118 protein-coding genes (2 of these 118 cut by a window edge) are annotated in these 112,461 nt (G+C 62.8%); 51 read left to right on the forward strand and 67 right to left on the reverse strand.

The features are described from left to right. The 3 genes from JGU71_RS09345 to JGU71_RS09355 all read left to right on the forward strand — a co-directional run. On the forward strand, positions 1-524 hold the 3' portion of the coding sequence (locus JGU71_RS09345) for an Abi-alpha family protein (protein ID WP_199703806.1). The gene continues 382 nt to the left of window position 1, outside the view; only the last 524 of its 906 coding nucleotides appear in the window; the start codon falls outside the window, past its left edge; the stop codon is at positions 522-524. Between the two features lie 82 nt (positions 525-606). Further along, a complete protein-coding gene (locus JGU71_RS09350) occupies positions 607-1,554 on the forward strand; it encodes an ankyrin repeat domain-containing protein (RefSeq protein WP_199703807.1) in 948 nt (315 codons plus the stop codon). Positions 1,555-1,577: 23 nt separating this feature from the next. Further along, positions 1,578-1,901: a hypothetical protein gene (locus JGU71_RS09355; RefSeq protein ID WP_199703808.1), complete on the forward strand. Its 324-nt coding sequence runs from the start codon at positions 1,578-1,580 to the stop codon at positions 1,899-1,901. Positions 1,902-1,909: 8 nt separating this feature from the next. Here the strand turns inward: JGU71_RS09355 and JGU71_RS09360 are convergent, their stop codons facing one another. The 13 genes from JGU71_RS09360 to JGU71_RS09420 all read right to left on the reverse strand — a co-directional run bounded on the left by JGU71_RS09360 (position 1,910) and on the right by JGU71_RS09420 (position 15,780). Continuing rightward, positions 1,910-2,482, reverse strand: coding sequence for an Rv1363c family protein (locus JGU71_RS09360; protein ID WP_199703809.1), 573 nt, complete (start codon positions 2,480-2,482; stop codon positions 1,910-1,912). A 10-nt stretch (positions 2,483-2,492) separates the two neighbouring features. Continuing rightward, positions 2,493-3,440 (reverse strand): MlaD family protein, encoded by a 948-nt coding sequence (locus JGU71_RS09365; protein WP_199703810.1) that lies wholly within the window; start codon positions 3,438-3,440, stop codon positions 2,493-2,495. Further along, positions 3,437-4,429 carry an MlaD family protein gene (locus JGU71_RS09370; RefSeq protein ID WP_199703811.1) on the reverse strand — a complete coding sequence of 331 codons (993 nt, stop codon included), beginning with the start codon at positions 4,427-4,429 and terminating at the stop codon, positions 3,437-3,439. The genes JGU71_RS09365 and JGU71_RS09370 overlap by 4 nt, the downstream gene beginning before the upstream one ends. Continuing rightward, entirely contained in the window at positions 4,426-5,484 is a 1,059-nt protein-coding gene (locus JGU71_RS09375) for an MCE family protein (RefSeq protein WP_199703812.1), read from the reverse strand. Before JGU71_RS09375 ends, JGU71_RS09370 begins: the two co-directional genes overlap by 4 nt. A gap of 1 nt (position 5,485) precedes the next feature. Continuing rightward, positions 5,486-6,508 (reverse strand): MCE family protein, encoded by a 1,023-nt coding sequence (locus JGU71_RS09380; protein ID WP_199703813.1) that lies wholly within the window; start codon positions 6,506-6,508, stop codon positions 5,486-5,488. Beyond that, complete coding sequence (locus JGU71_RS09385) at positions 6,505-7,500, reverse strand: MlaD family protein (protein WP_199703814.1); 996 nt, start codon at positions 7,498-7,500, stop codon at positions 6,505-6,507. The genes JGU71_RS09380 and JGU71_RS09385 overlap by 4 nt, the downstream gene beginning before the upstream one ends. Then, positions 7,497-8,525, reverse strand: coding sequence for an MlaD family protein (locus JGU71_RS09390; protein WP_199703815.1), 1,029 nt, complete (start codon positions 8,523-8,525; stop codon positions 7,497-7,499). The genes JGU71_RS09385 and JGU71_RS09390 overlap by 4 nt, the downstream gene beginning before the upstream one ends. A gap of 2 nt (positions 8,526-8,527) precedes the next feature. After that, entirely contained in the window at positions 8,528-9,337 is an 810-nt protein-coding gene (locus tag JGU71_RS09395) for an MlaE family ABC transporter permease (RefSeq protein ID WP_307829624.1), read from the reverse strand. A gap of 68 nt (positions 9,338-9,405) precedes the next feature. Continuing rightward, positions 9,406-10,236 (reverse strand): ABC transporter permease, encoded by an 831-nt coding sequence (locus JGU71_RS09400; protein ID WP_233528998.1) that lies wholly within the window; start codon positions 10,234-10,236, stop codon positions 9,406-9,408. A gap of 234 nt (positions 10,237-10,470) precedes the next feature. Then, complete coding sequence (locus JGU71_RS09405) at positions 10,471-11,868, reverse strand: lipase family protein (protein WP_199703817.1); 1,398 nt, start codon at positions 11,866-11,868, stop codon at positions 10,471-10,473. Between the two features lie 144 nt (positions 11,869-12,012). Beyond that, the gene (locus tag JGU71_RS09410) at positions 12,013-13,638 is read right to left on the reverse strand and encodes an AMP-binding protein (protein ID WP_199703818.1); all 1,626 of its coding nucleotides are present in this window, start codon (positions 13,636-13,638) and stop codon (positions 12,013-12,015) included. A gap of 1 nt (position 13,639) precedes the next feature. Then, a complete protein-coding gene (locus tag JGU71_RS09415; protein WP_199703819.1) occupies positions 13,640-14,320 on the reverse strand; it encodes a hypothetical protein in 681 nt (226 codons plus the stop codon). A gap of 74 nt (positions 14,321-14,394) precedes the next feature. Beyond that, positions 14,395-15,780, reverse strand: a complete 1,386-nt coding sequence (locus JGU71_RS09420; protein WP_199703820.1) for an ABC1 kinase family protein — start codon at positions 15,778-15,780, stop codon at positions 14,395-14,397. 134 nt (positions 15,781-15,914) lie between these two features. Between JGU71_RS09420 and JGU71_RS09425 the strand changes: the two genes are divergently transcribed. From JGU71_RS09425 to JGU71_RS09435, 3 genes are all read left to right on the forward strand, one after another. After that, positions 15,915-16,256: a DoxX-related protein gene (locus tag JGU71_RS09425; RefSeq protein ID WP_199703821.1), complete on the forward strand. Its 342-nt coding sequence runs from the start codon at positions 15,915-15,917 to the stop codon at positions 16,254-16,256. A 71-nt stretch (positions 16,257-16,327) separates the two neighbouring features. After that, the gene (locus JGU71_RS09430) at positions 16,328-17,005 is read left to right on the forward strand and encodes a TetR/AcrR family transcriptional regulator (protein ID WP_199703822.1); all 678 of its coding nucleotides are present in this window, start codon (positions 16,328-16,330) and stop codon (positions 17,003-17,005) included. Next, entirely contained in the window at positions 17,002-17,622 is a 621-nt protein-coding gene (locus JGU71_RS09435) for a TetR/AcrR family transcriptional regulator (protein ID WP_199703823.1), read from the forward strand. The genes JGU71_RS09430 and JGU71_RS09435 overlap by 4 nt, the downstream gene beginning before the upstream one ends. 20 nt (positions 17,623-17,642) lie before the next feature. Here JGU71_RS09435 and JGU71_RS09440 read toward each other — a convergent pair whose 3' ends face one another. Beyond that, complete coding sequence (locus JGU71_RS09440) at positions 17,643-17,978, reverse strand: DUF4873 domain-containing protein (RefSeq protein ID WP_199703824.1); 336 nt, start codon at positions 17,976-17,978, stop codon at positions 17,643-17,645. Positions 17,979-18,190: 212 nt separating this feature from the next. Here JGU71_RS09440 and JGU71_RS09445 point away from each other — a divergent pair, with 212 nt between their 5' ends. From JGU71_RS09445 to JGU71_RS09465, 5 genes are read left to right on the forward strand one after another with little or no spacing between them, the layout of a single operon-like run. Beyond that, on the forward strand, positions 18,191-19,234 hold the full coding sequence (locus JGU71_RS09445) for a diiron oxygenase (protein ID WP_199703825.1): 1,044 nt from the start codon (positions 18,191-18,193) through the stop codon (positions 19,232-19,234). Continuing rightward, the gene (locus JGU71_RS09450; protein ID WP_199703826.1) at positions 19,231-20,235 is read left to right on the forward strand and encodes an AurF N-oxygenase family protein; all 1,005 of its coding nucleotides are present in this window, start codon (positions 19,231-19,233) and stop codon (positions 20,233-20,235) included. Before JGU71_RS09445 ends, JGU71_RS09450 begins: the two co-directional genes overlap by 4 nt. Beyond that, on the forward strand, positions 20,232-21,842 hold the full coding sequence (locus tag JGU71_RS09455; protein ID WP_199703827.1) for a flavin-containing monooxygenase: 1,611 nt from the start codon (positions 20,232-20,234) through the stop codon (positions 21,840-21,842). Before JGU71_RS09450 ends, JGU71_RS09455 begins: the two co-directional genes overlap by 4 nt. A 12-nt stretch (positions 21,843-21,854) precedes the next feature. After that, positions 21,855-22,703: an SDR family NAD(P)-dependent oxidoreductase gene (locus JGU71_RS09460; RefSeq protein ID WP_199703828.1), complete on the forward strand. Its 849-nt coding sequence runs from the start codon at positions 21,855-21,857 to the stop codon at positions 22,701-22,703. 9 nt (positions 22,704-22,712) lie between these two features. Beyond that, positions 22,713-23,744, forward strand: a complete 1,032-nt coding sequence (locus JGU71_RS09465; protein WP_199703829.1) for a ferredoxin--NADP reductase — start codon at positions 22,713-22,715, stop codon at positions 23,742-23,744. Between the two features lie 14 nt (positions 23,745-23,758). On the opposite strand, the gene JGU71_RS09470 is transcribed toward JGU71_RS09465, so the two are convergent. Next, entirely contained in the window at positions 23,759-24,421 is a 663-nt protein-coding gene (locus tag JGU71_RS09470) for a potassium channel family protein (RefSeq protein WP_199703830.1), read from the reverse strand. A 151-nt stretch (positions 24,422-24,572) separates the two neighbouring features. Here JGU71_RS09470 and JGU71_RS09475 point away from each other — a divergent pair, with 151 nt between their 5' ends. After that, positions 24,573-26,069 carry a potassium/proton antiporter gene (locus JGU71_RS09475; protein ID WP_199703831.1) on the forward strand — a complete coding sequence of 499 codons (1,497 nt, stop codon included), beginning with the start codon at positions 24,573-24,575 and terminating at the stop codon, positions 26,067-26,069. 114 nt (positions 26,070-26,183) lie between these two features. Continuing rightward, a complete protein-coding gene (locus JGU71_RS09480) occupies positions 26,184-27,971 on the forward strand; it encodes a putative bifunctional diguanylate cyclase/phosphodiesterase (RefSeq protein WP_199703832.1) in 1,788 nt (595 codons plus the stop codon). A 14-nt stretch (positions 27,972-27,985) separates the two neighbouring features. Here JGU71_RS09480 and JGU71_RS09485 read toward each other — a convergent pair whose 3' ends face one another. From JGU71_RS09485 to JGU71_RS09505, 5 genes are all read right to left on the reverse strand, one after another. Beyond that, positions 27,986-28,402, reverse strand: coding sequence for a VOC family protein (locus JGU71_RS09485; RefSeq protein WP_199703833.1), 417 nt, complete (start codon positions 28,400-28,402; stop codon positions 27,986-27,988). A gap of 91 nt (positions 28,403-28,493) precedes the next feature. Next, positions 28,494-29,999, reverse strand: a complete 1,506-nt coding sequence (locus JGU71_RS09490; protein WP_199703834.1) for a flavin-containing monooxygenase — start codon at positions 29,997-29,999, stop codon at positions 28,494-28,496. Beyond that, positions 29,996-30,916, reverse strand: coding sequence for an alpha/beta fold hydrolase (locus JGU71_RS09495; RefSeq protein ID WP_199703835.1), 921 nt, complete (start codon positions 30,914-30,916; stop codon positions 29,996-29,998). Before JGU71_RS09495 ends, JGU71_RS09490 begins: the two co-directional genes overlap by 4 nt. Continuing rightward, positions 30,913-31,710 (reverse strand): SDR family NAD(P)-dependent oxidoreductase, encoded by a 798-nt coding sequence (locus tag JGU71_RS09500; RefSeq protein WP_199703836.1) that lies wholly within the window; start codon positions 31,708-31,710, stop codon positions 30,913-30,915. The genes JGU71_RS09495 and JGU71_RS09500 overlap by 4 nt, the downstream gene beginning before the upstream one ends. After that, on the reverse strand, positions 31,707-33,059 hold the full coding sequence (locus JGU71_RS09505; RefSeq protein ID WP_372433162.1) for a cytochrome P450: 1,353 nt from the start codon (positions 33,057-33,059) through the stop codon (positions 31,707-31,709). Before JGU71_RS09505 ends, JGU71_RS09500 begins: the two co-directional genes overlap by 4 nt. A 216-nt stretch (positions 33,060-33,275) precedes the next feature. Between JGU71_RS09505 and JGU71_RS09510 the strand changes: the two genes are divergently transcribed. The 5 genes from JGU71_RS09510 (at position 33,276) to JGU71_RS09530 (ending at position 37,991) form a co-directional block, all read left to right on the forward strand. After that, on the forward strand, positions 33,276-33,911 hold the full coding sequence (locus JGU71_RS09510) for a TetR/AcrR family transcriptional regulator (protein ID WP_199703837.1): 636 nt from the start codon (positions 33,276-33,278) through the stop codon (positions 33,909-33,911). Between the two features lie 124 nt (positions 33,912-34,035). After that, on the forward strand, positions 34,036-35,235 hold the full coding sequence (locus JGU71_RS09515; RefSeq protein ID WP_199703838.1) for an alkane 1-monooxygenase: 1,200 nt from the start codon (positions 34,036-34,038) through the stop codon (positions 35,233-35,235). A 19-nt stretch (positions 35,236-35,254) separates the two neighbouring features. After that, entirely contained in the window at positions 35,255-36,754 is a 1,500-nt protein-coding gene (locus JGU71_RS09520; protein ID WP_199703839.1) for a flavin-containing monooxygenase, read from the forward strand. A gap of 95 nt (positions 36,755-36,849) precedes the next feature. Next, positions 36,850-37,086: a DUF1059 domain-containing protein gene (locus tag JGU71_RS09525; RefSeq protein ID WP_199703840.1), complete on the forward strand. Its 237-nt coding sequence runs from the start codon at positions 36,850-36,852 to the stop codon at positions 37,084-37,086. Between the two features lie 35 nt (positions 37,087-37,121). After that, positions 37,122-37,991, forward strand: coding sequence for an alpha/beta fold hydrolase (locus JGU71_RS09530; RefSeq protein ID WP_199703841.1), 870 nt, complete (start codon positions 37,122-37,124; stop codon positions 37,989-37,991). On the opposite strand, the gene JGU71_RS09535 is transcribed toward JGU71_RS09530, so the two are convergent. Next, on the reverse strand, positions 37,960-38,628 hold the full coding sequence (locus JGU71_RS09535) for a TetR/AcrR family transcriptional regulator (protein WP_199704531.1): 669 nt from the start codon (positions 38,626-38,628) through the stop codon (positions 37,960-37,962). The two genes, JGU71_RS09530 and JGU71_RS09535, sit on opposite strands and share 32 nt — an antisense overlap. Before the next feature lie 165 nt (positions 38,629-38,793). Between JGU71_RS09535 and JGU71_RS09540 the strand changes: the two genes are divergently transcribed. From JGU71_RS09540 to JGU71_RS09560, 5 genes are all read left to right on the forward strand, one after another. Further along, the gene (locus JGU71_RS09540; RefSeq protein WP_199703842.1) at positions 38,794-40,017 is read left to right on the forward strand and encodes an oxygenase MpaB family protein; all 1,224 of its coding nucleotides are present in this window, start codon (positions 38,794-38,796) and stop codon (positions 40,015-40,017) included. 30 nt (positions 40,018-40,047) lie between these two features. Beyond that, complete coding sequence (locus JGU71_RS09545) at positions 40,048-40,200, forward strand: hypothetical protein (protein WP_199703843.1); 153 nt, start codon at positions 40,048-40,050, stop codon at positions 40,198-40,200. 132 nt (positions 40,201-40,332) lie between these two features. Then, positions 40,333-41,757, forward strand: a complete 1,425-nt coding sequence (gene rox / locus JGU71_RS09550; RefSeq protein WP_199703844.1) for a rifampin monooxygenase — start codon at positions 40,333-40,335, stop codon at positions 41,755-41,757. A 106-nt stretch (positions 41,758-41,863) separates the two neighbouring features. Further along, positions 41,864-42,079 (forward strand): hypervirulence associated TUDOR domain-containing protein, encoded by a 216-nt coding sequence (locus JGU71_RS09555; RefSeq protein WP_199703845.1) that lies wholly within the window; start codon positions 41,864-41,866, stop codon positions 42,077-42,079. A gap of 9 nt (positions 42,080-42,088) precedes the next feature. After that, complete coding sequence (locus JGU71_RS09560) at positions 42,089-43,570, forward strand: cryptochrome/photolyase family protein (protein ID WP_199703846.1); 1,482 nt, start codon at positions 42,089-42,091, stop codon at positions 43,568-43,570. Positions 43,571-43,651: 81 nt separating this feature from the next. On the opposite strand, the gene JGU71_RS09565 is transcribed toward JGU71_RS09560, so the two are convergent. Further along, positions 43,652-44,305, reverse strand: a complete 654-nt coding sequence (locus JGU71_RS09565; protein ID WP_199703847.1) for a TetR/AcrR family transcriptional regulator — start codon at positions 44,303-44,305, stop codon at positions 43,652-43,654. A gap of 92 nt (positions 44,306-44,397) precedes the next feature. Here JGU71_RS09565 and JGU71_RS30555 point away from each other — a divergent pair, with 92 nt between their 5' ends. Then, on the forward strand, positions 44,398-44,838 hold the full coding sequence (locus JGU71_RS30555; protein WP_199703848.1) for an SRPBCC family protein: 441 nt from the start codon (positions 44,398-44,400) through the stop codon (positions 44,836-44,838). A gap of 93 nt (positions 44,839-44,931) precedes the next feature. On the opposite strand, the gene JGU71_RS09575 is transcribed toward JGU71_RS30555, so the two are convergent. Beyond that, entirely contained in the window at positions 44,932-45,360 is a 429-nt protein-coding gene (locus JGU71_RS09575; protein ID WP_199703849.1) for an Ig-like domain-containing protein, read from the reverse strand. Between the two features lie 102 nt (positions 45,361-45,462). Between JGU71_RS09575 and JGU71_RS09580 the strand changes: the two genes are divergently transcribed. After that, complete coding sequence (locus JGU71_RS09580) at positions 45,463-46,851, forward strand: cytochrome P450 (RefSeq protein ID WP_199703850.1); 1,389 nt, start codon at positions 45,463-45,465, stop codon at positions 46,849-46,851. A gap of 53 nt (positions 46,852-46,904) precedes the next feature. Here JGU71_RS09580 and JGU71_RS09585 read toward each other — a convergent pair whose 3' ends face one another. Both JGU71_RS09585 and JGU71_RS09590 read right to left on the reverse strand, forming a co-directional pair. Then, positions 46,905-47,546 carry an SAM-dependent methyltransferase gene (locus JGU71_RS09585; protein WP_199703851.1) on the reverse strand — a complete coding sequence of 214 codons (642 nt, stop codon included), beginning with the start codon at positions 47,544-47,546 and terminating at the stop codon, positions 46,905-46,907. A gap of 59 nt (positions 47,547-47,605) precedes the next feature. After that, positions 47,606-48,973 (reverse strand): FAD-binding oxidoreductase, encoded by a 1,368-nt coding sequence (locus JGU71_RS09590; RefSeq protein WP_199703852.1) that lies wholly within the window; start codon positions 48,971-48,973, stop codon positions 47,606-47,608. 97 nt (positions 48,974-49,070) lie between these two features. Between JGU71_RS09590 and JGU71_RS09595 the strand changes: the two genes are divergently transcribed. Continuing rightward, complete coding sequence (locus JGU71_RS09595) at positions 49,071-49,628, forward strand: TetR/AcrR family transcriptional regulator (protein WP_199703853.1); 558 nt, start codon at positions 49,071-49,073, stop codon at positions 49,626-49,628. A 107-nt stretch (positions 49,629-49,735) separates the two neighbouring features. Next, entirely contained in the window at positions 49,736-50,320 is a 585-nt protein-coding gene (locus JGU71_RS09600; protein ID WP_199703854.1) for a TetR/AcrR family transcriptional regulator, read from the forward strand. A gap of 4 nt (positions 50,321-50,324) precedes the next feature. Here JGU71_RS09600 and JGU71_RS09605 read toward each other — a convergent pair whose 3' ends face one another. Further along, a complete protein-coding gene (locus JGU71_RS09605) occupies positions 50,325-50,768 on the reverse strand; it encodes a nuclear transport factor 2 family protein (RefSeq protein WP_199703855.1) in 444 nt (147 codons plus the stop codon). 216 nt (positions 50,769-50,984) lie between these two features. Between JGU71_RS09605 and JGU71_RS30370 the strand changes: the two genes are divergently transcribed. Beyond that, positions 50,985-51,452, forward strand: coding sequence for a sugar O-acetyltransferase (locus JGU71_RS30370; RefSeq protein ID WP_307829572.1), 468 nt, complete (start codon positions 50,985-50,987; stop codon positions 51,450-51,452). Here the strand turns inward: JGU71_RS30370 and JGU71_RS09615 are convergent. The 8 genes from JGU71_RS09615 to JGU71_RS09650 form a co-directional block, all read right to left on the reverse strand. Next, positions 51,449-52,066, reverse strand: a complete 618-nt coding sequence (locus tag JGU71_RS09615; RefSeq protein ID WP_199703857.1) for a DUF2867 domain-containing protein — start codon at positions 52,064-52,066, stop codon at positions 51,449-51,451. The two genes, JGU71_RS30370 and JGU71_RS09615, sit on opposite strands and share 4 nt — an antisense overlap. Then, a complete protein-coding gene (locus JGU71_RS09620; RefSeq protein ID WP_199703858.1) occupies positions 52,063-52,464 on the reverse strand; it encodes a DUF6463 family protein in 402 nt (133 codons plus the stop codon). Before JGU71_RS09620 ends, JGU71_RS09615 begins: the two co-directional genes overlap by 4 nt. Then, positions 52,461-52,916: an LIC_13387 family protein gene (locus JGU71_RS09625; protein WP_199703859.1), complete on the reverse strand. Its 456-nt coding sequence runs from the start codon at positions 52,914-52,916 to the stop codon at positions 52,461-52,463. The genes JGU71_RS09620 and JGU71_RS09625 overlap by 4 nt, the downstream gene beginning before the upstream one ends. A gap of 82 nt (positions 52,917-52,998) precedes the next feature. Then, positions 52,999-53,676 carry a response regulator transcription factor gene (locus JGU71_RS09630; protein ID WP_199703860.1) on the reverse strand — a complete coding sequence of 226 codons (678 nt, stop codon included), beginning with the start codon at positions 53,674-53,676 and terminating at the stop codon, positions 52,999-53,001. Further along, entirely contained in the window at positions 53,673-54,848 is a 1,176-nt protein-coding gene (locus tag JGU71_RS30375) for a sensor histidine kinase (protein WP_199703861.1), read from the reverse strand. Before JGU71_RS30375 ends, JGU71_RS09630 begins: the two co-directional genes overlap by 4 nt. A 50-nt stretch (positions 54,849-54,898) precedes the next feature. Further along, complete coding sequence (locus tag JGU71_RS09640) at positions 54,899-55,045, reverse strand: hypothetical protein (protein WP_199703862.1); 147 nt, start codon at positions 55,043-55,045, stop codon at positions 54,899-54,901. Positions 55,046-55,066: 21 nt separating this feature from the next. Continuing rightward, positions 55,067-55,474 carry a DUF4440 domain-containing protein gene (locus tag JGU71_RS09645; protein WP_199703863.1) on the reverse strand — a complete coding sequence of 136 codons (408 nt, stop codon included), beginning with the start codon at positions 55,472-55,474 and terminating at the stop codon, positions 55,067-55,069. A 221-nt stretch (positions 55,475-55,695) separates the two neighbouring features. Further along, complete coding sequence (locus JGU71_RS09650) at positions 55,696-56,235, reverse strand: TetR/AcrR family transcriptional regulator (protein WP_199703864.1); 540 nt, start codon at positions 56,233-56,235, stop codon at positions 55,696-55,698. Positions 56,236-56,311: 76 nt separating this feature from the next. Between JGU71_RS09650 and JGU71_RS09655 the strand changes: the two genes are divergently transcribed. Continuing rightward, positions 56,312-57,355, forward strand: a complete 1,044-nt coding sequence (locus tag JGU71_RS09655; RefSeq protein WP_233529000.1) for a lipase family alpha/beta hydrolase — start codon at positions 56,312-56,314, stop codon at positions 57,353-57,355. A gap of 47 nt (positions 57,356-57,402) precedes the next feature. Here the strand turns inward: JGU71_RS09655 and JGU71_RS09660 are convergent, their stop codons facing one another. From JGU71_RS09660 to JGU71_RS09695, 8 genes are all read right to left on the reverse strand, one after another. After that, positions 57,403-58,023 carry a DJ-1/PfpI family protein gene (locus tag JGU71_RS09660; RefSeq protein WP_199703865.1) on the reverse strand — a complete coding sequence of 207 codons (621 nt, stop codon included), beginning with the start codon at positions 58,021-58,023 and terminating at the stop codon, positions 57,403-57,405. A gap of 21 nt (positions 58,024-58,044) precedes the next feature. After that, complete coding sequence (locus JGU71_RS09665; RefSeq protein WP_199703866.1) at positions 58,045-58,476, reverse strand: hypothetical protein; 432 nt, start codon at positions 58,474-58,476, stop codon at positions 58,045-58,047. A 141-nt stretch (positions 58,477-58,617) separates the two neighbouring features. Further along, on the reverse strand, positions 58,618-59,193 hold the full coding sequence (locus tag JGU71_RS09670) for a TetR/AcrR family transcriptional regulator (RefSeq protein WP_233529001.1): 576 nt from the start codon (positions 59,191-59,193) through the stop codon (positions 58,618-58,620). Between the two features lie 34 nt (positions 59,194-59,227). Then, entirely contained in the window at positions 59,228-60,376 is a 1,149-nt protein-coding gene (locus JGU71_RS09675; protein WP_199703868.1) for a hypothetical protein, read from the reverse strand. Further along, a complete protein-coding gene (locus JGU71_RS09680) occupies positions 60,373-61,842 on the reverse strand; it encodes an FAD-dependent oxidoreductase (RefSeq protein WP_307829573.1) in 1,470 nt (489 codons plus the stop codon). Before JGU71_RS09680 ends, JGU71_RS09675 begins: the two co-directional genes overlap by 4 nt. A 143-nt stretch (positions 61,843-61,985) precedes the next feature. Beyond that, positions 61,986-62,399: a MarR family winged helix-turn-helix transcriptional regulator gene (locus tag JGU71_RS09685; RefSeq protein WP_199703869.1), complete on the reverse strand. Its 414-nt coding sequence runs from the start codon at positions 62,397-62,399 to the stop codon at positions 61,986-61,988. Then, positions 62,389-63,846 carry an MFS transporter gene (locus JGU71_RS09690; RefSeq protein WP_199703870.1) on the reverse strand — a complete coding sequence of 486 codons (1,458 nt, stop codon included), beginning with the start codon at positions 63,844-63,846 and terminating at the stop codon, positions 62,389-62,391. The genes JGU71_RS09685 and JGU71_RS09690 overlap by 11 nt, the downstream gene beginning before the upstream one ends. Before the next feature lie 103 nt (positions 63,847-63,949). Beyond that, positions 63,950-64,471 (reverse strand): glycine cleavage system transcriptional repressor, encoded by a 522-nt coding sequence (locus JGU71_RS09695; RefSeq protein WP_199703871.1) that lies wholly within the window; start codon positions 64,469-64,471, stop codon positions 63,950-63,952. A gap of 104 nt (positions 64,472-64,575) precedes the next feature. Between JGU71_RS09695 and JGU71_RS09700 the strand changes: the two genes are divergently transcribed. From JGU71_RS09700 to JGU71_RS09715, 4 genes are all read left to right on the forward strand, one after another. Continuing rightward, positions 64,576-65,175, forward strand: a complete 600-nt coding sequence (locus tag JGU71_RS09700; RefSeq protein ID WP_199703872.1) for a TetR/AcrR family transcriptional regulator — start codon at positions 64,576-64,578, stop codon at positions 65,173-65,175. Between the two features lie 43 nt (positions 65,176-65,218). Further along, positions 65,219-66,652, forward strand: coding sequence for a WS/DGAT/MGAT family O-acyltransferase (locus JGU71_RS09705; RefSeq protein ID WP_199703873.1), 1,434 nt, complete (start codon positions 65,219-65,221; stop codon positions 66,650-66,652). Positions 66,653-66,661: 9 nt separating this feature from the next. Then, positions 66,662-67,912, forward strand: a complete 1,251-nt coding sequence (locus JGU71_RS09710; RefSeq protein WP_199703874.1) for a PucR family transcriptional regulator — start codon at positions 66,662-66,664, stop codon at positions 67,910-67,912. A 78-nt stretch (positions 67,913-67,990) separates the two neighbouring features. Then, entirely contained in the window at positions 67,991-70,000 is a 2,010-nt protein-coding gene (locus tag JGU71_RS09715) for a fatty acid desaturase (protein WP_199703875.1), read from the forward strand. Positions 70,001-70,066: 66 nt separating this feature from the next. On the opposite strand, the gene JGU71_RS09720 is transcribed toward JGU71_RS09715, so the two are convergent. Then, positions 70,067-70,606: a dihydrofolate reductase family protein gene (locus tag JGU71_RS09720; RefSeq protein WP_199703876.1), complete on the reverse strand. Its 540-nt coding sequence runs from the start codon at positions 70,604-70,606 to the stop codon at positions 70,067-70,069. Between the two features lie 118 nt (positions 70,607-70,724). Between JGU71_RS09720 and JGU71_RS09725 the strand changes: the two genes are divergently transcribed. Further along, positions 70,725-71,378, forward strand: coding sequence for a TetR/AcrR family transcriptional regulator (locus tag JGU71_RS09725; protein WP_199703877.1), 654 nt, complete (start codon positions 70,725-70,727; stop codon positions 71,376-71,378). Here the strand turns inward: JGU71_RS09725 and JGU71_RS09730 are convergent. Then, positions 71,348-72,223: an alpha/beta hydrolase gene (locus JGU71_RS09730; RefSeq protein ID WP_199703878.1), complete on the reverse strand. Its 876-nt coding sequence runs from the start codon at positions 72,221-72,223 to the stop codon at positions 71,348-71,350. The genes JGU71_RS09725 and JGU71_RS09730 overlap by 31 nt on opposite strands. Positions 72,224-72,295: 72 nt before the next feature. Next, the gene (locus JGU71_RS09735) at positions 72,296-73,024 is read right to left on the reverse strand and encodes a helix-turn-helix transcriptional regulator (RefSeq protein WP_199703879.1); all 729 of its coding nucleotides are present in this window, start codon (positions 73,022-73,024) and stop codon (positions 72,296-72,298) included. Positions 73,025-73,277: 253 nt separating this feature from the next. Between JGU71_RS09735 and JGU71_RS09740 the strand changes: the two genes are divergently transcribed. Further along, the gene (locus tag JGU71_RS09740) at positions 73,278-73,718 is read left to right on the forward strand and encodes a hypothetical protein (protein WP_199703880.1); all 441 of its coding nucleotides are present in this window, start codon (positions 73,278-73,280) and stop codon (positions 73,716-73,718) included. Between the two features lie 134 nt (positions 73,719-73,852). On the opposite strand, the gene JGU71_RS09745 is transcribed toward JGU71_RS09740, so the two are convergent. After that, complete coding sequence (locus JGU71_RS09745; protein WP_199703881.1) at positions 73,853-74,503, reverse strand: hypothetical protein; 651 nt, start codon at positions 74,501-74,503, stop codon at positions 73,853-73,855. Positions 74,504-74,624: 121 nt separating this feature from the next. Here JGU71_RS09745 and JGU71_RS09750 point away from each other — a divergent pair, with 121 nt between their 5' ends. Genes JGU71_RS09750 through JGU71_RS09760 form a run of 3 tightly spaced genes read left to right on the forward strand, consistent with a single transcriptional unit; the run spans position 74,625 to position 76,396 of the window. Beyond that, positions 74,625-75,263, forward strand: a complete 639-nt coding sequence (locus JGU71_RS09750; protein WP_199703882.1) for a TetR/AcrR family transcriptional regulator — start codon at positions 74,625-74,627, stop codon at positions 75,261-75,263. A 60-nt stretch (positions 75,264-75,323) separates the two neighbouring features. Beyond that, positions 75,324-76,250: an alpha/beta fold hydrolase gene (locus JGU71_RS09755; protein WP_233529002.1), complete on the forward strand. Its 927-nt coding sequence runs from the start codon at positions 75,324-75,326 to the stop codon at positions 76,248-76,250. Next, entirely contained in the window at positions 76,250-76,396 is a 147-nt protein-coding gene (locus JGU71_RS09760; RefSeq protein ID WP_199703883.1) for a hypothetical protein, read from the forward strand. Before JGU71_RS09755 ends, JGU71_RS09760 begins: the two co-directional genes overlap by 1 nt. Here the strand turns inward: JGU71_RS09760 and JGU71_RS09765 are convergent. After that, a complete protein-coding gene (locus JGU71_RS09765) occupies positions 76,393-77,175 on the reverse strand; it encodes an alpha/beta fold hydrolase (RefSeq protein WP_199703884.1) in 783 nt (260 codons plus the stop codon). The genes JGU71_RS09760 and JGU71_RS09765 overlap by 4 nt on opposite strands. 108 nt (positions 77,176-77,283) lie before the next feature. Here JGU71_RS09765 and JGU71_RS09770 point away from each other — a divergent pair, with 108 nt between their 5' ends. Beyond that, complete coding sequence (locus tag JGU71_RS09770; protein ID WP_199703885.1) at positions 77,284-78,492, forward strand: FAD-dependent oxidoreductase; 1,209 nt, start codon at positions 77,284-77,286, stop codon at positions 78,490-78,492. A 536-nt stretch (positions 78,493-79,028) separates the two neighbouring features. Here the strand turns inward: JGU71_RS09770 and dnaB are convergent. From dnaB to rpsF, 5 genes are all read right to left on the reverse strand, one after another. Then, positions 79,029-81,308 (reverse strand): replicative DNA helicase, encoded by a 2,280-nt coding sequence (dnaB, locus tag JGU71_RS09775; RefSeq protein WP_199703886.1) that lies wholly within the window; start codon positions 81,306-81,308, stop codon positions 79,029-79,031. Between the two features lie 568 nt (positions 81,309-81,876). After that, positions 81,877-82,332 (reverse strand): 50S ribosomal protein L9, encoded by a 456-nt coding sequence (gene rplI, locus JGU71_RS09780; protein ID WP_199703887.1) that lies wholly within the window; start codon positions 82,330-82,332, stop codon positions 81,877-81,879. Positions 82,333-82,346: 14 nt separating this feature from the next. Next, positions 82,347-82,607 carry a 30S ribosomal protein S18 gene (gene rpsR / locus JGU71_RS09785; protein ID WP_199703888.1) on the reverse strand — a complete coding sequence of 87 codons (261 nt, stop codon included), beginning with the start codon at positions 82,605-82,607 and terminating at the stop codon, positions 82,347-82,349. Positions 82,608-82,651: 44 nt separating this feature from the next. Further along, positions 82,652-83,185: a single-stranded DNA-binding protein gene (locus tag JGU71_RS09790; protein WP_199703889.1), complete on the reverse strand. Its 534-nt coding sequence runs from the start codon at positions 83,183-83,185 to the stop codon at positions 82,652-82,654. Positions 83,186-83,265: 80 nt separating this feature from the next. After that, a complete protein-coding gene (gene rpsF, locus JGU71_RS09795; RefSeq protein ID WP_199703890.1) occupies positions 83,266-83,553 on the reverse strand; it encodes a 30S ribosomal protein S6 in 288 nt (95 codons plus the stop codon). Positions 83,554-83,758: 205 nt separating this feature from the next. Here rpsF and JGU71_RS09800 point away from each other — a divergent pair, with 205 nt between their 5' ends. After that, positions 83,759-85,126 carry a glycosyltransferase family protein gene (locus JGU71_RS09800; protein WP_199703891.1) on the forward strand — a complete coding sequence of 456 codons (1,368 nt, stop codon included), beginning with the start codon at positions 83,759-83,761 and terminating at the stop codon, positions 85,124-85,126. A gap of 14 nt (positions 85,127-85,140) precedes the next feature. Here JGU71_RS09800 and JGU71_RS09805 read toward each other — a convergent pair whose 3' ends face one another. Both JGU71_RS09805 and JGU71_RS09810 read right to left on the reverse strand, forming a co-directional pair. Next, entirely contained in the window at positions 85,141-86,277 is a 1,137-nt protein-coding gene (locus tag JGU71_RS09805; protein ID WP_199703892.1) for a cation:proton antiporter, read from the reverse strand. Between the two features lie 25 nt (positions 86,278-86,302). After that, positions 86,303-86,692 (reverse strand): hypothetical protein, encoded by a 390-nt coding sequence (locus JGU71_RS09810; protein ID WP_199703893.1) that lies wholly within the window; start codon positions 86,690-86,692, stop codon positions 86,303-86,305. A gap of 165 nt (positions 86,693-86,857) precedes the next feature. Here JGU71_RS09810 and JGU71_RS09815 point away from each other — a divergent pair, with 165 nt between their 5' ends. Next, positions 86,858-88,027 carry a glycosyltransferase 87 family protein gene (locus JGU71_RS09815; protein WP_199703894.1) on the forward strand — a complete coding sequence of 390 codons (1,170 nt, stop codon included), beginning with the start codon at positions 86,858-86,860 and terminating at the stop codon, positions 88,025-88,027. Here JGU71_RS09815 and JGU71_RS09820 read toward each other — a convergent pair. The 3 genes from JGU71_RS09820 to JGU71_RS09830 form a co-directional block, all read right to left on the reverse strand. Next, on the reverse strand, positions 88,012-89,592 hold the full coding sequence (locus tag JGU71_RS09820) for a TerD family protein (protein ID WP_199703895.1): 1,581 nt from the start codon (positions 89,590-89,592) through the stop codon (positions 88,012-88,014). The two genes, JGU71_RS09815 and JGU71_RS09820, sit on opposite strands and share 16 nt — an antisense overlap. A gap of 37 nt (positions 89,593-89,629) precedes the next feature. Beyond that, positions 89,630-90,988 (reverse strand): TerD family protein, encoded by a 1,359-nt coding sequence (locus JGU71_RS09825; protein ID WP_199703896.1) that lies wholly within the window; start codon positions 90,986-90,988, stop codon positions 89,630-89,632. 185 nt (positions 90,989-91,173) lie between these two features. Beyond that, a complete protein-coding gene (locus JGU71_RS09830) occupies positions 91,174-92,571 on the reverse strand; it encodes an HNH endonuclease signature motif containing protein (protein WP_199703897.1) in 1,398 nt (465 codons plus the stop codon). A 223-nt stretch (positions 92,572-92,794) separates the two neighbouring features. On the opposite strand from JGU71_RS09830, the gene JGU71_RS09835 reads away from it, so the two are divergent. From JGU71_RS09835 to JGU71_RS09845, 3 genes are read left to right on the forward strand one after another with little or no spacing between them, the layout of a single operon-like run. Then, entirely contained in the window at positions 92,795-93,421 is a 627-nt protein-coding gene (locus tag JGU71_RS09835; protein WP_199703898.1) for an AIM24 family protein, read from the forward strand. Between the two features lie 8 nt (positions 93,422-93,429). Continuing rightward, positions 93,430-94,137: an AIM24 family protein gene (locus JGU71_RS09840; protein ID WP_199703899.1), complete on the forward strand. Its 708-nt coding sequence runs from the start codon at positions 93,430-93,432 to the stop codon at positions 94,135-94,137. A 13-nt stretch (positions 94,138-94,150) separates the two neighbouring features. Beyond that, the gene (locus JGU71_RS09845) at positions 94,151-94,912 is read left to right on the forward strand and encodes an AIM24 family protein (protein WP_199703901.1); all 762 of its coding nucleotides are present in this window, start codon (positions 94,151-94,153) and stop codon (positions 94,910-94,912) included. A gap of 26 nt (positions 94,913-94,938) precedes the next feature. Here the strand turns inward: JGU71_RS09845 and JGU71_RS09850 are convergent, their stop codons facing one another. After that, complete coding sequence (locus JGU71_RS09850; RefSeq protein ID WP_199703902.1) at positions 94,939-95,334, reverse strand: DUF3224 domain-containing protein; 396 nt, start codon at positions 95,332-95,334, stop codon at positions 94,939-94,941. A gap of 102 nt (positions 95,335-95,436) precedes the next feature. Here JGU71_RS09850 and JGU71_RS30380 point away from each other — a divergent pair, with 102 nt between their 5' ends. Further along, entirely contained in the window at positions 95,437-96,231 is a 795-nt protein-coding gene (locus tag JGU71_RS30380; RefSeq protein WP_199703903.1) for a helix-turn-helix domain-containing protein, read from the forward strand. Positions 96,232-96,240: 9 nt separating this feature from the next. Here the strand turns inward: JGU71_RS30380 and JGU71_RS09860 are convergent, their stop codons facing one another. Genes JGU71_RS09860 through JGU71_RS09885 form a run of 6 tightly spaced genes read right to left on the reverse strand, consistent with a single transcriptional unit; the run spans position 96,241 to position 103,144 of the window. Then, positions 96,241-97,497 (reverse strand): vWA domain-containing protein, encoded by a 1,257-nt coding sequence (locus JGU71_RS09860; protein WP_199703904.1) that lies wholly within the window; start codon positions 97,495-97,497, stop codon positions 96,241-96,243. A 24-nt stretch (positions 97,498-97,521) separates the two neighbouring features. Continuing rightward, the gene (locus JGU71_RS09865; protein WP_199703905.1) at positions 97,522-98,343 is read right to left on the reverse strand and encodes an HAD family hydrolase; all 822 of its coding nucleotides are present in this window, start codon (positions 98,341-98,343) and stop codon (positions 97,522-97,524) included. Then, a complete protein-coding gene (locus JGU71_RS09870) occupies positions 98,340-99,452 on the reverse strand; it encodes a cysteine protease StiP family protein (protein WP_199703907.1) in 1,113 nt (370 codons plus the stop codon). Before JGU71_RS09870 ends, JGU71_RS09865 begins: the two co-directional genes overlap by 4 nt. Continuing rightward, positions 99,449-100,729, reverse strand: coding sequence for a phosphoribosyltransferase family protein (locus JGU71_RS09875; protein ID WP_199703908.1), 1,281 nt, complete (start codon positions 100,727-100,729; stop codon positions 99,449-99,451). Before JGU71_RS09875 ends, JGU71_RS09870 begins: the two co-directional genes overlap by 4 nt. Beyond that, positions 100,726-101,901, reverse strand: coding sequence for an HpcH/HpaI aldolase/citrate lyase family protein (locus JGU71_RS09880; protein WP_199703910.1), 1,176 nt, complete (start codon positions 101,899-101,901; stop codon positions 100,726-100,728). The genes JGU71_RS09875 and JGU71_RS09880 overlap by 4 nt, the downstream gene beginning before the upstream one ends. A 19-nt stretch (positions 101,902-101,920) precedes the next feature. After that, positions 101,921-103,144, reverse strand: coding sequence for a hypothetical protein (locus tag JGU71_RS09885; RefSeq protein WP_307829574.1), 1,224 nt, complete (start codon positions 103,142-103,144; stop codon positions 101,921-101,923). Positions 103,145-103,310: 166 nt separating this feature from the next. On the opposite strand from JGU71_RS09885, the gene JGU71_RS09890 reads away from it, so the two are divergent. The 3 genes from JGU71_RS09890 (at position 103,311) to JGU71_RS09900 (ending at position 105,335) form a co-directional block, all read left to right on the forward strand. Continuing rightward, positions 103,311-103,886 carry a TerD family protein gene (locus JGU71_RS09890; RefSeq protein ID WP_199703912.1) on the forward strand — a complete coding sequence of 192 codons (576 nt, stop codon included), beginning with the start codon at positions 103,311-103,313 and terminating at the stop codon, positions 103,884-103,886. Positions 103,887-103,998: 112 nt separating this feature from the next. Continuing rightward, on the forward strand, positions 103,999-105,069 hold the full coding sequence (locus JGU71_RS09895; protein ID WP_199703913.1) for a DUF475 domain-containing protein: 1,071 nt from the start codon (positions 103,999-104,001) through the stop codon (positions 105,067-105,069). 17 nt (positions 105,070-105,086) lie between these two features. Beyond that, positions 105,087-105,335 (forward strand): helix-turn-helix domain-containing protein, encoded by a 249-nt coding sequence (locus JGU71_RS09900; RefSeq protein WP_199703915.1) that lies wholly within the window; start codon positions 105,087-105,089, stop codon positions 105,333-105,335. Between the two features lie 16 nt (positions 105,336-105,351). Here JGU71_RS09900 and JGU71_RS09905 read toward each other — a convergent pair whose 3' ends face one another. The 3 genes from JGU71_RS09905 to JGU71_RS09915 all read right to left on the reverse strand — a co-directional run bounded on the left by JGU71_RS09905 (position 105,352) and on the right by JGU71_RS09915 (position 110,185). After that, positions 105,352-106,923, reverse strand: a complete 1,572-nt coding sequence (locus tag JGU71_RS09905) for a glycosyltransferase family 87 protein (RefSeq protein ID WP_307829575.1) — start codon at positions 106,921-106,923, stop codon at positions 105,352-105,354. 31 nt (positions 106,924-106,954) lie between these two features. Then, positions 106,955-109,378, reverse strand: a complete 2,424-nt coding sequence (locus JGU71_RS09910; RefSeq protein ID WP_199704537.1) for a transglycosylase domain-containing protein — start codon at positions 109,376-109,378, stop codon at positions 106,955-106,957. A gap of 378 nt (positions 109,379-109,756) precedes the next feature. Beyond that, entirely contained in the window at positions 109,757-110,185 is a 429-nt protein-coding gene (locus tag JGU71_RS09915; protein ID WP_199703917.1) for a DUF5318 domain-containing protein, read from the reverse strand. Positions 110,186-110,330: 145 nt separating this feature from the next. Here JGU71_RS09915 and JGU71_RS09920 point away from each other — a divergent pair, with 145 nt between their 5' ends. The 3 genes from JGU71_RS09920 to JGU71_RS09930 form a co-directional block, all read left to right on the forward strand. After that, on the forward strand, positions 110,331-111,158 hold the full coding sequence (locus JGU71_RS09920; protein ID WP_199703918.1) for a DUF1707 SHOCT-like domain-containing protein: 828 nt from the start codon (positions 110,331-110,333) through the stop codon (positions 111,156-111,158). Between the two features lie 9 nt (positions 111,159-111,167). Next, positions 111,168-112,037, forward strand: a complete 870-nt coding sequence (locus tag JGU71_RS09925; RefSeq protein WP_199703920.1) for a DUF1707 SHOCT-like domain-containing protein — start codon at positions 111,168-111,170, stop codon at positions 112,035-112,037. Between the two features lie 151 nt (positions 112,038-112,188). Beyond that, positions 112,189-112,461 carry the 5' portion of a PadR family transcriptional regulator gene (locus tag JGU71_RS09930; protein ID WP_199703922.1) on the forward strand. 288 nt of this gene lie beyond the right edge of the window, so 273 of the gene's 561 nt are visible here — the first part of the coding sequence; it begins with the start codon at positions 112,189-112,191; its stop codon lies beyond the right edge, outside the window.

Below are 112,461 nucleotides of genomic sequence, written 5' to 3' on the forward strand. Positions count from 1 at the left end.
GCTCCTGGAACGCAGCGGCGCAAACTGGTTCCAAGCACCCGGCATTCGACCGAATTCTCGGTGAGATCACTCCTGACGAAGCGCGCATCCTGCGGTTCCTCGCGATCGCAGGTCCGCAGCCTGCGATCGACATCAGGACGAATACGCCGTTCGGGATCGGTTCGCAGCGCCTCGCAGTCGGTATTTCCTTCATTCCCGACATGGCTGGATGTGCCTGGCCTGCGCGCAGCAAGAACTACTTCGGCAACCTGCACGGTCTCGGTCTGGTGAGCTTTTCGACGGAACCGGTCGAGGATTTCCGCAGATATCAAGTGACGGAGGCGCACCCGGACGCGGTGGCGGCCTCGCGTCGAGCGAAGCGCACGATTGCGGTATACCGCAGCATCTTCTTGTCCGACTTCGGCATGCAGTTCTGCCGCGAATGCTTCACGCTAGAGGGCTACGACGCCGGCGGCTGGACGAAGTACGAACACCACGACCAGTACTGGGGCAAGGGTCCACGACTGCCGAAACCGTTGGACTGAAGGCGTATTCGGTCATGAGGCGTACCGAGGGTAGAGCGGAATTCGTCGATGAGAGCTCGGGGCAGTTGGTCAAGATGGGCACATGGAAGAACTGACCCGATACCAGGAGAACTGCGCCGCGATGGTGGTCTCGCGAGACGGGGACGAACTCGTGTTCTGGTCGGACTTCGACGACAACGGCAGATCGATAATGTCCGAATCTCGCGTGGCCATAACCGATTACATCGCGAAGGGTGAAGGTCCATGGCCGTGGTACGACCTGCGTGACCGACGATCGGGTGCTCTGCAGGTGTGCGCCGCGCTTGGCGTCACACCGCCGCCGTGGACCGAACCGCTCGCTCCCGATGTTCAGTCGCTCTTCGATCGCGCCGGCAATGGCTGGGCCTCGGTCACCGATCTGCTCGGGAAGGGAATCGATCCCGACGTGCTCGACGCCTGCGGGGCATCGCCGCTTTGGTACGCCGTGCGCTCGTTGCAGCCAGAGGCCGCCCTAGCGCTGCTCGACGCCGGCGCAGACCCGGGTCGGCGGATCGAATTGTCCGCGCGGGGTGACCGTTTCACGACGATCCTGCACGAGATCGTGCTGCTCGGACGTACGACGGCCTTGCAGCGGGCCCTGTCGCGCGGTGTCGACCCTTCGTTGCGGGACTCCGACGGAGCCACACCGATTCACCGCCTCGGCGAGCGCAGCGACCACGTGAATCCTGAACTGGTACGCCGCCTCGTGGCGGCAGGAGCCGACGTGAATGCCGCGACGACGAGCGGACAGCGACCGATCGAGGCTGCGGCGCTACAGCTCCTTCCAGCCACGCTCGCGACGCTCCTGGACCTCGGTGCCGAGCCGGCCCGCGCGCTCACCGCACTGCTGGTGTGGTGGTCGGCGAACGTCCGTTGGGCGGGATATCGCGCAGGCGACGTCGTCGAGGTTGTCGAGCTGCTCCGGATCGGCGGAGCGGCGATCACCGACCGTGACCGCGAACTGGCCACGCAGGCCGGTCACGCGAAAGTGGCCGCGGCCCTGCAGGGCTAGCAGGTTACGGGCACAATCGAGCAATGCCGGTGAAGGACGTGTGCGCACTCTTGCTCGGGCTTGGCATTGCGATCGTGGCGACGCTACTTGCACGGCAGGTCCGGGACGAGGCCGACGCGTCGATGCGCTGGGAGGGTGGAGTCGCCGTCGGGTTCGCCGCGCTGCTCTACATAGGTCCGTTCTGGATCGCACAGCTTGTGCTCACGGTGCTGGCGACAATCGACGACTCAGGCATCGCTTCGGGTTGGCTGTGGGCATGGTTGTTCGCCGCTCCGGCGATCGGAATATCGCCTCCCGCTACAGGATTGGTCCGCTTGCTCCGCCGCGGTCGACCTGGTGTGGACTGACCTGACGATCAGCTCTCCTTGGGACCGTAATCGTCGACCAGCCACTTGCCGTCGATGTGGGCGACGGTCACCGAGAGCAGATTCGGCACACTCGCAGGCTCCGGCTGCTGCACGTTCTGAGTCTTCTGCGTCGCGAAGACCGTCACGATGTAGCGATCGGTGCCCGACGATTCGACGGATGTCGCTGCGACGCTGCCGGACGCGACAACCTGTGCCTCGGTCATGATCGCGCCGAGGGTCTCGCGGACCTGGGTGTATCTGTCCTGCAACGTATTCGAGGCGTCCTGGGCGACGCCGGCGAAGAAGCCGTCGAGGTTCTTGTAGTCGTAGGTCAACGACCGCAACACGTAGTCGTTCGCGAGTTGTGCTGCTGCGGCGCGGTTCGCCTGTTCCGCGGTGATGGCATTCAGATCGTTGGAGGCCGCGTGCCACTTCCAACCGAGGACCGCGACGATTGCGACCATTGCAATGGTGAACGCGGCTGCGAGAGTCGTCGTCCTTCTGCTGACGCGCGCTGGTTGGAGCGATGCTTCATCGACGGATTTGTCGGCGATCGTCGGATTCTCTTGTGTAACAGTCATTCGTCTCACCTCACTTGTTGGGCACTGCCACTGCGACACGGGCCGGACCACCGTCCGGGAACACTGTGAGCAGGATGTTCATGATCGAGCCGAGATCGACTCGAAGCGGTCGGAGTTGCGATGTCGCGGGTTTGACGACCGTCGATACCAACGCAAGATCGGGCGCAAGAAGTGCGAGGTACTCGCCGATCTTTGCTACCAGAGGTCCGATCGGGTGATCCCAGACGTGCTCGGCGACGTGGGAGTATTCCTCGAATTCTTGGATGATCTGAACACCGTTGGGAGTCAGAGCCGAGACCACAGGCGTCGTGTCACCGAGCACACTGCCGTAGCCGTCGAAGTTGTCGCCGAGTGTCTGCAGGTTGACGTAGAGCCGCGTGATCGGGTCCTTCTTGTCCTGCAGCATCTGCGCGAACATCATGGTCGCCCGGCTCAGGTTTGCTATGTCGGCCTCACGCCCCTTGTTGCCGACGGACACCGTGGTTACCAGCCGTTCCAAGGTTGCTGCATCCAATTGTCCAGTCAGCGAATCGATTTTGGTCAATGTGTCGCTGACTGTCGCGGATGCCTTCACCTGCGTTGCAGGAACAATCGCGCCGTCGCCGAGATAGGGTCCGTCGGCGGACGGTGGCCGGAAATCGAGGTACTGCTCGCCCGCGGCAGACAGATTGCCGATCCGTACTTCGCTGTCGACCGGGATCGGGTAGGCCGCGTCCACCTCGATCTCCACCGCAAGGCCGTCGGCTGTTGTCGAAATCTGCCGTACGCGGCCGATTTTCATACCTCTCAGGTCGACTTCGGAGGTCTCCATCAGACCGCCCGACGAGTCGACGAGGACGGTGATCGTGTTCGTGTCCCGTCGCGGATCGATGTCGAGGACCGCAACGGCCATGTAGGCCGAACACACCAACGTCATTGCGAGCAGCATGACTAGCGAGACAGGTGCCGGAATCTTCATCTCACAACCCCGATCGAACGCAGGATCTGGATAAGGTGATCAGCTTGCGCCGAGGCGTCGATGTGAATGTTCGGTGTGGTCGAGAGGAAGGGAATGAGCTTGTCTCGCAACAACTGATTGGTCTTGTCGATATTCATCGGAACCGTTGTGTCGGCGTTGCCTATCGTCACCAGCGCCGGTGCGATGACAGCAATAATGTCGCGGAGGTCGCCCGATATCGGAACAAGGATGTCACCGAGCGGTTGCGCCAGGTCCCTCAGCCGAAAGATCAACTCGACGACGCCGAACACGACGCCGCTGAGTCCCTCTGCACGTGCCGGACCGTACTGCAGCATCTGGTCGACACGCTCCTTGTTCGCCGCCAGATCGGTCGAGATCGACGCCGCCGAATCGAGAATGTTGTCGATATCGTCGGTGTTGACCGTCAGATCGCGCAGAGCGCTCTGACCTGCGACGAATATCCGTTGAAAGTCTTCGTCCGTCGCAGGGAAGGCCGAATTGAACTGATTGACGACATCCTGCAATTGCGCGAGCCGTCCACCGGACACGATGCTCGACATTCCGCGAAGTAGATCCTCGATATTGTCGGCCGGTGCGGTCTGCGCTCTCGGGATGGTGTCACCGTCGGCGAGGTAGGGTCCCGACGAGTTGTCCGGGGGCTGCAGCGACACGTAGATCTCGCCGAGAATTGTCGCCTGGCGCAACTCTGCACGGGTCGAGACAGGAAGGCGGACAGCGCTTTGCAGGTCGACCGCTGCGACAGCGGAATCGCCGACCAGATCGACGCTGTCTACTATGCCGACCTCCACTCCCTCGGATACAACCTTCGCTTTGTCGGGAAGGTTCAGTGCGCTGGAGAACTCGACGCGCACCGAGTATTTGTCGCCGTCCACGTAGGTGCCTGGAATCGGCAGTTCCGCGGGGTTGAAACCGCAACCGGCGACGCCGATTACGACCAACGCGAGTGTTGGTGCGAGTCGCTGTTTCATCGCGGCACCGCCTGACCGAGAAGCAACGAAAGCAGGTCGACCTGAGTCTGTTGGCCGTCCCGGCGAACTTCGATCTGCGGTGGTAGATACTGCACGCGAACGGCATTCGAGACCGGGTCGAACATTGCGAGCAGATCCCGCGACGCCTGGGGAAGATAGGCGAGGAGATCGCGGATATCACCAGCGCGGCTGAGCAATTGGTGTGCGAATGGAATCGCTTTGTCCAGGAACGTATAGGACTGCTCGTCGTACTTGTCGATGGTCCTTGCCGCGACCGGCAGCAGCTCGTTCACTCGTGCAATTGCTGTGCCGAGTCCCTGGACAACGCCGTCCACCGTTTCGAGACCGTTCCCGAGGTTGTCCAGCAGCGTGCGGAAATCGGGCCAATTGGTGACGAACATGGTTGTCAGGCGGTCGAGGTTGTCGATGAGTCGCCGGACCGTTACGTCGCGACCCGCCGGATCGCCGACCAACGTCGACAAACGCCGCAGCAATGAATTGAACGTCGGACCGGTGTCGACGAGCGCCGCGTCGAGTGAGTTGAGGGTGTCCGAAAGGATCGGATCCGGCTGTGTCGCTGGAGTTCCCGCCGCTGTCTTGGTACCGAGCAGGTCTGCAGCGACGGTGTTGACCGCGTCGAACGTCTCGCTGATACCGATCGGCGTACGGGTGCGGTCGAGTGGGATGCATTGTGCAGCAACAAAACGGGGCCCGTCGCGGTGTATGCCGGTGAGCTCGACATGCCGATCGGTGACGATCGAGCTGGACATGGTCACTGCACCGACATCTGCGGGAAGATCGATGTCGTCGTCGACCTTCATCGTCACCCGCATTCGGTCGCCGACTGGTTCGATCGCAGTGACACTGCCGATCTCGATGCCCATGAGGCTGACGTTGTTGCCCTCGTACAGCCCGACCGTGTCCGTGAACTCCGCGCACAGGGTTTTCGTCGAGTAGAGATCGACGCTGTTTGCCGCGGAGGTCGCTGCCCCACTGAGGACCACGACAGCAACTGCGGCGAGGGCGACATAGGTGAGCTTTCGACGGTCTGCCATGTCAGCAGCCCTTCGCTGCGGTCGGAATGCAGAGGCCTGTGCCGGTGATCGTGTTGGCAGACTGATCGATGGTGACACCGTCGATGCCGAGCATCCCCGAGATCTTTGCCATGAACTCCTTGATGCCGCTGATGACGTCGTCGATCTTGCCCTGGTCCGAGAACACCTTCTGCACAACTGCTTCGAGATCGGCGATCGGCGGCTCGAGTCCCTCCGCGTAGGCCATGACCGGACGGTGCACGACATCGGCAAGTCGACGCAGGAGCTGGAAGGTCTGCACTACATCGGCTTTCTGGGAACCTAGTTTCACCGCGACGATCCCGAGTTGTCGGACGAAGTCGGCAAGGATCGCCTGGTCGTCGGCAATGGCGGCGACAAACTCGTCGGAGACTGCGAGTCCCTTGTCGAGTTGGTCCGAGCGTTGCGCAAGAACCCCAGTCAGGTCGTTCACGTTGGTCAGCAGGTTGCGAATCGAATCGGGTTGGCCCGCGATCGCGTTGTTGACCTCGGTGATCGTTGCGCGCAAAGTCTGGCCGTCGACGTCGCGCAGTACGGGTGTGGCGTCCTGGAGGATGTCGGTGATCTCGTACGGAGTCCGGGTGCGTTCCGGTGGTATGTGATTCGTGCCGAGGTCGTTGTCGCCGTCCGGTGACAGCGACAGGTAGTGGCCACCGATCGGTGTGAGCATCTTGATCTCCACGGCGGAAAGATCGCCTACGTGTGTGTCTCGGTCGACACTGAAGCGAATCTCTACGTGGTCGTCGGCCAAGCGCACCGATTCGACTGCGCCGACCTTGATTCCGGCGACGCGGACCTCGTTGCCGCTGCGCGCACCTGCGGCGCTGGAGAAGTCGGCGACGTAGGTCTTGGTGCCGAACGGAACGAGATAGATGACGGCGCTCGCGGCGAGGGCGAGGATCGCGACGACGATACCGATTACACCCCAACGGAGTTGGGTCTGTGCCTCGTCCTCAGCGGTTCGGCGGGTCCTGATCGTGTGCTTGCGGATCGTCAGCTTCGTCATTTGCACACCACCAGGCTTTGGTTCCCGAGTACGACGTTGCCGATTCCGGGGATGTCCGCGCCGCCGCTCGTGCAGTTGTAGCTCGCGGCGTCGGTACGACTGTCGAGACCACTCAGCAACGACGGCACGAGCGACAGAATCTCGACCAGTTGGTCGGCGCGGGGAGTGAGTCGTCTGAACAATCCGTCGAGCGGGAGATAACTCTGGTCATAGCTGTCCTGCAACTGCTCGAGCAGTTCGACAGCCGGCTGGAGCGCGCGATTGGCAGTCTTGGTCGAGACAACGATTTCGTCTGCCTTGGTACTGAATCTGCTGAGCAAGCTGCCGAGCTGCTCGACGAGATCGCCTACCTGCGCCGATTTTCCGGCTATCTGGTTGGAGATTTCGCCGAGATTCTTTATGAGTAGCACGATTACGGCCTCGCGGTCCTTTGCATACTTCGTCAGGCTGTCCAAGTCCGCGAGGACAGGGCCGATCCCGGCACCATCGCCCTGGAGAACTCGAAGGATGTTTTCTCCGAACCGATTGAGCTGTGCCGAGTCGAGTGTGTCGAACAAGGGCCGAAAGCCGTTGAACAACTTGGACACATCGAAACTCGAGATCGTGCTTTCGAGCGGGAAGGTGTAATCGCTTTCGACCGGTGCGTCCGCGCTTTCCGGTTGGACAAGTTCGATGTAGCGCTGTCCCAACAGGTTCTGATAGCGAATCGCGGGTTGCGTCGTGCGGAACACCGGTCGATCCGTCTGCACCGTGAATCGCACTCGCGCAACGACGCCGTCGAGTTCGACAGTCTCGACCTTTCCTACCTGCACGCCCGACATTCGGACGTCGTCACCTGCGAACAGACCCGACACGTCGGCGAACAAGGCGTCGTATTCGAATTGCTTGCCCTCCACCGGTGTTCTGAGGGCAGTGACGATGACGACCGTGCATGCGGTGACAACTGCGACGAAGATCGTCAGCCGCACGACGGCAGCACGGAGGGTCATCATTTCGGCACTCCGACAATCGAATTCACCAGATAGGGCATGTCCTTCGAGATCAGTTCGAGCTGCAACTGCACTCGGCCGTCGACAACAGGGAACGCGGCACCGATCCGCTCGAGCAGTTGCGGCAGTCGGTGATATGTCGGCGCGACGGTGCCTATCGAAGCCGCGATCGGTATCACCAGGTCAAGGAGGGTGTCGACGATGGTCGAGATGTCGGTCTGGTTGTCACTCAAGATGACCGCAAGCGGGGTGAGCGCTTGATCCGCCAGACCCGAGATCGCCTTGTTCGTTCGATCCTGGTTTGCTGTCTCGCCGAAATACGCGCTTGTGTCCAGTAGTCGAGCAATAAGGTCGACGACGGGTGGCGTGAGTTCGGTAGCGCCTGCGCCGACTTCGCCGCCGATCCTCAGGTATTCCGCAACAGGTGCGCGCTTGTTGTCCGCAAGCAACTTCGCGGTTTCGAAGAAGGCCCGAACCGTTGGACCGAGTGTTTCCGTGTTGGTTATCAGCAGATCGAAGAGCTGGTCGACCTCGTCAGTGTCGAGCACCCGGGTCAGCTGTCCGGCCTTGCGGAACACGCTGGTTATGGTTGCGTTCGCGCTGTTCTCACCGATGTGCAGTGTCGCGCCCTCGGCGAGCGGAGCACCTCCGCCGCGGTTGACGAGTTCGATTGCGGTCGAACCGAATACGTTCGACGAGGTGTACTGCGCCGTCACATCGTCGGTCAGGTGCTCGGCTTGGGATCGATCGAGGGAGAGCTCCAACTGCTGGTGGCCGAACCCGAGCGTGTCGATCTGCGTGACCTTTCCGATTGCGAAGCCGTACAACTTCACCTCGGCGCCGGGGGCTAGACCCTCCCCTACTGTCGATGCGTCGATCCAGACGGTGAACCGGTCGCTGAACTTGCCGTCGCTGTATGCGGAGAGAGCGACCGCTGCGACCGCGACTACTGCTGCGACAGCGAGGCCACGGAGCCGCAGCGAGGCTCGACCTGCTGCTCGACCCGAGAAGTCTTGGAATACAGGCACAGTTACCCCGAAATCCTGATTCCGGAGTCGAGTCCCCAGAAGATGAGTGTCATCACCATGTCCGCGATGACGACGCCGATCAGACTGGCGCGGATCGCGCGTCCCGAAGCACGGCCGACGCCCTCTGGCCCGCCGCTTGCGTAAAAGCCTTGGTAGCCATGAATGATGATGATCATCACGACGAATACGACCGCTTTGACGATCGAGAAGAACACGTCGGACGGCGCGATGAAGGCACCGAAGTAGTGGTAGTACGTTCCAGACGACTGACCGTGCAGCACGTTCACGACGACAGCGCACGAGAGGTAGCTCAGGATCAAGGTGAGCAGAAACAGCGGGACAATGGTGATGACACCCGCAATGACCCGGGTCGTCACGACGAACGGAATCGGCCGTACCGCAGTCGCTTCCAGAGCATCGATCTCCTCGGAGATACGCATCGCGCCGATCTCTGCGGTCATTCGGCAGCCCGCTTGAGCTGCGAATCCGATTGCGGCGATCATCGGTGCCATCTCACGGGTATTGGCGTATGCCGAGACGAAGCCCGTCAGCGGACCCATGCCGACCATGTCCAGCGTCGAGAAGCCCTCGACGCCGATCGATCCGCCGACCGCCACGCCGAGAAATGCAAGTACCGCAACGGTTCCGCCGCCGACGATGATCGAACCGTTGCCCCAGGTGATGTCGGTGAGGATGAGCATCGTCTGGCGTCGATACGACCGGATGGTGTGTGGCACCGCAACGAGTACCTGCCAGGCGAACGTGAACTGGTGTCCCAGGTGCTCCGCGACGTTTGCGGGCGATCGAGCGATCTTGGCCGCAGCGTCGACAACGTGTTTGGTGCCGTACGGCCGCACCTTCGCCGTCGTATCGATCACGATCAGCCGATCCTGGTTGGCATGAACATCGAAACAAGCTGAGTAATAACCAGATTGACGCCGAATGCGGCCATCACTCCGATGACCACGGCGGCGTTGACGGCATTGGCAACGCCCTTGGGTCCGTGGGTGGCCTCCAAGCCGCGCTGGCAGGCAACGATCACGACGATCACGCCGAAAAGGATCGATTTTGCCAGGGCGACAAAGAGATCGGAGATCGTTGCGAACGACGCGAAGGAGGAGAGGTAGCTGCCGGGCGTTCCGCCCTGTGCGCCGACATTGATGAGGTAGCCGGTTCCTACCCCCATGAACACGATGACGAGGCAGAGCAGCGGCGCCATCGCTGCCATCGCCGCGAGCCGTGGCGCGACGAGCCTGCGGACGGGATCGATTCCCATCGTCCTCATGGCGTCGATCTCCTCGCGGATGGTTCGGGCGCCGAGGTCGGCGGCGATCGCTGATCCCGCGGCACCGCCGAGAAGCAGGGCCGCGACAATCGGTGCGCCCTGCCTGATGACGCCGAGTCCGCCTGCAGCGCCTGCGATCGACGTCGCGCCGACCTGCTGCGTGAGGCTACCGACCTGCACGGAAACGATCACTCCGAACGGTATGGAGACCAGCACGGCAGGAAAGGCGGTCACGCTGACGATGAACCACGCCTGCAGCAGCGTCTCTCGCAGGGGATGTCGAAGCCGCACCGTGTCGACGGCGAGGTAGATGCCTGCGTCGAGGCCGAGTCGGAGCGCTCGACCGACAGTGCGGGTCGCCGACAGACCGAGATCGATGCCCCAGCGGAGCGTCCGAGCAGGAGTCCGGGCGAGCGTGTCGAGCATGGACGCGCCCCTCTTTCCTCGAGTGATGTCAGTTACCGACGCAACAGCCGTCGGGCGATGTGAAACGTAGCACATTAATCGGACTGATTCATCAGTCTTGTATTAATCGCTCCGATCCCAGGCGAAGCCAATCATCAGAAGAAAGTTGGATTTCTCGCTACGCTGCAGGTCGTAGGCACCGCCGAGTCTGTGATAGCGCGATCGTGAGTAGGAATGCCACGATCGCGCGTGCGATCACCGACCCGCGCCGATCGCCTGGCCGACGAGTGCCTGCGCCGCCGCGGGCAAGATTGCTGCGAGTCCTGGTCCGAACTGCGGATCGTTCACGAGCGTCTGTGGGCTCGTGCTCGAGCAGCCTGCAGGTGCGGGAACACCCTCCAGTCGATCCTTGAGCCAGTAGAAGCCGCTCGGCAACTGAGTGAAGACGCCGGAGATATGTTCGGCGAGGAACTCTCGGACGTAGGTCACGCTCGATGCGCCTTCGTTGCAGTACTTCTCGTAGATGCGGTCGGTGCCTGCGATCGGGATGATCTCGTCGTTCTGAGCGTGATACATGAACACGGGCACCGACGGGGTGCGCTGACCGAGCGAGTTGTCCATGATCGCGTGTTTGATCTCGGGGATGAGCAATGGATCGGCACCCTGGAATGTCCCGAGGTAGTTGAGGCCCGGGAAGACTGCCGTTCCCATCGGGTGGCACAGGAATTTTTTCGAGGCGAGGACGAACTGGCCGACGATGTCGACCCGCTCGCGTAACACTCGTTGCATGTCCGGGTACTCGGTGGCGATTCCGACGAACGCGCCGCTGATGAGTCCCGCATACAGACCGTTGTTGTTATGCCGCACAACGGCTTCGAAGTCTGCGGCAGCGACGCCGCCCGATGCTGCACCTACGATGTTCAAGTCCGGTGCGTACTCGTCTTTGATCTCGGCGGCGAATGCGGTTGGAATGGTGCCGCCGGAGTAGCCCCACAGGGCTGCCGGGGTCGACGGACCGCTCAGCTCCGATGGAGCGAAGTTTTCCGCGGCACGGATCCCGTCGAGTGTGGCTTGGGCGCCGAGGCGCGACGCGCCATACGCCGAGTTGGGGCCCTCGTAGTCGGGCATCGCCACGGTCCAGCCCTGACCGAGGCCTGCCGCGATGGGGATGAGAATCTCGGCAGCGTTGACGTAGTCGGCCGGGATCGCGCCGGACTGGACGACGTACGACGGCGCGCAGTATTGCGCGGCCGAGTCCTCGGCTATCTGATAGGACAACAGTTTTCGTCCGCCGGCAGGTGCCGGTCCACGTGGGGTCAGGATCGTGGTGACGGTCGCGATCGGCTGGCCCTGGCTGTTGTTCGTGCGGTAGAGCAACTGATGCGCGTCGACGTCCATGTGCAGGATGCCGAAGAATGCTGGCAGGATCGCGCGCGCCCGCAGAATTTCACCGGGTTCGGCATCGGCAACCAGACCAGCTGCTGGTCGATAGAACTCGTCGAACTCTGGCGGAAGGGTCACGGCGGGTGCGGGTTCGATCGCTACCGCGGAGGGCGCTGGATCGGCGTCCGCGACCAGACCGGACATCAGGGTCGTCAGCAACGCGGCCGCGGCGCCACATACGAGGAGGCGAGTCGATCTACGGGCAGTCATCATCGAAGGCTTTCTTTCGGGGGAGACGCCGCCACATCACGACGTTGCATGTGCGGGCCGTCACAACTGGCATAACGGTAATTTAGATTTTCAGATTGTCAATGCACTGAGCCAATAGGGGCATCGGGTCGAAAAGAGGGCTAGCTACAACTGCCGAAGCAGCCGCGGAACCACCTTTCCCGTCGGATTGCGGGGTAGGGCGTCGATGAAGTGAACTTCCCGTGGCACGCTGAATCGCGCCAGGCTCTGCTTAACCGCAGACTTGACGGATTCTTCTGTGGGAGTATCGGATTCGGAGTCGGAGCGGACGACGAAGGCGACCAGCCGTTGCCCGAATTCTGGATCCGGAACGCCGATCACCGCGACCTCACGTACGCCGGGTAGTTCGGTGATAAGCCGCTCGACCTCTTGCGGATAGACGTTCTCGCCACCGGAAACGGCCATGTCGTCGGCCCGTCCGGCTAGGAAGAGGAGTCCATTCGAATCGAGTCGTCCGAGGTCGCCCGTATCCATCAGCCCGTCGATGACCTGTTTCGACTCGCCCGCACGCGTGTACCCGTCGAACAACATCGAGTTTCCGACGAATACGCGACCGACGGTTCCCGACGGAACTGGACGGCCGTCGTCGCCGAGTATCGCCAGCGTGGTCCCGAACGGTGCCCTGCCGGAGGTAGTCGGATGCGCTGCAAGCTCTTTGGGTGTCGCAATCGAGGCGAACGACACCTCGGTACTGCCGTAGATGTTGTAGAGCGTGGGTCCGAATCGCCTCAGGGAGCCAACTACGACGGGTGCTGGAATTGCAGAACCGCACGCGATGATCGCGCGCAGCGTAGATGTATCAGCCGCTTCCAGTTCGTCTTTCGGTAGTTGAAGTATTCGACCGAGCATGATCGGGACGACGAACAGCGAGTCCACTCGATGCTTCGCTATCGCGTGCAGTGCTGCAGCGGGATCGAACTGCCGCTGCAACACTGCGGTCGAGCCCATCGCGACGGCGCTCATCAACGCACCGAAGCCCCACGAGTGAAATACCGGAGCGCAGATGAGGTCGATGCTGCCTGCACGCAACGGAATTCGCGACAGCAACGCTGCTGCCGCGAGTGGATTGCGCGGTGCACTTCGTTTCGCACCTTTCGGTGTGCCCGTCGTGCCGGAGGTCAAGATGATGGAACGACCGACCCGCGGCCGGAAGGGCAAGCGCGTATTGGACCGGGATGCAACAAGTTCCGCGATTGTCGGAATGTTCGTCCCGAGGCGCGGCGCGTCCGATGGTGCCCAGGCTTGAACTACCTTCAGACCCGGTAGGCCCGCGGTCTCGGAGAAGTCGGCATCGACGATGAGAACGTCTGCCCGCTGCTCGCGTAACACTTCGGTGAGCTGACCGCCCGCAAGACCGGTATTCATCAGAATGTGGTCGGCGCCGATCCGCCCGGTAGCAACAACCGCTTGCAGAAAGCCTCGGTGATTGCGGCACAGAATCGCGACCCGGCTGGTGGCATCCACGCCGCGACTCGCGAGTGCCTTTGCAAGCGCGGTGCTTTCGTCGTCGAGCGTGCGATAGGTGATCGCTCCGTCGTCGTCGATCAGCGCGACTCGGTGCGGGAAGCGTCGTGCGCCTACAGCGAGAGCAGCGGCGGGAGTGACGTCCCATCGCAATGCTGCAACGCCCATCTTCGCCAATCGTGCAGGCGAGGACGGGCGGAGCGCACCGGACCGGATGACCGGTCCAGCGGCTCGGGCGAGCCCGAATGCTGCGCTGAAGGGCTCCACGTCAGGCGGTCAGTTCGAGGGTGCCACGCGGATTCCACGGCATCGGCCCGGTCGGAAAGCTGAACCGCAGCAACCGATGTGAGTTGTCGGCTTCGAAATGTGCGACGAAGGGCGGCAGGAAGCCTGCGATGACCTTGTCGAGCAGGCCGTTGATATGACTGAATCCCGGCCGGATGCGGACCTGCCAGGCGTCGAAGCTGCCTGCCGTGATGTCCACCCTTGTGCGCTTCTCGATCTTGACCTCGAGCGGCCAGTAGATCGAAAACGCAAGCCAGATGTTGTGTTTGGACTTCGCGCCCTTGGTGAAGTCGAGTCCCCGCAACAGGGTCAGTCCGCCGATCAGCGGCATGACACCCTTCGGGAACGGCTGGAGTTCGCCGCCGAACTGCAGGTGTTGGGTGTCGACGAAGTAGCCCTCTTCGCGGGTGACCAGTTTGCCGTCGAAAAAGCTTGCCGCTTTGTAACTTTCGGCGTGAATCCGGCCGCCTTCGCGGCGGAATCGTTGCTCGACCTGCATCGAGAGTTGATCTTTGACCCCGGCTTCGACCGCCGAGACGTACGAGGCGCCGTCGTGCTCGACGATGCTCGATACCTCGTACATCGTTGGGTCGTCCCCGACCCGAATTCCGTAGACCGACTTCTCGCCGTCGGCTATGTCGGGGTCGCGGAAGGGACTGGTCATTGCGTTCTCCTGAGCGGTATCGAGCACTGCCACGGCTGCGGGGCAAGCATCAGCTGATTAAACCGACTGATGTATCATTCGTCAAATATTCGTGAGCTTTCCCACTCGGCATGAGCGGTGCCGAGCGTGGTCTGTGGCGGATCGTCGTAGACCCACTCTCTGGCGATTCGATGCCAGTTGTTCGTTGCGCCGAGCTGACCGAGGACGCCGAACGTGAGAAACTCCGCTCTCCTGGAGAAGATGTGCTCGGGCGGCAGGTTCTGATGCCGCATGCCGGAGAACTCGGAGATTCGCGGATCTATCGCGAGCAACATGCTCCCACTCGCCATCGCGGGAGTTATCTCGATCGATTCGTCGTTCAGGTGCCAGCCTGCGGCTCCGTAGACGTAGTCGAGGCACTCGTCGATCGACACCCCTGCGTCGGCGTTGATCACGCCCCTGCGCACCATCAGATCGAAAAGGTCCTGGCTGCGGTTCTCCGATGCGGCACGGAGGCATTGCTTCTCGAAGTCGACGTGGACGGGATCCATCTTGTTGTAGAGCCCGAAGTCGATGAAGCCGACCTTTCCGTCCGAGCCGAGCAGGATATTTCCGGGGTGTGGATCACCGCAGAACTCGCTGTAGCTGAACATCGAACCGATGTAGAACCGGTAGATAATCTCGCCCACTCGATCTCGATCCTGTTGCGGCAGTGCGCGAATCGCGTCGAAAGGTTGTCCGTCGAACAGCTCGGTCACAACCACACGCCGACCGCTGGCTGCCGGAACGCTGTCGGGTACCGCGATGAACGGATGGCCTGCGAACAGCTGCGCGAGCTTGTGCTGTGTACGGGCTTCGCGCTCGTAGTCGAGCTCGCTCTCCATGTTCAGCTTGATCTCTCGTGCGAGTTCGGGAGCGGCAACAGTGGGGATCGTCGAACGCCAGAACTTGAGAAACATGGCGAGGTTCTTCATGTCGGCACGGATCGCGATGTCGATGCCGGGGTACTGCACCTTGACCGCCACGCGACGTCCGTCGTGGAGTCGGGCGCGATACACCTGGCCTATGGAGGCCGCCGCGATCGGCACTTCGTCGAACTCGGCAAACACGTCGCTGATGCTGCGCGCCAGGTCGTCTTCGATGATCTTCCGCATTGCGTCGAACGAGACCTTGGGTGCCTGATCGCGCAGCACCGCGAGCTTGCGCTGAAAGTGCTCGCGATGGGATTCCGGAACGAGATCGAGGTCGATCACCGAGAGCATCTGCCCGATCTTCATCGCCGCGCCCTTCATGCTGCCCAGCACGGTGACGAGTTGATCGGCGGCTTGCAGCACTGCCTTCTCCGAGATCCTGGCCTTCGCCTCATCGGAGCGCCCGAGCATGGATGCACGTGTGCCCGCATTGCGTAGGGCCTGGCCAGCGGCTGCCTTCCCGATCTTCGAGCCGCGCGCTACTCGGGAGGTCGGTACTCGGTCGTTCATATGGACCCTTCGGTAGCCCCATGTGCCGTGCTATCGCATTAATTAGACTGACGTGTCACTCTATCTACACCGGTGAACTTCGAGCGTAGCCGTTCGCCGCACCAAGAGCATTCGCCACGAAAGGAACGTCGCAGATGAACGGACGCAAACGCAAGGCCAAGCAAGCACTCGTGTCAGGCAGGGCATCGAAAACCCCGGTCGTGCTCAAGGTACGCACCCCCGACAGTCTGCCCGCACGGGTGATCGGGCTCGGCCTTGCGGGAACGGGCGCCGCGCACTTCACAGCGCCGCGAGCTTTCGACACCCTCACCGCCACTGCATTTCCGGAGAAGACACGCCAGTGGACCTACCGAAACGGGTTCACCGAACTGCTGCTCGGCCTGGCCATCACCTTCCGCCGGACGCGTCCGGTCGGTGCGATTGGCTCGGTTGCCTACGTGGCGTTCCTAGCGAATCGTGTGTCTTCGCAACGCTGAACGACCAGGCCGGTACGGTTCGCAGAAGCGAGAGAACATAGAACTAGACGGCGACGCGAGGCGGTGAACAGGTGACGGGCGACACGACAGACGCCGACGTGGTGCGCCCACGCCGCGGAAGACCCAAGCAGGAGGGCCTCGCCGAACGCCGTCGAGAGCAGATCGTCCAGTCTGCGTATCACGTTTTTGCCGCCAACGGCTACGAGTCGACGACCATCTCCGACGTCGCACGGCATGCGGGTGTCGGACAGGGCACGGTCTACCGGTACTTCGAGAGCAAGCGCGAAATTCTCGACCACGTCTTCGATTACGCGGCGGGACAGTTCGTCGGCGTGATCATGACCGATGATCTGATGAGACCGATCGACTCGCTCGACGAATTCTCGGATCGACTGGTCGATATCGCGAAGCGAATGGCTGCAACGCTCGAAGTTCAGCCGGATCTGTTGAAGCTGATCCTGGTCGAGGCAAGCGCGGCAGATGCCGAATTGAACGCGCGCATGCTCGGGTTGGAAGGGTTTCTCGCAGAGGCGATCGCGCGCGTCATGCAAGACGGCCAGGAGAAGGGCTGGGTACGCGCGGAGGTCGACACCGCGATGTACAGCCATTACGTCATCGCTCTCGTGATGCCGGGTGTGCGGCACGCGATTCTGGGCACCTTGACGCCGACGGTGAGCGATCGGTTCGCGACCGCAACGGTCGCCATACTTGCCGCGGCCCTTCGCGTTCCCGAGACCACGGCATCATGACCGCGCAGGAAGCCGTTGATCGGCTGGAAGCACGCCGAGCCGACCTGGTGCACGCAGCGTCGGATCTGATTCTGAGCAAGGGCTACCGGAACACGTCGGTGGCGGACATCGTCAGCGCGCTCGGCTTGAGCCACGGCACGTTCTACAACTACTTCGACAGTAGACGCGACGTGCTCGACGCCGTTATCGACTACGGCAGCCAACGACTCGCCGATCGGCTCGTCGGGTCGGACGATCCGGGTTCAGCGACCACCCTCGACGACTTTCTCGCACAGCTGGACCGCATCAACAGACGACTGCACGAGTTGGTTGCCGACGAGCCGCGGCTGGTGCAGTTCATCGTTTTCGAAGCTGCCTCGATCGACCAGGAGCTCGTGCAGCGCATGCTGACGGCGTATCAGGGATTCGTCTCCTCGAACCGGAGCTACGTCGAGAACGGTATCGAAAAGGGTTTTCTCCGTAGTGATCTCGACTCCGAGGTGGCAAGCGAAGCGCTGTTGACGATGTTGCTGTCGAGTACGGTCGGCGCGCTCGGCGGGCAAGGTGTCGCGGCAGACGTAACGGTGTCGAGCGCTGCGCTCGTCGACTTCGTGCGACACGGAATGGGCGCGCAGTAGCGCAGGAGAGTTCGATCGCGTTATTCGACCTCGCTCAGTTCGGTCGCAACGTGGAACGGCGGCGTGCTCTTACCCATGATCCGGTAGCGATGCCACGGATCGGGATCGCCGACGAATGCTTCTCGTGCGCTGTGAGTTGTGCGGACCACGACTTTGGTTCGTGGTTCGTCGCCGAGTAGCGCGGTCAGCTCCGGATTCGGATCGATGCGGCCGATCCACCGAAATATCCCGTCGATGGGTTCGCGGTAGCCCCGCAATTCGATGCGCGTGACTATCTCGGTGCCGTTGACGACGAGTGTCGCCGGACCCAGATAGTCGGAACCTTCGTGCGGGCTGTGCGGAACAACGCTGTTCATCGGTACTCCCTCGGCGATCGCTGCCAAATCTCTTGCAGCTGAGCAATATTCGCGGTGATCGAACCTCCGACCGACCGTTGACAACGAGTCCGATCGGGTGCACACTTACGAATGTACATGGAACTGGCAGTATTGGATACCGGTTGTTCGGCCATCGGTTGTTCGGACACTGCCTGTTCGTACTTCGGCTCTAGAGAGTGGTGAGGACAACGATGTCCACAGGGTCCGGGTCTCCGGGTGGTGACTACAACTTCCGAAGTGTGACGACAACGGTCGGTGGACCGGTGAGCCATCGACGACGCGTCGGTGATCGCCAGGAAACCGCACGGCGGCTGCTCTTCGCAGCATCCGAAACCAAATACGACGCCGATCTCGACATCGATTGGGACGCGGCTCCTGATCCCGAGAAGTATTGGCTGCCTGCGGAAAGGGTGTCGATCTACGGAACCCGGCTGTGGCACCGACTCGACGAGGCGCAACGCCGCGAACTCGGTAAGCACGAACTGGTATCCATGCTGAGCGCCGGCATCTATGCGCAGTCGATTCTGTCGATGCTCACGTTTCGCGACATCGTCGAAGGCGCCGGACTCGTCGACGACCAAACCCGGTTTATGTTGGCGTCGATACAGGACGACAGCCGCAGCACGACGATGTTCAGTCGTCTCGTGAATGCGACAGGTGCACAGCCGTACAACTTGCCCGCGCCACTGCAGGCGCTGACGAAGCTGACGTTGATGGCACCGTCCGGACCGCTCGGACGCGGCTTTCGGCTCCTGCTCGAAGAGATGCTCGAGTCGGTCCTCCGGGATCTGGCAGCCGATCCTGGGGTGCAGCCACATGTGCAGCAGATCAACAAGATTCACTCGGTATCCGGCGTCCGTCACATCGAGTTGGCTCGCGACGATTTGATCAGGGCGATCGAAGCGCAGGGACCGATCCGCAACGCGCTGCATCGTTGGGCTCTCGCTGCTGTCACTGCGGCTTGTTACGCCGCCGTCGTGAATCCGGCTGCCTACAGATCGGTCGGGATCGCGCCGCTGCGTGGGGCGTTGGTGGCGTTCTTCAGCGCCAACTACGGAAGGAATGCACGGCGCGCAACCGCGTCTTTCCGTCGGTTCGCCCGCGAAGAACGAGTCCTCGACGGTCCTGTTGCCGCAACGTTCATGCGGCTGGGTCGAGTCGAGCAGGGTTCGAGACAAGCGGGGTTTGTGACAAGCGATGACGTACACCGATCAACGAGAAAGGGTCTGTCATGACTATTGAATCGACGAAGAGGCGAACCCCGGCCGTCACCACCGCGGGAGCATCGACAGTTCGACGCAAGACGGTCGGCGATCGACAGAAGACGGCACAGCGACTGCTGCGGTCGACCGCGGACCGCTCCTACGACGGCGAACTCGACATCGATTGGGACGCGCCTATCGACCCCGACAAGAAATGGATGCCCGAGCACAGGCAGTCTCTGTACGGAACGAAGCTGTGGGAAAAGCTGACTCAGGAGCAGCGCAACGAACTCGGCAAACACGAGGCCGCGAGCGTGCTCAGCTTCGGCATCTACGCCGAGTCGGGCCTCTCGACGATGCTGCTTCGCGGAATTTTGGAGAGCGGCAGTCTCGCCGACGACCACGCGCGTTATGCGCTCGCCGAAATCGGCGAGGAAACACGGCATTCCACGATGTTCAGCCGACTTGTGAACATCACCGGGGTCGAGCCGTATCTGATGCCGAAGGGGGCACGGAAGTTTCTCCGACTCGCCGGCCTCATTCCGATCGGGCCGTCGTCGTTCGCAGGCACGCTACTGATCGAGGAATTACTCGACAGGCTGCAGCGCGAGGCAATGAACGATCCCGAGTTGCAGCCGCATATGCGCCAGTTGATGAAGATCCACGTTCTCGAAGAGGCGCGGCACATCACCTACGCCCGCGAGGAATTGGTTCGAGCCATCGATGCCCGCGGCAAGGCGTCGAATGCTTTCCACCGCTTGGTGTTCGCGGTGATGGTGCTAGGTGTGTACCCGGTGTTGGTGAATCCTTTGGTCTACCGATCCGTGGGAATCAGTCCGTGGGAGGGCTTCCTCGCAGCGATGACCTCCCCGAACTACCGAGCAAACGCAACTTTCGCAGGAGAGCCGCTGCTGCGATTCGGCCACGAGGTCGGCATGTTGGACGGTGCGGTCACCAGACGCATCTTCAAACTGTCTCGCTCTGTGCCACAAGACATTCTCGACGAACTCGACCGTGACAGGAAAGCATCGTGACGCAACCCAAACCTTCTCGCCGCACCAAAAAGGCAGCAGCGCAACAGGACAGCTCAGCGCCGGTGCACACCAGAGTGCTCGTCATCGGCAGTGGCTTCTCCGGACTCGGCATGGGAATCTCTTTGCAGAAGGCCGGGATCGACGACTACATCATTCTGGAGAAGGCGTCGGAGGTCGGCGGAACCTGGCGTGACAACACCTACCCGGGGGCAGCGTGCGACGTTCCGACACATCTGTACTCGTACTCGTTCGAACCGCGTGACAACTGGTCCCAGCTCTTCTCCAAGCAGCCGGAAATCTTCGACTACCTCAAGGAAGTCGCCGACAAGTACAACCTGCGGCCGCACATCAGGTTCGGTCAGAACATGACACGTGGCTACTGGGACGAGTCCGAAAATCGTTGGCATGCATTTGCTTCCGACGGGCAGGAGTACGTCGCGCAGTTCGTCGTCTCGGCGATCGGCGCGCTGCACGTGCCGAGCATTCCGCACCTGGAGGGCATCGAGGACTTCACTGGTGTCGCGTTCCATTCCGCGCAGTGGAATCACGACGTCGACCTGACTGGCAAACGTGTTGCCGTCATCGGAACAGGTGCCAGCGCAATTCAGTTCGTACCGGAGATCGTCGACCGCGTTGGTTCCCTTGCTCTCTTTCAACGCACCGCGCCGTGGGTGCTGCCGAGATCCAACGTCGACTTCCCCGCAGGCTTCCAGCGGGCGCTGCGACGCGTGCCCGGCTTGCGGTTCGCACTTCGGAACGGGATCTATTGGAGCGCGGAATCGGGCGCGTACGCGATGAACAGGCGTCCCGGCCTGCTCAAGGGAATCGAGTGGATCGGTCGACGACACATCAGGAGTCAGATTTCGGATCCTGTTGTGCAAGAAAAGCTCACGCCGGACTACCGAGCCGGGTGCAAGCGACTGCTCGGTTCGAACACCTATTACCGAGCCATCGAGAATCCGAAGACGGAACTGGTCACCGACCCCATCGAACGTGTCACCGCAGACGGCATCGTCACCAAGGACGGCGTCGAGCGCAAGGTCGACGCGATCATCTACGGCACCGGCTTTCACGTGATCGACTCGTTCACCAACCTGAGCATCAAAGGCCGTGACGGCGAAGACCTGACCGATCGGTGGACCAAGGAAGGTGTGCAGGCGCATCGCGGCATCACGGTCGCGGGCGTGCCCAACGCGTTCTTCCTGCTCGGACCCAACACCGGACTCGGGCACAACTCGATCGTGTTCATGATCGAGTCGCAGATTCACTACGTGATCGAGACGATGAAGTTGGTCGACGCGAACGGAGTCGCAGCCATCGCTCCGCGCAGAGAGGCCCAAGACCGGTTCAACGAGAAGTTGCAGAGCAACCTCGCGGGTTCGGTGTGGAACACCGGTGGTTGCGAGAGTTGGTATCTCGACGAACACGGCAACAACAGGACACTCTGGGCCGGCTTCACGTGGCAGTACTGGTTGCAGACCCGTCGGGTCGACGTCTCGGAGTACGAGTTGATCGGTCGGCAGCCTGCGCCGGCAGTGCGGCCGACAGTCCCGGCCGCGGACTATCCGCCGCAAACCTTCCCCGACACTCTTCCCGTCAACGCGTAAGGACAGAGAAACATGAAGAACTTCAAGAACAAAGTAGCTGTGATCACGGGCGCCGGGTCGGGCATCGGTCGAAGTCTGGCGTTGAACCTGGCCGAACGGGGTGCCGAACTCGCGTTGTCCGACGTCGATACCGCGGCCGTCGCCGATACTGCCGGTCGTTGTGAGAAGTTGGGAGCCAAAGCAATTCCGTTCGAGCTCGATGTCGCGAACCGGGCCGCGGTCCATGCACATGCCAGTGATGTCCGCGGCGAATTCGGCAGAGTGAATCTGGTGTTCAACAACGCGGGTGTCGCACTGAACGCGGATGTGGTCGACATGTCGTGGGAGGACTTCGACTGGTTGATGAACATCAACTTCTGGGGCGTCGCGCACGGCACGAAGGCGTTTCTGCCTGACCTCATCGATTCCGGCGACGGGCACATCGTCAACGTCTCGTCCGTCTTCGGGCTCATCGGCATACCGTCGCAAAGCGCTTACAACGCAGCGAAGTTCGCGGTCCGTGGCTTCACCGAAGCGTTGCGGCAGGAACTGAAGATCGCGCGGCACCCGGTCGGTGTCACGTGTGTGCACCCCGGCGGCATAAAGACGAACATCGCGGTGAATGCGCGCGGCATTCCGGAAGGAGTCGACACCGAAGACATTCGTCGCGGTTTCCAGATGATCGCGCTGACCAGCCCCGAAGCGGCCGCCCGCATCATCCTCAAGGGGGTGGAGAAGAACAAGGCACGAGTTCTGATCGGTGCCGACGCGCGTGGTTTCGATCTGATCCCGCGCGTCGTCGGTCCACGCTACGAGGATCTCGGTGTGCCGCTGTACCGGATCGGCCGGCGGGCAGCGGGACGCCTCGGCTTCGAGTTGTAGCGATCAGCCATGTCGAGTCGTGTGCACACGCTGGAAGTGGTCGAGGTGATCAAGGAGACCGACGAGGCTGCATCATTGGTCTTCGCCGTTCCTGACGAACTCGTCGAGCGCTTCCGATATCACCCAGGACAGTTTCTGACCGTGGAAATTCCGAGCGATCGAACCGGCTCGGTCGCGCGGTGCTACTCGCTGTCGAGCTCGCCGCACCTCGACGACGAACTCGTTGTCACCGTCAAAAGGACGATCGACGGCTACGGTTCGAACTGGTTGTGTGACAACGTCTCTGTCGGTACTCGACTGCGGGTGCTCACACCGTCGGGGGTCTTCGTGCCGAAGACACTCGATGCAGATCTGCTGCTCCTCGCCGCAGGAAGTGGCATCACGCCGATCATGTCGATCGCCAAGTCTGCCTTGCTCGCAGGAGCAGGCAACGTGTATCTGGTTTACGCGAACGTCGGAATCGAATCGGTGATCTTCGGAGCCGAACTTGCCGAGATGATCGTCGAGTTTCCCGATCGGCTTCAGGTGGTGCACTGGCTCGAATCGGAGCGTGGTCTGCCGACCGTCGACGATCTCGCCGAGTTGTTGGTCCTCTGCGAGCGATACGACACGTTCGTCTGTGGCCCGACGCCGTTTATGGAGGTCTGCCGCGCTGCGCTGCAAGTGATCGGGACGCCCGACAAACACGTCCACATCGAGAAATTTCAGTCGCTGACCGGTGATCCGTTCGCCGACATCGTCGTCGCAGAGTCGTCCGCAACCTCGACGGCGGCGGCGACCATCGAGATCGACGGCCGCAGCATCGACATCGAGTGGCCCCGCGACACTCCGCTGCTCGACGTCTTACTCGGGAAAGGTATCGACGCGCCGTACTCGTGCCGGGCGGGGGAGTGCAGCGCGTGCGCATGCACCGTGCGATCGGGTGAGGTGCGAATGCGCAAGAACGACACCCTCGTCGATGCCGATCTGGCGCTCGGACTGACACTCGCATGTCAGGCGGTACCCGTCAGCGAACGGGTCGAGATCGCGTTCGATCAGTAACGAGCAGCGACCGATCAGGCAGGCGTCCCGATGACCGCTTTGATATGAGCCTCGCCCGCGCTGTCGGCGACGAACAACAGCTCGTCGCCGGGCTCCAAGACGTCGTCCGGCGTTGGAAGAATGATCTCGGTGCCGCGGAGCACGGTGACCAACGCGGTGTTCTCGGGTAGTACCAGTGCCCGCACCTGCAGCCCCACGATCGGACTGTCGACGGGCAAGGTCAGTTTGGCGAGATTTGCCTTGGCCTTGCCGAGTCCGCGCAACGTGATGAGGTGCCCGACGTCGATGGCACCCTCCACTCCGGCGACCATCGCGATCGGCGTCGAGACCGCTACGTCGACGCCCCACGCCTCGGTGAACAGCCATTGATTGGCGGCCTCGTTGACTCGGGCTACGACCCTGTTCACCCCGAACTCGGTCTTCGCGAGCAGAGCCGCTGCGAGGTTCACCTTGTCGTCACCGGTTGCAGCGATCATCACATCGCACAATTCCATCCCGCACTCTTCGAGCGACGCGAGCTCGCATGCATCGGCTAGCAGCCAGTCGGCAGCTGGAACGGTGTGTGGCTCGTAGCGGCGAGGTGCGATCTCGATGAGCAGGACCTTGTGGCCCGCGTCGAGCAGTTCCTGCGCGACGGACCGACCGACCGCGCCGGCCCCTGCAATCCCGATGCGCATCATCGGCCTCCTCGCCGCACCGTCGACAGTGCACACACTCATCATGGCCCATCCACTGCAGTCGGCTTGCTCGGCTGCGTGGGCACCGGTGGCGTTTGTACTGATTTACTTGGCGGAGCCACATCTCTTCGATGGCTCGAACGGGGTCGAAATGACGTTGCAGCAGCTCTACCTGGCGTTGCTCGCCGGTGGATTGGTGCTGCTCGCAAGCATTGCCGCAACCAGGGTTGCGAGTCGGGTCGGATTGCCGAGTCTGCTGCTTTTCCTTGCGGTCGGCGTCGCGCTCGGCGAAGACGGGTTGGGACTGAACTTCGACGACGTGCAGCTCGCGAGGGACCTCGGCACCATCGCGTTGGCCATCATTCTCGTAGAGGGCGGCCTCACGACGAGGTTCTCCGACATCCGGAATGTGCTTGCGCCAGCAGGGGTTCTGGCGACCGTCGGGGTCGGGGTCAGCACACTCGTCGCCGCTACCGGCGCGCACTTCCTGCTCGGAATCAACTGGCAGCTCGCCTTGCTTCTCGGCGCGATCGTTTCGTCGACCGACGCTGCTGCGGTGTTCTCGGTGCTTCGCGTGTTGCCGCTGCCACGGCGGGTCGCAGGACTGCTCGAAGCAGAATCGGGCTTCAACGACGCACCTGCCGTCATCCTCGTTCTGGTTTTCAGCGCAACGCCACTGGCCTTCTCGCCGTCGCATGCTGCCGCCGAAGTGGTCTACGAGTTGGTCGTCGGCGCCGGAATCGGGTTGGTCGGCGGGTTCATCGGTGCAACGGCCTTGCGCCGCATCGCGTTACCAGCGTCCGGTCTCTACCCACTCGCCACGTTTGCACTCGGCATGGTGTCGTTCGCCGCCGCGGGCAGTGCGCACGCCAGCGGGTTCCTCGCCGCCTATCTCGCGGCCGTGGTGCTCGCTAACTCCGGATTGCCACACCGTGCGGCGAACCGGTCGTTTGCCGAAGGCCTCGGTTGGCTCGCCCAGATCGGATTGTTCGTCCTACTCGGCCTCCTGGTTACACCGAGCGAGCTGATCGACGAGCTCGTGCCTGCGGTCGTCGTCGGAGTCATCCTGCTGCTCGTCGGCCGACCGCTGTCCGTTGTGATCTCGCTGGCCGGATTCCGGGTGCCGTGGCAGGAGCAGGTCTTTCTGTCCTGGGCAGGGCTGCGTGGTGCGGTCCCCATCGTCCTCGCGACGTACCCGATCGTGGAAGGCGTCCCCGACGCACGCCGCCTGCTCAACATCGTGTTCATCCTCGTCGTGGTCTTCACCCTGATCCAAGGCCCGAGCCTGCGGCCCGTCGCGCACCGGATGGGGCTGATTCGCCGAGACTCCACTCGCGAGATCCAGGTCGAATCAGCGCCTCTGGATGTGTTGGAAGCCGAACTGTTGACGATGACGGTGCTGCCCAAGTCACGCCTGCACGATGTCTCGGTTCTCGAACTGCGGCTGCCCGACCCGAGCGTCATCACCCTGATCATTCGCGAGGGTCACACGTTCGTCCCACAGCCGGACACTCGGATCGAGGTCGGTGACGAGCTGCTGATCGTCACCACCACCAAGACTCGGGAAGTGGCGGAACGTCGACTCCGCGCGGTGAGCCGACGTGGCAAATTGGCGCACTGGTTCGACGAATACGGGGAAAGAGACTGAGGCCGCGTCTCGCATTCTTCGAGACGCACCCTCGAACCGGGCCCTCTCGGATACGCTCGATCCAGGGGTTCCCACCCTGGTCGGGGCCGAGGACTTGGAGCACGAATCGGTGATGTGAACGGAATCGGTGGCTGGCTGCGCCTACGCGGCACCCGCGCCCCCGGCGTCGTAAGCCCAGCGGTCATGGCACGCACAACAGGTGCGTTCTTCACCTTCGGCGGCGTGTTCGGCTTGGCTCAGACAGCTGTCATGCCCGTCGACATGCGAGGCAGTCGACTTGTCTGCGCCCTGCTCGCCGCCGCGTGTCTCGTGATGGGAATCGTGATCCTGGCGCTCGGCGATCGCATCCCCGTCAGGCAGCAGCAATGGTTGCTCTTCTCGCCGACGCCGTTTGTCGCCGCTGGGGTCTGGGAGTCGACGAGCAACATAGCGGCGATCGGTGTCGCGGGCTTCTTCGTGACCGTCACCTGCACCGGGGCGTTCTTTCTGTCCTGGCCGGCAGCGTCGGCAAATACCGTGGTCGGTGTCGTATGTTGTATGACCACGTTGGGGCTTCGGCCCGGATTGCATTGGTGGGCAGGTCTGGTGACCTCCGGCGTGGTCATCGCCGTCTTTTTCGTTGTCGGCGTGCTGATGCGTGTGGCGTCGGAAGCCGACGTCGATCCACTGACCGGACTATTGAACAGGCGCGGGTTCGCCCGACAGTTGGAACTCGAAATCGCCCGCGCGACGAAGAGTCGAACCGCTCTCGCTCTGATACTCGTCGATCTCGATCGGTTCAAGGACATCAACGACGAAAGTGGTCATGCCGCCGGCGACGTCGCCCTGCAGGAAGTGGCCGATACGTGGCGAAAGATGTTGGGCACCAACGCAATACTTGCCCGAATCGGAGGCGACGAATTCACGTTGCTGCTTCCCGGATGCTGCGAACGCGATGCGGTACGCGTCGCCGAAAGCATGCGTAACGCGATATCGGTGGGATGTTCGGCCGGCATCACAGCCTGGCAGCTCGGTGAGTCCGCATCGTTTATGGTCAGCCGAGCAGACGTCGGCCTGTATCGCGCGAAGGAGGCCGGACGCAATCGATCCGTCGTCGAGACGTCACACCAACCCTTGCTTGCAGCAGAATTGGTCGAAGCCATCGAAAACGACAGACTGAACGTCGCCTTCCAGCCGATCGTCGCCGTCGACGCCGGTGCTTCCGTCATAGGTTTCGAAGCCTTGCTGCGTTGGTGCTCCGCGACCCAAAAAGGCGTAACCCCAGCGGAAATCATTCGAGTTGCCGAAGAATACGAACTTATCTCGAGCCTGGGTCGGCAGGTACTCGCAACTGCCTGCAGGCAGGCTGTGGTGTTGCAGCGCATGTACACCGATCGTGCATTGATGTTGAGCGTCAACGTATCCGGCCTCGAACTGATTCGCGCCGACTATGTGCGAAGCGTGAACGAGGTGCTGCAGGAAACCGGATGGCCGAGTGCACAATTGGTGCTGGAGGTAACCGAGAGCGTCCTCGATCTCGATGCCAGAACTACCTACGCGAACTTGACGGAGCTACGCGCGCAGGGCGTCCGAATCGCAATAGACGATTTCGGCACAGGCTATTCGTCGCTGAGCAGACTCGCGTCGCTGCCGACCGACATACTCAAGTTGGATGCCTCGTTTGTCGCTGCAGTCCAAGCAGATTCGCCGCCGCCGCCGCCGCTGCTGAGCGTGATCGCGAAGCTGAGCGAGAAGCTCGGCCTGCCGGTCATCATCGAAGGTGTCGAGAACGCCGAGCAGGCAGCCGTCCTGGAGCCGCTGGGATTCACTCTGGCACAAGGCTTCTACTACGGACGTCCGCAGGAAATGGACATCCTCGTCGCGAGCGCGGATGCTGCTCGGCACGCGGACACTCGTCGGTGAATCAGCGCTCCGGCTTACGCTTTGGGGGAGAAGAGTTCGAGAGCGATGTTGTCCGGATCGCGGAACTCCAGAATGTATCCCGCACCGATATCCTTGACGCCGTCATGCTCGATTCCCTTGTCGTCGAGCAACTTCGCGGCATCGTCGAGTGCGGCCTTGTCCGCGACGGCGAAGCTGAGGTGGTCGAGCCCGGTACGGTCCTCGTCGAACCCGTCCTTGGACACCGGACGTAATCCGAGCAACGAATCACCCAGCTTGTAGATCACGCCGCCGAACAGGAAAGACAGCTGCTCGCGAGTGGCGTCGTCCGCATCGGCCGGTAGCTCGAACGCGACCGGCAGCGCGAAGATGTCGTCGTAGAACGCTCGGGACTTTTCGATATCCGTCACGGTCAGTCGGACGTGGGCAAATGCATTCGTTGCAATAGGCATATTTCCGACCGTACGCCTCGGGGCGCTCCGCCCCTCGTGAGCACTTTCGGAGGTCGGGCCCGCCGAAAGGACGCACGAGCGGCGCAGCCGCCTACCCGAAGCTGTAATCCGACATCTTGAATCGCCTGCTACGAATTGCCGATTCGATGGTTGTAGTCGGGCGCAGGGGTACGTCGCCGTTCTTGTCGAAGTAGTAGCTGTTCGCGTTGGCGCAGCTGTCTTGCCAGAAGATTTGGTTGCCTCGCCGTCGGAGCATCTCTGCGAAGAAGCGATCGTTCGCGGCCTGAGTCACTTCGACATAGGCCGCGCGCTCCTTTCTGGCGTGCTCGAGAACCCGGATGATGTGTGCAGTCTGGGCTTCGATGAGCGCGAAGTAGGAGGAGCCGTTGTAGCCGTAGGGCCCGAAGATGGTGAAGTAGTTGGGAAATCCGGGTACGGAGATGCCTTCGTAGGCTTGGAGCCGATGCTCGTTCCACCAGTCGGTGAGGTCGAGTCCGTCGACGCCACGCAAGGTGTAGGTCGGCATGTTGTCCGGATCCATCACCTTGAAGCCTGTCGCAAGGATCAGGACATCGATTTCCCTTGCGCCGCCTTCGGCGCTATGGACCGCGTCGGCGCTGATGTGTGTGATCGGACTCGTTTCGAGTACTACATTGTCGCGGTTGAACGTGGACAGGTAGCTGTTGTGGAAGCTCGGCCGCTTGCAGCCGAGACCGTAACGCGGAGTGAGCTTTTCGCGGGTCTCCGGATCGGTGACCTGCGATCTGACGTAGGCACGTGCGGCCTTCTCGGCGGCGGGACGAAAATGCAGGATCCCTTCGTAGTGTGCGGCGACGGGGAACGTGATTTCGACGAATGCCTGACTCGCGAGTCGGGCAACGGTCTGGCTGCCAGGAATGCGGCCAAGTGCCCACTGCATCGGCCGCGACAGTGCGATGTCCGGTTTGGGCATGCACCAGATCGGCGTCCGCTGATACACGGTCAGCTGATCGACCTCGGGCGCGATCGCGGGAATGATCTGGACTGCGGACGCGCCGGTGCCGATAACGGCGACCCGCTTGCCGCGAAGATCCAGGGAGTGGTCCCAGCGCGCCGTATGCATCGTGTGGCCGGCGAAATCGTCGACGCCTCGGATGTCCGGTGTGTTGGGGCGCGTCAGCACGCCGGAGGCGTTGACGAGGTGGCGTGCAGTCAGTTCGTCGCCGGTCGAGGTGACCAACCGCCAGAGACCGCCGCGGCCGTCCCAGTCGGCGGTCACAACCGTCGTCTCGAATCTGAAGAACTGTGCCAAACCGTACTTGGCGACGCACTGCTCCGCGTACTGCTTGAGTTCTCTACCCGGTGCGTACGAGCGTGACCAGTCCTTGCGCTTCTCGAACGAGAACTGGTAGCTGAAGGACGGGATATCAACCGCCACACCGGGGTAGGTGTTCCAATGCCACGTACCGCCGGGCGCGTCCGCGTCGTCGATGATCAGGAAGTCCTCGAAACCGGCTTGGCGTAGCTTGATTGCGAAGCCGATACCGGAGAAGCCTCCGCCGATGATCACGACCTCGTGATGGGCAGACCTGTCTGTGTTCGGCGAAGCGGCCGTCATGGCGTTGTCCCCTTGTTGTCGGTTGCTTGGGTCGAGTCGGTGGTAGGGCCCGTGCACTTCCTGATCAGATCGGCGACGACGTTCGGGTTGTCGTACTGAGGGCAGTGACCCGAGCCGGCGATCGATCGGAGGCGGACGTCGGGATGTAGTTGTTGCAGCCGTGCCCCAGCCCGGGGGGAGCAAATCCAATCCTTGTCACCCCAGGCCAGCGTCACCGGCATCTGGAACTCGGCGTCGTCGAGAGCATGTGGATCGGCGAGTTCTGCAAGCGTCTGACCACCGAGTACCAGTTGTCTTCGCAGATCTCCCGGTCCCCAATGCGAGGCGTACCGAGACTTTGCTCTGGCGGACAAGTGACCTGACGCGACAGCGCGAGCGAAGAGGTTGCCCATGATGGCAGGACCGGCGACCGTACCGTGCACCAGCGCCGGCGACGGTAGCGTAAGAACACGATCCACGAGGGGACGCGTTCGAGTCAACGCCGTCATCCACCACGGGACGATGAGTCCCGCGGGACCGATGGCGAGCACCGACACGATCGGTAGATCGGTTCTTCGAGCCGCACGCAGCGCCGCCAAGCCCCCGATCGAGTTGCCGACGAGGACTACTCCCTGCCCTGTGTCGTATTCGCGGGCAGCAGCCTCGACGAATTCGTCCAAGGCCGCGAGGACCGAACTCGACCTCGGGCGACCGGCACGGCCGAAGTGCGGCAGGTCGACTGCAACCCCATGGTGGCCTGACTTCGCCAACTCACCCAGCACGTCTCGCCAACCGTCGGCGGAATCGGAAAAACCATGCAGGAGCAGCACAGTCGGACCCGATCCCGGACCTTCCAGGACGCGGGTCTGCACACCGCCAACCGAAGCTACTTTTGCTGTGAGGGTGTCTTTCCTCTTGTGCGGGCTGGTAATGGTCATGCCCGAGCCACCAACGAGTTGAGCTGGGGGAGCAATCGCATGGCGTGGTATCCGAGCTGTGTTTCGATTCCCACCGACACCAGCTCACGGTTGTACCGAACGGCCTGGGTGACTGCTTTCGCGACCGACTCGGGCCGGTGGCTGACGCGAAATGCTTTGGCCAGTAGCTCTTTTTCCTGCACCGCGCTCCCACGCAGTCGGGTGTTCTGCAGTATCGGTGTGTTGATCACGCCCGGACAGACGACGGATACCCCGACGTCGAGGTTGGCCCAGTCGGCTCGAAGACAGCGCGACAACATGACCACCGCCGCCTTGGACGCGCAGTACCCGGCGAGGCGTCGGTTGGGCAGGTAGGCGGCGCCGGACGCGATATTCACGATGTGCCCGCGGCGACGGTCCGTCATGTCGCGTCCGAATGTCCGGCACCCGTGGACGACGCCGTCGATGTTGATCGACCTCAGCCACACCCAGTCGTCGACCGTGGTGTCGAGGAAGGGGCCACCAACCCCGACGCCCGCATTGTTGACAAGGATGTCCACTTTGCCGACGTCGACCGAAATATGTTGGGACAGTTCGGTTACTGCATCGGAACTGGCAACATCACACTGGTAGGAGGTCGCTTCCGCGCCACGTTGTCTGCAGGCCTCCGCGGTGGCTTTCGCCGTCGACTCGTCGACATCGGTCGCAACGACGACCGCACCGAGTCCGGCGTATCGATCGGCGATGGCAGCACCTATTCCACTGCCTGCGCCGGTGACGACGACCACCGCGCCCCGCGGGTCGATCCGGTTCATGATGTGATCCCGCGTCGACGCACGATCATCTTCAACCCGTGCCGCGGTCGGAGCGTCAGCGTCGCCTCCGGGTCGACCGGATGGCCTGGCACAAGGTCGAAAACATAACGCTGGCTGAGTATTGCGATGATCAGTACCGATTCCATCGTCGCAAAGCTTTGGCCGATGCAGACCCGCTTGCCCCCACCGAAAGGTAGGTAGGCCGAGCGTGGACGGTCCTTACCCGCGCCCGGCAGGAACCGTGACGGATCGAACTCCTCGGGGTTCGGCCACCAGCGCGCGTCGTGGTGCACGAGGTGCGCGGGAATGATGACGGTGGTGCCCTTCTTGATGTGATGGGTGCCGATGACGTCGTCGCGAACGGCGACCCGAGGTATGACCCAAGCAGGGGAGAAGTACCGCATCGCCTCCAGAAAAACTGCGGTTGTCCAGGGCAGGCTCGGTAGATCGTCGGCAGTGGGTGTGCGGCCCTGCAGTACAGAGTCGACTTCGTCGAGCATCGTGTTTCGTGCGTCGGGATGTAGGGCGAGGAGGTACCACATCCACGAGAGGGCGTTCGCCGTCGTTTCGTGGCCGGCAAGCATCAGGGTGATCGCTTCGTCCCGAACCCTTTTCATCGGCAGCCCACCGTGATCGTCGGTGGCGCCGAGGAGATGGTTGAGCAGGTCCGGAGTATCGATCGGGTGTGCTCGCCGTTCGTTGATGACCGTCCACACCGAACCGTCGATTAGCTTGACGATCTTCTGGACGTCGCGGAAAGGTGGTGGGAGCGGCAGTGGAGTGTAGGCAAGACGAGATGTAGTGCGCCACACCACTTTCGGTGGCGCTGCGATCATAAATACGCGCAGTAGTCTCTCCCCGAAGCGGAGTCCTCCCGTGACCATCGGACCCATTCCCTTTGCGATCGGGCCGAACTGCTGACTGAACAAAGCATTTCCGACGACGTTGAGAGTGAGTTCGACCATCTCGCGCACCATGTCGATTTCGACGCGACCGGACTTCTCGTCGAGTTCGTCGGACAGCGCATCGATCGGCTCGATCATCAGGTCGACGAGTCCGTTGAGATGACGCTTCGAGAACATCGGCGACAGCATTGTTCGGTAGCGCTGCCACGACTCTTCCTCATCCGTGAACAGGCTCACCCCGAGCAACGCTCGCAGTAACTCGTACTCGTAGGACTTGTGATAGTTCAGACGACCCGAGTGCAGGACGTGGTCGACGTACTCGGGGTGGGTGAGGGTCACGTACCTCCGCGTTCCGGTCCGGAATCGGGAGATGTCGTGGTCTTTGATCTTGTCCAGCCAACCGCGTCGATAGCTCAGCCCGACCACTGCCGAGTCTTTCGTCATGCCTAGTCGGCCGAGGCGGTTTGCGGGCCGCATGGAGGGTCGTGTTGCCGGATTTGTCGACGGTGCGGGAGACCCGCGACGACCTCGCGGAGAATCCTGATCGACCTTCGAAGTGATGGTCATGTGATGCTCCTCTACTGAGTGATGGCAGCCGCCGTAACTGTAGGCGTATGCCGTCAGTTTGTGTCCAGGCTGCGATGTTGTCAAGATGTAGGAATGGAACGCACCGGCGTGTGGGGAGGTCGCACCACCGAAGAACGCCGTGCTGACAGGCGTGATCGAATGCTCTCCGTCGCCATCGACATCTGGAGTCAGCACGGGTGGGCGGCGGTAACCATGCGACGCGTTTGCGCCGAAGCAGCGCTCAGCGATCGGTACTTCTACAAGGAGTTCGGGGATCGGGACGGCTTGCTCACCGCCGTATGGCAGCACATCGAAGGCGAGGTACTCGCAACCGTCGCTGTCGCCTACGCCGAAAAAAGTGGTCCCGGCACATCGTGGGAAGACCTGACTCGGACCGCGACCAGGGTCCTCGTCGACCACATCGTTTCCCATCCCGCGCAAGCGAAGATCCTGTTGAGCCGCAACGAGGGCAGCCCGATCCTGGAAAGCGAACGGCAACGCTCGTTTCACAGAGCCATCGACCTCGTCACATCCGCTGCGAGACCGCGGCTCCGGCAGGGTGTCGATGAACTGGCCTTGCGGATGGACGCGATCGTCGGCGTCGGCGGGTTCGTCGAACTACTCAGAGAATGGCAGTCGGACGCGATAGCCGTCGATTGCGATCGCATCGTCGACTACGTCGCAGAGATGGCGACCCGGGTCGGTGGGCAATATCGCCTACCGCACTGAGGGCGTGTGAAGCCGGACCTATCGGATTGGTCACGAAACGCTGCCATGGCTAACGGGTGGCGTGGGGGTGCGATTAGCAAATATCCAGTTCGGGTCGGGATCGCATCAGTTTGGGGTCGGAGCCATGTCTCCTATCAGGCACGCCAGAGTCGAAAAAGATTGCGCTGCAAAGGTTCACTGGCGTGACCGCAAGCGATACCTCTGGACCCTCGGTCTGATCGCGCCGGCCTGCAGTCTGTTGCCATCGCAACTTGTGCTCTGGACCGGACTGGAAGTTCTGTGGTGGATCGGCCCGATCATCGTGTTCGTCGCAATACCGCTGGTCGACGCCCTCGTCGGGGAGGACGGTGTGAACCCTCCGGACGAGGCTTACAAGCAACTCTCCAACGATCGTTACTACCGCTGGTGTACCTACGCGTTCCTGCCGGTTCAGGTAGTCGCGTTGTTCGTCGCCTGCTACCTGTGGTCGTCCGATGCATTGGCCCTCGTCGACAAGATCGGACTTGCTGTGACCGTCGGCGTCGGCTGTGGCATCGGGATCAACGCCGCACACGAACTCGGTCACCGCAGCGATCGATTGGAGCGCTGGTTGTCGAAGATCGCACTCGCGCAGTCCTGTTACGGACACTTCTACGTCGAACACAACAAGGGACACCATGCGCGAGTCGCTACGCCCGAGGACCCGGCGAGCGCCCGCTTCGGGGAAAGTCTGTGGCGATTCCTTCCGCGCAGCGTTGTCGGTGGTATGCGGTCGGCGCTGAGCTTGGAACGAGATCGATTGCATCGCAGGGGTTTACGATGGTGGAGTTTGGACAACAACCTGCTGCAGGCGTGGGCGATGAGTATCGTGCTGTTCGGAGTCGTACTCGGCGTTTTCGGCTGGCGGATTGCGCCGTACCTCGTCATGCAAGCTGTCGTCGGTTTCTGCCTACTCGAAACCGTGAACTACGTCGAGCACTACGGACTACTTCGGCAACGGTTGCCTCGTTGGTCGACAAGCAGTGGTAGTTACGAGCCGTGCTCACCGCGGCACAGTTGGAACAGCGATCGGTTGGTGACCAACGTGTTTCTGTTCCATCTGCAACGCCACAGCGATCATCACGCCAACCCCGGACGTCGCTACCAGACGCTGCGGAGTAGTGAGGAAGCGCCGCAGTTGCCGGCCGGTTACGCAACCATGATCGTGCTCGCGGCGGTTCCGCCGCTGTGGCGGCGTGTCATGGATCGGCGGGTGCTTGCTCACTACGACCAGGATGTTCGGCGGACCAACATGGCGCCCGGCGCACGAGCCAAGTTGGCTACTTCGCGTCTACCGTCGAATTAGTGTGACTATTCTTCACACCATGACGAATGGCTCTGCTGCACAGACACCGACCCTCGAACGCCACCACGTGGTCATCGTCGGCGCAGGTTTCGGGGGTCTCGGTGCTGGAATCAAGCTGTCAGCCAAAGGAATCGACGACTTCGTCATCCTCGACCGCGGCGACGAGGTCGGTGGAACATGGCGCGAAAACACCTATCCTGGCGTCGAAGCCGATATTCCGGCGGTGCACTACTCCTACGGTCATCAGCCCAATGCCAGGTGGTCGTCGGCATTCGCGCCGGGTGGTGAGCTCTTCGCCTACGCCCGCGAGGTCGCAGACCGTTTCGAGTTGCGGCAGAAGATCAGGTTCGGGACGGAGGTCGTCTCTGCCGTTTACGACGAAGATGCTCGTGAATGGACCGTCGAGGCAGCGGATGGGTCGCGGTTCGTCGCGCGTTTCGTCATCTCCTGCCACGGTGCGCTGAGCATTCCGTCGCGTCCGGAGATCCCTGGGCTCGACGACTTCGAAGGCAAGATGATGGCGACCCAACGCTGGGACCATTCGTATTCGGTCGCGGGTAAGCGCGTTGCCGTCATCGGTACCGGAGCCTCTGCGCTGCAGGTTATTCCGACGATAGCGCCGGAGACCGCACACCTGACCGTGTACCAGCGCACGCCGATCTGGGTGATGCCCAAGGTCAACTTCGCGATTCCCGGCGCCTTGCAGAAGGTCTTCGAGACGGTTCCCCTGTCGCAGCGGATCGTGCGGTCCATCGTCTCCTCTACGACCGCAGTCGCCGAAACCGTTGCGGTCACCCACAACAAGCGTCTTCCGTACGTCACCAAGGCTGTCGCCGAACTGGCCAAGGCGTATCTGAAGTCGCAGGTAAAGGATCCGGAGCTGCGCGAGAAGCTCACGCCCACCTATGGTTTCGGGTGCAAGCGGCCGTCGATGTCGAACACGTACTTCTCGACGTTCGAACGCGACAACGTCACCTTGGAAACGACCGGGATCGAGCGCATCACGCCGACGGGAATCAGAACGGTCGACGGCAACGAAGTCGAACTCGACACGATCGTCCTTGCCACCGGCTTCAAGATATTCGGCTTGAGCTACCGGATCGCCGGGGTCGGCGGTACCGATCTCGAAACACAATGGGACGCAGAGCGAATGGCGTCCTACGAAGGTGTCGCCGTCCCAGGTTTCCCGAACTTCTTTCTGGCCCCCGGCCCGTACGGGGTCATCGGCTTCTCGTGGTTCGACACCATCGAGATCTGCGTCAGCCACGCGGTCGACATGATCGCGAAGGCGGACGCGGACGGCGTCACACGGATCGAGGCGGACGCCGATGCCACCGCCAAATTCGTCAAGAAGATGCGCAAGCGGGTCGAGCACACCGTGTTCATGAGCCCGTCCTGCAACAACTCGAACACCTACTACCTCAACAAGCACGGAGACGCGCCCTACCTGCGGCCCGAGACCATCGTCGAGACGCAGTTCGCGATGAGGTCGGCGTCCAAGGGGTATGTGCTTTCCTAGCGACCGAAATCGATCAGGAATCGAGAAGCGCGCGCCTGCACACCGAACCTACGGTTGTCTCAGAACGACACACCAACCAAGGAAGAGGTAGGACGATGAAGACGATGACTTGCAAGCAGCTCGGCGGACCGTGCGATACGGCGTTCAGTGCAGAGAAGGCAGACGACGTCATTCACCAGCAAGACCAGCACCTCAAAGACATGGTCGCGGGTGGCGACGAGACCCACCGCGAGGCGTTGAAGGAAATGCAGGGCAGGTGGAAGCGGCCGGTGTCGGGGTTGGGTTGGTACCGCAAGACCAAGAAGGAATTCGCCGCAGCACCTGAAGACTGATCCGAGATCGCGTGTTTTGACAGCAGGGGGTGGGTATGAGCAATCGTCTGACGTCGTTCACCAACGACGGCTTTACCTTCGACGTGACCGACGAGGGTCCGCCCGAGGGGATACCGGTCGTGCTGCTGCACGGGTTTCCTCAGACCGCAGCGGAGTGGTCACGCGTCACTCCGCATCTGCACGAACGTGGTTACCGCACAATCGCTCCCACTCAGCGTGGGTACTCGCCCGGGGCACGCCCGAGCGGACGATATGCATATCGGATGAGTGCATTGGTTGGCGACGCGGTGGCGCTGATTGCCGAACTCGGTGCGGGACCGGTGCATCTCGTCGGCCACGACTGGGGGTCTGCTGTCGCGTGGTCGACGGCCGCAGCTCATCCGGACCGGGTTCGCACGCTGACATCGGTTTCGGCGCCGCACCCGATGGCGTTCATTCGATCGCTGGTGACCAGCAGCCAGGCTTTGCGATCGTCTTACATGGCGCTGTTCCAGGTTCCGTGGTTGCCCGAGTTTGCGATCTCCCGAGTTTTTCGCGCCGTCGAATCGTCGAGTCGACCTGCTGTACGGCGACGCGCATTGGCGTTGTCGCAGATGGACGGCGACCAGTTCGATCGGATCCAGCGCGACGTCGTCGACAACGGAGCGCTGCCCTACGCGCTCAACTGGTACCGCGCGATGCTGATCGCAAGCCCAGGTGGAGGGGCGCAGAAGATCAGTACTCCGACGACACACGTGTGGAGTACACGAGACAGTGCGCTTGTGCGCAAAGGTGCCGAGCTGACCGCCGAATATGCAACGGGGCCCTATCGATTGGAAGTCCTCGACGCGACGCACTGGATACCGGAGGAACGGCCGGTCGAGCTCGCCGGAATCATCGCGGCACGGGCGGACGGTACGGCGTAGCCGGCCGGCGGGCAGCGTCGGGAGGATCCAGCATGGGCACGAGAAACTGCCAAGCTATGGACGCCAACTGATCGTCGTCGTCGAGATCGACTATGTGGCAAGGAATTGCCAAAAATGATGCCGAGACGCGCACCATCATTTCGGCAACGAGTGAGGTGTCGAGATCCTCGGAGACATTGCCTGCAGCCTGTTCGGTACTGAGCTGTCCGGCGACGAATTGTCGTACCGCCGCGAGCATCCGGCCGTCGTCGCCGATCATCGAGCCCGCCAGAAGGTTCGGTTCGGCAGTGAGGAGCCCGCCTATCAGGGCGTTCCCGCGAATCGCGCGCAGCGAGCTTACGAATCCCAGCACGACGCGATCCGCCGCTGTCGGCGCTTCGGCGATGTCGACGAGGAACTGCTCGAAATACCGTCGAAATTCGCGAAGGATGACCTGCTCGACCAGTGCGTCCTTGGTGGCGAACCGCCGGTAGACCGTGATTCTCGAAAGCTTGGCCCCTCGCGCAACGTCTTCCATCGAGGAACGTTGAATTCCCATGCGGCAGAACTGTTCATACGCCGCGTCGAGGAGGCGTGTGCGGGTCTGATCGTTGTCGTCGACACGCTCCACGGCGTGAATGAATGCCCGCTGCAGCATCGACTGTGAGTCGGGTGCCGTCGAAGCGGCGCTCGGCGCAGGTTCCACGGACAACTCCTCTGCGATGGTTGTGATGACCGCCACTTTATGTTACTCATGATACGCGAAAACTCTAACTGTTTCATTGCCTCATTCTGTCTTGCTCGACATCATCCGGGGAGAAAAATGGACAATCTCAGTAGGCGCAACGTTTTGAAAGCCGGTGGTGTCCTGAGCGTGTTCGGCGCCATCGCGACAGCGGCCCCTGCCGCCGCACGACAACCGTGGCGGTGGTCACCCGCCGGCTCGGTCCTCGGATCGGGTGACGGCGCCGACCCAAGAACAGTGTGGGACAGCGAAGCAGATCCGCTCGTCGCGTCACTGTTGGATCGAGGCGACGTGCCGAGGGTGAACGATCTACTCCGCACGTGGACCAAAAACGGCCAGCCGCTGCCCAACGGACTACCGAACGATCTTCGCGACTTCATGGAGCACGCTCGGCAACTGCCGTCGTGGACCGACCAGGGAAAACTCGCTACTGCCTTCAAGTTCAACGAAAAGCGCGGCACCTACCTCGGTGTGCTGTACGGGTTTGCAAGCGGAATGATGAGCACGGTCATCCCCAACGAGGCGCGCGCGGTGTACTACTCCAAAGGCGGCGCGAACATGAAGGCGCGCATCTCGAAAACCGCCAAGCTCGGCTACGACATCGGCACTCGCAACGCCTACCAACCAGACGGCGAAATGATCGTGACCTGCCTGAAGACGCGACTTGTTCACGCGGCGGTACGGCATCTACTTCCGCAGTCGGAATATTGGACAAGTACTGCGCCAGAGGATATTCCGATCAGCCAGAACGACATGATGGTCACCTGGCACAGCCTGCCGACCACCGTCATGCGAACGTTGACGCAGTGGAAGGTCCCGGTACCGGCCGACGAGTCCGAGGCTTTCCTGCACTCGTGGCAGCTGAGTGCGCACATGCTCGGCATCCAGGATCAGTACATTCCGGCGACGTGGGCGCAGGCGGACTCGCAAGCTGCGCAGGTTCTCGATCCGATTCTTGCGCCGACGCCGGAAGGCATCAAACTTGCGGACATACTTCTCGACCTCGGCGCCGGCCTCGACCTCACCCTGCTGAGTAGGCCGGTCCTCAGTGCGTTGACCCGCTTTGCGCTCGGCGATCAGATCGCCGATTGGCTACAGATCGCGCGCGAACCTGTCTGGAGTCCGCTGCTCGACGTTGCCTGGGAGCCCTATATCGCTGTGCGAGAGGGGATTTTGACAGTACCGATGGCACCCGAGGCGTACTGGACCTTCGACGAGATTCTGCGTCAATTCGTGCTGCTCTACATGTCCGAACTGCGGCCTATCAGCATCGAAATACCGGTGATCAATCGTCCGCGCTGAACGAAACCGACACGGCTGCAAGGATAGTGGGTGATTGCTCTCGGATTCCGAGAGCAATCCCACACACTTTCTGCAATCGACGCTCCCAAGGTCGCCTATGACCTGTGGGCTACCGATCCCAGCGTCTGGGTCGACGTCATCACACGGGCGTGTCGCGCGCTGATCGACACCGTCGACCGCTGATATTTGCTTCCCCTTTCAACGTATATCGCACTGGGGGGCTTGCCACAAGACCCGGGTCTTGCTGCAGACTCTGCTGCCGTAACCAGAATTCGTTGAGTTGGCCTGGGTGCGTACGAGTCGAATGGGGGCTTTGTGATCGATGTAATCGTTGCCGGCTGTGGACCGACCGGCTTGATGCTTGCCTGTGAACTGCGGCTGCACGGCGTGGGTGTGCTCGTGTTGGAGAAGGAGGCCGCGCCGACGAAAGTTGTTCGTTCCCTTGGTATTCACGCGCGAACGATCGAAATAATGGATCAGCGAGGTTTGCTGGAGCGGTTTCTCGCGCTCGGTAAGCAGTACCCGTTGGGCGGCTTCTTCGCAGGCATCCAGAAGCCGGCACCCGAACGGCTGGACACGTCGCATCCCTATGTCCTCAGCATCCCGCAGCCGATCACGGACCGTCTCTTGACCGAGCACGCCATCGACGTTGGCGTCGACATTCGCCACAACCACGAACTGGTCGGGTTCAGTCAGGACGACGAGGGCGTAGCTGTCGAGCTAGGCGACGGCACCCAATTGCGCTCACGTTTCCTCGTCGGCGCCGATGGCGGCCGCAGCACGGTGCGCAACGTGCTCGGCGTCGACTTTCCCGGTGAGCCGACCAGGGTCGACACGTTGCTCGGCGAAATGGAGCTGACGGCGTCGCTCGACACCGTGATGGCCGTGAACGAGGAGGTCCGCAAGACCCAAGTGCGTTGCGGTGCAATGCCGCTCGGTGACGGGCTCTATCGCGTCGTTGTACCTGCCGCTGGCGTCGCTGCCGACCGTTCCGTTCCGCCGACATTGGACGAGATCAAGGAGCAGTTGCGTGCGAACGCCGGCACCGACTTCGGCGCACACTCACCGCGCTGGCTGTCGCGCTTCGGCGACGTAACTCGACTGGCCGAGCACTATCGGGTCGGCCGCGTGTTCCTGGCGGGCGACGCGGCGCACATCCATCCGCCGATCGGTGGGCAGGGCCTCAATCTCGGTATTCAGGATGCCTTCAATCTGGGCTGGAAGCTTGCCGCAGAGGTGCGCGGGTGGGCACCGGAGGGGTTGCTGGACAGCTACGAGACCGAACGGCATCCCGTCGCGGCTTCGGTCCTGGACAACACCCGCGTGCAGATGTTGCTGACGTCCCTCGAGCCTGGGGCGCAGGCGGTGCGTCGGCTGATGGCCGAGTTGATGGACTTCGACAACGTGAGCCAATTTCTGACCGAGAAGATCATCGCGATCGGAGTTCGATACGACTTCGGCGCGGGCCACGAGTTGCTGGGTCGTCGGATGCGGGACGTCGAGGTCGCAAATGGTCGCCTTTACGAACTGATGCGCGCTGGCCGGGGCCTGCTGCTCGATCGGGCCGGCCAGCTTTCGGTGGCGGGCTATGCAGATCGGGTCGATCACATCGTCGATGGCAGCGTCGAACTCGATGTTCCCGCAGTGCTACTCCGTCCGGACGGCCACGTGGCGTGGGTCGGCGACGATCAGCAGGACCTACGCACTCAGCTGAACAGGTGGTTCGGCGTAGCTTCGTAAGTTGCAAGCGATGCAAGATCGCTGCATCGGCGCGATTGCATTCGCCTCTGGCGGGTACTCCTCGCTACGCATCGTTCTTCAGCAGACGACGAGTAAGGAACCACGCGTGAGCAAGGACGAATTCGAAAAGGGCGACAAGGTCGAATGGAAGACCCACGGCACCACCACCGAGGGGAAGGTAGAGAAGAAGATCACCTCCGAGACCGAGGCAGCAGGCCGAACGGTCAAAGCATCCAAGGACGAGCCGCAGTACAAGGTGCGCAGCGACAAAAGTGGCAAGGATGCCGTGCACAAACCCGACGCACTGAAACCTAAGGACTGACAAGCCGACATGTCCCAAAGTGCCGAACGGCGTTGGTGTTTCGCCGACCAACTAGGTCCGCATTTCTTGGACTCCGACGACCAGCCCGTGTTGCTGATCGAAGCGCGGGCGGTATTCGGACGTCGGCGTTTCCACCGACTCAAAGCGCACCTCGTGTTGTCGGCGTTGCGTCATCGGGCGGCCGAACTCGGCGACCAGGCGATCTTCCTGCAAACACGTACCTATCGGGAAGCGTTGGACAAGGTTCCGGGTCGTGTGAGTGTGTGCCAACCGACGTCGCGGGTTGCGGACAATTTCGTGCGGAGCCTGCCGTCGGTCGATGTCTTGCCCGCGCGCGGTTTCGCCACCGACAGGGAGACGTTCGAGCGCTGGACGCAGTCGCAACGTGGCCTGCTGCTGGAACAGTTCTACCGCGACGCACGCCGTCGCTTCGATCTGTTGATGGACGGTAAGGAACCGACCGGCAACAGGTGGAATTTCGATGCCGAGAATCGTGAGCCACCGCCGAAGAGCGGTCGACTCGACGTGGTCGGGCCGTGGCTACCGGACGAGGACGAGATAGACGAACAGGTCCGCGCCGACCTCGACAAGTGGGAGCGTGACGGTGATGTTTCGTTCGTCGGGCGAGACGGTCCGCGTGAATTTGCGGTCACCCGCGCCGAATCACAGTCAGCGCTGGAACATTTCATCGAAAACCGGTTGACGCAGTTCGGTCCGACGGAGGACGCGATGCTCGCGGGGGATCGGTGGATGTCGCACAGCGGATTGTCGGCTCCGATGAACCTCGGGCTGCTGGATCCGCTCGAATGTGCCTACGCCGCAGAGGATGCGTACCGCAAAGGCAATGCGCCACTGGCCAGCGTCGAAGGTTATGTCCGGCAGTTGATCGGGTGGCGTGACTACATCTGGCACACCTACTGGCATCACGGTGACGAGTACCGCAATCGCAACGCGCTCGCCGCACATCAGCCACTGCCGCAATGGTTTACCGATCTCGATGCCGATGCGCTCGAAGCACGGTGCCTGAAAGACGTTCTCGCACAAGTGCGTGACCACGGCTGGGTGCACCACATCCCGCGCCTGATGGTGCTCTCGAACTATGCGCTGCAACGAGGTTGGCAACCCGCGGCCGTTACGGACTGGTTCCACCGCAGCTTCGTAGACGGCTACGACTGGGTAATGGTCGGCAACGTGGTCGGGATGTCGCAACATGCAGACGGCGGCCTGATCGCAACCAAGCCCTACGCATCCGGTGGCGCGTACATCAACCGGATGAGCGACTATTGCGGTGACTGCCGCTACAAGCCCACTCGACGAGTCGGCGACGACGGCTGCCCCTTCACCGGCGGCTACTGGACGTTCTTGGCGCGCAATCACGACCGATTGAAGGGCAATCATCGGATGAGTCAGCCGTTGGCGGGCTTGAATCGGCTGACCAACCTCGACGACGTCATCGCCCAGCAGCAAGAACTGGGTGATGGACCGCCGTAGGGTCAGACTGACTGCCGAGCAGGCGGTTGCGGAGACATCTACTCGCTAGATGGTTACGCAACAGCCTGCTCGTCCAAGGGATCAGCTTCTCCTGCGGTTCGCGGCGCGTGCGACGAAACCCTCTAGCTGTATGGCTACCAGTTCGCGGATAGCGACCTGTGGGGTGACCGGGAAGACGGTTTGATCCGCGAAAGCGGCTGCCGCCGTGACGGATGCGTGCAAGCTCGCGGTCAGCAGCGCACCGTCCGAGGCAGTGAGCGGGATCTGCAACGAGGAGGCGAGGAGCGCTGCGACAGCTGCCCCGTTTTCGACACGCTGGTTCCTGGCGCGCTCGGCCGCATCGGCTGATCTGAGGCCGCGCAACAACTCTGGGGCCGCCGCGACAAGGCGGCACAATATCGGCCGTGCAGCCAGACCGACTGCCAGCGCATCAGCTACCTCATCGACAGAACGAGGTTCACCGCCGAGGTGATCGCTCAAGTCGGTCAACCATGCGCCGTACTCGTCGGACAGTATGTCCAGCAGCAATGACTCTCGCGAACCGACGTACCGCAGCACATTGCTCGGCGCGAGCGCAGCGCCCGCGGAGATCCTCCTCAGCGTCACGCCGCTGACGTCGGTGGTCGCGAGCGCACTGCGCGCTGAGGAGTGGATTGCGCTCGTGCGCTCTTGCCGTTGTTCGTCGGTTCGGGCCCGGTGAAATGTCGAATCGCCTTGCAGGGGTTGTGAGTCCATTGCAACCTAGAATAACGTAACGGCATTCTATTATTTTCGGGAGGTACATCTTGGCGCGTCGGCTCTGCTATTCCTTCGAGCGTTCCGGTCCAGTGACGCACGACGAGGTATTTGCGCGACTCCGCGACGCGACACGTTGGTCGACGTGGGCCGGCGCCCCGATCGCGGTGTCGAGGTGGCGAGAGCCAGGTCCAACCTCCGGCGCCGAAAGCGTGGTAGGCCACGTCCGGCTGGTCGGATCGCCGCAGTATCAAACCGCGGAAGAGGTCACGATCGACGAGTATGGAACAACCGAACATGTCCACGGGTATCGACTATTGAGCCAATGGCCCGTGCGTGACTACACCTCACGGGTTGAAGTGGGTCGCACTGACGACGGGGGAACCCGGGTGCGATGGTCCGGGGAGTTCACCGAACGCGTTCCCGGCACAGGATTGCTGTGGCGCCGCTTCGTCGTCAACCTTCTCGGTCGTGCTGCCGACCGACTGGTCACTGTGCCGGCCGTGACGGATCCAAAAGGTAGCGCTGGATAGTTGCACCGAGCAATCAGTCCTCGGGCAAGCGGCGATCATCGAGCACGGGTACCCAGTCCGACCCCTAGGTCAGAACCTGAGCCGACGTGACAGTCAGAACGGCAGCGGAATGCAGCCCGAACCGGTGTTGACGGCCGATACGACGGTGACATCGACCGCGTCGTAAGACGAGCCCCACGCGTCGTTGCCGGTATTGATTCCGGTGTAGAACGCACTCACGTTCTGTTCACCGGCGGCGGTCGGTATCCATGTCACCTTGGCGACGCCGTCCTGTATCTGCACGTTTCCGGCAGAACTGCCGTTGACGCCGAAGCGAACTTCGCCTGCGTCGGGTGTGGGCGGCGTGGCCGATACGGTGGCAGTCAGCGTTACCGCACAGCCCACTCCGATCGGCCCACTCGGCAGCGTGAGGGTGGTCTCGGTGGTGTACAGGTTGATTGCGGCAGCCGACGGTGCGCCGACGATCAATGCTGCTACCGCAGCGGCAGGAACGAGTGCGGCCCGAAGAGTGCGAGTAAGCAACGTGGACTCCTATCGATTGTCGACCGAGTGTATCCACGCTCAGGTCCGAATATCGGCCTCTCGGGGGATTCCAAAACGCTGGAGTTGGACGAAGATGGTCGTATGGCGACGACATCCGGGGTGCACGAGCAGACACCGTCGACGCGCGACCGGTTGTACGGCTGGAAGTCCGCAACGCCGCTCGATCGGTCGCATATCCCCGGCACTCCGATCGAGTTGCCACCCGGTCCACGAACGCCAGGATTGTTGCAGACGGTTTTCGTGTGGGGCTATCGGCCGCAGTACCTACCGAGGATGCATAGGAAGTTCGGCGACACCTTCACGTTGAATTCGGCACCGGTGGGTCGGCTCGTCGTTACTCGAGATGCCGACGCGATCCGCGAAATCTTTCGCACCAGCCCCGAAATCGTCCACGCAGGTGAGGGAAACGCGTTGCTGCGGCCGCTCGTCGGCAACAACTCCGTCCTCACCTTGGATGCGCCCGAGCATCAGCCCGCTCGCAAGCGCCTGCTGCCGCCGTTCCATGGTGCGCGGATCGCACGGGTGGTGGCGCTGATGGAGGAGGCGACTGCTCGTGAGGTCGCGACTTGGCCTGTGGGTGAGGACTTTCCGCTACTGGAGAGAACGCAGGCACTCACACTCGACATCATCGTGCGAGTGGTGATGGGCGTGGACGATCCTGCTCGCGCGCGACGCCTCGGCGACGCATTGCGCGGGGTGCTCGGTTTGGGGATCACCGACATGTTGATGTGGGTCGCGCCTGGACTACACCGATATTGGCCGTGGCGCACTGTGATTCGGCAGCTCGACCACGCGGATGAATTGCTGTACGAGGAAATCGAGAGGCGCCGCAACGATCCCGACCGCGCGTCGCGACCGGACGTGCTCTCGATGCTCGTCGACGGCGATGCCGACCCGGCGGTCGTGCGAGACGAACTCGTCACGATGCTGGCCGCCGGTCACGAGACCACGGCGGTCGGGTTGGCGTGGACCTTCGAGCGCCTGCTGAGGCACCCGGATGTCTTGGCTCGCTTGCAATCCGGGCTGGACGACGATCGCGATCCCTACCGCACCGCAGTCGTCAAGGAGACGCTGCGGGTGCGTCCCGTCATCTACAACGTTGCTCGACGCCTTATGGAACCCATGCAACTCGATGGCTTCTCCTTACCCGCAGGGCAATTCGTGCTCCCGTCGATCGGAGGCATCCAGACGGACCCGCGGATCTGGGGATCGCACGCCGCAGAGTTCCGTCCGCAGCGGTGGGAGGACAGCGATGTCCCGTCACACGCGTGGATTCCGTTCGGCGGCGGCACACGCCGTTGCCTCGGTGCCCTGTTCGCGCAAACCGAAATGGAGACGGTGGTTCGAACTGTGCTTCGCCACGTCGAGTTGCGCGCTGTCGGCGACCGCTCGGAAAAGCAACGTATGCACCACATTACGGTCGTACCGGCACGTGGGGCACGGATTCGGGTCACCAAGCGACTCGGCTGAAGATCTCGCCGGTCGGGTCGCTCGGCGCCGCGTCGAACCGAGTCATATCTGTTCTAGGACAGGGGTTTGCGCGCGATGAGCGCAAGCCACGGACCCTCCTCGTCGACGAAGTGATCGGTCCAGACCGGCTCGAGCGCCGCAGCCTCGACACGCGCTTCGAAAGCTGACGGCTCCCATCGAGTGACGTGATATCGGTTGCCGGATGTGCCCTCCCAGAGGTCGCCGCTGCCCTCACGCACGGTGACCAGCAGTCTTCCGCCCGGTCGTAATGCCTCGGCCACTTTGCGTAAGACAGTGTCGTTGTCCTCGCGCTCGATGTGCTGAAGCACGTACAACGCCATCACCGCGTCGTAGGCCGGCCAGATCGGGTCGACGTAGGCGTCGTTGACCGCGTCGAGTGGTTCGATGTGTTTACCCCGTGCAACCTGGAATTCACGGAAAGCCGCAGTTGCGTCCGTCCGTCGAACCCGGGTACCGAAAGACTCGACGAAGTCGGCGTCCCATCCCGGCCCCGAGCCCAGTTCGAGAACGGTGTCGCCAGGGGACAGTGAGTCGACGAAGTGTTGCATCGTCGCATGATGCGCGGTAGTCGAGGAGCCTTCCGTCGACTGCGCGTACTCGAGGGCGATCGCTTCATAGGCAGCGAGGGTTTCTTGGTTCTTGGACACTCGCTCGTCGTCGGACAGGTTGAACACGTAGACCTCCAGTTCGTTTGGGCCAATTGGTGGATCCGGCGGCGACGGATCCCTTGTACTCAGTGCACGGTGACTTCGGCGCCAACCAGGTCGTCGACCGCGGGCGTCGGGTAGTTGGATCGAAGTATCCGATTCGGGTCCCATCGGTGTTTGAGTGTCGCGAGTTTGCGTACGGATTGGTCCGGCAATGCGGCCGACATCGTTTCGCCGGGAGCGAGGAACGTCAGTGGTTTGCCGTGCCCGGTGTACGGCGCAAGGTCATCGGCGAGGGCTGCGAGGCGGTCGCGGATCAGGCTGACCGGTCGATCGGGCGTCGGACTGCCGAACAGGTAGACCAAATGCTCGCTGGTAGTGGGGCCATTCGGCGTTTGTTGTCCCGCACGCAATGCGCCGCCGAGATGTCGCACCTGGACGCTGAGCAGCGGAAAGATCGGTTCCCGCAACAGCGCCGCTATGACGTCCTCGTCGAAAATACGCACTGGCACAGCGTGACTGATGCCGGGACTGGGGTCGAGTGGGTCGCCGGTTATCGATGCGAGGTCGGCCGGACTCATCGTGGCGCGAGTGTCGCTGAGCGGACCACCAATCGAGTCGAAAGGACTCAGCAGCTCACGTGCCAGCGTTTCGGCGCCGAGGAAGGTGCAGTCCAATGCCACCAAAGGCGTTGGACTCCCGGGAAAATGCAGCAGATCGAGCCAGAGCGTCAAGTCGTCGGGAGCGTCGGCGGTGACCGCCTTGTAGGCCAGCATGACGTCGCGTGCGCGATCGGCCGGCCACATCATCCGGCCACCGAAAAGGGAAGGCGCAGGCTGGAGTTGGAGTTCGACCGAAGTCACGATCGCGACGTCGCCCCCGCCGCCGCGCAGCGCCCAATACAGGTCTGGCTCGTTTTCGTTGTCGACGTACAGACGCTCGCCGTCGGCGGTGACGACCGTGAAACTTCGCGCCGACGCACCTGCGAGTCCGAACTTTCGGGAGAACCAGCTCAGACCGCCCCCGACGGTGAAGCCGACGACTCCGACACCGGGGGAGCTCCCCGGTGTGCCGGACAGTCCGTGAGCGGCGGCCGACCCTTGGACCTGGCCCCACAGAACACCGGCGCCCACGTGCGCGCGTCGGCTCGTGGCGTCGATCTCGAGTGTATTCAGGTTGTTGGTGCGCAGCAGTATCGTCCCGGCGGCGTTACCGGCGGCGCCGTGTCCAGTCCGTTGGGTCGAAACGGAAAGGTCATGTGCTGCAGCAAACTCCACAGTCTGCTGGACGTCGGTAATGCTGTCGACGTCGACCACGGCGACTGCGTCTTCTTGACTGACCTGCAGGTTCCACGGTCTGGTGATTTCGGTCCAGTCGCGGTGGGTCGCCGTGGCGTCGGCCTTGGTCGTCACACGACCTTCGACGGCGGCTGCAAGCGATTCGAACGGTGTCATGATGCTTCCTCTCTCTGATACAGAACGTTACGTAACGTACCGTCGACCGCTTCAGTCGTCAATACGAAACGTTACGTTTTACTGCTACGTTGTCCGAGTGGCTACCGAAACTCGCTCCGCACGCTCGCGGAGCCATATCTTGCGAACCGCGGTCGAGATGTGTGCCGAGCATGGCTTCACCTTCGTCACCATGGACCGGGTGGCGGCCGAGGCCGGTGTCGGCAAGCCGACGCTGTACCGCTGGTGGCCATCCAAAGCGCACCTCATGCTGGATGCGCTGCTGGAGGAAGTCAGTGGGCGCTACTTTCTCATTCCCGACACCGGCGACATTCGCGAGGACCTACGGTCGTGGCTACGGGGGTTCGTAGCACTTTTCGTCGACCCGTTGCTTCGCGCCCTGTGCGTCGGCGTGGCCAGTGCTCAGTTGGTCGACGCCGATCTTCGGGAACAGATGATGATGGGTATCCACGCTCCTGCACGTGAGCACAATCAAGCGCGGATACGCGGCGCCCAGGCGGCCGGGCAGCTCCCCGACACCGATCCGCAGTTGATCGAAGACTGCCTCATAGGTCCGCTGTGGTATCGCGTGCTGATCAGCGGGATGCCCGTTACCGACGAGGTCGCCGACGAGATCGTGCACCGGCAGCTTGGCTGATCGTGAGTCCTTTCGGAGTGCCTGACCACCAATGGGACTCACGATGCTGCGCAGCCGCGAGGTAGTCTCCGAGCGAGCGTGACGTCGCTCGGAGACAGAGGACTCTCTTGGCCAGCCAGCGTGAACGCAGCGAAAGGACGATTGCCGCGATCATGGCAGTCGGTAGAACGCTGATGGCCGAGCAGGGTTACAACGCCGTGACGGTCGACGCCGTTGTCGCGCAGGCGGGCATCGCCAAAGGTGCTTTCTATCATCACTTTCCGTCCAAGAAGGTCTTGTTCGACGCGATCGTCGACGAACTGCAGCGGGAGATCGCCGACGAGCTGCGGGAGCATCAGCGGCCGGGTCCCTTGACCGCGAGCGTTCTCGCCGAGGTGTTGTCGGACTATCTGCGGCGAGCCATCGACCCACGTAGGCGGCGGATCGTTCTGTTGGAGGGGCCCGAGGTGCTCGGATGGGAACGATGGCGTGAAATCGACGACCGCCACTTCTCGGGTATGACGAGGGCTGCGGTCGCGATGATCCTGCCGTCGTCCGCGACCGACATTCGGGTTACGGCCACCACCCAGCTGGTTCTCGGGGCTGTGATGGAGGCCGCGCTCGTGACAGGTCGTGCCGACGATCCCGAAGCAGCGGTTGCGCAGTTCGGCGAGGTACTGCGCGACCTACTGTCAGGGCTCGCCGAAAGCTAGTCCGTCAGATTGCTCCTGCTCGGCCGAACGCCGCGGCACGCTGCGGTCCGTCGACATAGACGTCCTTTCTCGAAACCAGGCCGTCTTGGTCGACGTCGACGACATCGACAAGGTCGATGCGTGCTGTGAACGGCTTTCCATCGGTGTCGAATAGGTCGATCACCATCGTCCATTCGAGGACCCAGTGTCCGGCGCCGAGGATCAGTCGCGCGACGTCGGCTCTGAAATTCGGGTACTGCTCGAAAACCTTCCTGAAGTGCTCGCGAAGTGCCGTCCGTCCGTGGACGCGGTCTTCACCGGCGCGCAGGGCGTACGACGAATCCTCACTGTGGAGAGCGGCGATGGCGTCTGGATCCTTTGCCTCCCACGCGTCGTGGTAGCGGTTGAAAACGTACTCGAGCGACGAGCGCTCGAGGTCGGCCTCGCGCTCGGCAACAATGCTTGACACTGGTGAACTCCTTTCGTAGTTGCTTCGACCACACTAACCGACTCAGAGTCGGTATATAAGGGGTTGCGTCCAACCGGATCTGTCGCACCGGCTGAGTAGCGTCACGGGCTGTAGCTACGACGACACAGGGGGAACCCCATGACCGAGCGGATCTCGAACGATGCTGGTGCACATCGAGGTTCGGGCTTCAGGGAAAGGGTCGAACGAGCGATCCGAATGACGGAGCGGCTCAACGCATTGCCATACGACGATAGGGCTGCGATCCGGCAGGCGTGGAGTGAGCTGACCGGCCAGCCGGAGGACGAGACCTTCAATCTGATTCCGCCGGTGTACTCGGACCATGGCGTCAATATTCGGCTCGGCCGCAACGTCTTTATCAATCAGGGATGCCGGCTCGACGATATCGGCGGCATCGAGATCGGGGACGAGGTGATGATGGGCCCTGGGGTGCGGCTGATTTCGTCCGGGCATCCTCTCGAACCGGCGCTGCGTCGCAAGGGCATCACCGCTGCCCCGATCCGGATCGAGCGAAACGTCTGGATCGGCGCTGGGGCGATGGTTCTGCAAGGCGTGACGATCGGCGAAGACTCCGTGATCGGAGCCGGCGCGATCGTCACCCGCGACATTCCCCGAGCTGTACTGGCGGTGGGTGTGCCGGCAAGGGTTGTTCGGAGCATCGACTAGCTTCGCGAATCGACGCCGTCCAACAGTTCGGCGCGATCGCGCCAGGCACGTTCCCACTGGCGGGTCATGGCGGGGTAGACGACCAGGTACCGAAACGGTGCGATCGCCGCCATATAGGCGCTCCCGAACCGGCCATTCGCCTTGATCAGCACCGCCATTCGCAGTTCGTACTCGCCATCGCCCGTGGGTACCCAGCCGTGATGGGCCACGCCGTGCACCGTCTTGTTGGCCAGCTCGATGGCGTGCTCGTTGTGTAGTTGGTACAGCTCGACGAACGGGATGCCGGGTACCGGTGTTCCCGACTGTGGTTGGCGCAGGTCGTCCGGGAGCCGTTCGCACAAGGACGAGACGCGGCCCTTGGCTGCCAGGCCCTGCTCGGGATCGTCCCACCCGAACAACGCACCGAGCTTCCATCGCACAGCGAAGAGAAATCGCACCAGAAGCGGGTCGGGTTTCCGACTCTCGGCGGCGCGTATCGCGGCGAGCATGGTGGCGAGGTCGTCCGGTCCGGAGCCGGGTGCGCGGTACGCCCACACATCCAGGACACGGAAGTCGGGCGCGATTTCGTGAATCCGCCACGGTTGTTCGGTGTGGGCGGCAACCGGGATTCTCATAGCTGCATCTCCTTCGGCGCTGCTGTGGGTGTGGTTCGACGCGCGTCACGGAGCAGCAATCCGGATGCGACTAGCAGGACGAGCAAGGGTGAGGGCCCGGAGGCGATGAACGTGATCGCGACCCAGGCCGCAATGGCCACGGCAATGAACGCTGGCGGTGTGATGCCGCGATGGGCAAACCACAACACGATGACGCCTAGCAAGATCAACGGCGGCCCGAAACTGAATGCCGAGTACCAGAATCCTGTGGCCGCGTCGCTGAAGGTCGTGTAATCGGTTTCGCTCCAGAGCGTTCCGGCGAACCAGGTTTCGGCGTGGTCCGGCGCGGTCTCGGCAAGGCTTCCTATGGTGTGCCCAATTCCGGCCAGAGTGATGATCCACCCTGCCCACTTGGTCATCGGTTTGCTCCGCGAACAGCAGTGCCCACGGAAAGTCCGAATGCGACACATGCCGCGCTGAAGAGCACGATCGGGGGCGGCGGCTCGAGCAACGCACAGATAGTGAGCGCCACTGCCGACATGGCGAGACCGAGTATCGCCGCAGGCCGAATATCCTGTCGTGCAGTGAGTTTGGCGATCCACAGCAACAGGATCCCCACGAAGACCATGCAGCAACCCATGGCCAGGCTGAAGCCCATCGTTACCTCGTAGTACGAGCGGTGCAGCCCCATCAGATCGAACGAACTTGCGCGCATGATGTCGTCGATCGCTTTGTCCTCGTCCCGCGGAAACGCGCGGAGGAAGACGTCGCCGATGGTGTGCCCTGTACCGGTTGCGATCCAGCACCAAGCACCAATTCGGAAGTAGGTCGCCGCGTGGGTGCGCTCGACGTGGTCGGTCGTCATGGTCATGCCGACTACTTTGGCGAGTGGGGCGGTCCGGCGCCTCGTCCTGAGGTCGTGGCGGTCTCATCCTCCAGGATGAGATGGAGGGTCAGCGGTGGGACGGACCAACCAACCCGGACTCGTAGGCGAGAACGACAGCCTGAACCCGGTCACGCAGGCACAGCTTGGTAAGCACGTGTCCGACATGGGTTTTGATCGTGGCTTCGGACAGGTGAAGCCGCATCGCGATCTCGCGGTTCGTGTCGCCGGTCGCGATCTCGAGGAACGTGTCGAGTTCGCGCGGGGTCAGCGCGGCGCGTACCTCAGCGGCTCGGCCGGAGTCCGCGTTGGGCAGCTCGGCGACATGCTCGATGAGCCGGCGTGTGGTCGACGGTGCGATGACGCCGTGACCGGCATGGACCGTCCGGACGGCGTCGACGATCTCCTCACTGCGCGCATCCTTGAGCAGGAAACCACTGGCGCCGGCCCGGATCGCGGAGAAGGCGTAATCGTCGAGATCGAACGTGGTCAGCACGATCACCCGACAGCTCGGTTGCTCGGCGGTGATGGTCGCTGTTGCCTGGATGCCGTCGAGCTTGGGCATCCGAATATCCATGAGAGCCACATCGATTCGGTGTGACCGCACCATCGCGACAGCCTCGTGACCGTCGGCTGCTTCGCCCGCCAGGACCAGGTCGGACTGGCTCTCGACCATCATGCGCAGCGCCGACCGCATCAGCTCCTGGTCGTCCACTATGAGGACGCGGATGAGCTCCAGTTCACTCATCGAGGCACCGTCACTTCGACCGCCCAGCCGGTTGCGGTAGGGCCCACCTTCAGCGTTCCACCGACGGCATCGACCCGCTCCTGCATGCCGATCAATCCGCGGCCAGGACGAGGGTCGGTCGGCGTCACGCCGGTGTTCGTCACGTGCAACTCGATTCCATCGGGGCCGGATTCGACAGCCACACGCGCGCTGGGTTTTTCGCCCGCATGCCTGGTTAGGTTCGTCAGCGCTTCTTGGACGATTCGGTAGATCGTAAGGGCGACAGCAGGAGTGGTGTGCAGCTGGTCGTCAGCGGAGAACTCGATGTCGACACCGGCCGTGCGCATACGGTCGATCAATGCGGGGAGCTCGGCCAGTCCGGGCTGGGGTTCGGTCGCGGCGGCGTCGTCGCGCAGCACGGCGAGCAGTCCGCGCATCTCGGTGAGCGCTTCGCGACCGGCGTCGGCGATGGTGGTGAAGATTTCAGGTGCACGCTCAGGTGAATTCACGACCACGAGCCGACCGGCCTCGGCGTGGCTGACCATAACCGCAACAGAGTGCGCTACGACGTCATGCATCTCCCGCGCGATGTGTCGACGTTCGTCTGCTGCCAGGCGTTCCGCCTTTTGCGTGGTCCATTGAGCTCGGGTGAATCGGTAGCGTCCCAGCGCCCAGGCTGCGATCGTTCCACCGAATGCCGTTGTGCCAAGAAACAACCACCATGCCCAGGTTGCGATCGGGGTTCCGGTGAAACCCCACAGGCGCGCCAGGGTCACGCAGCAGCCCGCAAGGCCAAGGCCGAGTGCGTAGTTCGGCAGCGGCGGTCGGGTGTGCGCGCTGACGGAGTACAGCAGCGCAAAGAAGCAGAGGGTACTCGGCAGCAGGATCGGGCTGTATTCGCTTGCCTCGACGAAGTCTGTTACGCCGTCGATGTCGGGTCCGGCAGCGAGCGTCGCGCAGGCAAGTGTGCCGATCACGAACGACTGACTCGGCCAGCGGCGCGCTGTCGCGACGCAGATGTGCAACACAACGAGCGCGATCGCGAGGCCGATTACCCACGCCGTCGAAATACCTCCGACGCGAACCGATTGCAGTCCCGGAGGCAGCAGAAACACGGCCAAGACCAGGGCAAGGGCAGGTTGCCCGACGTGGCCGAACCAGCGGGGTCCAGGTCCGTGTGCGGGAATCGACACGTGGTCAATGTACGCAGGTTGTGCCGGATCGAGTCTGGTGCGGCGCGCTGTCAACGGTGCAGAAAGCGGTACATGGCCACGAGTAGACCGACGATGACGACGAGATACACGATTCGCGATACGACATAGGCGGTCGGCAGGTACGACGCATCGAACCCGTAACTCAGAAAAATGACGGCGCCAAGGTTGTCGGCCACCTTTTCAGCCTAGGTGAAGGTTCACGCTGTGATGGGTGTGTTCTGGGCAGCGGCCAACCACCATTCGCCGTCGCGTTCGACGAGGACGTACATCGCCATTTCGGAGAACCCGTCCGGCTCGATTGCCTGTCGGCGGATCTGGGCGACAACAACATTGGGTGCTGGTGCCTGGGCGGCAACGACTTCGAAGCGGGACGCGGGGGCGATGCCGGCCTGCATCAGCCGGTGATGGATGGCATTGAGCTGTTCGTAGCCGACGAGGGTTGGCCCTTTGGGGCTGCCCCACATGATGTCTGTTGCGAACCAGCTGTCGTAGACATCGGCATCGCTCGACTCGAGCCCCTTCTGCAACTGCGCGGCAAGTGCGGTGGACTCTGTGGCTGCGATGGACGTGAGTGTCGGATGGTCGAGGGTGGGCCGTGGATTCATGGACTCCACGGTAGAAGCTGAACCAAGGTTGAAGTCAAGGATGGACGTCAGCCGAGGTCCTGGGGATCCAGCTCTCGCTCGACATCAACCGCGTGTCGGGGTGTACGTCGTGTTTCATGCACGTCGCCCTCTGCGGACTGCAAAAGCGCCGCGGCGCTTTGTCGTGTGGGTTGCTATCGCTTCGGATCGCAACTGCCGTGAAGGGGCCTTGTGCGCGACGTCTATCGAATTACCAGGTCCAGCAGAGCTCGGCGGAGTTCCGGTCGGCTCCCGCTGGCGTACAGCTCTTGCAGGCTGATGTCGGCAACCATTGCGATGACGAGGTGAGCGATCGGGCTCGCGTCAGGCCAGCCCATTGCTTCCAGGTCTGACGAAATGAGCTCGGAGAACATCGAGTTGCGTTTCTGAACCTCGTCGAGCAGATCCGCCTCTGTCCGGGCTTGGACGAGGAACGCCTTGGTACCCCTGGTTCGCAACGTAGCGTCGAGGAATGCGTGGATTCCGGTCCGTAGCCGGTCGAGCCCAGGCTCGTGATCGTCGACCGCGGCGATGACTAGTGCTGCCAGTTCGTCGTGGTAACGGCGGTGCAAGGCGACGATATAGCTGCGCCGATCAGGGAAGTGTTGGTAGAAGCCACCTTTGGACATAGCCGCTTCGCTTACAACAGCGTTCACGGAGAGGCCGCGCAATCCGTGCTCATCGACGACGGACATGCCGGCGTCGAGCAGGTTGTTTCGTCCCGGTTCCGCGGGTCGTGCCATTCGCGCCTCCTCGATCTCGACTCAGCATACGGTCAGACATCTTGACCGACTGGTCGGTCATTGCTATTTTGGCTGCATGAACCTCGCTGAAACGGTGCCCGTAGCGTTGAATCGCAGGGGGATTCAATGCGCCACACCGTCCGTGCCTTCGGGATCGCACCGGTCCGGTTCTCTGCTCGCTCGCGCACAGATCTTCGTGATCCGCTGCATCGCAATGTGTACCGCTGTGGCGGGGCTCGCAATCGGGGTCGGGGCCGGTCCCAGTACAGCGAAGGATCCGCTGCCAGTCCCTTACAGCTACTTCGCCGGAGTCAGCGCTCAGCTCACCGATCCCGGTGCGGCGCCACCCGGATCCAACGACTGGACCTGCGAGCCGTCCGCCGCGCACCCGAATCCTGTTGTGCTGGTTCACGGCTTTCTAGGGACGATGACCAGCGCCTGGCAAACGCTGTCGCCATTGTTGTCGAACAACGGATTCTGTGTTTTCGCCCTCACCTACGGGGTGACAGCCACCAGTCAGGTGGGTGCAATGGCCCCGATCGAGCGAAGCGCCGCCGAAGTCGGACAATTCGTCGACCGCGTCCGCTCCGCTACCGGCGCGGACCAGGTCGATCTCGTCGGTCACTCGATCGGCGCGACAGTGCCGTTCTATTACTACAACTATCTCGGCGGGGCGTCGAAGGTCCGCCATCACGTTGGACTAGCCCCCTGGTACCGCGGGACGACGCAACTCGGCGCGGCACCGACCCTCCTGGCGCTGATGGGGATGCCCGGGATCGGTCCAGCGGTCCTCGAACAGTGCGGATCCTGCAATCAGGCGTTGGTCGGGTCACCCTTCATCGAAGTGCTCAATGCCAATGCCGCTGTGGCGCCCAATATCTCGTTCACCAACATCATGACGCGCAACGAGGAGATCGCGACGCCCTATACGACGGGCTACCTGGACGGACCGAACGTCACCAATATCGTTGTGCAGGAACGATGCTCGCTCGACAACACGGATCATTTCCAAATGCCTTACGACCCGATAGTTGCGCAGTACGTGCTGAATGCGCTCGATCCCGCACACGCAATCGAACCGCAATGCAGGCCCGTGTTGCCATTTGTCGGGGCGATCTAGACGTTTCACGTGGACAGTGTGGGAATGTTCTCGGAATCCGAGGGCAATCACCCACTATTCAAGCGAGCGTAGGGGTCCCAGTCCGCATCGTCGTGGGTCTCGTACTCCATTGAATCTGCGACGCCACGGGCGACGTCGTCGCCGTGCAGGAATCGAATCAGCGCCGCCGCCATGTCGATTCCAGCTGCGATACCCGACGAGGTCCAGCGGTTGCCGTCCTGCACCCACCGTGCGACCGGGACCCAGGTGACGTCCGCGCCATTGCCGCTCGCCCACGCGTAGTTCCGCTTGTTCGAGGTTGCGCGATAGCCGTCGAGGAGGCCTGCGGCTGCCAACACCGCGGACCCGGTGCAAACCGAGGTGACAAATTCGGCATCGCGGGCAAATGCGGCCAGCCAGGTGAGGAATGCGCTGTCATCGACAAGCGTCCGCGTGCCGAGGCCGCCCGGGACGAGGACGATATCGCCTGGTGAGGCATCGGCGTACCCGTGTTGGGCGACGACCTCGATCCCGCCGTGGCTGGCAACCGGTCCGGCTGTCGGTCCAACCAGATCGACGTCGAAATGCTTTGGCAGCCATTTGAACAGCGTTTGCGGACCGAACACGTCAAGGAGTTCGAATCCATCGAAGATGACGATCGAAACCCGGCGCGGCACGCGCTCACTCATGCCACGAACCTACTGGAGCTGTCAGCCCTCATACTTCGGGATGTCGATCTTCATGGGCTGCGCGCCGAAGGATGCACCGTTGCTGGTGACAGTGACGTCCCAGATCCCGATTCCCGGTTGAACGATGTCTTTCGAGGTGCCGACCGCCCCCGGACCGTTGAGCTTGCGCGTGTAATCCGCGGTCACGCCGTCGCCCTGTCGTTTGAAGTGGAACGTCAGCTCGACCGAGCACGGTCCGACGCCGTACAACATGCCCGTGAGGCCAAGGGCCGCCGAGTCCGGATAATGCCCGACACCTGCATCGATGATGCCTGCGCAGATACCAGGGTTGGCGAGCGTGTAGATCGTCGTCTGGGTGTTTCCATCGGCCGCTGAGGCCGTTCCGGCGGACAGGACAAGTGTCGCAGCTGCTGCAGTGCAGGCGAATCCGGTGGCGGCAATCGGAAAACGCATTCGATTCAGCTCCTTCGTGGCTCTACGGCGGGCATCGCCTGCAACGACGATGCCTGTTGAGTCGCTGTGCCGGGCGATTTCGCTACCGAAGTAGCTCGTTTGTTATGGAGATTCGATCCGCATCACGTTGCTCTCACTGCGTCACCCGTGAGCCGCCAGTGCCGGTCCAAGCCAACGCCGGACCAGTGCTCGCACCTCGTCGTCGGTACGAGGTGGATCGGCGGGATACTCGAGGAACGAGACCATAAGCCGCATGACGATCTCGGCCAGCGACTCGAAGTCTCCGTCGCGCACACCGATCGAATCCCAGTCGACGGGGGTCCGCCGTAGCATTTGCGCTCCGTAGGACATCGCGTGCGACGACGTCACGCCGCGAGTGAAGACCTCGTTCTCGCCGGCCTGGAGCAGCAGCCCGATATAGGGTTCGGTCGGAATTGTGTTCAGCGAGAACACGATCGACTCTGCCACGGCCTCCGCAGGACTCGTCACGTTGGCGAGATGAGCCTCCATGCGAGCCAGGAACTGTGCTGTGCCTGCTTCGGCGACTGCAACGAGCAGGTCGGGCAGGCCCGGAAAGTAGCGATATACCGTTTGACGGGTGACGCCGAGCTCGGTGGCGACGGCCGCGATGTTCGTCTTCGTTGGGCCTAGTCGATCGACGCACCGTGTTGCGGCAGCGACGATCCGCTCGCGGGCTTCGTCCTCGTCTCGCGGCAAGTCTCCTTGCCAGCCACGGGTTCTCACTGCCGGATCATCGCACGGAGGTCCCGATCCGGGTGCCTTCCGGTCGCCGTGCGGCACCGCTTCGAGGTACCAGAACCGCGACGACGCAGGCGGCGGCGGCTAGGAAACACAGCAGCGTGTAGGGCGCATTGCCGATCGGTGTGCCTGCGGTCGTCGTGCCATCGACCGCACCAAGGAAGTCGGGTAGTGCGCCCACCCAGAGCAGGGCGAACACGACGAGCCACACAGCCGGATAGATCCGAACGAATGCGTCCGCGGGTCGGGAGGCTGCGTCGTTTCGTCGGTCCAGCCAGGCTCGGATCAGCACGGTCCCGCCGACGACCCACAGGACGACTATTTCGATCGTCAACACGATCGCTTGCGCCGTCGTATTCGGGTTGTCCCCACCGAAGATTGCGCTGGGGACACTCGCAATGGGCATCGCGAGCGGAGCCAATGCTCCCACCAAAACGATTCGGGGAAGCAATGATCGCGCTCGGAAACGTCGGCCGCTCCACGCGGGCTGGCCGATGAGTTTGACCAGCAGATAGGTGATCGCTCCGAAGGAAACGGACGCGAACAGCATGATGCTGTTCATCGGCACCGACGCCAGCAATGGGTGGTTCACCTTGTTGTCGAGATTCCATGCCCACCACTTCAGTTGCGGGCCGAGCTGATCGAACACCTCGTAGAAGACCTGACAGACGAAGGCCACACAGACCGCACCGACGAAGGCGCCGCGCCGCTGGAAGACTCCGAGCACCCTGACGAGTTCGTAGGCAAGTTGGCTGAGCGCGGGATAGATCGCCACGATGTAGAGCGGTAGGCGGTCGAACATAAACTGCACTGTGAAGACGTTGTGCGCGAATATGAAGCCGAACTGCTCCTCCAAACCGAACCAGCCAGGGAAGTACAACGGCGGTTCGATGACGAACAGATACACCAGCGACGCGAACCAGAGCGAGAGGTTCGTCGGGTCGCCGTCTCGGCGCAACCGGCGCAGCGCATGCACGAATGCGAAAACCGCGCCGCCGATGATCAAAATCTCGAGAATCGGCATCGACCAGTGTGCGAGATCTGCCGGGTTACTAACCGTCACAACCGTATTCACGTCGTGGCACGAGAAGCCCAGATACCCGGTCAGCCGTTCGGCGGCGTCGTCACACGTCGCGCTCATGCCACGTCCAACGTGTAGTCGGTCGCGGGCGGATCGGAATGCAGGTCGAAGCTTCTCGGCAACTTCTGTCGTCCGAGCAGCAGTTTGACCTTGTAGCGGATCAGTCCTGCGATCACGCGCGGGTTCTTCGCCATGTCGATCATCGACTCGTCGAGGTTGAATACGCGGGCGAAGTGGTCCTCGACGACGTCGTCCTCTCGCGCTGCGGCCGTGATGAGGTTGAAGACCGGCCACACCATCGCCGCCGAGACCTTACGGACCAGTCGCGACGCCGTTTCGGTGCCGGTCGCGTGGTCGTAACCCTGGTCGCGTGCAATCGCCAGCATCCACGGAACCTGAAGCGACTTGCGCTGCTCGCCGAGGAAGTCACGGAAGAATCGGGTATCGAGTTCTGTCGTATTACGAAGGCGCGCAGACAAGATGATCGCGGAACGTGCCGCGGAGCTCATCCCCTGGCCGTAGAACGGGTTGAACGCACAGATCGAATCGCCGATCGCGACCAGGCCGAGCGGTGGGTTCGGCATCAAGTCGTACCGTCGCCACTTGTTGCCAGTCGAACGAGTGAGGTGTACCTCGGAGAGTTGTTCGCATTCTTTCATCGCCGCGGCGAACACCGGTGTCCGGATCCGTTGTGCCGCAGCGATGAAGGAGTCGGTCTTTTTCGGCAGTTCCAGACCCCACGCCCCCATGCAGGCGATTGCTCGGTCGCCCTCGATCGGGAAGAAGTTGACCAGATAGTCGAACTCTTCCGGATGTTCGCCCTTCGCTTGGTTGGGCATGATTGCGAGGTGCTGCCACCACCAACTGCCGGGTCGCTCGTCAGCCGGCGGAAGTTGGTACCACAGTGAGGAATAGGCGACTTTGGCATCGAGCGATCGAACCGGCGGTTCTGCCCAGCCTGCCGCGGCAAGCCAGGCAGGGACCGACGAACCTCGACCCAACGCGTCGACGACCAGATCGGCGGAAATCGATTGCTCGCCTTGGCTGTCGGTGAAGCTGACGCCGGTAACTCGGCCGGAACCGCTGCCACCGCGCGCGGTCTCGACGCCGCGAACCACGACTTCCTCACGGATGGTCACGTTGTCGAGCTTGCGGACCATGTCGCGAAGGACCCGTTCGATCAAGATTCGGGAACCGTAGACCATCGTCATCGACCCGGACTTGCGTGGTGCCCACCCGACCGCCTCGCAGTAGGCCGCGTCGCGCGACGGGTTCAACATCCGTCCACCCGCCGCGAGTAGAGCCGCCTCGTAACCAGGAAAGAGACTCTCGATCGCACGCCGACCCGAGTTCAACATGAAGTGCGGGTGCTTGCTCTGCGGCACTCCACGTCGATGTTGTGCATCCGCCGGTAGCGAATCACGTTCCAGCACAATTACTTCGTCGAAGTGCGGCGCGACGGCCCCTGCGGCGCACAACCCCGCAACACTTCCGCCAAGGATGACAACTCGACTTCCGATCGCCACGATCCAACCTCCGGTCATACACAAGTTCCAATATTGTATGACCGGAGGTTGGGTTGATGTCAATAGGCGGCGATCGCGCGGGGAGTTGTGGGAAAGCACTCGGAATCCGAGAGCAATCACCCACAATCTGCAGGTTCGAACTACTAGGCGAGCTTGGCGAGGATCGACTGCAGCGCGTTCAGTTCGCTTCGACTCAACTTGGCGAACACCGGAGGGGCAGGATCCTCGAGCTCGTCGATGCTCGCGACGATTCGGCGTCCCTCGTCGGTCAGCGACACCACCTTGGACCTGCGATTGTCCGGATGCGCTTCGCGCACAACGAGTCCGCGATCCTCGAGGTCGTTGAGGGCGACGGTGGTCGCCGGAGCGTCCATGGTCGCGGACTCGGCGATCTCTTTCGGGGTCATTTGCCGCTTGGCCAGCCTGCGGAGCACCCGAATCCTGCTGAACGGGAGCCCGGAGGTCTCGACCACGCTTCGCCGCCAAGCGTCGCGGTTGTCGAAAACTACCGCCGCCATGGCGCGCCAGACGTCGTCCGAGGTTGCCTCAGTGGGCATGGACGGCCTCCTTGGGTGGTACGGAACCGGCAATCAGCGGGGCAAGGCGCTCGGCAGAGCGGAAGGCGCGCGGGGTCGTGGAGAAGTATCCCAGAATGGTGATGACGACGCCCAGCCCAACGCAGATGAACCAGAGTGGTCGCGCTGCTGCGGCGAAGTCTGCGCCGGTGTTCGCGATTGCAGACCCTGCAACCGAACCACACAGCGCCACACCGATACTCACCCCGATCTGACGGCTCGTCGAGGTCACGGCGGAGGCTGCGCCAGCCCGATCGAGAGGCATTCCGCTGACCGCCGCGTTGGTGATCGGGGCGTTGACCATCGAGAAGCCGATCCCGAACACCGCGAAGATCGAGACGAGCCCCCACACCGGGGTGGTCTTCGTCAGGAACGTCAGCAAGACCGACGCGGTAGTGATGAGTACTCCTGCCGCCAGTAATGACGGGCGGGCGCCGTAACGGCCGACCAGCCGACCCGAGATCGGTGAGAAAACCAGTGCTCCGATTGCAATCGGTGCGTAGATCAGGCCGGTATGCATGGCTGAATAGCCACGCTCGGACTGTAGATAGAGCGACATCATGAACAAGAACGCGCCCCAAGCAGAGAAGGCGGAGATTGCGGTCAGGGTCGCGGCAGCGAATGGAATGCTACGGAAGAAGCGTAGGTCGATGAAGGGGTCGCGGCGTCTTTGCTCGTAGCGTACGAAGGCCACAAATGCGCAAGCCGCAACGAGTGCGACCGCTACGACTCGGGGGTCGCTCCAGCCGTAACCCGGACCCTCGATGAGCGTAAAGACGACGCCGAACAGAAATGCCACGGCCAGTCCCTGGCCGACCGGATCGATGTTACGCATGGTCTTCGACTTGGTCTCCGGCACGAAAATCGCTGTCAACGCGATGGCGGCAGCGCAGATCGGCAAGTTGATCCAGAACACTGCCCGCCAGCTGATCAGCTCGATCAAGAAGCCGCCGACCACGGGTCCGAGCGCCATCGAGATGCCGACCACCGCACCCCAGAAACCCAGTGCCCGCGCGCGCTCGACCCGCCCGGTGAACACCTGCGAAATAATCGACAGCGCAACGGGATTGAGCATGGACCCCCCTATGGCCTGCAGCAGCCGAGCGACGATCAGCGTCTCGATGTCGGGAGCGAGACTGCACAACAACGAGCCGATCGCGAACACGACGAGCCCGATCTGAAAGACCCGCCGACGGCCGAACCGGTCGCCCGTAGCGCCCGAGAGCATCAGTAGCGACGCCAGCACCAGGGTGTAGACGTCGACCACCCACTGCAGTTGGGACGGCGACGCCTGCAGGTCCGACCGGATGCTCGGGATGGCGACGTTGACGATCGTCGCGTCCATCGACACGATCAGCAGGCTCAGGCAACACGACACCAAGATGATGGCCTTGCGCCTAGGCGTGAGTGCATCAATGGTTGTATTCATACAACCATTGTTAAACCACAACTGTTTTTACGCAAGCGGTCCGGAGCGGCGACGACCGAATCGCGATACTGAGCCTGCAAACCCGGCGAAACCTACACCGCGATCAGGACTGATCGACGTCCAAATCGACGCCGAGGTCGGCGGCGATCCGCTCGAGATCGGCACGAACGTCTGCGAAATCCAGCTGCGGCGGAACGCGAACATCGATGGTCGCCTCGAATAGAAGGCCACCCGCCATCGGCGCCTCCCGCGTATTGGTAGTCATTCGATCGATGCTCAATCCGCGGGTCGACAGAACGGTCGACAACTCGTGGACGATGCCGGGGCGGTCGTTTCCCAGCACGGCGAGCGTGAGGATCGTCGACTCCTGGTCGGTCTCGGCGCGGTCGTGCGCGCCCGTGTGCACGGACACCTCGAGTAGTCCATCGAGCGTGTGAGTGGCCGACAGGAATCCGTCCAACCGTTCGGGGGGAATGCTGACGACGACGATGCCGGCGAACTTTCCCGCGAGTTCCGCCATCTGGCTTTCCTCCCAGTTGCCGCCATATGACGCAATGACATCGGCAAGCGAGGAAACCAGTCCGGCGCGGTCGTCGCCGATGACTGTCAGAACGAGGCGTGGCATGTCGAAGATCGTAACGATGACTATGAGGCAAATCACAAAAATAAGCTCTTGCTCATTAAATAAGCAAGCGCTTATTCTGAACGCATCACATTGGTGGAGGTCGGATGAGTCTCGATGAAAGCGTCGTCAGCGGTTCCAAAGCGGCCGCTCGACTGCGGGCAGCCGCAATCGAGGCGTTCGCGGCGAACGGCTTCGGTGCCACGACAACCCGAGAAATCGCCGCGCGCCTCGAAATGAGTGCAGCCGCAATGTATCCGCACTACAAGTCCAAGGAAGAACTGCTCTTCGCCATTGCGTACGAAGGTCATCAACTGACCCTCGAATGGCTGCAAGCCGCCGACCCCGTCGGGGAGGCGCCTGCGGCCCGATTGCGTGCCGTCGTCGGTGAGTTCGCAAAGAATCAGGCGACCCATCACTCCCGGGCGCGGGTTGTCGAGTACGAACTTGCAGCCCTGACGGACGAACACTTTCGGGCGATCGCGGGACTGCGACGTGACGTCGTCCACCTCGTGAGGCGGATTGTTCAAACCGGTGCTGACGACGGCTCTTTTGCCGTGCCCGACGTCGAAGGGGTCACCCTCGCGATCGTCTCCCTCTGCGTCGATGTCTGTCGCTGGTTTCCAGGTGGTACCTACACCGAACCGGACACCGTCGCAAAGCTGTACCCCGAGTTGGCGATTCGACTCGCCGGCGCACATTCGTAGGCAGTTCCCGATCAACTGCCACCGCAACAAATGAGGAAATCCAATGAAACAATTGTCCGGACTCGACGCCGCCTTCTTGACGCTCGAAACCCATAACTCGACTGGACACGTCGGAGGCGTGTGCATTCTCGATCCGACCGAAGCGCCGCGGGTGCTCGACCTCGCGGCGTTGACGTCGTTGATGGCCGAGCGTGCGCCGCTGATCCCGATCCTGCGGCAACGGTTGAAGTTTGTCCCCCTCGGACTCGATCAGCCGTACTGGATCGACGACGAGTTCTTCGACATCGAGTTCCACGTTCGTGAAATCTGCCTCCCCGCACCAGGTTCCGATGCGCAACTTGCGGAGCAGGTCGCGCGGCTACATTCGCGGCCCCTCGATCGTCGCAGGCCACTGTGGGAGATGTACCTCATCTCAGGGCTCGCAGGCGGCAAGTTGGCCGTCTATACCAAGATGCATCACTCGGCCATCGACGGTGCATCCGGAGCAGAGCTGCTGACCGTTCTGCTCGATCTGACGCCGGAAGGGAAACCACGGACGCCCGCACCCGCATTCACACCCGAGTCGGCGCCGAGCTCGACGAAACTGCTCGCCCGCGCGGCCGGTTCGCTTGCGAAGCGTCCCCTCGGTGCCGTTCGGATCGCCACGATCGTCGGTCGCTCACTCCCCATGGTCGGGAGCTATGTCACGCCTTACGTCGATGCGGCACTCGGCCGCGGCTCGAACGACGGCGACGTCATCTCGACAGCCCCCGGCCTGGCTCCACGCACACCCTTCAACGAGGAGATCACGCTCCACCGGCGGTTCGCATTCCGTAGCGTTTCTCTCGACGACGTCAAGACCGTGAAGAATGCCTTCGGAATGTCGGTCAACGACGTCGTCATGGCGATGTCTGCCGGCGCAGTGCGGAATTGGCTGATCGATCACGACGCGCTGCCCGAATCTCCCTTGGTCGCAATGGTTCCGGTGTCCGTCCGGGACGAGGCCAGCAAATCCAGCCTGGGCAACAAGGTATCTGCGATGTTGGCGTCGCTGCCGACCAATGTCAGTGATCCGGTCGTCCGCCTGACACGCGCGCACACAGCGACTGTCGTTGCGAAGGCGCAGCACGCCACGATCCCGCCCGGGCTCATCGAGAACGTCACCGACTTCGCGCCGCCGGCTTTGGTTGCACGCGCCGCCCGAGTCGCATTTGCCACCGGACTTCTCCACCGCATCCCGCCGTACAACCTGGTGATCTCGAACGTGCCAGGACCCAACGTCGACGTCTTCCTCGGCGGTGCGAAGTTGCTCGCCAACTATCCGGTATCGGTCGTGACGGACGGTCAGGGTTTCAACATCACCGTCAACAGCCTCGGCGGCGAGCTGCACTTCGGACTCATCGGTTGTCGCGAGCTTGTTCCCGACATCGATGTCATCGCGACATACCTTGTCGACGAGCTTGCGTTGCTCGTGAAGCTCGCACAGGACCCCCGATAGTCTCCACTCATGGGCGTGAGTGCAGGTGAGTCGCCGAATCTTCCCGAGTCGGTCGTGATCGAACTGCGCCGCACTACCGCAAATCTGTTGGGGAATGTGTCGTCGTACGCCGATGACATGTTCGACTACATCCTCGAGCGGATTCCGGAGGCCGGTGCCGATGACGATCTCCGCGGCCTGACGCTCGGGTCGTGCTCGTCGAACCTCGAGGCAGCGCTGTCGATGGTCCGGCACGGTATCGACGTCAAAGCGGCGACGGCACCGGTCACCGCCCTCGAACATGCGCGGGCCATGGCGGCCCGCGGCTACGACGTCGACGTGATGCTGCGCTTCTACCGGGTGGGTCACGCCTACTTCAGCGAGCGCATCCTGGCCCGGATCACCGATTTCGTGCCGGATCCGGCTCTGGCCCTTGCGGTTGTGGCGGACCTGCAGCGCTACGCCTTTGCCTACATCGACCGCATCTCCAGCGAGGTTGCCGCAGAGTACGTCGCCGAGCTCGACCGCATGCAGAACCGGGTCCGCGCGGCCAGGACCGATGCGGTCCGCGGGTTGATCGCCGGCGACCGAATCGACCTCGCGCGGGCCGAGCAGACCTTGTCTCACCGGCTCACCGGATGGCAGACCGCGTTCGTCTGCTGGACCGATCGCGATGACGTCGATCTCGCGCGCGTCGGTACCGCGGTCGGAGCTCACTTCGATTCGCTTCATCCGCTGCTCGTCCCGGACGGCGCCCAGGCGCTGTGGGGGTGGGTCTCCACCACGCGGGCTCCCGAGGTGGCGTCGGATGACCTCGCGCCGTTGACCGGTCGGATCCCCGCGATGGTCCAGATCTGCATCGGCACGCCGGCGCGCGGTCCCGGTGGCTTCCGCGACTCACATGCCCAGGCGAAGCGCGGCCGTCGCATTGTCGAGATATCCGGCCGGGCAGCTCCGGTGACGTTCTACGGCGAGCTGGCGCTGGTGGACACGATGAGCGGTGACCTGGACCTTGCCCGTTCCTTCGTCGCGTCCGAGCTCGGTGCCTTGGCGGTTGTGGGGCGCCGCGAGGAAGAGGAACGACGAACGCTGCTGGCAGTGCTCGACGCACAAGGCGGGCTGGCAGCCGCGGCCGAGGAGTTGGGGGTGCACCGCAACACCGTTCTGCAGCGCCTGCGGCGCGCAGAGGAACGTCGAGGACGTCCCAACGCTGATCGCGTTGCCGAGCTGCACGCTGCACTTCGACTGGTCCAGGTACTCGGCACTGTGGTACTCACCTGAGCAATATGTGCTGCGCGCACATCGGAGTGTGCCCGGACCCACTGGTGGTGCCAGCTCGCGGTTCGTAGCTTTGGGAACATGTCAGCGACCACAAAGCAACCCGCGCCCGCCGCCTCGCGTCACGCGCTTCCTGACCCCGGCGAAAGCGTGCCGACGATCTCGTGGCCCATTGTCGGGATCTTCTCCGGTGCCATCGCGGTCTTCGCGTTCTCCACGTGGGCGGCGCTGACCGACAGGCTTCCGGTTCCGGTGACGGTCGTGCTCAGCGCGACCGCTGTCTTCGTGCTGTTCACCGTGTTGCACGACGCCTCGCACTACTCGATCAGCACCCACCGCTGGGTCAACGTCGCCTTCGGTCGCGTGGCAATGTTCTTCGTCTCGCCACTGATCTCGTTCAAGTCGTTCGCGTTCATCCATATCGAGCACCACCGCAACACCAACGACGACGAGAACGACCCCGATCACTTCGTCAGCTCCGCACCCTGGTGGCAGCTGCCCATCCGATTCCCGGCGATGGATGTGCCCTACATCGGTTTCCTGGTACGCAACGTGCGCAGGCGCCCCCGCGCCGAGGTTCTGGAAACGGCGACCTTGATGACGTTTTCTCTGACGGTGATCGTGTGGGCCGCCTTCACCGGAAATCTGTGGACGCTCGCGGTGATCTGCCTGATTCCCGGGCGGGTGGCGATGTTCGTGCTCGCCTGGTGGTTCGACTGGCTGCCGCACCACGACCTGGAAGACACCCAGCAGGAGAATCGCTACCGTGCAACCCGCAACCGCGTCGGCTCCGAATGGGTCCTCACACCACTGCTTCTCTCGCAGAACTATCACCTCGTCCACCACCTGCACCCCTCGATTCCCTTCCACCGCTACGTCGCAACCTGGCGACGCAACGAGGAGGCCTACCTCGAGCGAGATGCTGCGATCGGCACCGTCTTCGGTCAGCAGCTCGACCCGGACGAGTACCGCGAGTGGAAGAGGATCAACGGCAAACTGGCCCGCGTCCTCCCAGTGCGAATGCCGGAGCGATCCTCCGCCCACGCCGCGGTGTTCTATCCGATCCGGGTCGCCAGCGCCGACCGGTTGACCGACGACAGCGTGCTGATCAGCTTCGACGTGCCCGACGACCTGCGCGACGAGTTCTCGTTCGAGGCCGGCCAGCACATCACCGTCCGCACCGACCTCGGCGGCGAGGGCGTCCGACGCAACTACTCCATCTGCTCCTCGGCCACCTCCGACACGCTGTCGATCGCCGTCAAACACATTCCCGGTGGTGCCTTCTCCACCTTCGCGATGGAGCAACTCCGGGCAGGCGACACCCTCGAGCTGATGACACCGACCGGATCGTTCGGTACACCGCTGCACCCACTCGCCACGAAGAACTACGTGGCGATCGCCGCAGGCAGCGGCATCACCCCGGCGCTCTCGATCCTGGCGACGACACTCGCCGTCGAGACCGAAAGTCGATTCACCCTGATCTACGGGAACCGGGACGCCGACAGCACGATGTTCCGCGACGAGCTCGACGACCTCGAAGCGCAGTACGCCGACCGGCTCCGGATCATCCACGTGCGCTCCCGCGATCCGCGACACCCGGCACATCTGCGCGGTCGCGTCGACCGTCCGAGGCTCGAACAATTGCTCGACGTCGAGCTGACCGTGGCTTCGGTCGACGACTGGTTCATGTGTGGACCGTTCGAGATGGTGACCGACCTGCGCGAACTGCTCATCGAGCGCGGCGCCGAACCGGACCGCGTCCACGTGGAACTGTTCCACGGCTACCAGACGCGCAAGGTCGCTGACGACTTCTCCGCAGCGACCGTCGCGGTCACCCTGCGCGGCCGTCAGCACGAATTCGCGCTGGCAGCCGGCGACACCGTCCTCGAATCCGCGCTGAAGGCCCGACTGGACGCGCCGTATGCCTGCCTCGGCGGAGCCTGCGGCACCTGCAAGGCGAAGGTACTGCTGGGGTCGGTCGCAATGGAACAGAACTTCGCTCTATCGCCGGCCGTCGTAGATGACGGTTACGTGCTCACGTGCCAATCGCACCCGACCACACCGACGGTCACCGTCGACTACGACGCCTGAAGCTGTCTTTAGGAAATGTGGGATTGCTCTCGGAATCCGAGAGCAATCACCCACAATCCGCGTGGGCTATTCGGCGGGGGCGTAGATCTGGTTGATCACGCCGGTGCTGAATGTCTCGGCCGAGGCCAGGGTCAGTTCGACGGTGTCGTCGAGCTTGTCGAACCAGCGCGCGCCTTTGCCGACGACGATGGGGTGGACGAACAGTTGTAGCTGGTCGAGCAGGCCGGCGCGCAGGAGCGACTGGACGAGGGTCAGGCTGCCGGTGATGGCGATGTCCTGACCCTCGGTCTTCTTGAGCGCTTCGACGCTGGTCAATGCGTCACCGCTGACGATCTCGGTGTTGTTCCAGCTGGCTTCGGTCAGCGTGTTGGTGACCACGTACTTCTTCTGGTTGTTCATGAAGTCGGCGAACTCGTCGTCGCTGGTTGGCCAGTGCGAGGCGAACTCTTCGTACTGCACGCGGCCGAGCAGCATGGCGTCGGACGTGGCCATGGCCGCCCCGATCGCGGCTCCCATCTCGTCGTTGAAGTAGGGAAAGTGCCAGGTGTCGGGCGCTTCGGCAACGCCGTCGGCGGAAACGAACAGGCTGGAAATGATCTTGCGCATCGGGTTCTCCGTCGTCTGAGTGGGTGTACCGTACTGTACGGTTCTGGGTGAACTGAACAGTACGGTACTCTCTTGAAAGGTGTCAACCGATATTCGAATCCGACCTCAAGGAGGCCTCATGCCACCAACCGAGACTGTCGAGGGCAGCGCCAGCGAGCAGGCGCGGCAGCGGATCATGGAAGCAGCGATGGAGGTGTTCCTGCGCGACGGTTACCTCGGCGCCAAGACCGACGAGATCGCCGCTGTGGCGGGGTCGTCGAAGCAGACGATCTACAAACGATTCGGCAGCAAGGACAGGCTGTTCGAACACATCGTTCTCGATCGCCTGGAGGGCATCGACAGGATCTTCCGTGACGCCATCGGGGAACTCGCTACCACCGACGACGTCGAGACGACGCTACGTGCGGTCGCCCACCGATTCGTCCATTTGCTCACTGGGACAGCGCAATTGCGAGTCCGGCGACTGGTTATCGCCGAGGCAGGGCGCTTTCCACAGCTTGGGCGCGCCTATTTCGAGGCCGGGCCCGAACGCGTCCACGCCATGCTCGCCTCCTGTTTCGCGCAACTGACCGACCGCGGACTGTTGCGGGTCGACGAGCCGGAGCTGGCTGCCAATCACTTCACCTGGCTCATTGTGTCGATTCCGGTCAACAAGGTCATGTTCTGCGGAGAGAGCACCACGTTCAGCGCCGCCGAACTCGACCATTACGCCGACACCGGGGTCGAGGTCTTCCTCGCCGCCTACCGAGCCCCAGGATCCGGGAGCCGGTGACCTGAGTCGAGGAGGACTTCGTCGAGCCATGCGATGACGTCGCTCAGCAATGTTCGAGCCTCGGCTTCTTCCTCGAGGCCGTGGTAGGCACCCTGGTAGGTCACCAACGTGCTGCTCGGCACGAGCTGAACGACCTCGCGACTGGCCGATATCGGGTTGATCAGATCTGCGTCGCCGTGCAGTACGAGCAACGGCACCTGCACGCTCGGAGCCGCTGACCTGACGCGCTCCATCTGGGCGAGGACATCCACGGCGAACCGCGCGGTCGCCCGACCATGCACCAACGGGTCGGCTTTGCGTGCTGCGACGACCTCGCTGCTGCGATTCACTCTTTCGAATCGCAACCCGTTCGGCAGCGACAGTGTCGGATGGGCACGTGCGAGCAGCCTCGCGATCGCGACCTTGAGGCGTTGCTGGCGGAGTTGTGAGTCGAACGCGGGACCGCTCACGACGACGCCGGCCAAGTCAGCGCTGGGGCGGTCGGCTGCGTACAGGAATGCGTACAGACCGCCGAGGCTGTGGCCGTAGAGAAAGACCGGTAGACCGTCGGTGCGGACGCGTTCCTCGCTGATCAACCGATCCAGGTCACCGCACGTTGGTCCGTAGCGGACGTCGCCTCGGTGTCCGAACGACTCCCCGAATCCCTCGTAGTCGACGGCTGTCACTGCGAACCCGGTATGCGTAAGTCGTTCCGCAACAACGGCATAGCGACCGGAGTGCTCCCCGAGACCGTGCAGGACGACGACACTCGCACGCGTTCGATCTGCCGGTACCCACCGACGCCAGGCAATCGCCTCGCGATCGGAACGCAGGAGTATGCCCCTCGGTTCGTGCAAAATGTCCACGTGGATCCCTTCGTAGTGTCGAGCGCCAGTTTCGTGGCGTCAGCACGACGGGGGCTTGTACGAACCTGCTAACTAAGTCACGACCTGCCAACGGATTTGGCCGAAGTCCGAAGGGGGCGCCCCGAAGGCTCGGCGGCAGACTCGGGTCAGGTGAGAGCTGTCGACGAATCCCGCCGCATGGGCGGCCTCGGTCAACGACGCTCCTTCAGCAACAGCAGCCACGGCGCGCTGGAGCCTCGCCCAGCGAACGTACGCCCGGAACGGGAGTCCGAGGTCTCGTGTAAACAGATGGGCTAGACGGCTTTCCGAGATATGAACGTCGGCAGCGACATCTCTCAGGCGAATCGGACCGAGTGCGACGCGTGCAGCCAGCGAAGCAATCGCCGCATCTATCGCGGGATGTCTCTCGGTCGGCTCGGCCTCCAGCGACGTCTGAAGGCCGATCCCGTTCCATAGACGTTTCGAGCTCGTCAGCGTGTTTCCAGCTGAGCACCACGCCGCGACCGAGTCGGGCCGCTCGACAAGCTCGGTCAACTCCCTGCCGAGCGCGGACTCCGGGTCGACATGTGCCACGAGACCTGTTGCGTCTCTTGCCCGGAACGCATGAGCCACGTCCGGTGGGACAATTGCAGCCCGAGTGCGCTGCTCCCGGCCCGCGCCATCCTCGATCACGAAGCTGCCGGCGTCGGCAACTGCGACCTGAACCGAGTGGTGCGCATGGCGCGGCAACGAGCCCATCGGTCCATGGAGTTCGAGGACGCCTGGCCGAAGTACTCCCGTCCCGGCCCACCGCACGCTCATGACAGCAACGCTATTGGGTTGCCGCGCCGAGTGATAAAGATGCCCGAGGATTACCCACACTAACCGACCGTTGGTCGGTTAGTGTGATAGGCACACACCACGACGGGGGTCGACCATGTACAAGCCATGGCGTCGCGAACCAAGCGCGACGCGCGCTGCGGCAGGTCTGCAGACGATAATCGCGCTCTCGGTGTTCACGCTGGCTGTCGGGTGTACCTCGTCGCCGTCGGTAAGCCCAATCGAAGGAGCAGCTATGGAACGAGCGCCCGAACGCTTCACGATAGTTCCCGACGACTACCACGTGCCCTACGCCGGAACCGCCGAGGATGGCCGCAAGTTCTTCATCAGCGAGGAGCTGTTCTCCGAAAAGTCGGCCTACGTCGGAGTCTTTCTCTGGAAGGCGGACGGCACCTTCGACGAGGTTCGTGTCGACGAGATCGGTCGGCCGGCGGGCCTACCTCCCGGGCAGGCCGGTCCCGCGGGTGCAGAGGATCTTGTCGAAGCCAGATTGGCCGAGCTGGGAAACTACGTCCTCGAGCCCATCGAGGTGGTCCCGTTCACACAGGACGTCGATGGCATCACGTTCGGTTGGAAGGTCGGCCAGTATGACGACGGCACGTACTTCATCAACATCGAGCCGGGAAACTTCATTTGCTATTACGAACCGTGGGACGGCCTCGACTACGACACGTAACGGCGGTCCGGTCTGTCGTATAGCGCGCCTAAATCCGTTGCGTCGGTGGTGATCCGCGCGGCGAATCGGTCGCCGCACACACGACGGTCGTGGCGGTAACCACCGGGCCGATCGTTGTGTGACCTACCGATCCGTCAGTCCGATGGCCGCTCGAAGCGGGACCATGGACGGCCGACGGCATCCCTCGTCGCGCAATATCCCGATGGCAGGTCGAGGACGTCGATCAACGTGGGGTCGTTGTCCACAGCGTGAAACAGATGACTGATCGACCCTTCGGACCCAGCCTCAGTTGTCCCGATGAGCTGCCAAATTCCGTCATCGTCGTTACATACCAACAGAATTGGCTCTGAGAGGTCGTACACCTCCGGAGTTTGAATCGCGTTCGTGCCGAGTACCCAATGCTTCATCCACCAGGCGCGTCGATCACGCTCCATGACGGTGTCGACAACCCACCAGACAAACTCGATGCATTCATGCGCTCGGGCCTCCGCTGCGGTCAGGTCCGGGCCGCCTTGCGGGACACGTTCGAACGGCTCGTCGACCAGTCCATATGCGAACGACCCCTCTGTTGGAAACATCATGGCGTGAAAGCTGCCGCCGCCCGGATTTCCCACCCCTAGACCGATCGTCAACCGCGCGACCCGCTTCTCTTCACCGGTCGTCCACCCGAATGCGTACGACGCCAATTCCCCTCGCGGGCTGACGAATTCGCCGTGCGCTCGTCGGTCGATACCTGACGCTGATGGCGTGGGCCCTTCAATGAAGCGTCCCTCGCTGATCTTCATGCACGCAGACTACCGATCCGCCAAGTGCGCCTGCTCATCTTGACGGCCCAAACGGTCTTCGATAACGTTGGTTACTGAATAATCATCATTATCAAAATAATGCGGGCAGGAAGGCACAGTCGTGATCTCAGCCCCAGTCCCCGTCTCCCGTCGGACACCCCGCGCCGAGGTTCGCGAGCGGCTATTGCGCGCGGCCTCCACGGTTTTCGCCGAGCGAGGCTTCGCCGGAGCCACCATGCAACAGGTCGCGGCCACCGCCGGGTTCACAACCGGTGCGCTCTACTCCAACTTCGCAAGCAAGGACGACCTGTTCTTCGAGCTCTTCGACCGGGAGGTGACAGGCCGCATCGCTGCGGTACGAGCAATCCTCGGCCGGGCCGACATCACCGTCATCAACGAGGCGACCGCACTCGCAGCCGGCGAGCAACTGACCGTCGCGATGCGACAGAACCGTGAATGGCAGTTGCTGTTCACCGAGTTCTGGCTTCGTGCCGCCCGCGACGACCTGCTCCGCGAGCGCTGGGTCGAGAAACGGCGCGACTACCACCAGCAACTGACCGAGTTGGCGGACGAAGCGCTCGCCGGCTGGGGCGCGGGCGCAAGCGCAGCCGTCTCGTCGCGCACTCTCATGTTCACCATGCTGGCGCTGAACAACGGCCTCGCCATCGAAGAGATCACCGATCCGGGAAGTGTTCCAGCCGACACGATCGGGATCGTCCTCACCCGACTGCTGGGTCTCGAGGCCAAGACCACTGGGTGACGAATCCGCCACGCTGTCACCATGCGTCACATCATGAACACAGCCGGACGAGGAGAAAGCTTGATCACAAAGAACGCATCGTCACCCGGACGGTCGCTTGGCGGTCGCCTGACCGGTCGCACCAGCGCCGAGCCTGCGACAGGCGGCGCGGGAACCGTCATGTCCGTCGGCGGCGTCGACCTGCACGTCCGAGCGGACGGCCCGGTCGACGGACCCACACTGCTGATGCTGCACGGCTTCGGTGCCTCGACGGCATGGTTCGACCAGGTCGTTGCCCGCCTGCCGGAATTCCGGATCATCCGGGTCGATTTGCTCGGGCACGGCGGTTCCGAACGACCTACTTCCGGCTACGATCCCGAGAGCCAAGGTCGGCTCTATTCGCGTCTGCTCTCCGAGCTGGACCTGACCGATGTCACGGTTGTCGGCCACTCGATGGGCAGCCTCTTCGGAGTGGCCACGGCCGAGCACAGCACCCGCATTACTCGGCTCGTGCTGATCGGCGAAGGGCCCGACACGAGCACCGGAACGCTGCCTGCAGGCGAGTGGATCATTCACATCCCGTGGATCGGCCCGATCCTGCAGCACCATGGTCCTGCGTTCGTCACCAGCCGAGTGGTTCGGCGGGCATTCGCGCCGGGCTTCGACATGACCACAGCATTTGCCAACCCCGGTCAGGGCCTCGACGACGCCCGCAGTCTGAACCATCCCGCCTTCACCCAATCCATGAAGCAGCGGCAGGCGTGGACCAGACAGCGTGGTCTGGACGCGCGTTTGGCCAATCTCGGTTTGCCGGCGCTCGTCATCTTCGGCCGAGAGGACCGCTTCTACAACGTGGATGCGGCACTGGCGCGCTACCGGGCAGTGCAAACGATCACGACCACGGCCCTCGAGCACGTGGGGCACACACCGATTATCGAGGCGCCCGACCGCGTCGCTGATCTGCTCCGTGAGTTTCTCGACCGAGGAGACACTGCCGGGAACGAGTGATGTCGACGAAACGTGACCGGGTCGAGCCGGCGGGTCCGAAGCCCGAGGACCTGGACGATCTCATCCGTCAGGTCGCGGCCAGTCGAGGCATCGAGGTCATTGCACGGGCCGGACTTGCTACCAGGCTTGCAGCTCAGCAGGACTAGTTCGTTGCCCGCTCGACGACGAGGTCGGCAGTCTGCACGACCAGATCGGGTTGCGAGAACTGGATGTAGTGGTCGCTGCCGGTGGCGAAGATTTGGGGAGTGCGGGGAGCCAGGGCGACGAAGGTGTCTTGAGCCTTCTGGTAGCTCTGGTTGAGCGTCTCTGTCGTCAGTCCGGGAGGCAGCGTCGCTACCGCGAACGGCTCGGTCTTGGTCATGACCGCCACCGGCATGGTGGGTAGCGCGGGAGCGGCCTTCACTTGCGCGATGCTCGCGTCGATGTCCACGCGCTCGGAGTTCGGACTCTTCATCGATGGCATCGGCATTTGCTCGATCGGTGGGTTCAAGAGCTGGTCGCGATAGATCGCCCAGGCCGTCGCACCGATCGTCTCCGGCAGCGTCGGGCTGAGCGAATCGACGAAAACAATGCCGCGAACCTGGTCGGGATAGGTCTTGCCGTACAGCAGGCTGATGAGCCCACCGAGTGAATGGCCGACCAGAACGTACGGACCAGGGACCTCAGCCGCAGCAAGCGCCGCGTGTAGTTCGGCGACTATGTCGGCCGCGGTGCGAGGCTGGGGAACCGCTGTGCTGCGGTCGGTCAGCGGCCCGTCACCTTCGTAGCGAATGGTGCCTTCCACGAAATAGTCGAGCAGCTGATCGGCCAGCCGCAACCAGTGCGCCGCGTGAGTCACCGCTGCAGTCAATTGATCCAGGGTGCTAGCGGGGTGGGCCCGCTCGATCGCGGCGATCACGTCGCGCAGTGGCGCCTGTCGATCCATGCCGTCAACGATAGGTTGACGATCGTGCCATCGTCAACTATTAGTTGACGGCATGGCGGTAGTTCAAAGATGGCTTTCGCCGACAACGGATCGATCCAGGAGTCACACATGGAAGCTCGCGAGAACGCCGCGCTTCAGCACGCGAAGACATCGGGCAGGCGGGCGACGGTCGTCGGCGCCGGCATCGCAGGCTTGGCCGCCGCGTTGCGGCTGCATCAGCAAGGCTGGGACGTCGTCGTCGTCGAACGCGCGCCGACTCGCCGCAGTGGCGGTTACCTGGTGAACCTGCACGGACCCGGGTATGCCGCCGCCGAGCGACTCGGGTTGATACCGGCACTGACCCCGCGCGATATCGGGTTCTTTACATCGGTCCTTGTCCACGCGGACGGACGGGAGAAGTTCAGGATTCCGGCCGCTGTCACCGAGGCTGCTGTCGGGAACCGGGCACTGAGCCTGTTCCGCGGCGACTTGGAGTCGGCGCTGTACGGCGCGGTTGCCGACCTCGTCGACATCCGTTTCGGCACCACGGTGCAGGCCGTCGCCCCGACCTCCGGGGAAGTCGCGGTCACCCTCAGTGATGGCGACCGCCTGCAAACCGAACTCCTCGTCGGCGCCGACGGCGTGCACTCCCGAGTCCGCGAGCTCGTATTCGGTGCCGAGCCCGAATACTTCGTGGACCAGGGCCACATGGTCGGCGCGTTTCCGCTGGAAACAGTTCTCGAGCACTTACCAAAGGGTGTCGGCACCACCTTTATCGGACCCGGACGCACGGCCGCGGTGATGAACCTGGGACCTGAACGGTCCTCGGCGTTCTTCACCTACCGCTGCCCCGACCCTGGCACCGAACTGGCACTCGGCGCCGCACCCGCTCTCACCCGAGCCTTCGGGGATCTCGGAGGCGGTGTCGCCGACGCCCTCCACCAACTCGCGGCCGATCCCGACTCCGCCTACTTCGACTCGGTCGGCCAAATCGTGATGGATCGCTGGAGTCACGACCGAGTCGTCCTACTCGGGGACGCAGCATGGTGCGTAACGGTATTCGCCGGCTACGGTGCCGCCTTGGCCCTCGACGGCGCCGACCGGCTCGGCGCCGCGCTCGCGGCGAACGGCGACGACATTCCCACCGCACTCGACGCCTGGGAGACGTCGTTGCGCCCGGAAGTACACAAACGACAGGCATTGGCCCGGAAAGGAATCAGCCGATTCGCGCCGCCATCACGCACACATGTGTGGGCTGGCGAACTGATGCTCCGCGCCATCCAGCTTCCCGGCATCCGCGGCCTGGTCCGACGCGCCATCCAGCGCGCCAACAACTAGTCGGGTGCCACGTTCGGCGACTGAACACCGCGAGTTCGGCGCACAGCAAAGGCTCTGCCCCAAATGTGTCACTGAATACGACGGAATCGAATACGCACGGATACCCATAGTCTCCGCGACTTGCGTGTCGTCAACTGCGACAGCGTATTTCGAGGCGAGTCTAGTTTGAACCGCTTGCGGGGAACGATTACAAGGGATCAGGAGTTGGGACCGCGTGTGTTAATGCTTCCGCGAATCGGGGGGGGCGAGACCGAGGCTGGTCCTCTTCGCTAGGTCGGTCGCTGCGGTCGCATTCAGCACCAGATGCATGTGCCCTGGTCCTGTGACGGTCGCAGGCAAGATGCAGAACGGACCGTCGCCAGTCTGAGACGTCAGGAATACCTGACGGAGTTCCCTTGCGGCCCAAGGACGCACTCGTGTCCGCGATCTTTCTGAGAACGCGACCTGCGGTTTTGCTTCCGGACCGCAAGATGCGTAACGATTTATTTGAGAAACCGCGAAGCTATTCGAGAACCTGCGACCTACACAACAACCCATTACCCCCGCGCCATGTCGACGAAGCGGCTCAGATGTAGTTGGTGCGCAACGGTAATGGTGGCTGTCGGACCGTTTCGGTGCTTGCCGAGGATGAGGTCGGCTTCACCGCCGCGTGGGTCGTCGCGTTCGAAGGCGTCGGGGCGGTGCAGCAGGATCACCATGTCGGCGTCCTGCTCGAGTGATCCGGATTCACGAAGGTCGGACACCATGGGGCGCTTGTCCGTTCGCTGTTCGGGGCCACGGTTCAGCTGACTGATCGCGACGACGGGAACTTCGAGTTCCTTCGCCATCAGCTTGAGGCTTCGCGAGAATTCGGAGACTTCCTGCTGACGTGATTCGACCTTCTTGCCGGAGGTCATCAGCTGAAGGTAGTCCACCACAATAAGATTCAGGTCGTGCTTTTGTTTGAGTCGCCGCGCCTTCGCCCGGATTTCCATCATGGTGAGGTTGGGCGAATCGTCGACGAACAGTGGTGCTTCGCTGATTTCGCTCATACGGCGGGCGAGGCGCGTCCAGTCGTCGTCGCTCATTCGGCCCGAGCGCATGTCGCCGAGCTTGATCTTCGCCTCGGCGGACAGCAGACGCATGACGATTTCGGTGCGGCTCATCTCCAAGGAGAAGATGACGCTGGTGCGGCCGTGCTTCACGGAGCAGGACCGCATGAAATCCAGTCCGAGAGTTGAGTTGTGGGTCGGCACCATGGATCGGCCTGCGAGGTACATGTGGTCTTCGTTGTCGACCTCGACGCAGCGGACCGGAACGCTATCGATGCGGCGGACCGCGATGATGTACCGCGACGCGACCTCGGCGACCGGATTGCTTGCGCAGCGTTCCTTGTGCAGCAACGCCTTTCGGTGCAGCGTGAAAAGATCTTCGTCGGTTGCGAGGGTGAGGGTGTAACCAGCCTCGGAGGTCGCGGTGCTGCAGCTGTAGCCGAGGCTGACGACAAGCTCTGCGATGGTACGAACGAGAATTGAACTGGTGCAGGAGAATTCGACCGAACCGTCGTCCGTCACCACACCTTCGGCATCGAGCAGTCCGGCGAGCAGTTCACGACGTTGTGCCTGCGATCCGCGTAGGTACTCGATCGGAATGTGCTTGTCACCGAATACTCCGACGGCGCGCAGTAGACCGGCCGAGTGGTGGCCTTCTGCTTCTACGCGGGCGATGATCGCATGTTCCGCAACGATATTCGCGGTTTCGGCATCGCCACCGGCAAGCCAGACGCCGAGTGTGTACGGACCCACCAGCAGGTCGCGCGAACGCAGCTGCAGTGGCTCGGTGTTGGCAACCGAGTGGTCGTCGTGCAGGGTAACCGCGATTTCGCCGGTAGTGCGGACCGCATCGTTGGCGAGGGTGGCGGTGAGCCACTGGTGCTCCTCGTCGGCGATGAGCACGGTGCCGTCGGAGAATTCGACCTCGAAGCATGGACGGTCGACCATGATCTCGGTTGCGGCGACGACCTTGGTTGCGCGGCCGCGTCCGTCGAGCAGTTCGTCGCCGACAGTGACGGCGCCCATCGTGGTCCAACCGCTCGGCGTCGGGAGGGGAGTGTCGAGTGCAAGTGCCTTACCGACACCGGGTCGGGCGGCGACGATGATCATCTGGCCGGGGTGCAGACCGTTGGTGACCTCGTCCAGCTCGGCGAATCCCGTTGGGACACCGAGAGAGATGCCGCCACGGCTGGCGATGGAGTCGATCTCGTCCATCGTCGGCTGGAGCAGTTCTTCGAGGGCGACGAAATCTTCGGCGGTGCGGCGTTCGGTGACCTCGTAGATCTCGGCCTGTGCGCGATCGACCACCTCGGCCACGTCCTGGCCGTCAGCGCCCGCGTAGCCGTACTGGACGATGCGGGTGCCCGCCTGGACCAGCCGACGCAAAATGGCCTTCTCAGCAACGATCTCGGCGTAGAAGCCGGCATTCGCCGCCGTCGGCACGGTCTGCGTCAACGTGATGAGGTACGGCGCGCCCCCGATACGGCGCAGCTCGCCCTTGCGATCGAGTTCCGCGGACACTGTCACCGGGTCGGCAGGTTCGCCACGCGAGTACAGATCGAGGATGGCGTCGTACACACACTGGTGGGCCGGGCGGTAGAAGTCTTCGGGCTTGAGTCGCTCGAGAACGTCGGCGATCGCGTCCTTGCTCAGGAGCATTCCGCCGAGAACGGATTGTTCCGCAGCCATGTCCTGCGGTGGCTGCCGACCGAAATCTTCACCGGTTGGCGGCTGCTCCGAGGGGCCTTGGTAATCCGTCCTACCACGATCGTCCACAACCGCCATGCGATCGCCTGCCCCTCTCGTCAAGACACGTTGGTGCCGCTGTTAGCTCGGCAGCTTTGCTCGAACGTCCGTTCTACCCCGACGTACCGACAACCCGGCCCTGGCAACTGTGACAAGGGGGCTTTCGTCGGACGCTTGCAAGACCATATGGACTAACCGGGCGGTGTTCAAACTGCCCTGTGGACGCACTTGGGGAGCAATTGTGGAATCACGTGGATAGCTTTGTGCACCGGTTGTGGATAACCTGAGGATAAGTGCATGTCACAGTAAGATAACTGCAGCTAGAGTGCTGTTTTTGAAAGATTTTCACTGTGGACTAATCCCGTCGCGGCGTGTCGCGGAAGTGGCATTCTCGGGCGTGTTGGGTAAACAACCACTTAACTGCAATATGACATTCCCCACAGGATAAGCAGTCTGTTTCAAAGCACCATTCAAACGTAAGCATCGGTAGACGAACGACTTTTGCGGTTGTGTATTCATTATCGGCAAACCCGTCGCGAACACGCACGCAACACGCCGAACGGCCCCGCGAACCAATGTTCGCGGGGCCGTTCGGTGAGCGTTGTGGCTAGGCGCCGACGACGTCCAAATCGAACTTCGCCGTCACATCAGGATGCAGGCTCACGCTGACAGCGTGCTTGCCTGTCGCCTTGATGTGAGCCTTGGGCAGCTCGACGCTGCGCTTGTCGACGACGGGGCCGCCAGCGGCCTTGATCGCGCCGGCAACATCGGCCGGGGTGACCGAACCGAAGAGCTTGCCCGAACCGCCCGCAGTCTTCACCGTGAGGGTGACTGCGGCGAGGTTCTCGATGGCCTGCTTGAGCTCGTTGGCATGCTCGAGCCCACGGACCTGACGGGCCTCCTGTGCACGACGAATGCCCTCGACCTGCTTCTCGGCGCCACGGGTGGCGACGATGGCAAGGCCACGAGGAAGCAGGAAGTTGCGGCCATATCCGTCTTTGACCTCGACGGTATCGCCTGGGACGCCGAGGTTGTCGACGTCAGCTGTAAGGATCAGCTTCATGATTGACTCCTCTCTCAGCGACCGGTGGTGGCGTAAGGAAGCAGCGCAACCTCACGCGAATTCTTGACTGCGATCGCGATATCACGCTGGTGCTGAACGCAGTTGCCTGTGACACGACGGGCGCGGATCTTGCCGCGGTCGCTGACGTACTTACGCAGCAACGTCGTGTCCTTGTAGTTGATGGACTGCTCGCTCTGATTCTTCGACCGTGCGGCCTTGCAGAACGTGCATGCCTTCTTCTTGATTACCTTGTCGCGCGCGGGCGGCTTCGGCATTGGTCAATCTCCGTAACTTATTGGTTGTTCGATCCTGGGAAGGATCAGAACGGGGGTTCGTCGTCAGCTGCGCGGGAACCACCGAAGGAGCCGGACGCCTGCGGCGCACTGCCCCATGGATCGTCGCCGCCGCCGGAAGGCTGCTGCTGATTCGGACGGCCACCGCCCGATCCACCGGAAGAACCGAAGCCTCCGCCGCCGCCACCACTACCGCGATTTGCCTTGTTGACCTTTGCGGTTGCGTAGCGAAGCGATGGGCCGATCTCGTCGACCTCCAGCTCCATGACAGTGCGCTTCTCACCCTCACGAGTTTCGTACGAGCGCTGCTTGAGTCGCCCGCTCACGATCACTCGCGAACCCCGAGTAAGGCTTTCCGCAACGTTTTCCGCTGCTTCGCGCCAAATGTTGCAGCGCAGAAACAGTGCTTCGCCGTCTTTCCATTCGTTGGTCTGACGATCGAAAGCACGGGGTGTGGACGCGACCGTGAAGTTCGCGACCGCAGCACCCGCGGGGGTGAAACGGAGCTCGGGATCAGCCGTCAAGTTTCCTATAACGGTGATGATGGTGTCGCCTGCCATGTGGTTCCTCCTGCGTTGTGTGGAGTCTGTTTGCGCTAGAGCCTAGGTGTTGGTACCGACGGCTCGGGGGCAGACAGAAATCACTTGTCCTGTCGCAGGACCTTGGTGCGCAGTACCGATTCGTTCAGCGAGAGCTGACGATCGAGTTCGCTGACCGTTGCGGGCTCGGCGCTGATATCGATCACCGCGTAGATGCCCTCGGTGTGCTTGAGAATTTCGTAGGCCAGACGGCGCTTTCCCCAGACATCGACCTTGTCGACCTTGCCGCCATCCTGGCGAACAACGTTGAGAAAGGTATCGAGCGATGGGGCGACGGTGCGCTCGTCCAGATTGGGATCGAGAATAACCATCAGTTCGTAATGACGCATAAGACCTCATCACCTCCTATGGACTGTGAACGGCCACGGACGTTCCGTGGCAGGAGGGTCGTTGCGTCAGCAACCTTTGCAGGGTACACGAGGGGTCGCTGACCTGCGAAATCGTCTCGTGGCCGCCATCGGTCCGATACGCGGGGACCCGTTTTCGGCGTAGCAGCCGGAAAACCTGAGACGTACGCCACCTAGGCTGGTCGTCATGCGCACCGGTGCCCCCGCGGGTAGAAAGACGATCGCCCTGATCGTCGCGTCATGCGGGCTCACGCTGTTGCTCGCCTACTTCAACAAGGCCAGATGTGCCGGCGCGCCGTTCGACGGCTACGGCCGCTCCTTGATCTTCGACAAGATCAAGGACAGCCGGTTCTGCTACTCCGACATCCAGTACCTCTGGCTCGGACGCGACATCAACAACCACGTCTTTCCCTATATCGACGGCGGCATCACCAGCGGTGGCGCGCTCACGGGTGGCACAGTCGAGTACCCGGTCCTCAGCGGTGCCTTGATGTGGCTCGGCGCGACGGGCGCGCACAACGACGCCCAGTTCCTGCTCAACTCCGCGCTGCTACTGGCACCGTTCGCGCTGCTCACCGCGTGGATGCTCGGTCGTCTCGCCGGTCGGGCGGCGCTGCTGTGGTCCATCGGCTCACCCCTGGTGCTGTACGCATTCCACAACTGGGAACTTCCTGTTGTGCTGACCTCGGTCGGCGCGATCTTCCTCATGACCTTCGAGCGGATACCCCTGCGGCGCAGGGCAATCGGTGCGGCGATACTGCTCGCGCTCGGCTTCTGCCTGAAGCTCTACCCGGGCGCGTTCGTCATACCGCTCCTGCTCTATGTGGCGACCGGCGGAGTTGGTGGCCGAGAGTTGCCCGAAAAACTGAAGGGCCGCTTCGATATTCGTGGCGCCATCGCTGTCGCCGGTGCCGCGTCCGCAACGGTGATCGCCGTCAACCTGCCGTTCGTGCTTGCCGGTTTCGACGGCTGGCGCGCGTCCTTCACGTTCCAGCAGAAGCGTGAAGCCGACATCACCACCAATTCGATTTGGTACTGGGGACTTCGGCCGATGTTCGCCGACGATGCCGGGAGCGACGAGGCCTACAACCACGCGGTTGCCATCGCGTCACCGCTGCTCGTCTTCGGTGCGTTCGCGCTTGCGGTCTGGCTCGGCTGGCGGCGATTCCAATCCGTCGGCACCTACCCGTGGGTCGCGGTGAGCGGCGCGATGTTGTGCGGATTTATGTTGTTCCACAAGGTGCATTCGCCGCAGTACACGCTATGGCTACTGCCGTTCCTCGTATTGTTCGCGGTCCCGTGGACGTCCGTCTTGGCGTATCTCGTTGCTGACGCCGCCATCGGCATCGGCGTGTTCCTGTACTTCCACTCGTTGGCGACGAACGGTGCCGTCGACCTGATGGAGAACATCGTCCAGTTCGGTGTGTGGGGTCAGGCCATCTTGCTCGTGTTCTTCTTCTTCGCGTTCCTGCGTGTTCGTACACGCGGTGCGCCACGCTCGGTAGAAGGCGAATCCGCTGCGCCGCAGGGTGATCTGGTCGCTTCGGCGCACTGAAAACGCAACGAGCGCTATACCTTCGTAAGCCCCCTGCGCACCGCCAGCGATCCTGCGAGACCGGCGACCGCCATCGTCACCAGCGCGCCGAGAATGATTGCCGCCGGCTCGCCCGGTTGGAGAATGTTCAGTTGGGTGCCAACCGTGACGGCTGCAATCGGGACGCCGAGTTGGGTCGCGGCGAGTGCACCGAGCGGCAGTGGCTGACCTAGTAGTCGGGTGACGCAATGGACGGCGACGGCGCCGATTCCGAGCGCGAGACCCAGCCCGATGTAGCCGGGGTGCTCGACGAGTTCTCGGAGATCGATCTTGGCGCCGAGCCAGACGAAAAACAGAGGTCCGAGAAAGCCGTCGTTCACGGCGAACAGCTGCTTGGCCACCCGCCGCGGCTCGCCGACACCGGCGACTGCGAGGCCGGCTGCGAAGCCCGCCAACATGATCGACACATGACTTGTTGTCGCAACAGCGGCAAGAGCGAACAGGATGGCGAGGCTGACGCGGAGCTCGATCGCGAACTTGCGGTCCTCGGACAGTTTGTGGACGCGTTTGCGAAGCCCAGAACTCTCCAGGTACCGCAACGCGAAGAACAGGGCCACCGCGCACAGCGAAACGAGTACTGCCCCGATAGCGGCTCGAACAGCGTTGTCTTTGTCGATGACCAAGGGCAGCGCGACAATACACGCGGTATCCGCGATCGCCACCTGCGCCGTCATCTCGAGAATCGACGTTCCACGCAGGCTCAGGGAATCGACTATCGGCAGGATCAACGCTGCCGACGACGATGCGAGCAGCACGGCGTACAAAGCCGCATGGCCGGTGTCGAACATATGGGCAAGTACAACCGCCAGCATTGCTGCGAGAACGCCGACGAGCGCGGCACGACCCGCCCCCTTGCCGATTGCCGACCGTACAGCTGGATCACGCACCGGCACATGGGTTCCCGCAACGAACATCGTAACTGCGAAACCGACATCGGCAAGAAAGGTGAACGTCGGCTCGGACGCGTCGATGATCGCGAATCCTGTTGCACCGAAGATGATTCCGGCACCAAGCTCGCCCAGCACGACCGGAATGTTCCAGCTCTTGCGAGCCGCAAGCAAAGGACCGGCGAGGCCGATCGCCATGATCAGCGCCAGTGTCGAGAAGCTCATCGTCCGAGAGTGATTCCGCCGGAGCTCATTTCGGAGCAGCGATCTTTGCAGGAATGTCGGTATTCTCGTCGGTGTGGTAGCTCGCGCACACCCGGTGGTAGCCGTCCGCAATCTGCAGGGGAGCGCCCGACACAAGATCGCCGCGGACCAGCAAGATGGGCGAGAGCGATTTGCCATTGTCGATCTTGTCGAGATCGGCCGCCACGTGCGGATTGTCGCGAGGCAAGAGTGTGAGGCCGGCCGCTCGCAGGATGTCCTTGGCCTTCTTGTGCACGATCGGTGCGGCACGCAGTTCGTCGGTCAACCGCTGCACGCTCGCTGGATCGGCGAGCAGCGCGAGGTAGTCCGCCGCCGCGGGATAGTCGTGCTCGTCTGGGGCATCTTTCCACTTCGTCCCGGCCGGATCGGGGGCCATGTGTGCTCCTCGTGTCGAAAGTTCGCAGCGGCTTTCGGTCTACCACGAAGTGGCTGCAGTGCGCGGTTGCTCGCAGTCGCGTTGATGCCGAACGCGAGGCGACGTGCATAATCGCCACGTGATCCTCTCCGCCGCCGGGCCGCTGTCCGCGATCGGCGTCGGCTGATGTCACGAGTCGCTGCCATTCGAAATCCGGCCTTCTTCGTCGTCTTCGTCGTCGGGTTCTCGGCGGCGTTGGCGACTCTGTTCGAGTCCTTCACAAAGGTGTTTTCCGAGGATCTCGCCGTCTACCGTTCGGCCGGCCAAGCGGTTCGGCTCGGCAGCGCGCTGTACGACGCCTCGTTCGGTGCGGAGCTGCCGTTCACCTATCCGCCGTTTGCCGCTCTCGTTGCAGTGCCACTCACTCTGGTGCAATGGGGAGCAGCGCAATGGCTTTGGGCTTTCGCGACGATTCTCGTGATGGCCTGGTGCATCTGGTTGAGCTACGACAGGGTGCCCGTTTTCAAGAAGCATCCGGCGATGTCGCTCGCGGTCGCGATGATCGTGTGGACCGCGTCCGGTCCCATCGCCGATCACCTCGGCTGGGGCCAGGTCGGCATGATGCTGATGGCGCTGTGCCTGACCGATTTGCTCGCTCGTCCGCGCTGGCTTCCGCAGGGAGTCTTGATCGGTGTTGCGGCGGCGATCAAACTGGTTCCGGGTCTGCTGCTCGGCTACTTCCTACTCCTTCGCCAGGCGCGACCGTTCATCGCTGGTATCGCAGGCTTTCTCGGGGCGACGCTGCTTGCTGCGTTGCTCCTGCCCACGCAATCGCGGGTGTTCTTCTTCGATGTCGTGACGTCGCTGTCCGACCGCGTCGCTGTCGGGAACCCCGCGGTGTACGGAAATCAGTCGGTGCGCGGCGCGATTCTTCGTCTGCTCCCGGCGGGCTGGGCGGATTCGGCATGGCTGATCGCGGTCGTTCTGACCATCGCGGGTGCGGGCGTGGCAGCGCTGCGGGCCAACCGTGTGCGCGGTGGGTTGGCGGCGTTCACGATCGTCGGGCTTGGCGCGACCCTCATCACGCCTGTCGCATGGCCCCACCACTTCGTCTGGCTGATACCTGCGGTGGGGGTGCTGCTGACCCCGATCGGTCGGTCCAACAGGATCCCGGCGACCGCACTGTTGGCGACCGCGTTTGTCGCGGTCGTCGTCTTGGCGCGGCTTCCGAAAATCGGCTTCGAGATGGACACGCCGATTGTCGCACCGATGTTGGAGAACTCCCTGCTGCTCGCAGCGATCGTCGTCATCGTCGCTCTAGCGGTGCCCGGCAGGTCGCGTCAGCGATCCAGCTGACTCAGCACCCTCGCAAGGCGGTTTTCGTCCGCTGTGACCGAGTCGGGTGTGAATTCCCATTCGTTCTCGGTCCACGGGTCGTACATCCGCAACTGTCCGCTGACCGGGATGTGCTGGCAGTGCCGAGACAGGGCGACGAGTTGCTGATCGGTCGATCGCGACTCGTCACCTCCGATGATCACCAGCGACAAACCGAAGGCAGGACCGACGGAAGCGAGGTGGATGATCTTCGAAATGTCTTCTGCGCCATAGCCTGCCGCAAAGTCGGAGAGGACGACCACCCGTGCGGGCGGCGCGAGATCGGCGAGTCCGTTGGACACCGCCATCTCCGCCAATTCGACCGCACTCGCAATGGACTCGAGCCGCGCCGAGATGTCCAGATGACTTCGCACGACGCCGGCCGTGATCAGCCGTTCCAGCGGCGCGGTCACCTTGTCGAGTGATCCGGTCAGGTCGACGACGTCCAGGATCGGAGTCGGAGATTTTGCAGCGAGGAGTCGCAGCACGTACGACGCCACAACCGGTGCCGCCGCAAGCGGAGTCTCGCTGTCGATCCAGAGTGGACGCTGCAGCGGCAAGCGAACGCAGAAGGGCACCTCCAGCGGTCCGCGGTCGGCTGCCGACAGTGTGCCGATACGGATGCCGTCACTCGGCTCGGTGTCGGACGACTGAATCAACCAGGCAGGCGAGTCCCACGACGCCAACGGACGCGGTAGTTGCGGATCGATCGTCGCGAGCTCACGAATCAGATGATCGGAGTCGTGCTGATAGGTCCGCTGTGCGGTGGTAACGACATCGTCGTGTCGCTTCTGCGCGACTGCCCGAGCCTCGTTGCCCGCCTGCGAGTTTCGCATCGAGGGGTCTGCGACAGCCGCGGTGAGTTCGTCGTCGAGGCGCTTCGTCGCATAGTCGCGCGCCGACACGAACGCCGCCGCCGAGCGGGCAGCGTCCTCGAAGATCATCCACATTCGGTCGAAGGACCGCGACCGGTCGAGCGGTTGGATGGACGGTGTCGTCGCGGGCATGGTCAGCGGCTGAGCTGCAGCTGTCGCAGTGGCGGGCGCAGCCGGCGGCGTCGGGTCGTCGACCTCGACGCCATGGGTGGAAATCAGCTGACCGAGTCCGCCCGCGTACCCCTGCCCGACCGCACGGACCTTCCAGTCACCTTGCCTGCGATACAGCTCGAAGCAGATGACGGCAGTTTCGCCGCCCCGCAGGGGTATCGCGAATTCAACGATGCCGTCGTTCCGCTCGTCTGTCAACGTTGCCGACAGTGCCGTGAACGCCGACTGTTGTGCCGCGGCAGGATCAACGCTGACGAGGCACAGCACGCCGTGGGAATCTGCTCGAACTTGTTCTAGATCGATTGCGAGACAATCGGATTCGAGCCGCACCCCGCTGGATGCCGGTTGGTTGTAGAAGACGAACTCGTCCGACGACATCGCCTGCAGACGGGCATCGACGACGAGTGCCGAGACGTCGAGCGGGGTAGCGCTCGACGCTCGGAAGCGCAGTCGGCGGTGCTGCAACGGCGCATTCTGCCCCGGTACCAGAGGTGACGACACAGGTCCGTCCTAGTTGAGAAGTCTTGGTTGTGATGGCTTAGTTGCGCTGGATGAATCGGGAGAGTTGTGGTGCGGCTTCGCCTGGGTGCTTGGCCTGCATCCCCTCGCCGATCGCTTGCAACTTCCATTCGTTGCCCGACCGGTAGACCGTTGCCATCACCATTCCGGTGAACGCCATGCCACCTTGCAGCGAGTATCGAGCGAGCTCGGCGTTGGTCGTCGCATCGACGAGCCTGCAGAACGCATTCGACACCTGTTCGAAGGTGTGACCCTTGTAGGAGGTGACGATGAAGATGATCGTCGAGACGTGCGGCGGAATACGCGTCAGGTCGACCGCGATCACCTCGTCGTCGCCCTCGCCTTCACCGGTGAGGTTGTCGCCCTGGTGCCGGACGGACCCATCTTTCGACGTCAGCTGGCCGTAGTAGGCGACGTCGACGATGCGGTCCTCGGCGCACAGCACGGCCGAGGCATCGAGGTCGATGTCAGGGGTGCGGTTGCCGAACATGCCGCGAGTCTTGACCGGGTCCCAACCGAGGCCCATCCGCAACGTCGTCAGTGCGACGCCACCCTCCTTGCGGAGCGTGACCTTCTGGCCCTTCTGCAAGCTGACCGGACGGCCCTTCTGCAGATTCACCTCGCCACCACCGGACGGCGGCTGCGCCTGCGGTGCCGCATAACCGGCAGGTGCAGGTGTGTACGGCGGTGGGGCCGCGGCGGGCGGGTAGCTGGGCGGCGGATAGTTGGGCGGCGGTGGCGTCTGCTGATACGGCTGCGGTGGCGGCGGCGCCTGCTGGAACGGCTGCGGTGGGGGCGCTTGCTGGTAAGGCTGCTGCGGAGGCGGCGGCGGGGTGTACGCCGGCGGTGGTGGTGGGGCAGCCGGTGCCGGAGAGTCGTCGACGGATACGCCATGGTCGGTGACGAGTGCGGCGAAACCGCCCGCGTAGCCCTGACCGACAGCGCGGACCTTCCACGCACCGCCACGGCGGTAGAGCTCGAGAGCGATCACGATGGACTCGCTGCTCAGACCGTCGATGCGGTACTGGAACAGCTGGTTGCCGGAGGCGTCGCTCACCGTTGCCGTGGGCGGAGCCGAACGACCGAAGTTGCTCGACGAGTCATCGAGGGTGATGACAGCGCGTATCTGATCGATGTCCGCGGGAATCGCATTGAGCGACACCGCAAGTGACGCGGGCTGGCCGGCAGGGCCTGGCTGCAGCCGGACGCCGGGGCCGTTCGGCTGGTTGAAGAAAACGAAGTCGGCATCCGACCTCACCTTGCCGTTGTCCTTGACCAGCAGTGCGGAAAGATCCGCCGCGACGCTCAGCTGGATGGAGATGACGACATCGTTCACGGCGATGGGGCCGTTCTGGCCCTTCGCAAGCGCTGCAGACAAGACGATTGCCCTTCATGTGTAGGCGGAGCCGTCGAGGGTTTACCAAAGCTTTGCCCGACGCTTCCTAAACCATGTCCCTATGGGAGCCACTGTACGAGAGCCACCCCTTGGCGGCGAGAGTACGTGGACGAACAGGCGCGTGCCACCGGGTACGTGGCCGCCTGAGCATGCATCGGTCAGGCGTGTCAGTCGAGGTCCCAGTATTCGTGGGGATGGAAGTAGTTGTTGACTCTCGGTTTTCGGGTCGGGTCGACATGTTTCGGCGGAACCCACAGAATCCGGCCGGGATATTTGTGGTCGGGTCCGGCGACGATGGTGTGCCAGTCGGTGTCCTTGAGTCCAGCCAGTGGATGGTGCGCGTCGCAGACGAGTGCCAGTTGATCGACGTCGGTGAGCCCGAGTTCGGCCACCCATTCCCGGCAGTGATGACACTGGCAACAGTTGGCTGGTCGCCAACATCCTGGGAAGGTGCAGCCTTTGTCCCGGGCGTAGCAGACCAGACGTTGATCACCCTGCGCGATGCGTTTCGATCTGCCGAGGTAGATGGGGCGGCCATCATCGTCGAACAACGCGAGGTAGTGATGGGCATGTCGTGCCATGCGCAGCACATCCCGGATCGGGAGCAGTGATCCGCCGCCGGTGATCGCAGTCCCGGACGCCTCTTCGGCTTCTTTGACGGTCATGGTCGCGACGACGGTGACCGGGAGACCGCGGTGCTGACCCAACGTTCCCGACGACAGTGCGTCGCGTAGCACCATTTTCAACCCGTCGTGTTGACGTTGCCCGACCGACCGTTCGTCACGGTGCACCACCTCGTCGGTCGGTTCCGCATCCACCGTCGAGTCGGCGTCTGCCGGATTCCCCACACCGGGTTTTGCGTATTTCGCGAACAGTGCTTCGAGGTAGGACCGCAGTTCCGGGTCGACGCAGAAGCTGCCTTTGGTCATCAGGTCGGTGCCTTGTTTACCGAGGATGAAAGTCCGTTTGCGGTCGCGGTCCACCTCGGGTGCGTTGCCGTCGGGATTGAGGTAGGCGAGGATCCGGTTGGCGGCGCGGCGGAGTTGATCGGGCCGCAGAATCCGGGCTTGCTCGGCCAGTTTCGCTTCGGCCTGCTCGCGGGTCTCGGCATCGACGTAGCTGGGGACCTGGGCGAAGAATTCGCGGATCACGGTGATGTGGGCACGGTCGATCGCCCCGTCGCGGTGTTCGGCGGCGGTGTGCGGATACACAGGTTCGAGGGGTGCGCCGGAGAACCCGGTGCGGGGTCCGAGGTCTTCGGCGATCTTGCGGCGGGCTTTGGCTTCGCCCGGATAGATCCGCAGGGTGTCGGCGAGAACGTCGGCGAGGCGGTAGTCGCCGAGCTCGCCGGGGATCCATTGTTCCTGCATGTCGGCGATCAGGACGGTTCCGAAACCGGAGAGGGTGCGTGTTCCGGTTTCGAATCGCTGCAGGAGGTCGAGGCGGTCGCGGTTGTTGGACAGTTCGCCGAATCCGACGTCACGTAACCCGTGGAGAGCTGTTTCGAACGCGACCATCGCAGCCTCGACCGCCGTGGCGGGTTGCGGTGTCGGGTTCGAAAGCATGTGCTAATCGTAGCGGCACCCACCGACACGGTTTCGACGGAAAGTCCCTGCACAACACCACAATTCCACCTACTACTCGTGAGTCTTTTCGGAGGGCCCGACCTCCGAAAAGACTCACGAGGCGCGGAGCGCCGTGTGCGTCGCGAATCGGTTATTCTTCTCGCGGGTGCGATGTGGCCGGGGGCCTTGCGCTCCACGGCATCAACCACGTGAGAGAGCTGATATGGGCCAATTGTTCGAGAAGTCGAAGCGGGTTGTCGAAGCCCAGCTTTCCAACACGACCATACGGGCGATCTCCGGCTCGATGGTCGCCTACGAAGGCAACGTCACGTTCAAGTCGGCCGGATTCGGTGGCGGCGCAGGCGTTCTCGCCGGTCTCAAGCAACGAGCGACGGGTGAAGCGCTCTCGCTGATGGAGTGCACGGGCAACGGCCGCGTCTTTCTCGCGGTCAACGGGCAATACGTCACGGTCTTGAACTTGAACCAGGAGACGCTGCAGGTCGAATCGCGTCAACTGCTCGCAATGAACGGAAATCTGCAGACCAACGTCACGTTCACCGGTCTTCGGGGCGCCGCATCCGGCGGCCAGGGCCTCTTCACGACGACTGTCACGGGTCATGGCCAGGTCGCGCTGCTGTCGGCGGGCGGACCTCTCATTCACCTCGAAGTTTCACCGCAATATCCACTCGTCGTCGACCCGGACGCCTACGTTTGTTCGAAGGGCAACCTGCAGCAGTCGTTCATCACCGATGTGTCGTGGCGAACGGTCGTCGGGCAGGGCAGCGGTGAAGCCTTCTCGCTCCGGTTCGAAGGCCAGGGGATCGTGTCCATTCAGCCGGCAGAACGGTAAGGACTCCAATGGCTTTCACGAAGGTGAACTCGAAGGTCGTCAAGGTGCACGTCGGCCAGGCAGGCGGCGTCGTCGCCCGTACCGGCGCGATGCTGTTCTACACCGGCCAGGTCGGCTTCTCGCCACACCAGGTCCCCGGCGCTGGTCAGATGGGTGGCATGGGCGGAATGGCACGTATGGCCGGCCGCATGATGCAGGGTGAACACGAGCGAACGATGATGGCGCAGGGCAACGGTGAAGTGCACTACGGCTTCGCCGGTCTCGAGGTGCACGTCGTCGATATTCAGCACGGTGCGTCTCTCAAGGTCGAAGCGTCGCGGCTACTCGCCAACACGGCCGGGTTGCAGAGTTCGGTCGTATCGGTGATGAGCCAGGGTGGTGGCGGCGGTGGCCGTGGCGGCGGGCTGATGGGCTCGTTGCGTGGCGCGGCAACCGGTGCGTTGACAGGTCAGGGCATGTTCACGACTCAGCTCTCCGGCCAGGGCAGTGCGGTGCTACTTGCACACGGTGGTCTGATCGAATTGCAGGTGGGTGGACCAGCGCCGATCGTCGTCGATCCCCAGGCCTTCATCGCCGCCTACGGCAACGTCCAAACCGAGCTGAAGACGGCCATGAGCTGGCGTGACGCGGTCGGCCGCGGCGCGGGTGAAGCAATGCAGTTGCAATGTGTCGGCCAGGGCATCGTGTACGTCCAGGCTTCCGAAGAGAAGTTGTGAGCGGAGATTCGAAATGAGCACACTGCTGAATCCGTCGAATCTCAACGGCGACGACAACATTCCCGACAACAGCTACGCCTACAACATCGACCTGAACTCGCCCTGGTTCATCCGTAAGGGCGCGATGATCGCCTACTACGGCCAGATGGAGTTCAAGGCACTGACACATGGCCTGCAGGGCGGCCTGTTGAACATGGTGGCGCAACAGTTTTCGGCGCCGCTGTACACAGGCGACTACGCCGTTGCCGAAGGTTTCGGGAAGCTGATCATCGGCGACCGAGGCTACGACATCAACTCCTACGATCTCGAAGACGGCAACCTGACCATCCGTGCGGCGAACCTGCTCGCGTTCCAGCCGGGTCTGTCGCTGAATCAGTCGATCGTGCCGGGCTTCCTCACCCTGATCGGCACCGGCAAGTTCCTCGCCTCGTCCAACGGGCCCGTGATGTTCGCCGAGCCGCCGCTACGTGTCGATCCTGAGGCACTCGTCGGTTGGGCTGACTGCCCGTCACCGAGCCATCACTACGACCACACCTGGATCACCAGCTTCCTCGCGGCGGGCGCGGCGCGCTTCGGCGTCAACTCCGGCGAGGAGCGTCAGTTCGACTTCACCGGCGCCGGAACGGTTTTGATCCAATCCAGCGAGAAGATCCTCGACGACAGCATGGTCGTACGCACCATCGAACAGCAGATCCACGGCATCACACCGACCGGACTGCAACGCCTCAACTCCGTCATCGCCGCACAGATGGGGCAGCAACAGCAGCGGTACTGACGGGGCGAGGCAGAGCTCGCAGGAGTTCAGACGGTGTAGGTCAGCGAGTAGCTGGCCGTCGTTGCGTCGGTCGCGGTGTAACCGCCCTTACCGCTGATCGTGGCGAAGTCGGCTGTGCCCGATCCTGGGACGACCAGCCAATCCGCTCGAGATCCAGCTCCGTCGAAGGTGCCAGTCATCTCGAGTACGAAGCTTCCGGACGACTCGCCGATCGTGCATTCCATACGTTGCAAGCTCACGAACGTTCCGGTCCCGTCGGGAAAGCCATGCATCAATCCGTGCCAGCGCGCTTCACCCTCGATGTCGCCGGTGTATCGGTCGTGTCCAGTGGCGGCGGCGAGCCCCGATGCACCCTCGACTGGTGCGTACTCGACCTGATTCCATTCCTTGCTCTCGACGATTCCTGTTGCAGTGCGGCTCATTTCGCGTTCCCTTCGGTCTTGGTTTGTGCTTGCCTCGAACGGTAGCCGCGCGTGCGGAGACCGGTCTTGAACAAACGCGAACAACCCGTGGACACTGGTCGGGTGGAGTCCCTTACCGATCGACCGCCACGCGGCTTGCTCGACCCGACAGCTGGGCAGGGTATCTATCGCGAGGCGTTCTTGCCTTCGAGCGCCCGACTGGGCGACATCGTCGCGAATCACTGGGCGGTCCGCTGGGATCTGCGAGGCGAGGACCCGTACGTTGTCGAGGTTCTGCCGGGCCCAGAGATTCAGCTCGTTGTCGAGGCCGGATCGGTCCGCGTGCACGGCATCCTCCGCGGCAAGTTCACCTACGAGTTGCGGGATACCGGCGACATCTTCGGTACGACCTTCCGCCCCGCGGGATTTCGGTGCGTCTATGGCAGGCCGATCGCCGAACTGGGGAACCGCGTCGTCGAAGGATCGGAGATCTTCGGAGCGGCGGCCACCCGCTTCGCGAACGGCATCGCGTCGACAACCGACCGGGCAGAACGTATCGATCTCGCGGAAGAATTTGTGCGACAACGGCAACCGGACATCACCGCAGCAACCAAGTTGGTGAACCAGATCGTGGATACCATCGCAGGTGACCGAAGCATCGTGCGTGTCGACGACATCGCAGAACGGTTCGGCGTTGGGCAACGCAACCTGCAGAAACTGTTCCGAGAGCACGTCGGCATGACTCCGAAACGGGTGTTGCAACGCTACCGGCTGCATGAGGCGGCCGAACGGCTGGACAACGGATCCGTAAGTCTCGCAGCGCTTGCCGCCGACCTCGGATACGCGGACCAAGCCCACTTCGCTCGCGACTTCAAAGCAATAGTCGGACGACCACCGGCCAGCTACACAAACCGCTGACCGCGGTGTTCAGCCGACGATTCGCGCGGACTTCGCAGCCAGCAACCAGTCCGGGAATTCGCTGAGCAGACGGCGATACAGTTCCTGGTCGTCCACGGTGTCGATGTCGTCGAGTGCGAAGAATCCGGCGTTGTCGACCGTGCGACCCTCCATGGTGTCGAGCTTCTCCAACACGCCGTAGTTCGCCTTGCCTAGTCCGACGAACTGCCAAAAAGCCGGTAGCGCAGATGCTTTCGCCATGAGGGCGCTGATCTCGGCTCGCTTGCTGAACCCACCGTCGGTGAAGAAGAGCACAAGGGTCGGCATCGAGTCGCCTGCGCGAAGTGATGCGATGATCTCGTTCATGATCGGCAACTCGTCGTTGTAGCCGCCGATCGGTTTGTAGTCGATACCGCCATGTGTGCCTGTCAGGTGCAGAAACTCCTCCGACCAGCCCTCGACTTCGTGCACCGCAATGTCAGGGAGGCGGGCGAAATGGCTGCCGTACAGGTACGGCTCCAGCTGGCCGTCGTCGTCGATCTGCGTCGCGACCGGAACCATCCGCTCGACGACTCGGTGCACGACCCGCTGCTTGTACATCCGACTCATGCTGCCGGTCTTGTCGATAACGAGGACGACGCGCGCTCGCACGCCGGTCGCTTTCTTCTCCAGCAATACCTTGGCGACGGCCGACTTTCGGAGATCGAGTTTCTGCCGCGTCTCCAGCGACAGCTTGGCCTCGTTGGCGACGGTCCGTACACCGGCATCTTGGACCGGTGTGCTGGCAGGTTCATCGTCGACCGAGACGCCGTGATCGGTGACCAGCGCGGCGAACCCGCCCGCATACCCTTGGCCGACAGCACGTACCTTCCAGTCGTTGCCACGCCGATACAGCTCGAGCGCGATGACTATCGACTCGCTGCTCAAGCCATCGATTCGATACTCGTACAACAGGTTTCCTGCGCTGTCGGACACCTGCGCAATGGGCGCAGGGTAGCTGCCGAACTGTGCCGACGTGTCTTCGAGTGTCAAGACCGCCCTGACCTGGGCGATATCCGCAGGGACCGCACCGAGCGAAACGGCAAGCGCCGCAGGCGGACCCGCTTGCAGTTGCACCCCAGGTCCGTCCGGCTGGTTGAAGAAGACGAAGTCGGCATCGGTGCGCACCTTGCCGCTATCGGTTACCAGCAACGCCGACAAGTCGGCAGCCGCGCTCGATCGCACGGCCACGACAACGGTCGATGCGGACAGTGGGCCGTTCTGGCCCTTTGCGAGAGAGGCGGTCACAGGGGAGTCCTTGATCGTTCGATGTCAGCTGGTGGCGGAGTGCTCGACGAACCAGCGCACGATCTCTTCGCCCGCTGCGACACCAGAGGCATCGGTAACTCGCACGGTCGGATGTTGCCAGTCGAGGGCTTCGAGTTCGCCGTGTCGTGGACGAATACCCGCGTCGGCGGCGACCAACATCTCGGCATCGAGGGCGCCGTCACCAGCGGCCAACACCTTGGCGCCGGACTCGAGCACGCCTTCGTCAACGAGCCGTCTGCGAACCTCGGCAACTGCGAAACTTTTGCAGATCGTCGCAGGCATCGCGTAGATCTTGCGGCCCTGTTGTGATGCAGCCCAACCATTTTCGCTACACCAGAGACCCCACTGCGGCAGGAAGTCGGCCGGGAGTCTGTCGAGACGAACGACGAGATAGCAGAACATATCGTCGGCGATTCTGAATTTGTCGGCCCAGGTGTCGCTTATGCGTGAGCGCAACTCGGCAGCGACCTCGTCGAGGCTTGCGCCCGCCGCTCGCGTGGCAGCGTCCACGCCGGCACGCCACTCCTCGTCGGGTGAGCCGTCTACGAGAATGTTGCCGCCATTGCTGGTGATGGCATAACGCCACGGTTCACCGGGCATGTGAATACGTTTGAACTGCGCAATGGTTCGAGTCGTCGTCGGTATCAGCGGTGTCCGAAGTGCCAACTCGTGCAACAGCTCTGCCGCAGCGACCGTCATGTGGGAGACAGGCTTTTCCTTGGTCAGCTCGACCACTCGCAACGGTGCGTTCGTCGGTGCAGCCTTGAGCGCGGCCTTGGAATAGATCATGGTGCGGTCGAGATCGGTCGCGATCAGCGTGTTCATTCCGCGAGATCCTTGACCAGGCCCATACACGAATACGCAAGGTCGGCAACCTCGTCGACCGGAACGCCGCGTGCCTCGGCGAGCAAACGAATGTGTGCGTGCTCGGGCGCTTCGAGATCCCGGACCAGCACCCGCCACGGCACCCGTCGCAGCAGCACCCGCGTCGTCTCGCCGACGCCCGGCTTCACGAAATTGACCGTCGAGATGCCGTACTCCTCCCGCACCTTCTCGACCGAGCGCCAGCCTGCCCACGTCGGTGTGCGATCGGAATCGAGGATGTCGGCGAGAGCGGTCGGAACCTGTTCGCGCACTGCGGGAAAGCTTGCTGTCACGGTGTCGAGGAGATGATTCGAGACATCCTCCGACGCGAGTTCGCTGTAGAACTTCGCGCCGTGGAACTCGCCGGGACCGATGACCGTGTCGTTGAGCACTGTGCGCGAAACCAGACCGGAGACAGTCGAATTCAAGCACGCGGACGCGATGAGGAAGTCGTCGCGCGTGCCATAGGTGCGGGCGCAGTAGCCGGGATCGGCGAGTACGGCGAGGTCGTCGTTGAACAGCGCGCCACCCTCACGGTGATAGTCCAGCAGCGCTGCGGTGAGTTCGCGCGCGATCGCGCCCTTGCCGGTCCACCCGTCGACGAACACGACGGACTCCGAGTCATGATGGCGTGCAAGATAATCGAGTGCGGCGGCGTCGATCCCGCGATCACGCACGATCGATACAGCGTAGTGCGGGATGTCGAGCCCGTGAACCCGCTTCGCCCACCGCCGCATCAGAATGCCGATAGGTGTTCCGGCGCGCGCAAGTGACACGAGCACGATGTCGTTGCCACGCTCGTGCAGGACGAGGTCGGTCACCACGCCGACAGCGAGCGCCAGGCGCTCCGAACTCGACCGCAGCACGGTGTCGAACAGTTCGCGGTAGGCAGCGTCCGGCTGATACTCGATCGGCAACGACTCGGCGTAATGCGCTTCGCCCGACTGGATCCGCTTCTCGCGGTAGGTGATGTCCGCCTCGAGATCCAGGTGCGAAAGATCTTTCAGCAGCCAGGAAACCTCTTCGGCTGCATAGGAACCGAACTCCGGACCGTGTAGTGGCGCAGTCATTCGAGATCCTTCCTTGCCGCACGCAAAGCGGCGGGATCTGTGCCCGCGACGAGAGCGACGAGAACGTCTTCGCCAGCCGCGGTGAGCACATCGAGCAGTCCGCCCGGTGCACGGAGCAGAGCTGTATCGGCCGGCTCGTCGAGTACAACGACGATCTGGGCTGCAGCGTCGCTGCCGTTGCGGGTCGGAATCTGGGCGTTGTACAGGTAGCGCGGGGCGTCTTCCCCCACTTCTGGTGCGGCAAAACGAAATCCCCGTCGCAGTGGATAACCGTCGACATCGAGGACGTAGGCAGGTGAGCGTGTTGTGGTTTGAAACAGCACCTCACGTCCGCGCTGTTCCAGTTCGGCGGCAACGCGGAGCGGCAGGTACATCAGTTCCTCGTGCCCAACGACCACTAACGCTCGCTCCGGTTCGAGTGCCGCATCCAGCGTGTCGGCAGCAGAGACAACCGCGGCATCGAACGACTCGGCGTCCGAGTGTAGAAAGCCGTGGCGGCCGCCATCGGGAACTGCGGCAGACCATGGCAATACGATGGAGTCGATATCGCCGGTCTTTCCTGCCTGAGGATTGAGAACGGGGTCCGGGAGCCCAGCGACGGCATCGACGAGCCCTGCAGGCAGCACAGCGGTACCGCTTGCGAGACTGACGAAGTCGATCTGCGCGCCCAGTTCGCTCGCTGCTTCGGCTACTGCGCGGCGGTGCGCGTCCGTCCGCATGTCCACAAGTGCCGCAATGATGTAGTGACGACGAGGGACGTGCTGGTGCAATGCCCGAATTGCGTCGACAGCTGTTGCACCAGTGGAAATTTCGTCGTCGATCAGGATCAGCGGGAGGCTGTTGGCGAACAGGTCGGGGGCGGTTGGCTGCAGCATGTGACTCGTTGCATGCGAGTGGCCTTCCTCGAATGCCGCGAAGATCTCGATACCGGGAACGACCCGCCTTGTCGAGTGCAGGTAACACGTGGCGCCGATTCGCGCAGCAACGCAATGGCCGAGACCCGTTGCCGTCTCGGCGAATCCGAGCGCGACGACGTCGTGGTGATCGGGTCCGAGTGCATCGAGAACGAGATCGCCCAACGCATCGGCGGCGGCGATGATGACACTCGGCGCGGTCGGTATGTGCTTGCCGAGCACGGTGGAAACAAGCAGATGGGCGCGTTTCGGGTTTCGGCGCAACCCCGGGCGAACCAGATCCGGAACGTACCGACCGACCGGTGAGGCCGTGTGGACGATGTCGAAGCCGAGCTCGGTTGTAGCCCAAGCTGTTTCCGTCACCGGTCTACCAGTGCGGTGAGCAGATCGACGAACGTGATGCCCTTGTTTGTCACGCCGAATACCTTGGCGCGCAGCAGAATCTGATGCGCCCAGCTGCGATGCGGTTTGGTCTCGTTCATCTTGTTCCGATAGCCCGAAGCCTGCACGCCGCCGGCTTCCTTGCCGAGAATGTCGCGTGCGTCGTTGTATTCCTCGTGCGTCACTGCCGAAAGTGCGTGCACCGCAGAGACATGCGACGGATGGATCACGGTCTTGCCCTGGATGCCGTTGGCGCGATCCAGCGCGATCTCGCGCAGCAAACCGTCGAGATCGCGACTGACGAGATGCTGCCGGAACCGGACAGCGTCGTGTTCGGCGAACGGAGTCGTACGCAGCATCGGGCGGAACATACGTTCGTGATCGGCAAAGTACTCCCACACGGGCCCGGTGATGACGAAGCCGGTGCCGTCCGTGCGCCCGAGATAGTTCACGATGCCTGCGATGACGTCGGCGACGACGCGGACGTCGTAGATCGTGAGGTCGCGGTCGCGACGAATACCGAACGTGCCGCACATATCCGTCGCGCCGATTCGGACGGCAAGCACGCGGTCGCGATGCTCGGCGAGCAGGGCGGATATCGACTGGAGTTCGCGGTCGCGAGTCTCGCGAAAGACCAGTTCGGGCGACTCCAGAACCGGCATCGCGTACAGCTGCTTGCCGACCAGCTCCGACGCCGCTGCGATCTCGTCGAGGTACTTGCCGCCACTCTCGCCGGTGAACTTCGGTACGACGAAGCCCGTGAGCGCGCGGACCCCTGTGGTCAATCGTTCCGCGATCCCGCGGATCGACTGTGCGTCGCGAACTCGGACGAAGAGCAGCAGGCTTGCCGCATCGGTCGAGGCCAACTCGTCGAGCGCGTTCACAGCATTGGTCATGGCATCTTCGACCTCGTGGTCTCCGATCGCGTCTTCGAGGTCGAGGACCATCGAGCAGACACCTTCGGTCGCGCGTCGCACGACGGCGGCAGCAAGGTCGGGCCGTGTCGCGGGAACGTAGAGCGTTGCACCGAGCGCGACCGCGAGCAATTCGCGATCGTCGCCGTCACCGAACGGCAGTGGAGCCTGGAGGAACAATTCGTCCTGACGCTGCGGATCCAGCTGACGAAAGTGCCTCAGAGTGCTGGTCTCGGACATATCCCCCCAATCGGTGTCTTCATGTGCCAGGTTCTTGTTTTTTCATCCGTTGGACCACACCGGAGATGAATGTCTTGACGGCATCGAGCCCGGTAACGTATGCCCAATAGTCGGGGTGTCTACCGTTAAGAGCTCCGGATATGCGGTCGATCCGTTCAAGCTGGGCATCGAGCACCGACGCCCACTCCGAGACGATCCCACGGTTGACGGCGAGCATTTGCGCATCTCGCAGTCGAAACCGAACCTCGTCTTCTTTCTGCTTCGGGTTGTCGCGGACCTCCCGAAGCAACGCGAGTCTATCCGTGACGGCGTCGATGTGCCGCTCGGCATTCGCGAGGTGAGCGCGAATCGCCGCTGTCAGATCGAGAGCTGATTCCGGATCGCCCCTGTTCAGGGTCATATGCGCTTTCAGGAGCGCTGCCGCGGCTGACTCGATCTCCGCCTTGGCGGACGCTTCGTTCCCCGCGAGATCCTTCGAGCTTGCAGCGTTGAAATCGCGTAGCAGCGTCGAATAGGCCGGTGCGAGACGCTCGGCGCGCGTCCGAACTCCCGAGATCCGAGTGGTGACCGACGATATGGCCTGCGTCGCCTCGCGCTCTTTATTCGGCGCCGCAGCCAACGCGGCTTCGAGTGCGCTCGCTGCTGCGCGAACTCGAGATGCGGCATCGCGCAGAACTGCCGGGGCACCACCTGCCTGCGCGGCGTCCAATGCGGCGACCGCGCTGTCGAGGTCGCGCGTGCGCTGTTGGACGGACGGGTATCCGATGTATCGCTCGCCGTCACCCCGCAGGCCGCTACGCGCGGTTTCCGCGGCAGCCAAAGATTGCGTCACCACCGCCGGGACGGCAGCTAGACGGGCAACGGCATCTTCCAGCTGCTGCCGGTGAGTTTGGTAGAACTCATCGACCGATCGCGCGGCATAGGTCAATTCCTGCATGGTTCGCTCGTACGAATTCTGCGGAGCCGACACGGGAGGCGCTGAGGTCGTAGCGGTACTTGCGAACTGCTCGGATACCGCGAGGTAGCCGGCAGATGCCTGGTAGCAACGATCGGCGATGGGCTGCCACAGCCTGCCCATTCGGCGTTCCGGAAACAGCTGGTCCGACGCCTGAACCGCGGCCTCGGCGATCGATTGGCGTTTGTCCATGTCGAGGAACGCCGTCGTCAGTGCCTCCTGGGCACCGCGATCCGGCTCTCGTGTGCGGGCGCGTCCGAACAGGCGCCGCGGCCAACTACTCGTCACTGCAAAATCGTACGTCGCCGTCGGATCTGTGCTGGTCTCCAGCCACTCCGGACCACTGTGCGCGGCCGCACACTAGTGTTGTGGTGCGACCGGCGATTCCCCCGGCATGCGCTCGAAGGCCGGGAAGCCGTAGCTAAACGACAACCACACGATGAAAGGGCCCCAAATGGGTGTCAGCTTGAGCAAGGGCGGAAATGTTTCTCTGACCAAGGCGGCGCCGAACCTGACCGCCGTCGCGGTCGGGTTGGGCTGGGACATTCGCTCCACCACAGGATCAGACTTCGACCTCGACGCCAGCGCAATCGCGACCGGCGAAGACAAGAAGGTCCTCTCGGACCAGCATTTCGTGTTCTTCAACAACCTGCGTTCGCCCGAAGGTTCGATCGAGCACACCGGTGACAACACCACCGGCGAGGGCGAAGGCGACGACGAAGTGATCAACGTCGATCTCGCGGCCACACCGCCGACGATCAGCAGCATCTTCTTTCCCGTTTCGATCTACGACGGTGAGACTCGTCAGCAGTCGTTCGGTCAGGTCCGCAACGCCTACATCCGCGTCGTCGACCGTGCCAACGGCACCGAGCTCGCCCGCTACGACCTCAGCGAGGACGCCTCGACCGAAACCGCCATGGTGTTCGGCGAGCTGTACCGCAACGGTGCCGAGTGGAAGTTCCGCGCGATCGGTCAGGGCTACGCGTCCGGCCTCGCAGGCATCGCCAAGGATTACGGCGTCAACGTCTAGGGACTGCGTTTCCGCTGCGCGGGCTTTACCCTTTGATGGGTAAGGTCCGCGTAGCAGCGCGTGCGTGTCGGCGTCCCACCTTGTTTCGGCCCTAATAGAAAGGCCACGTTCCGTGGTAGTGCGCGTCTTCGGTATATCGATCATCGTCACGATTGTCTCCCTGCTAGTGGCGTTCCTCTACGGAGGTCCAGAGGCGCTCATTCTGTGTGCGATCCTTGGCATCCTCGAGGTGTCGCTCTCGTTCGACAACGCGGTTATCAACGCGACCGTCCTCCGACGGATGAGCGAGTTCTGGCAGAAGATCTTCCTTACGATCGGCATCGTCATCGCCGTCTTCGGCATGCGGTTGGTTTTCCCGCTCGCGATCGTGTGGGTGACAGCAGGCCTCAACCCCGTCAGGGCTTTCGATCTCGCCCTCAACCCGCCGCCGGAGGGTTCCGGCCAGGAAAGCTACGAGCAACTGCTGACCGACGCGCATCCGCAGATCGCGGCGTTCGGTGGCATGTTCCTGCTGATGCTGTTCCTGAACTTCATCTTCGAAGACCGTGAGATCACGTGGCTGTCGTGGCTGGAGAAGCCGCTCGCGAAGATCGGCAAGTTGGACCAACTTTCGGTCGTTGTCGCGGGTCTCGCATTGGTTGCCGCCGCCGAGTTCGGCGCAGCGGACGACGACCGCTCGACGGTTCTGCTCTCGGGTCTTCTCGGTCTGATCACCTACATCGCAGTCGATGGTCTCGGCTCGATGTTCCACCCCGAAGACCACACCGGGCCCTCCGACGCTGTGGTCGCTACGGGTAAGGCAGGCTTCTTCCTGTTCCTGTACCTCGAGGTTCTCGACGCGTCGTTCTCCTTCGACGGTGTCATCGGAGCCTTCGCGATCACCGCGGACCCGATCATCATCGCGCTCGGCCTCGGCTTCATCGGTGCCATGTTCGTTCGTTCGATCACGGTGTACCTCGTCCGCAAGGGCACGCTGTCCGAGTACGTCTACCTCGAACACGGCGCGCACTGGGCCATCGGTGCACTTGCCGCGATCCTGCTCGTGTCGATCGGCATCCACGTCAACGAGATCATCACCGGTCTTGTCGGTGTCGTCCTGATCGGTGCGGCCTGGATCACCAGCGTCATGCGGAACCGGAAGGCGGATGCCGAAGAGGTCAGCCTCGACAAGGTCGACGTCTGACGTTAGTAGTCGAAACGATGAGGGAGAGCAACCTGGTTGCTCTCCCTCATTTCGTTCGGTGGGAACGGGAAGTGCTTATGGCCTGGCTGGCAGCGGACTCCAAGCTGGAAGCCGGGCGCAGCCTCTACATCGCCACTGGAACGATGAATACACACATAGCTCGGATCCGGACCAAGTATGCGGCGGTCGGCAGGCCAGCGCCGACCAAGGCTGCGCTGTTCGCGCGAGCCCTGCAGGACGGGTTGACGCGACTGTCCGACTGGTAGTCGGGCAACCGCGGGGTCACAATCTGGCGTCGGCCTCGACGTCGATTCGAACCTTCGGCCGCAGCGCCCGCGGTAGCCAGGACGGGGGAGCATCCGCTGCTTGGTCGAGTACTCCGCCGCTCGGATCGTCGACGAAACCGTAGCGAACGATGTCGGTGTCCGGTTTGTAGATCTGCCGAACAATCAAGCCGCACAGCGCAAGAACGGCGATGTCGCGAACGATGACAGTGCCGGTGAACCACTGCTCCGGCAGCCCCTTGTTCTGTTCGCCGAGGTAGTAGAACATCCGCGGCACCCAGACGAGCGCGTCGATTGTCATCCATGCCAACAGGATTCGCCGATTCGGCAAGGCCAGCACCGCCAGCGGAACCAGCCAGAGCGAGTATTGCGGGCTCCAGACCTTGTTGGTCAGCAGGAAACCCGCGACGAGCAGGAAGCACAACTGTGCGACGCGAGGACGCCGCGGGGCGGTCAGCGCAACCCAGGCTATGCCGATGCAGACAGCTGCGAACAGGAGCAGTGACACCAGATTGAGGATGACGGGCTTGTCACTGGAAGCTAGGACTCCGTCGAAACCCGGCCAACCGGTGAACGAGGTGATCACGTTGTACACCGAGTCGGGGTCGGCGTGTCGATCGGTGTTGAGCCGGAAGAACTCTCGCCAACCCTGAGGGAAGGCGACGAAGATGGGCAAATTGACAACCAACCAGGCAGCGACCGCGGAACCGAACGCAGGCAACCATATTCGCATCTTCCCGGTGCGCAGGCACAAGATCAGCAGTGGTCCGAGCAGTAGGAGCGGATAGAGCTTCGTCGCCCCGCCGATCCCGAGCAGGATGCCGGCAAGGACCGGTCGTTTTCGTGCCCAGGCAAGCATGCCGGTCGCAGCGAAAGCTGTTGCCAGAGCATCGAAGTTGGTGAACGCGTGCACGATGACAAGCGGTGAGCAGGCAATCAGTCCGGCATCCCAGATCCGCCGACCCGCAAGCAGCGCGCTTGCCCAGACCGTCACCAGCCAGGCGACCGCAAGACCGAGTGCAACGACGTTGAAGTAGATGGCGACAGGCAAACCGTCGGGGAGGATTCGAACCGAATCCCAGGCTTTCGCAACGAGCATCGACCCGTATTGATAGAGCCCGGAGACCACGGGGTACTCCATGTAGCGAGTCTGCAGTCGTCCGTCCGGGCCTTCCTCGGTCCACGACTTCTTGTACGGCAGAGCGCCTTCGTTGAGTCGCTCGGCGCCGTACAGCGGCACCGTGTCGGAATAACACAGTGCGACGTATTGGCGACTACCGCTCCAGTCGAGCCCGATGGCGCCGTTCTCGCCGACCGGGCCCTGCTGAATACACGCCGCTTTGGTGAACCAGCCGAAGGCAAGAAAGACGACGGCAAGCGCGAGCAGGACCCGCATCGGGGTCACGAATCTCGACCGGCCGACCAGCGCATGGCGGCCGATCGGCCCACCGACGACCTTCGACAGTTCGCGAGTCAGCGGATCGTTGCGGCCGGGAAGGTCGCGCCATTCCGCTGACCGTCGGTCGTTGGCCAGCGGGGCCGGCCCGATCAACGTTCGCTCGTCGCTCACGGCACGAGGCTACCGGTGGTCGAGAACTCGGCTACCCCCGTGGGCGCGGCACGCCCGCACCGCCGCCGTTGTTTCCGGTCCCGCCTGTCGTGCCTGTTCCGCCCGTCGTGCCGCCCGTAGCGCCGCCTGGGGCGACCGGTTGACCAGGCAGAGGTCCGGCGGGCTCTTCCTCGGTTGTCGCAGGAGGCTGGGTCGTCGGTGCAGGCGCCAAACCTGGAACCGGGATCACGACGCCGGGCAGAATTTCGATCTGAGACGGTACGACGACCGGAGGCGGGGTCGCAGTCGGTGCGCTCGACGGCGGAGCTGTCGTGCTCGGCGCAACGTAGGGCGCGGTGTAGTCGGGAACACCGGACTGCCCCGAGATTGCACCCGGCACGGGGAAGCTCTCGACCTCGGTGCCCTCGAGTGAGTCGTCCATCGTGTCTTTCCAGATGTCGGACGGTAGTCCGGATCCGTAGATCGGTCCGCCGTAGACGTTTCGCAACGGCAGGCCCTGCTCGGTGCCGACCCAGACCGCCGTCGACAGTGACGGCGTGTAGCCGACCATCCAGGCGTCTTTGTTCTCACCCGTGTCGCCGAGCTGTGCCGTGCCGGTCTTTGAGGCCGACGGACGACCGCCCGCGAGGTTGTGACCACGCGAATACCCGGCGATCGGCTTCATCGCGGACGTGACGTTGTCCGCGACGGCAGGATCGACGCGCTGCTCGCCCGCCGGGACGCCGCGATCGAGCAGGATCTCACCGTCGGCCGTCACGACCTTCTGCACGAAGTGCGGTGCGCGGTAGGTTCCGGATGCCGCGAGGGTGGCGTAGGCGGACGCCATGTCGATGACACGTGACTGGTACTGGCCGAGCACGATGCCGTTGTTGGGGCCTGCATCGTCCGGCTCGGTGAGGGTCTTGCCGACGCCGGGAATCTCTTCGGGGATGCCGAGCTTGTGTGCCATGTCGGCGATCGCCTGCGGACCGTTGTCCATCGCGAGCATCATGCGGTAGAAGCTGGTGTTGAGCGAGCGCTTCAGTGCCTCGGCGATGGTGCAGGTACCGCACGATTCGCCTTCGACGTTGCCGATGCTGATGCCGTTGACGCTCAGCGGCGAGCTGTCGTACATCTTCGACAGCGGAATGCCCTGCGCGAGGTTGGCGGCCAGACCGAAAACCTTGAACGACGAGCCGGTCTGCAGGCCGGAGTTCGCGAAGTCGAAGCCCTTGCCTTCCGGTCCGCCGTAGTAGGCGCGCACAGCGCCCGTCTTTGGGTCGATCGAGACGACAGCGGTCCGCAGTTCGGAAGGTTCGCCCTTCATGTTGTTGTTCACGGCGTCGACGGCCGCGGCCTGATCCCTCGGATCGATCGTCGTCGTGATCTGCAATCCCTCGGTGTTGAGGGCCTGTTCGCTGATCCCGGACTCGGACAGTTCCTTGAGAACCTGCGTCTTGATCAAGCCTTCCGGCCCGTTGTCCTGGTTGGGGTTGTCGAGGCTGTCGAGCGGAACGACCTGCGGATACTGGATTGCCGCACGATCCGCGGAGCTGAGCGCTCCTTCGTCGACCATGCCGTCCAGGACGTAGTTCCAGCGCGCTTGCGAGCCCTTCGGATTGGTTTCCGGATCGAGCGCGGAGGGAAGCTGAATCGTCGCTGCGAGAACCGCGCCCTCGGACACCGTCAACTCTTCGACGGGTTTGTTGAAGTACGCCTTCGACGCAGCCGCGATGCCGTAGGCGCCTCGACCGAAGTAGATGGTGTTGAGATAGGCGGCAAGGATGTCGTCCTTGCTCCACTCGCGAGCCATCTTCGACGAGATGACCAACTCGTGCATCTTTCGAGTGATCGACCGTTCGGAACCGACCAGCGCGTTCTTGACGTACTGCTGTGTGATCGTCGAGCCGCCGCCGGCACTGTCCTTGCCGAGAACGTTGTCGCGCGCAGCACGAGCGAAGCCCGATATCGAGAAGCCGGGGTTGGAGTAGAAGTCCCTGTCCTCGGCCGAGATGACCGCGTTGCGGACGTGCACAGGCACCTGATCGATGTTCACGTCGGTGCGGTTGCCTTCCGGAGGCACCACCTTGCTCAGCACCGACGTGCCGTCCGAGGCGTAGATCGTCGCGACCTGGTTGGTCTTGATATCGCCGGGTCGGGGAACGTCGACGATCACGTAGGCCACGAGAAACGCGACGAGCGGAACGACGAGGCCGAGCGCGATCAGCGTGTAGATAACCCGCCGAACTGTGCGCCAGCGCGACTTCTTCTTCGGTCGGTTGGGCGTGGGTCCTCCTCCATCGCCGGAGTCACCGCCACCATCACGCGGCGGAGGTCCGGGGGGCGGGCGCTGGCCCGCCTGCGGCTGTGGTCGATTGTCGAGCACCGATGCGGGCCGTGCGTTCGGGTTGGGCCGCGGGTTCGGGTTCTGGCGAGCGTTCGGAGGCGGACCCTGACGAAGTGGTCCGGGGTTCATCTGAACGGTCGGAGGTTCGGCACCTGGCCGCGGGGGCGGCGGTGGCACCGGTCGTGCACCCGGCACGTACCCGGGTGGGGGGCCTTGACGTCGACCGACGGGAGGCTGCTCGGGAAGTGGCCGCGCGCCGGGCGCGGACGAGTGCCTGCCGGGTCCGGGTGTCTGGCGTGGCGGCGGCGAACCTGCTCGACCGGCAGGGCGCGGCGGCACTGGGCGAGCGCCCGGCGGCGGTCCTGTCGGTCGATTACGCGCCGCGTTGTCACCCGGCTGGTCGTCGTCGGGGAAACTCACTTGACAAACTCCCGTGGTAGGAACGGTCAACCTGGCGAACGGCACAGTTCTGCTTTCAGCAGTTGTGCGCCGCGTCCGGTTACTGGTCTATTCGATCGCAGTGCGACGGCTCGGCTCGTGTGTACGAGGCGAAGTGCGCGATCGCTTCGGTGTCGGTGCGATTCCGAGGACATAGGACTGGACCAAATGGTTCCAGCTGCAGGTCCTGCACACCTCGACGACGTGTACCGCAAATTCTTCGCGGCTGGCCGCCAATCGGACCAGTTCCTCGGAGGTTCGGGCCGATCCTGAGACCGGTCCGAGCTTGTCGCCGAACACCCAGGATACGAGAGTGAGCTGTTCTTTTCGGCAAATGGGACAGACGACACTACTGGCCATGCCGTGGAACTTGGCCGCGCGGAGTAGGTACGGACTCGCGTCACAGACCTCGGATACGCCGGTTCTTCCTGCGTAAACCTCGGCAAGCACGGACCGACGCTGAAGCGCGTAGTCCACGACCTGCCGCTGTATTCGCACGAGAACCAGAGTACGTGCGTCGCCATCTGTACGGGCCGCTTGGGGCGTGGAGAGTGTCGCGCTCGACGGTCGTGGCGGACCCGGGTGTAACGGGTACCGAAGGGGACAGCACACCTGAGCGGTGTCGAGAATCTATCCTTTTTCGATGGCCAACCGAATCGCCGTAGGCAAACGCGCGCGTGACGAAGATCGGGTCGCGACCTGCGCGAGCTTGGATGCGGGATTGGCCGACGGGCAGCTGTCGAGTTCCGACCACGAAGCACGGGTCCGGGCGGCGATGGCTGCACGGACGATCCGCGAACTCAACGATCTGACCGCCGATCTGCAGGGCGCTGCTCCGCTGCACGATTTCGCCAAGACGCCGTCGCGACCCAGGTCGCCCGGCGTTGTGCAGATGGCCGTTTCCGCGATGGCGACCTTGCTGGTGCTCGGCCTGTGTATCTGGGGCGCGGGAAAGATCGTTGGCGGCGGTGGTGGTGACAGTGGTGGTGGCGACCGTCCGGAGTCGGTGGTCGAGGCGGAGAAGAACGGGTATCTGTCTCCGGAGGGGCTGGCCGAGGTGGTCGCAGCGATACGGGATGCGTTCGGTGACACTCGGGTCGACGACCTCACGCTGTACGAGGAATACGCGGTCGTCTTCCGCGCCGATACCCAGACGCCGCGGAAACAGTTGAGCTTCTACTTCAAGGGCGAGTTCCGTGAGCCGAGCGAGTCGGGCACCCGGGCGGCGGCGGCGCCGGTTGTCGACCTCGCCGACATGGACATCGCCTGGATTGCGGGGATCGTCGCCGGTGCCGGTCCGAGCCTCAACCTCACCGATGTCAGCCAGATCTACCTGGTGATTCGGCCGACCGACGACGGCGATTCCGAGGTCGTGATGCATGCGAAGAACGAGTTGGAGGAATCCGGTTTTCTGACGGCGGATCTTCGTGGTCATTTTTTGTCGGTCCATCCGTTCGATCCTTCGAAGTAGGTCTGTGCGATGCCGATGACACCGATCCGCCACCTGCGAGCCCGCGACATCGACAGGGCGATCGTCTGCACCGCCCTCGACAACGCCTACTCCGATGGTCAGCTCAGTTTCGAGGAGCATCGGTCCCGGATTGGAAAAGCTCGGGCGGCCGTGACGCTGACCGACTTGAAAGCCCTGGTCTCGGACCTGCAGGCCTCGGTCGATCTGCCGCCTGCACAGTCGACGGTTCGGCTTTCGTCTGCGCAGTCCAGGGGTAGGACGCCGTTGATCGTCGCGGGCGCGGTCGGGGTCGGGGTCGTCGCGCTGGTCGTCGGAACTGTTCTTGTCGCATCCCGCGGATCCGACGACGACCCGGCCCCGGCTGCATCGGCTGCGTCCTCGACCTCCTCGGTTGTGACGCCGGCACCCGTGCCGGTGCCGTCGGGCGTCGTTCCGATCGTCGCTCCCAAGACCGACTTCACGACCGCTGCCGGGATCAGTAGCTTCCGCGACCTCTATCGCGAGCGGTTCGGCGACACGATCGCCGACGAGGTCGACATGTATCCCGACGGGATCTACGCCGTCATGGAGCGTGGTGAGGGGGAACCGAACCGAATGCGCAGGTGGACTTTTCAGGGTGGTTTCTCACCCGGCGACCTCGAAGCGCGCAAGCCGGACCAGTCGGTCATCGACCTTGCGGCGGTCGACGTCGAAGCGTTGGTCCGACTGATCGCAGATGCGCCGGCGGCGATCGGTGTCGCCGACGCGAAGATCAGTCACATCGGGCTGCGCACCGACGGCGGCGGTCCTGCCGTCTACATCTATCTGAACAACTCGTTCAACGAGGGCGGCTACATCAGAGCCTCGTTCACCGGCGAAATTCTGCGTATTTCGAAGTAGGGCGGACAGGCTTCGCGACCGCTCCCGTTCACCGGTTAGTCTCGTCCCGTTCTCCGATGTGTTCGATTGCACTATGCCGAACTATATCGGTGCGATATAGTTACGCATCGCATCAATCGGTTAGAACTGTCGACCTCAGGAGGTGACGCCCATGCTCGAGCTGGCAATTCTTGGGCTACTCCTGGAGTCGCCGATGCATGGTTACGAGTTGCGAAAACGATTGACAGGCCTGCTGGGAGCGTTTCGTGCGTTCTCCTATGGCTCGCTCTACCCGGCGTTGCGCAGGATGCAGGCCGACGGGTTGATCGAGGAGGATGCCGGCCCGACCGGCAACGTGAAACGACGCGCTCGTCGCGTCTATCAGCTCACGCCTCTGGGCAGACAACGTTTTTCGGAACTGGTTGCCGACACCGGACCGCAGAAC

The organism is Antrihabitans stalagmiti, assembly GCF_016482825.1.
GTDB classification, from domain to species: Bacteria; Actinomycetota; Actinomycetes; order Mycobacteriales; family Mycobacteriaceae; genus Antrihabitans; species Antrihabitans stalagmiti.

Coding starts and splice junctions, on each gene's coding strand:
- JGU71_RS09350 (WP_199703807.1), top strand. CDS start 607: ATGGAAGAACTGACCCGATACCAGGAGAACTGCGCCGCGATGGTGGTC.
- JGU71_RS09355 (WP_199703808.1), top strand. CDS start 1,578: ATGCCGGTGAAGGACGTGTGCGCACTCTTGCTCGGGCTTGGCATTGCG.
- JGU71_RS09360 (WP_199703809.1), bottom strand. CDS start 2,482: ATGACTGTTACACAAGAGAATCCGACGATCGCCGACAAATCCGTCGAT.
- JGU71_RS09365 (WP_199703810.1), bottom strand. CDS start 3,440: ATGAAGATTCCGGCACCTGTCTCGCTAGTCATGCTGCTCGCAATGACG.
- JGU71_RS09370 (WP_199703811.1), bottom strand. CDS start 4,429: ATGAAACAGCGACTCGCACCAACACTCGCGTTGGTCGTAATCGGCGTC.
- JGU71_RS09375 (WP_199703812.1), bottom strand. CDS start 5,484: ATGGCAGACCGTCGAAAGCTCACCTATGTCGCCCTCGCCGCAGTTGCT.
- JGU71_RS09380 (WP_199703813.1), bottom strand. CDS start 6,508: ATGACGAAGCTGACGATCCGCAAGCACACGATCAGGACCCGCCGAACC.
- JGU71_RS09385 (WP_199703814.1), bottom strand. CDS start 7,500: ATGATGACCCTCCGTGCTGCCGTCGTGCGGCTGACGATCTTCGTCGCA.
- JGU71_RS09400 (WP_233528998.1), bottom strand. CDS start 10,236: ATGCTCGACACGCTCGCCCGGACTCCTGCTCGGACGCTCCGCTGGGGC.
- JGU71_RS09405 (WP_199703817.1), bottom strand. CDS start 11,868: ATGACTGCCCGTAGATCGACTCGCCTCCTCGTATGTGGCGCCGCGGCC.
- JGU71_RS09415 (WP_199703819.1), bottom strand. CDS start 14,320: ATGACCAGTCCCTTCCGCGACCCCGACATAGCCGACGGCGAGAAGTCG.
- JGU71_RS09420 (WP_199703820.1), bottom strand. CDS start 15,780: ATGAACGACCGAGTACCGACCTCCCGAGTAGCGCGCGGCTCGAAGATC.
- JGU71_RS09425 (WP_199703821.1), top strand. CDS start 15,915: ATGAACGGACGCAAACGCAAGGCCAAGCAAGCACTCGTGTCAGGCAGG.
- JGU71_RS09435 (WP_199703823.1), top strand. CDS start 17,002: ATGACCGCGCAGGAAGCCGTTGATCGGCTGGAAGCACGCCGAGCCGAC.
- JGU71_RS09440 (WP_199703824.1), bottom strand. CDS start 17,978: ATGAACAGCGTTGTTCCGCACAGCCCGCACGAAGGTTCCGACTATCTG.
- JGU71_RS09445 (WP_199703825.1), top strand. CDS start 18,191: ATGTCCACAGGGTCCGGGTCTCCGGGTGGTGACTACAACTTCCGAAGT.
- JGU71_RS09450 (WP_199703826.1), top strand. CDS start 19,231: ATGACTATTGAATCGACGAAGAGGCGAACCCCGGCCGTCACCACCGCG.
- JGU71_RS09460 (WP_199703828.1), top strand. CDS start 21,855: ATGAAGAACTTCAAGAACAAAGTAGCTGTGATCACGGGCGCCGGGTCG.
- JGU71_RS09465 (WP_199703829.1), top strand. CDS start 22,713: ATGTCGAGTCGTGTGCACACGCTGGAAGTGGTCGAGGTGATCAAGGAG.
- JGU71_RS09470 (WP_199703830.1), bottom strand. CDS start 24,421: ATGCGCATCGGGATTGCAGGGGCCGGCGCGGTCGGTCGGTCCGTCGCG.
- JGU71_RS09475 (WP_199703831.1), top strand. CDS start 24,573: ATGACGTTGCAGCAGCTCTACCTGGCGTTGCTCGCCGGTGGATTGGTG.
- JGU71_RS09485 (WP_199703833.1), bottom strand. CDS start 28,402: ATGCCTATTGCAACGAATGCATTTGCCCACGTCCGACTGACCGTGACG.
- JGU71_RS09490 (WP_199703834.1), bottom strand. CDS start 29,999: ATGACGGCCGCTTCGCCGAACACAGACAGGTCTGCCCATCACGAGGTC.
- JGU71_RS09495 (WP_199703835.1), bottom strand. CDS start 30,916: ATGACCATTACCAGCCCGCACAAGAGGAAAGACACCCTCACAGCAAAA.
- JGU71_RS09500 (WP_199703836.1), bottom strand. CDS start 31,710: ATGAACCGGATCGACCCGCGGGGCGCGGTGGTCGTCGTCACCGGCGCA.
- JGU71_RS09505 (WP_372433162.1), bottom strand. CDS start 33,059: ATGACGAAAGACTCGGCAGTGGTCGGGCTGAGCTATCGACGCGGTTGG.
- JGU71_RS09510 (WP_199703837.1), top strand. CDS start 33,276: ATGGAACGCACCGGCGTGTGGGGAGGTCGCACCACCGAAGAACGCCGT.
- JGU71_RS09515 (WP_199703838.1), top strand. CDS start 34,036: ATGTCTCCTATCAGGCACGCCAGAGTCGAAAAAGATTGCGCTGCAAAG.
- JGU71_RS09520 (WP_199703839.1), top strand. CDS start 35,255: ATGACGAATGGCTCTGCTGCACAGACACCGACCCTCGAACGCCACCAC.
- JGU71_RS09525 (WP_199703840.1), top strand. CDS start 36,850: ATGAAGACGATGACTTGCAAGCAGCTCGGCGGACCGTGCGATACGGCG.
- JGU71_RS09530 (WP_199703841.1), top strand. CDS start 37,122: ATGAGCAATCGTCTGACGTCGTTCACCAACGACGGCTTTACCTTCGAC.
- JGU71_RS09535 (WP_199704531.1), bottom strand. CDS start 38,628: ATGCTGCAGCGGGCATTCATTCACGCCGTGGAGCGTGTCGACGACAAC.
- JGU71_RS09540 (WP_199703842.1), top strand. CDS start 38,794: ATGGACAATCTCAGTAGGCGCAACGTTTTGAAAGCCGGTGGTGTCCTG.
- JGU71_RS09560 (WP_199703846.1), top strand. CDS start 42,089: ATGTCCCAAAGTGCCGAACGGCGTTGGTGTTTCGCCGACCAACTAGGT.
- JGU71_RS09565 (WP_199703847.1), bottom strand. CDS start 44,305: ATGGACTCACAACCCCTGCAAGGCGATTCGACATTTCACCGGGCCCGA.
- JGU71_RS09580 (WP_199703850.1), top strand. CDS start 45,463: ATGGCGACGACATCCGGGGTGCACGAGCAGACACCGTCGACGCGCGAC.
- JGU71_RS09590 (WP_199703852.1), bottom strand. CDS start 48,973: ATGACACCGTTCGAATCGCTTGCAGCCGCCGTCGAAGGTCGTGTGACG.
- JGU71_RS30370 (WP_307829572.1), top strand. CDS start 50,985: ATGACGGAGCGGCTCAACGCATTGCCATACGACGATAGGGCTGCGATC.
- JGU71_RS09615 (WP_199703857.1), bottom strand. CDS start 52,066: ATGAGAATCCCGGTTGCCGCCCACACCGAACAACCGTGGCGGATTCAC.
- JGU71_RS09620 (WP_199703858.1), bottom strand. CDS start 52,464: ATGACCAAGTGGGCAGGGTGGATCATCACTCTGGCCGGAATTGGGCAC.
- JGU71_RS09625 (WP_199703859.1), bottom strand. CDS start 52,916: ATGACCATGACGACCGACCACGTCGAGCGCACCCACGCGGCGACCTAC.
- JGU71_RS09630 (WP_199703860.1), bottom strand. CDS start 53,676: ATGAGTGAACTGGAGCTCATCCGCGTCCTCATAGTGGACGACCAGGAG.
- JGU71_RS09645 (WP_199703863.1), bottom strand. CDS start 55,474: ATGAATCCACGGCCCACCCTCGACCATCCGACACTCACGTCCATCGCA.
- JGU71_RS09650 (WP_199703864.1), bottom strand. CDS start 56,235: ATGGCACGACCCGCGGAACCGGGACGAAACAACCTGCTCGACGCCGGC.
- JGU71_RS09655 (WP_233529000.1), top strand. CDS start 56,312: ATGAACCTCGCTGAAACGGTGCCCGTAGCGTTGAATCGCAGGGGGATT.
- JGU71_RS09660 (WP_199703865.1), bottom strand. CDS start 58,023: ATGAGTGAGCGCGTGCCGCGCCGGGTTTCGATCGTCATCTTCGATGGA.
- JGU71_RS09665 (WP_199703866.1), bottom strand. CDS start 58,476: ATGCGTTTTCCGATTGCCGCCACCGGATTCGCCTGCACTGCAGCAGCT.
- JGU71_RS09675 (WP_199703868.1), bottom strand. CDS start 60,376: ATGAGCGCGACGTGTGACGACGCCGCCGAACGGCTGACCGGGTATCTG.
- JGU71_RS09685 (WP_199703869.1), bottom strand. CDS start 62,399: ATGCCCACTGAGGCAACCTCGGACGACGTCTGGCGCGCCATGGCGGCG.
- JGU71_RS09690 (WP_199703870.1), bottom strand. CDS start 63,846: ATGAATACAACCATTGATGCACTCACGCCTAGGCGCAAGGCCATCATC.
- JGU71_RS09695 (WP_199703871.1), bottom strand. CDS start 64,471: ATGCCACGCCTCGTTCTGACAGTCATCGGCGACGACCGCGCCGGACTG.
- JGU71_RS09700 (WP_199703872.1), top strand. CDS start 64,576: ATGAGTCTCGATGAAAGCGTCGTCAGCGGTTCCAAAGCGGCCGCTCGA.
- JGU71_RS09705 (WP_199703873.1), top strand. CDS start 65,219: ATGAAACAATTGTCCGGACTCGACGCCGCCTTCTTGACGCTCGAAACC.
- JGU71_RS09710 (WP_199703874.1), top strand. CDS start 66,662: ATGGGCGTGAGTGCAGGTGAGTCGCCGAATCTTCCCGAGTCGGTCGTG.
- JGU71_RS09715 (WP_199703875.1), top strand. CDS start 67,991: ATGTCAGCGACCACAAAGCAACCCGCGCCCGCCGCCTCGCGTCACGCG.
- JGU71_RS09720 (WP_199703876.1), bottom strand. CDS start 70,606: ATGCGCAAGATCATTTCCAGCCTGTTCGTTTCCGCCGACGGCGTTGCC.
- JGU71_RS09725 (WP_199703877.1), top strand. CDS start 70,725: ATGCCACCAACCGAGACTGTCGAGGGCAGCGCCAGCGAGCAGGCGCGG.
- JGU71_RS09735 (WP_199703879.1), bottom strand. CDS start 73,024: ATGAGCGTGCGGTGGGCCGGGACGGGAGTACTTCGGCCAGGCGTCCTC.
- JGU71_RS09740 (WP_199703880.1), top strand. CDS start 73,278: ATGGAACGAGCGCCCGAACGCTTCACGATAGTTCCCGACGACTACCAC.
- JGU71_RS09745 (WP_199703881.1), bottom strand. CDS start 74,503: ATGAAGATCAGCGAGGGACGCTTCATTGAAGGGCCCACGCCATCAGCG.
- JGU71_RS09760 (WP_199703883.1), top strand. CDS start 76,250: ATGTCGACGAAACGTGACCGGGTCGAGCCGGCGGGTCCGAAGCCCGAG.
- JGU71_RS09765 (WP_199703884.1), bottom strand. CDS start 77,175: ATGGATCGACAGGCGCCACTGCGCGACGTGATCGCCGCGATCGAGCGG.
- JGU71_RS09770 (WP_199703885.1), top strand. CDS start 77,284: ATGGAAGCTCGCGAGAACGCCGCGCTTCAGCACGCGAAGACATCGGGC.
- dnaB (WP_199703886.1), bottom strand. CDS start 81,308: ATGGCGGTTGTGGACGATCGTGGTAGGACGGATTACCAAGGCCCCTCG.
- rplI (WP_199703887.1), bottom strand. CDS start 82,332: ATGAAGCTGATCCTTACAGCTGACGTCGACAACCTCGGCGTCCCAGGC.
- rpsR (WP_199703888.1), bottom strand. CDS start 82,607: ATGCCGAAGCCGCCCGCGCGCGACAAGGTAATCAAGAAGAAGGCATGC.
- JGU71_RS09790 (WP_199703889.1), bottom strand. CDS start 83,185: ATGGCAGGCGACACCATCATCACCGTTATAGGAAACTTGACGGCTGAT.
- rpsF (WP_199703890.1), bottom strand. CDS start 83,553: ATGCGTCATTACGAACTGATGGTTATTCTCGATCCCAATCTGGACGAG.
- JGU71_RS09800 (WP_199703891.1), top strand. CDS start 83,759: ATGCGCACCGGTGCCCCCGCGGGTAGAAAGACGATCGCCCTGATCGTC.
- JGU71_RS09805 (WP_199703892.1), bottom strand. CDS start 86,277: ATGAGCTTCTCGACACTGGCGCTGATCATGGCGATCGGCCTCGCCGGT.
- JGU71_RS09810 (WP_199703893.1), bottom strand. CDS start 86,692: ATGGCCCCCGATCCGGCCGGGACGAAGTGGAAAGATGCCCCAGACGAG.
- JGU71_RS09815 (WP_199703894.1), top strand. CDS start 86,858: ATGTCACGAGTCGCTGCCATTCGAAATCCGGCCTTCTTCGTCGTCTTC.
- JGU71_RS09830 (WP_199703897.1), bottom strand. CDS start 92,571: ATGCTTTCGAACCCGACACCGCAACCCGCCACGGCGGTCGAGGCTGCG.
- JGU71_RS09835 (WP_199703898.1), top strand. CDS start 92,795: ATGGGCCAATTGTTCGAGAAGTCGAAGCGGGTTGTCGAAGCCCAGCTT.
- JGU71_RS09840 (WP_199703899.1), top strand. CDS start 93,430: ATGGCTTTCACGAAGGTGAACTCGAAGGTCGTCAAGGTGCACGTCGGC.
- JGU71_RS09845 (WP_199703901.1), top strand. CDS start 94,151: ATGAGCACACTGCTGAATCCGTCGAATCTCAACGGCGACGACAACATT.
- JGU71_RS09850 (WP_199703902.1), bottom strand. CDS start 95,334: ATGAGCCGCACTGCAACAGGAATCGTCGAGAGCAAGGAATGGAATCAG.
- JGU71_RS09865 (WP_199703905.1), bottom strand. CDS start 98,343: ATGAACACGCTGATCGCGACCGATCTCGACCGCACCATGATCTATTCC.
- JGU71_RS09870 (WP_199703907.1), bottom strand. CDS start 99,452: ATGACTGCGCCACTACACGGTCCGGAGTTCGGTTCCTATGCAGCCGAA.
- JGU71_RS09880 (WP_199703910.1), bottom strand. CDS start 101,901: ATGTCCGAGACCAGCACTCTGAGGCACTTTCGTCAGCTGGATCCGCAG.
- JGU71_RS09890 (WP_199703912.1), top strand. CDS start 103,311: ATGGGTGTCAGCTTGAGCAAGGGCGGAAATGTTTCTCTGACCAAGGCG.
- JGU71_RS09900 (WP_199703915.1), top strand. CDS start 105,087: ATGAGGGAGAGCAACCTGGTTGCTCTCCCTCATTTCGTTCGGTGGGAA.
- JGU71_RS09910 (WP_199704537.1), bottom strand. CDS start 109,378: ATGAACCCCGGACCACTTCGTCAGGGTCCGCCTCCGAACGCTCGCCAG.
- JGU71_RS09920 (WP_199703918.1), top strand. CDS start 110,331: ATGGCCAACCGAATCGCCGTAGGCAAACGCGCGCGTGACGAAGATCGG.
- JGU71_RS09925 (WP_199703920.1), top strand. CDS start 111,168: ATGCCGATGACACCGATCCGCCACCTGCGAGCCCGCGACATCGACAGG.